Source organism: Xanthobacter cornucopiae (genome assembly GCF_043195065.2).
Classification (GTDB): Bacteria; Pseudomonadota; Alphaproteobacteria; order Rhizobiales; family Xanthobacteraceae; genus Xanthobacter.
Genome location: NZ_CM195531.1, coordinates 4,670,933 through 4,784,550 on the forward strand (window position 1 = coordinate 4,670,933; position 113,618 = coordinate 4,784,550).

Sequence of the window (113,618 nt, forward strand, 5' to 3'; positions counted from 1 at the left end):
GTGTCGGTGCCCATGGAGCCCACCGCCTCCTGGCCGGTGATGGCCATGGGGGCCATCAGCAGCTTCAGCTCTTCCTGGGTGTAGCCGAAGGCCTGCTGGCGATCGAGCAGGGACACGTCGGTGCGCACCTCGCGGGCTTCCACCGGGCGCAGGTCCTCCAGCACCAGCTGGGTATGCTTCAGCCACTCCTTGTAGGGGTTGGCCTTGGCCAGCTCGGACTTGATCTCCTCGTCGGGGACGAGGCGGCCTTCCTCCAGGTCCACCAGCAGCATCTTGCCCGGCTGCAGCCGCCACTTGGTGACGATCTTCTCCTCAGGCAGGGTGAGCACGCCCATTTCCGAGGCCAGCACGATGGTGTCGTCGGTGGTCACCATGTAGCGGGCGGGGCGCAGGCCGTTGCGGTCCAGGGTGGCGACGATCTGCCGGCCGTCGGTGGCGACGATGGCGGCGGGGCCGTCCCACGGCTCCATCAGCGAGGCGTGGTATTCGTAGAAGGCGCGACGTTCCTCGTCCATCAGCGGGTTGCCGGCCCAGGCCTCAGGCACCAGCATCATGGCGGCGTGGGGTAGGGAATAGCCGCCCTGCACCAGGAATTCGAGCGCATTGTCGAAGCAGGCGGTGTCCGACTGGCCCTCGTAGCTGATGGGCCACAGCTTGGAGATGTCGGCGCCGAACAGCTCCGAATCCACAGAGGCCTGGCGCGCCGCCATCCAGTTGACGTTGCCGCGCAGGGTGTTGATCTCGCCGTTATGGGCCACCATGCGATAGGGGTGGGCCAGCGGCCAGGCGGGGAAGGTGTTGGTGGAGAAGCGCTGGTGCACCAGGGCGAGCGCGCTCTCGAAGTCCGGATCGTGCAGGTCGGGATAATAGGCGCCCAACTGGTCGGCCAGGAACATGCCCTTGTAGACCAGGGTGCGGCACGACAGCGACACCTGATAATAGCCGGCGGTGCGGGTGTCGCCTGAGTTGTAGACGGTATTCGAGATCACCTTGCGCAGCACGTAGAGCCGGCGCTCGAACATATCCTCATCCGCCACGTCGTCGCCATGGCCGATGAACACCTGGAGGTGCTTCGGCTCGGTGGGCAGAACGCTGACGCCGAGCGAGGAATTGTCGGTGGGCACGTCGCGCCAGCCGATGAGGGTGAGCCCCTCCTCGGCGACCAGGCGCTCATAGGTGGCGCGGACGATCTCCCGGCCCTCGCCGTCGCGCGGCATGAAAATGTGGCCAACCGCGTACCGGCCCGGCTCCGGCAGGGTGAAGCCGAGGCGGGCGGCTTCCTTGGCGAAGAACTTGTGGGGGATCTGCACCAGCATGCCGGCGCCGTCGCCGGCGCGTGGATCGGCGCCCACGGCGCCGCGGTGCTCCAGGTTCAGCACGATGTTGATGCCGTCCTGGACGATCTTGTGGGACTTCCGGCCCTTGATGTCGGCGATGAAGCCCACGCCGCACGCGTCACGCTCGTGCGCCGGGTCGAACAGGCCGAACGGTGCCGGCCGGCCGACGATCGCCGTGTCTTTCACGGCGGCGGCCCCCGAAGCCACGCTTCCGCTCAAGCCATCCTTGCGATCCGTCGCTGCCATTTTATCGTCCCTTTTCATTTGTCGCATCGGAAGACGTTCCGCGTCCCGACCGGCTGGGGCCACCGCGTCCCTGCGGGGTCACCCGGCAGTTTGCGGCGTCCCGGTTCGCGCCGGTCGCCCCAAACTGCCGTGCGGCTGCGCACGGCGCAATGGCCTATCTGTCTCGACGTGCTTTGCAACTTCCACGCCACCACCGCCGAGCGCGCCGCTCCGCGCGCGCCTGCGTTGCGCGATGTGAGCGTTGCGATGTGGGGGATAGGGCAGCACGGTTTCCCTATCCCTCGGAAGATGACAGAAAACTGATCATTTCACAAGCGGCGGGATGGCGCATCTGGCGCCGATCTGACCAAAGATTGCGCACCGCGCGTGCCCGGCGCAAGAAGGGGTCGAAGGGTGAGTGTGCGGCGCAACGCCGTTTCGGCGGCGGCGGCGGCGGCGGCGGCGCGGCAGCCAGCCGGTCCCATCGCCGCCGCATTGGGTGGCTCTAGTGCCGGCCTGGACCTCAACTTTCGCGCAGGTGACGTCAGATCATGCCCTTTCATGCTCACGCGCGGCGCGCCCGAGGGGCGGTGGCCGCCCGGTCCGGCGCGCGCGTTCGCGCAATGCTGCTGCTCGGCTGCGGCATGGCCCTGGCGCCGTTGACGCCGGCAGGGGCGCAATATCTCATCTATGAGCGCCCGTATGGGTACGAGCGGCCTCCGGTCTATGTGCCCGCCCCCCGGGGGCCGCTGCATTATGTGATGCTGCCGCCGGCCGAGGTGCGGCGCAGGCTGGAATCCATGGGCTATTGGCAGGTCTCGCGGCCGGTGCTGTCGGGGCGGATCTACACCGTGACCGCCGTGGACCAGGAAGGGCCGGCGAGCCTGCGCCTCGACGCCTATTCCGGCGAGGTGCTGGCGGCGCGGCCGCTGCGGGCGCTGCCGCCGGTCGCGGCGCGTCCGGCGCCGGTGCCGGGGCAAATTCCCGCGCCGCCGCCGGTGGCGATCGGATCGGCGCCGCGCCCGGCGCCCGCCGCGCCTCTGCCGCGGGCGCGTCCGCCGGAAGCGGGCCTCGCGTTTTCCGCTCCGGCGCCGATGGTGACGCCGCCGCCGCCCGAAACGGCGCAGGGCCGGGTGCCCGCCACCCCGGCCGCGGTTCCGGGTCAGGCTGCGGCCCCGGCCGGGCCGTCCTCTTCCGCCGTCGCCGGATCGCCGGTTCCCGCGGCGGCATCCGGTCCGGCCGTTGGTCCGGCCCCACCCCTCGCCGATGCCGCCAGGGCGGGCACCGGCGCCGGCAGTGCCACGCCCGGTGGTTCCAATGCCGGCTCGGCCTCGGTGCTGTCGCGCCCGGCCGGGACCGACTGAAGCGGCCGGGCGTGGGGCGACACCTCGGACGGCGGGCGGCGCCCGCCCGTCCGCCGAGGATCGCGGCCGTGCCGGGTCCTCAGATCAGGTAGGCGGCCGCGAGCAGGCCCAGCACCACCACCGCCAGCAGGCCGAGGGTGACGAGGCCGAGCCGCTTCTCGATGAATTCCCGGGCCATCGGCCCGAAATAATGCAGGAGTGCCGCCAGCAGGAAGAAGCGCGCACCCCGGGTGATGATCGACAGCACGATGAACCAGCCGAGGCTGTATTCGGCGAAGCCTGAGGTGATGGTGACCAGCTTGTAGGGGATGGGTGTCAGTCCCTTCAGCAGGATCACCCAATGGCCGTAATGGGCATAGGCAGCGCGGAAGGCGTCCACCTTGTTGCCGTAGCCGTAGAGGTCGATCAGGAACTTGCCGACGCTTTCATAAAGCAGGGCGCCGATGGCGTAGCCCACCAGGCCGCCCAGCACCGAGGCGATGGTGGCGATGAGGGCATAGCGCCAGGCGCGGTCCGGCCGCGCCAGGGTCATGGGCACCAGCAGCACGTCCGGTGGAATGGGAAAGACCGAGCTCTCCGCGAACGAGACGAAGGCGAGGGCCCACGGGGCGGAGGGCTTGGCCGAATAGGCGATGACCCAGTCGTAGAGTTTGCGGAGCATCTGGTGGGAACTTCATTGCCGAAGGTGGCTTTCGCTTAAGGGGCGGCCGCGGCGGAGTAAAGGCGGCCCCGATGCGGCGACGCCGGCGGAGCGGGCCGGGGTGGGCGCCGCCGTCGCGGCGCGTTGCTGCCTCTGCCTTGGGCGCTTCGCGCGCGCGGCGAAAAAATATGCGCTCCAGCCGGTATGAAACTTGCCCTGTGGAAATCTTGATGGTTTCATTCAACCGGTGCTGCCGTTCCGGCCCTGAGCCGGCCGTCCTGCCCCCCAGGGTCTTTCATCCAGCGGATGCGAAGACGCCTGTCGAAGGGGCGTGAAACGGGGCGGTCCGCGCATCCGCGGAGCGGGTGCGCCCGCGCGTTCGGAGTGGTGGCTCCGGGACGCGGGGAGTGCCGCAGGCGGGGGAGCGGCCAGGGTACGGATCTGGGACCATGATCGCGGAGGCGGCCGATGACGCGGTTGCTTGAAGACGTTTTGCGTCGCGTGGTTGTTCGGGGCGGATTGACGGCCACCATGGCTTCGGGCCATCGGCTGACCATAGGCCGGCCGGAGCCGGGCCAGCCGCCGGTGGCGGTGCGCTTCACGACTCCGGCGACGGAGCGCGCCATTGTCCTCGACCCGGAGCTGAGGCTGGGCGAGGCCTACATGGATGGCACGCTGGTGATGGAGCAGGGGTCCATCGCCGATCTGCTGGACCTGCTGATGTCGCAGCCGGCGGCGGTCAACTCCACGGTGTCCGCCAAGCTTCTGTTCTGGGCGCGGATGCTGGCGCGGCGGATCACCCAGTTCAATCCGCGTGGCCGCTCGCAGCGCAACGTCGCGCATCATTACGACATCGACGGCCGGCTCTATTCGCTCTTTCTCGATGCTGACCGGCAGTATTCCTGCGCCTATTTCGAGCAGCCGGGCCAGAGCCTGGACGACGCCCAACTCGCCAAGAAGCGCCATGTCGCTGCCAAGCTTATGCTGGAGCGGGAAAATCTGTCGGTGCTCGACATTGGCTCGGGGTGGGGCGGGCTCGGCCTTTATCTTGCGCAGATGGCCGGCGCGCGTGTCACCGGCGTCACCTTGTCCAGGGAGCAGCTGGCGTTGGCGCGGGAGCGGGCGGACGAGGCCGGGCTCGCGGACCGGCTGGAGTTTCGCCTGCAGGACTATCGCGACGTGCCGGAGACGTTCGATCGCATCGTCTCGGTGGGCATGTTCGAGCATGTGGGCGTAGACCATTACGGGGCGTATTTCCGCAAGGTGCGCCAGCTCCTGCGGGAGGATGGCGTGATGCTGCTGCACGCCATCGGCCGCTCGGACCCGCCGGGCGTCACCAACCCCTTTATCGCCAAGTATATTTTCCCCGGCGGCTACATTCCGGCGCTGTCCGAGGTGCTCTCGCACATCGAGCGCGCGGGGCTGGTGGTCACCGACATCGAACTGCTGCGCCTGCACTATGCCGAGACGCTGAAGGCCTGGCGGGAGCGCTTCCTCGCCCGCCGCGAGGAAGCGGCGCGCCTCACCGACGAGCGGTTCTGCCGCATGTGGGAGTTCTATCTCGCCGGCAGCGAGATGGGCTTCCGTCACCAGGGGCTGAACGTGTTCCATATCCAGATCGCCCGCCGGCAGGAGGCGGTGCCGCTGACGCGGGCCTATCTGGAGGCCGCCGAGGCGCGGTTGCGGCGGGTGGAGGCGCAGCAGCGCTCGCCACTGCGGCTGGCGGGGGAGTAGCGACCGGCGCCGGAGCGCGGAGCAAATCGGCGGTGGCGCCGGCCGGCGCCACCGGACGTTGTCCTACAGGAAGTAGAGCACCGTGAGCAGGGCGAAGCACGGCAGCAGGAACAGCGTCGACCACGCCATGTAGCCGAAGAAGCTCGGCATCTTCACGCCGCGATGGCGGGCGATGGAGAGCACCATGAAGTTCGGCGCGTTGCCGATATAGGTCATGGCGCCCATGAACACCGCGCCGGCCGAGATCGCCTCCAGGGTCACCGCCAGAGGGCCCATGAGCTGGTGCGGGTTGCCGCCGGCGAGGTTGAAGAACACCAGGTAGGTGGGGGCATTGTCGAGGAAGGCGGACAGCGCCCCGGTGAGCCAGAAATACCACACGTTCACCGGCTGCCCATCCGGCCCCGTCACCAGTTGCACCAGCGGCGCGAAGGCGCCGGAAAGCCCGGCCTTGAGGATGGCGATGACCGGGATGATGGTGAGGAAGATGGCGGCGAACAGCTTGGCCACCTCCAGGATGGGCTCCCAGTCGAAGCCGTTGCGCTCGCGGATGATCTTCGGGGTGATGGCGAGCGACACCAAAGCGATGACCACCAGTAGCACGTCGCGGACCACCCACTGCAGCTCCACATGGGTGCCGTAGATGTTGAACGAGATGCCCGGCTTCCACAGGGCGGACAGCAGGATGGCGCCGATGATGCCGCCCAGCAGCGGCAGGTTCTGCGCGCCGCGCAGGCCCAGGCCGTCGGTGTCCGGAGTGGGGTCCGCCTTCAGCTTGCGGCCTTCCTCCTTGGCATAGAAATAGCGGTCGAGCAGGTAGAAGGCGACAAGCAGCAGTCCCGCGATCACCGCGGTGTCATGCAGCAGGTGGGTGGTGGTCCAGAAGAAATTCACGCCTTTCAGGAAGCCCAGGAACAGCGGCGGGTCGCCCAGCGGCGTGAGCGAGCCGCCGATGTTCGACACCAGGAAGATGAAGAACACCACGGTGTGCACATTATAGCGGCGGTTGTCGTTGGCGCGCAGCAGCGGCCGGATCAGCACCATGGAGGCCCCGGTGGTGCCGATGAGGCTGGCGATGAGCGTGCCGAAGGCGAGAATGGCGGTGTTCACCCCCGGGCTGCCGTGCAGGTTGCCGGTGATGAGGATGCCCCCGGACACCGTGAACAGCGCGAACAGCAGGATGATGAAGGGGATGTATTCGAGCAGCGCCGTATGCGCGACCTCATGCGTCGTCAGCGCCGGGCCGTGGATGAGGGCGAAGGGAATGGCGAAGGCGGCGGCCCAGAACAGCGCCACCTTGCCATAATGATGATGCCAGAAATGCCCGGCCAGAAGCGGGAACAGGGCAATGGACAGGAGCATGCCGGCGAACGGCAGGGCCCAGATCGGGGACAGGTGCGCGCCGTTCAGGCTGGCCGCGCCTTCGGCCGCCAGCGCCGCGCCTGACATGGCGAGGGTCGCCAGCGCGGCGATCGCGAGCCGCAGCACCGTTCCACGGGGCACACTTCCCATCGCCATCCCCATCCCCTTCATCATCGTCAGCAGCTTGATGGACGAAGGCGGCGGGCGAGGCAAGCCAAACCGGCGTCCCTGCATGCCCCTGCGGAATATCGCCGGAGGCGCGTGGACCCCGGGACGGCCGGCTTGCCGCGCCTCTCCCGCCATCCATCCCAGCGGCTTCCCTTGCCGTTTCCCGGGGGGCTTCCCCTGGTCTCCCGGCCGTGAGGAGGCGGCCTTCGCGGGTGCGGCGGCGATGGTGGTGGCGGGACACTGCGATGCGGTGGTTGACCGGGGCGCCGGTTTCTGTCCTAGTCCGGCCGCTTTTAGACCCCTGCATGGCAAGATGACGCAAGATCGCAACTCGGAGCGCGGCTCCGACCGCTACAACGCCCGTGAGGCCGAGCCCCGCTGGCAGAAGACCTGGGCCGAGCGCGGCATCTTCCGCACCCGCAACGACGACCCGCGCCCGAAATTCTTCGTGATGGAGATGTTCCCCTATCCATCGGGGCGCATCCACATCGGCCACGGCCGCAACTATGTGATGGGCGACGTGCTGGCGCGCTACAAGCGCATGCGGGGCTTCAACGTGCTGCATCCCATGGGCTGGGATGCGTTCGGCCTGCCGGCGGAGAACGCCGCCATCGAGCGCGGCATCCATCCCAAGAGCTGGACCTACGAGAACATCGCCTCCATGCGCGAGCAGCTCCAGCTGCTCGGCCTGTCGCTCGACTGGAACCGCGAAATCGCCACCTGCGACCCGTCTTATTACGTGGAACAGCAGCGCATTTTCCTGGATTTCCTGGAGCACGGCCTTGCCTATCGCAAGGAGAGCGAGGTCAATTGGGACCCGGTGGACCACACCGTGCTCGCCAACGAGCAGGTGATCGACGGGCGCGGCTGGCGCTCCGGCGCCATCGTCGAGCGGCGCAAGCTGTCGCAATGGTTCCTGCGCATCACCGATTTCGCCCAGGAGCTGCTGGACGCGCTCGACGGTCTCGATCGCTGGCCCGAAAAGGTGCGCCTGATGCAGCGCAACTGGATCGGCCGGTCCGAGGGCCTGGAGGTGCTGTTCGAGTTCGCCAAGGGTTTTGCGCCGCAAGACGGCGCGAAGGCGGTGAAGGTCTACACCACCCGCCCGGACACCTTGTTCGGCGCCGCCTTCCTGGCGCTCTCGCCCGACCACCCGCTGACCCGGGCGCTGGCGGAGAAGAGCCCGGAGCTCACCGCCTTCGTCGCCGCCTGCAAGACCGGGGGCATCTCCGCCGAGGCCATCGAGACCCAGGAAAAGAAGGGCTTCGACACCGGCCTCAAGGTGGTGCACCCGCTGGACCCCAAGCACACGGTTCCGGTCTATGTGGCGAACTTCGTGCTCATGGACTACGGGACCGGCGCCATCTTCGGCTGCCCGGCCCACGACCAGCGCGATCTCGACTTCGCCCGCAAGTACCATCTGCCGGTGGTGCCGGTGGTGCTGCCGCCGGATGCCGATCCCGCCACCTTCTCCATCGCCGACATCGCCTATGACGGCGAGGGCACGCTGTTCAATTCCGGTTTCCTCGACGGCCTGTCCATCGACAAGGCGAAGGAGACGGTGGCCCGCCAGCTGGAGCGGTTCCGGGTGGGCGATGCTCCCCAGGGCGTGCGCAAGGTGAACTTCCGCCTGCGCGACTGGGGCATCTCGCGCCAGCGCTACTGGGGCTGCCCCATCCCGATCATCCATTGCGACAGCTGCGGCCCGGTGGGCGTGCCGCGCGACCAGCTGCCGGTGCGGCTGCCGGACGACGTGAGCTTCGACAAGCCCGGCAATCCGCTGGACCGGGCCGCGGCCTGGCGCGACGTGCCGTGCCCCAAGTGCGGCAAGCCGGCCCGGCGCGAAACCGACACCATGGACACCTTCGTGGATTCGTCCTGGTACTTCCTGCGCTACGCCTCGGACAACGTGGAAACGCCGCTGGACAAGGCGGCGGTGGCCCATTGGCTGCCGGTGGACCAGTATATCGGCGGCATCGAGCATGCGATCCTGCACCTGCTCTATTCCCGCTTCTTCACCCGGGCGCTGCGCAAGTGCGGGCGGGTGGACGTGAAGGAGCCGTTCGCCGGCCTGTTCACCCAGGGCATGATCGTCCACGAGACCTACAAGGACCAGGACGGCAAGTGGCTGTTCCCGGAAGAGGTGAAGCTGACCGGCCCCGGCAAGGGCGTGAAGATCGCCGACGGCACGCCGGTGACCGTCTCGCCGCCGGAGAAGATGTCCAAGTCCAAGCGCAACGTGGTGGCGCCGGAGGTGGTGGCCGACACCTACGGCGTGGATTGCGCCCGCTGGTTCATGCTCTCCGACACGCCGCCAGAGCGCGACAGTGAGTGGACCCAGGCCGGCATCGAAGGGGCGTGGCGCTTCGTGCAGCGGGTCTGGCGCCTGGTGCACGAGGCCATCGAGTTCGGCGCGGCGCCGGGCGCGGCCCGGCCGGAGGCGTTCGACGCGCCGGCGCTCGGCCTGCGGCGCGCCGCCCATGGCCTGGTGGCGGCGGTGGCCGAGGACATCGAGCGCCTGCGCTTCAACGTGGGCGTCGCCCATGTGCATGAGTTCGCCAATGTGTTCGGCGGCGCCGTGGCCGCCGCCCGCGGCGCCCGGGACGGGGTGCCGGCGGACCTCGCCTTCGCCCTTCGCGAGGCGGCGGAACTGCTGGTGCGGGTGGTGGCGCCCATGACGCCGCATCTGGCCGAGGAATGCTGGGCGGCGCTGGGCCACCCGGGCCTCGCCGCCGAGGCGCTCTGGCCGGCCACTGAGCCAGCGTTGCTTCAGCAGGATACCGTCACGCTGCCGATCCAGATCAATGGCAAGAAGCGCGACGACATCGTGGTGCCCCGCGCCGCCACCCCGGCGGAGGTGGAGGCTGCGGTTCTGGCGCTGGAAAGCGTACAGCGGGCCCTCGACGGGCGCGCGCCGAAGCGTATCATTGTGGTGCCGCAGAGGATCGTGAATGTCGTTGCCTGACACTTCCTCAGCCGGGGCCGCCAGTGCGCCCGGCCTTGCTCCGCGCCATCGGGTGCGCCTGCTGGCGCGCCTCGCCGTGGCGGGGCTTCTGTCCGGCGCCCTCGCCGGATGCTTCCAGCCGCTCTATGCGGACCATGCCACCGTCGGCGGGCCGGGCCTTCAGCAGAAGCTGGCCGACGTGGAAGTGATGCAGATCCAGGGCCGGCTCGGCAACGATCTGCGCAACGAGCTGATCTACATGCTCGCCGGCGGCGCCGGGAACCCCAAGGGCGCGCCGCTGCAGATCTTCATCGCCGCCGATGCCTCGGCCTCCACCGCATTGGTGAACTCGTCCTCGGGCCTGCCGGAGAACATGATTATCCGGGTGGCGGCCAACTGGCGGATGGTGCGCGCCGACGACGACAAGAAGCGGCCGGTGGCCGGCGGCACGGCGGTGGGCACCGCCTCCATCGACGTCAGCGACCAGCGCTTCGCCAATTACAGTGCCAAGAACGATGCCGAGAGCCGGGCGGCGCGGCAGGTGGCGGAGCAGATCAAGGCGCAGCTCGCGGCCTATTTCCTGCGCCTCGGCAACGAGCCGCCGAAGCCGGAGACCACCAAGACTCCAGGCAGCTGAGCCATGGTGGCGGTTCGCCCCGGCGACGCCGAGGCGGCCCTGGCCCGGCGTGATCCCAAGCGCAGCGTGGTGCTGCTGTTCGGTCCCGATACCGGCCTGGTGCGCGAGCGTGCCGAGGGGCTGGTACGCCGCGCCGTGCCCGACGCCCACGATCCGTTCGCTTTGGTGCGGCTGGAGGGGGAGGATCTCGCCTCCGACCCGCGCCGGCTCATCGATGAAACCTCCACCATCGGCCTGTTCGGCGGCGAGCGGGTGGTGTGGGTGCGCGCCGGCAGTCGCAACATCGTGCCGGCGCTCCAGCCGGTGCTGGAGCAGGCGGGCGGCACCCTGGTGGTGGTGGAGGCCGGCGACCTGAAGCGCGGCGCGCCGCTGCGCAGCCTGTGCGAATCGTCGCCCAACGCCCTCGCCATCGCCTGCTATGCCGATACCGAGCGCGACCTCGCCCGGCTGGTGGACACCATGATGGCGGAGGCGGGCCTTGCCATCGACCGCGATGCCCGTGAGCTCCTGGTGTCGCTCATCGGCGGCGACCGCCTGGCCTCCCGCGGCGAGATCGCCAAGCTCGCGCTTTATGCGCAGGGCCAGGGCCGGGTCAGCGTGGAGGATGTGCGGGTGATCGTCGGCGATGCCTCGGCGTTGGCCCTCGACGATGTGGTGGATGCGGCCTTGTCCGGCGCCTCCGGCGAGGCGGTGGCGGCGCTGGCCAAGGCCTTCGGCGCGGCCACCCGGCCCGATGCCGTGCTGGGCGGGCTGCTGCGGGCACTGGCCAGCCTCCACCAGATGACGTTGCAGGTGGCCGCCGGCCAGAGCCCCGACCGGGTGATCGACAGCGCCCGGCCGGCCGTGCACTTCTCGCGCAAGCCGAAGCTGGAAAAGGCGTTGCGGGGGTTCGATCCGGACCGCTGCCTGCGCGCCATGCTGGCGGTGGACGAGGCGGTGCTGGCGGGGCGGCGCAACGCAGCGCTGGCGCCCGCCATCTGCGAGCGGGCGGTGTTGCAAGTCGCCCAGCTTTCCGGCCGCCGGCGCGGCGACTGAGGATGGGCGCGCGGGCCGCTCCGCCCTTGCTTTCGCGCTGAAACCTGTTATACGCGCCGCTTCCGTTACACCGGCCGGAGGCTGAACGGACGGCTTTTCCCATGACCTCGCGGGTCGGGGAGAGGCAGGGCGAAGGCCCGTCGTCCCGTGTCTCCGCCTTCCGCGCTTCGCGCCTTTCGGAAAAGGCAAGAAGGGCTCGGCGCCGGTGGACGGAGGAAACGAAAGGCGAAAAGAGCACATGCCGCTTTACGAGCACGTGTTCCTCGCGCGCCAGGACGTCACGGCGCAGCAGGTCGAGGAACTCACCACCCGCTTCAAGGGTGTCATCGAAGCGAACGGCGGCTCGGTCGGAAAGGCCGAGTACTGGGGCGTGAAGTCCCTGACCTATCGCATCAACAAGAACCGCAAGGCGCATTTCACGCTGCTGAACATCTCTGCCCCTGCGGCAGCGATCCAGGAGCTGGAGCGTCAGCAGCGCATCGACGAAGACGTGCTGCGCTTCCTCACCCTCCGCGTGGAGGAGCACGAGGAAGGCCCGTCCGCCATGCTGCAGAAGCGCGACCGCGATGATCGCGGCGAGCGCGGGGAGCGGGGCGAGCGCGGTGACCGGGGCGATCGCGGTGACCGGGGCTTCGGCGGCCGCGAGGACCGTCCGCGCCGTCCGCGTCCGACCGAAGAGACCCACAGCGAGGAGGAAGTCTGATGGCGTTCGCTCAGTCCGGTGGTGCCGGCGGCGGTCAGCGCCGTCCCTTCTTCCGTCGTCGCAAGACCTGCCCGTTCTCCGGCCCGAATGCGCCGAAGATCGACTACAAGGACGTGCGGCTGCTGCAGCGCTACATTTCCGAGCGCGGCAAGATCGTTCCGTCGCGCATCACGGCGGTATCGGCCAAGAAGCAGCGCGAGCTGGCCGCGGCCATCAAGCGCGCCCGCTTCCTGGGTCTGCTGCCGTTCGTGATCCGCTGATTGCACGCACGATCTGAAGGAGCCGCCCCGCGGCCCCTTCAGATCCCGACACGCCGGGGGGAATGACCCCCTCGGCGCTGGCTGGGGCTGCCCGGGGCCGCCTCTAACCGCTCGCATGCGGGACAGCTCGTCGCCATGGGACCTCTTCTGCTCATCGCCATAGCCGCCGCCGCGGCCTCCGCCCTGCTGGCCGCCGGTGTCGCGGCGGGGTCGATGCTGGCCGTCCCGCTGTTCTATCTGGCGCCCCTTCCGGTGATGATCGCCGGTATCGCCTTCTCCCCCATCGCCGCCGCGCTCGCGGTGGTCTTCGCCGGCATCGGTCTCGGCCTGATGTTCGGCGGCACCTTCCTCCTCGCTTATGCAGTGGGCATGGGGGCGCCGGCGTTCGCTCTAGCCTACGCCGCGCTGCTGGCGCGGCCGGAGCCGGCGGGCCGTGATGGCGTGGCGTGGTTCCCGGTGGGCGGGCTGGTGCTGATCGCCGCGGCATTCGCCACGGTGGGCGTGTGGGTGGCGGTGCTGTCCATGGCCACCGACTATGACGCCTACAAGGCGGCGATCACGCTGGCCGTCGAGGCCATGGTGACCCCCGGTCCCGCCGGGCTGGGGCATGATCCGGCGGCGATCGGCGCGTTCATGGCCCATGTGCTGCCGCCCATGGCCGGCCTCATCACCATGGTGTCGCAGCTCATCTGCCTCTATCTGGCCGGCCGCGCGGCGCTGATCTCGCAGCGCCTGGCGCGGCCATGGCCGCAGCTGTCGGCGCTGCGGCTGCCGCGGATCGCCGGCTATGCCCTGGCCGGCGGGCTTCTCATCACCCTCCTGCCGGGCATGGCAGGTCTCGCGGGATCGGTGGCGGCGGCCACGGTGCTGTTCGCCTTTGCCCTCACCGGCTTTGCCGTGGTGCATGCCATCACGCTGGGCCATGGCGCCCGCTTTCTCGTCCTCGCCGGCCTGTGGGTCACCACCCTGGTGCTGGGCTGGCCGGTGGTGGCCATGGCGGTGCTCGGCTTCGCCGATTCCCTGTTCGATTTCCGGTCGCGTTTCGCCTCGGGCCTCGGCCCGCCGGCGGCCAATGATCGCTGACCGGCGTCTCTCATCCTCAACATTCTGAAATTCCAGGAGACAAAGATGGACGTCATTCTTCTTGAGCGCGTCGCCAAGCTCGGCCAGATGGGCGATGTGGTGAAGGTGCGCGACGGTTTCGGCCGCAACTTCCTGCTGCCGAACGGCAAGGCGCTGCGCGCCACCAAGGCCAATCGCGAGAAGTTCGAGCACCTCAAGGTGGAGCTGGAGGCCCGCAACCTGGAGCGCCGCAAGGACGCCGAGGCGGTGGCCGAGAAGCTGGCCGGCCAGTCCATCATCACCCTGCGCCAGGCGGGCGAGAGCGGCCAGCTCTACGGCTCGGTGTCCACCCGCGACATTGCCGATGGTCTCACCGCCGCCGGCTTCGTGGTGGATCGCCGCCAGATCGTGCTGAACCACCCCATCAAGACCCTGGGCCAGCACGTGGTGCCGGTCAGCCTGCACCCTGAGGTCGAGGTGACGGTGCTGGTGAACGTCGCCCGGAATGCCGAGGAGGCCGAGCGTCAGGCCCGTGGCGAGGACGTGCGCACGAACCGGGACGAGGATGCGGAGATCGAGGCGGAGCTCGCCGTGGCCCGCGCCGAGGTGGCCGCCGAGCTCGCCGCCGAGGAAGCTCTGGAGGGCTGAAGCCGGAGCTGGCCGGGGCCGTCGTGCGCGGCACCCGGTCGTCCGGGGGCAACGGGGCTGTGGCCTGGGTGACACAGCCCCAATGGGAATGCTGCGCCGCGTCGATTTCTGTGCGGCGTTCATCGTCCGTTTGGTTTTTGGGGGCTAGAACTCCACCCGCGCCAGGATTCGCGAAGGGGGCCACCGAACGGGGCCGCGAGCCTTGGGCGTGATGTTCCGGGTCGGGGTAGAAGCGATGTTCAAGCGAATTGCCGTGTTTGCGGCTCTGGTGCTCGGCTATGCGCTCACTGGCATGGCGCTGAACGCCAGCCAGCCGAGCAGCGCCGGTTCGCCGGTGGCGGCGGACGCGATCGAGATGGAGTGAGGGCTGGCGCCCGCCGGGGCGCCCGGTCCTTTAGGAAAGAGATCGATCCCACGCCCGCCGGGACCTCCTGGCGGGCGTTTTTATTGCCCGGCATGGGGGGTTCCCCGGGGAATGGCGCAGCGCCCAGCGCACGTTCACAGGCATAAGGGAAGATGGTTAAGAAAGTGCTCCGACCCGTCGATGCGGCGGCGGAGCTGGTCGGCGGACCGGGCGGCGGGGAGCTGGCGCCCGGCGCGGGCGAGAGAGAACGGGCACGGCGCCTGTCCGGCCATCTGCTCCTTCTGGGCAGGCTCGGGAGCGAGCGTCAGGACGACCAGTCGCAGGCGATGCGGCCGGGCTCGCCAAACAGGATCTCCGCCGAATAGCCGTCGCCGCGCCGTCCGGCGGCTTGCCCGCGCTCATCGGCGTTCTCCACCGCATCCGCGAATTCCGACACCACCTCGGCGCGGCTGGCGTTGAAGGTGAGCATGAACGCCTTGATGCCGTTCCGATTGCCAAAGCGGAAGGTCATGAGGCTCAGGGGCAAGCCGCCGTAGGAGCCGGTCAGCGGGACGGAGACCTGGGTATATTCACCGAAATTGGTGGTGCTCGGCGTGCCGAAGGCGCTGGCGATGTCCGGCGGGACGACAAGCGGGATGTCGGCCCGGTCGGCCGAGTAGCCGCGCGGATTGCCGGGCTTGTTGCTGTAGCGCTGGACCAGGGAGCGGACGAAGGCGCCGAGGGGGCTGTCCGGCGAGGGCAGGGCGCAGTCGTCCACCCCATGGAGGAAGGCGTCGAGCTCCACCGCCCGGCCCGGTCCGGCGCCCAGGAGCGTGGCGGCCACGGCGGCCGCGGCCAGCAGGCCGGCGCGGCACCCGCCGACGCGTGCCGGACGCACGAAAAAGGCAGCGCTGGAGGGGGCCGGCGCTGCCTTGCGGGCGGTGATCTGACGGGTCGAGATCATCGTCATCCTGGAGTCTCCACGCCGCCGACGGACCTTCTGGGCGTCGGCGGCGCCTGGGTGTGGGTTTCGCGCGGGGCGCCGCGCGAAAAGAGTCAGCCCTTCTTGTGGGCGAGGGCGGCCTGGGCCGCCGCGAGGCGCGCGATCGGCACGCGGAACGGCGAGCAGGACACGTAGTCGAGCCCGATGCTGTCGCAGAACTTCACCGAGGCCGGGTCGCCGCCATGCTCGCCGCAGATGCCGAGCTTGAGGTTCGGCCGGGTGGTCCGGCCGCGCTCGGCGCCGAGCTTCACCAGCTGGCCGACGCCGTCCACGTCGATGGAGACGAACGGGTCGGTCTCCACGATGCCCTTCTGCACATAGGTGCCGAGGAAGGTGCCCGCGTCGTCGCGGGACACGCCGAACGTGGTCTGGGTCAGGTCGTTGGTGCCGAAGGAGAAGAACTCGGCGCTCTCGGCGATCTGGCCGGCCTGCAGCGCGGCGCGCGGCAATTCGATCATGGTGCCGACCTGGAAGGTGAGCGTGGCGCCGGTCTCGGCCTCCACATCGGCCGCGGCCTTGCGGATCACCGCGCCGACGATGTCCAGCTCGGCCTTGGTGGCGATGAGCGGGACCATGATCTCGGGAACCACGGTCTCGCCGGTCTGCTTGGCGGCGATGACCGCCGCCTCGAAGATGGCGCGGGCCTGCATTTCCGCGATCTCGGGATAGGCGATGGCGATGCGGCAGCCGCGGAAGCCGAGCATCGGGTTGGTCTCGTGCAGCTCCTTGTTGCGCCGCTCGATCCGCTCCACGTCCACGCCCAGGCTCTTGGCCACCTCCTCGGTTTCCGCCTCGGTGTGGGGCAGGAACTCGTGCAGCGGCGGGTCGAGCAGGCGGATGGTGACCGGCAGGCCCTTCATGATCTCGAACAGCTCGACGAAGTCGTCGCGCTGCATCGGCAGCAGCTTGGCCAGCGCGGCGCGGCGGCCGGCCTCGTCGTCGGCCAGGATCATCTCGCGCACGGCCAGGATGCGGCCGGCGTCGAAGAACATGTGCTCGGTGCGGCACAGGCCGATGCCCTCGGCGCCGAACGAGCGGGCCATGCGGGCGTCGGCCGGGGTCTCGGCATTGGCGCGCACCTTGAGGCGACGCACCTTGTCGGCCCAGCCCATGAGGGTGGCGAACTCGCCGGACAGCTCGGGCTGCTGCATGGCCACTTCGCCCTTCAGCACCTGGCCGTTGCCGCCGTCGATGGTGATGAAGTCGCCCTTCCTGAAGACCTGGCCGGTGACGGTCATGGTCTGCGCCGCATAGTCGATGCGCACAGCGCCGGCGCCGGAGACGCAGGGCTTGCCCATGCCGCGGGCCACCACGGCCGCGTGGGAGGTCATGCCGCCGCGCGAGGTCAGGATGCCTTCGGCGGCATGCATGCCATTGATGTCTTCCGGCGAGGTCTCGGCGCGCACCAGGATGACCTTGCGGCCCTTCTCCTTCCACGCCTCGGCCTCGTCGGCCGAGAACACGATGGCGCCGGCGGCGGCGCCGGGCGAGGCCGGCAGGCCGACGGTGAGCACGGTGCGTTCGGCCTTCGGGTCGATGGCCGGGTGCAGCAGCTGGTCGAGCGCGCCGGGCTCAACGCGGCCCACCGCCTCCTCCTGGGTGATGAGGCCCTCGTTCGCCAGCTCCACGGCGATGCGCAGGGCGGCCTTGCCGGTGCGCTTGCCGGAGCGGGTCTGGAGCATCCAGAGCTTGCCCTTCTCCACCGTGAATTCCAGGTCCTGCATGTCCCGGTAGTGGTTCTCAAGGATGTGCGAGATGCGCTCGAATTCCTTGAAGGCGTCCGGCAGGGCGGCTTCCATGGAGGGCTTGTCGGAGCCGGCGTTGATGCGGGCGCGCTCGGTCAGGTCCTGGGGCGTGCGGATGCCCGCCACCACGTCTTCGCCCTGGGCGTTCACCAGGAACTCGCCATAGAGCGCGTTCTCGCCGGTGGAGGGGTTGCGGGTGAAGGCGACGCCGGTGGCCGAGGTCTCGCCCATGTTGCCGAACACCATGGACTGGACGTTCACCGCGGTGCCCCAGCTCTCCGGAATGGAGTGCAGGCGGCGATAGGTGATCGCGCGGTTGTTCATCCAGGAGCCGAACACGGCGCCGATGGCGCCCCACAGCTGCTCGTGCGGGTCCTGCGGGAACGGCTTGCCGAGCTCCTCCTGGAACTTGGCCTTGTACTTGGTGATGAGGAAGGCCCAGTCGTCCGCCGACAGCTCGGTGTCGAGGGTGTAGCCCTTCTCGGCCTTGAAGTGCTCGAGGATCTCTTCATAGTGGTGGTGGGCCACGCCCATCACCACGTCGGAATACATGGTGATGAAGCGGCGGTAGCTGTCATAGGCGAAGCGGCGGTCGCCGGCGAGCTTGGCCACGGCGTCCACGGTCTCGTCGTTGAGGCCGAGGTTGAGCACGGTGTCCATCATGCCGGGCATGGAGGCGCGGGCGCCGGAGCGCACCGAGACCAGCAGCGGGTTCGCCGCGTCGCCGAACGACTTGCCTGCCAGGGCGCCAACCTGGGCGAGCGCCTTTTCCACGTCACCCTTCAGCTCGGCCGGGTAGGTCTCGCCGTGGGCATAATAATAGGTGCACACTTCGGTGGTGATGGTGAAGCCGGGCGGAACGGGCAGGCCGAGGTTGGACATCTCGGCGAGGTTGGCCCCCTTGCCACCGAGCAGATTCTTCATGTCGGCTTTGCCCTCGGCCTTGCCGTCGCCGAAGGTGTAGACCCATTTCGTCATCTAGGAGATCCCTTGTGGAGGGGCGCGGGACATGCGGGATGGGCGGATGCTTTAGCTCGCAGTGCACAAGGCATCAACCGCACCGGCAGGTTCCAAGGCGCTCCTTTCGTCGTTTTTGAGCAAACCCGTTATTGGCCCAGAAGACCCGTGAGCCCGACGAGGATCAGGTAGAGGGCCACCAGAACGTTGAGAAGGCGCGGAAAAACAAGGATCAACACACCCGCGATCAACGCCGCCGCCGGCTGGATGATGACCAAGTTGAAATGCATTGTGAACGCTCCACCCCCCGGGCGCGCAACGTTCTGCACCCTCGCGCGGGATTTCTCAAGGTGAGATGCGGGGCGGTCTCGGCGATTTTCGCGGCGCGGCAGGTTCACGGCGGTGTGACGGCCGGTTGCATTACATGCCGTTGCAGGCTGCGGCGGCGCCGGGAAAGATGAAGGCGCGCCCGTTCCTTCCGCCTGCCGCGGGGGGAGGGCCGGGAGAATGCCATGGGGCGAAGGCCGGTCTTTGGCGGTATCAAGATGGCGCTGCTGGCGGCGTGGCTGATCTTCGCGCCGTCCGCCTCGCCGCCCGCCTGGGCGCAGGTGGAAAAATGCCCGCGCCCGGTGGCGCGCGGGGCGCCGCTGCGGCTGGCCGCGCTCGGCGGCGGCGATAGCTCAGGTACGGGTGGGGGCCTGGGCGTGGCGCAGCAGGCGGCGGCACAGGTGGCGCTCACCTTCCTCGGCCACGCCAGCTTCCTTATCGAGAGCCCGGACGGGGTGACCATCGTCACCGACTACAATGCGTATGTCCGCGCGCCGGCCCCGCCGCGGATCGCGACCATGAACCATGCCCACGACTCGCATTTCACCGTCGCGCCGGAGGACGGCATCGCCCATGTGCTGCGCGGCTGGAACCCGGAGGGCGGCCCGGCGCGGCACGAGCTGACCCTGGCCGATGTCTGGGTGCGTAACGTGCCCACCAATCTGCGCGGCGGCGGGGCGACCGAATATGACGGCAATTCCATGTTCGTGTTCGAGGTGGCGGGGCTGTGCATCGCCCACCTCGGCCATCTGCACCACCTGCTGACGCGCGCCCACCTGGAGGCGCTCGGCCGCATCGACGTGGTGCTGGCGCCGGTGGACGGCGCCTACACCCTCGATCTCGACGGCATGGTCGAGACGCTGAACGCCATCGGCGCCCCGCTGGTGATCCCGATGCATTATTTCAGCGCCCATGGGCTGGAGCGCTTCCTGGCGCGGCTGGGCGGGAGCCACGCCGTGATCCGCGCCGCCGGGGCCCGGGTCGTCGTGTCCCGCGCGGCCCTGCCGAAGGTGCCCACCGTGCTGGTGCTGCCCGGCCGCTGAGGCGGCCGGGCCGGGGCTCAGTGCTTGCTGCTGGAGAGCTTGTCGGACCAGGCGAGCACCAGGCTGGAGCCCACGAACACCACATGGATCACCACCAGCCAGGTCAGGATCTCCTGGCTGTAGCCCTTGGGCAGGTCCATGAACGCCTTCAGCAGCTGGATGGCGGAGATGGCGACGATGGAGGCCAGCAGCTTCTGCTTGAGGCCGGCGAAGTCCACCCGGGTCATCCACTCCGGCCAGTCGGGATGGCCGGCGGGGTCGATCTTGGAGACGAAGTTCTCATAGCCCGAGAAGATGACGATGAGCACCAGATTGCCGGTCAGGGTCAGGTCCACCAGGGCCAGGATGCCAAGGATGGTGTCGCTCTCGCTGGCGCCCATGGCGTGGGTGACGAAATGCACCACCTCATTGCCGAACTTGAACAGCAGCACCAGCAGCGCCACCACCAGGCCGAGGTAGAACGGCGCCATGATCCAGCGGCTGCGGAACAGAATCGATTCGATCACCCGCTCGACCATCACCCTCTCCCAATTTTCGAATGAACCGCCGGGCCTCGGCGCGATGAATGCCAACCGGTGCCACGGCCGGCGCCGGCCGGCAAGCGGGCAAAGCTTCGCAGGGGAAGGCCAGTGCGCCAATGCCTTCGCGGGGCTGTGAAAATTGGCGTCGGCGCGGGTCGCGCGCGTGCTTGAGCGGCGCCCGCTCCGGCCGTAAACAGGGGCAGGCCGGTCCCGGCGCCGGCCCAATCGAGGACTGCCCATGACCGCCAACGCACGCCCGACCCTTCTCCTCACCGGGCCGGTGATGGAATCCGTGGTGGAGCGCCAGCTTCAGGCGCGCTTCGAGCTGGTGCCGGTGTCGGCGCTCGATGGGCTCGATCCGCAGGCGGTGCGGGCGATCGCCACGCGCGGCGGCCAGCGGGTGGACGCGGCGCTGATGGCGCGCCTGCCGAAGCTCGAGATCATCGCCAATTTCGGTGTCGGGTACGACACGGTGGACGCCGAGGCCGCCGCCCGGCGCGGCATCGTCGTCACCCACACGCCGGACGTGCTGAACGAGGAGGTGGCGGATCTCGCGCTTGGCCTGCTGCTGGCGGCGGTGCGCCAGATTCCCCAGGCCGACCGGTTCGTGCGGGCCGGGCGCTGGCGGCAGGGCGCGTTTCCGCTCACCGCCACCCTGCGCGGGCGCGCCATAGGCGTGGTGGGCATGGGGCGCATCGGCCGCGCCATCGCCCGGCGGCTGGAGGCGTTCGGCCTCCAGGTGGCCTATCACAGCCGGCGCCGGGTGCCGGACCTGCCGCACCCCCATTTCTCCGACCTTCTGGCTTTGGCGCGGGCGGTGGATACCCTCATCGTCATCGTGCCGGGCGGCCCGGCCACCCGCCACATGGTGAATGCGGAGGTGCTGGAGGCGCTGGGCCCCGAGGGGGTGGTGGTGAACGTGGCGCGGGGCTCGGTGGTGGACGAGGCCGCCCTGCTCGGCGCGCTTCAGGCCGGCACCATCCTGGCCGCCGGGCTCGACGTGTTCGCCGATGAGCCGAACGTCCCGGAGGCCTTCCTCTCCCTCGACAACGTGGTGCTGCTGCCACACGTGGGCTCGGCCACCCGCCACACGCGCGCCGCCATGGGCCAGCTGGTGGTGGACAACATCCTGTCCTGGTTCGACGGCGGGGGGCCGCTGACGCCGGTGCCGGAAACCCCCTGGCCGTTGCGCTGAGCGGCTTGCAGGCCGGCGCGCGGCGCCGCAGAACGATGCCGGGCCCCGGCGGGTGAGACCCGCCGGTCGCCGGTCGATGGAGGTCGCAGCATGCCGGTTCGGTCCGTCTCCGCCCCGCTGGTGGCCCTGGCGACGGTGCTCTGGGGCGCGGCGCCCCTGATCGCGCCGGTCCTCGCCCAGGGGGCGCCGGCCGCCCCCCCGCGCCCACAGGCGCCAGCCGCCGCGGCGCGGCCGGACGATCCGCTGCAGAAGGCGGTGGAGCGGCTGGCGGGTCCGTTCCGCCTGACCAGCGCCGACGGCGAGCGGCGCTGCGATCTGCTCCTTTCGCCGCAGCCGTCCGGGGCGGGGTTCGCGGTGACGCTGGACCGGCGCGCCTGCGCCGCCATCGTCTTCGCCGCCCAGGTGGGCGCCTGGACGCCGGACGCCTCCGGTTCGATCCGCCTGCTGAACGAGCATGGCCGCACGATCGCCGAGTTCACCGAGGCGACAGGCGGCAGCTTCGAGGCGCTGCGGGAAGGCGACGGGGTCTATTTCCTGGGGCCGCCGACCGCCCTCGACGCCGGGGCGGCGGCGGTCGACGAGGTGACCGGGGACTGGCTGCTGGGGCGGGGCGCCGGGCCGGTGTGCCGCTGGACCCTGACCGACGCCCGCGCCGCGCGCGGCGGCTATCTGGTGCAGGTGGCCCCCGACTGCGACGAGTCCCTGACCCGCTTCGCGCCCGCAACCTGGGAGATGTCCGGAGGCAACATTCTGGTGCGGGGTGTGGCCGATGGGCCGACGATTCGCTTCGCACGGCAGGAAGACGGTACCTGGGCACGGATTCCGGAGCGGGGCCGACCCCTTCTCATGACCCGTCCATGACGGCCGATGCGCCTCGCCGGCAGACGTTTTTCCTGTCAGGAAGCGGGGTGGATTTCAGTTCGGCGCGGGGCGTTGCCGAAACGCAACACGAAAATCCAGCATTCATGCGGGTTTGCCTAAACGCGTGGCACGCCCTGCCTCAAATTTCACATTGGACTTCGACGCCGGACCTGATTTTTATCTCCTTAAATCTCTGCGGGGGTAATACATATGAAAAAGATTGCACTGGTCGCTGCTTCCATGCTCTTCGCCGGCGCGGCCTCGGCGGCCGATCTGTCCTATCCGGTGAAGGCTCCGGCGGTTGAGCCCGCGGCGCCGGCCTGGGATGTGGCCTTCGGTGTCAAGCTGACCACGGACTACGTGTTCCGCGGCATCACCCAGACCAGCGGCAACGCCGCCGTGCAGGGCTATGCCGAGTTCCAGGCGCTCGACTGGTTCTACGCCGGCATCTGGTCGTCGAACGTCAGCTTCCTCTATGACGGCTCGGCCGAGGTCGATCTCTATGCCGGTCTGCGTCACACCTGGGGTGGCCTGACCCTCGACGCCGGCTTCGTGTACTACGCCTATCCGGGCGGCACGAACCCCGCCACCGGCTGGGACGACACCGACTACAATTACTGGGAAATCTACTTCAAGCCCACCTACGCGTTCAACGATATCGTGACCGTCGGCGGCAACGTCTACTACGGCAACAGCTATGCCGGAACGGGCGCCAGCGAGACCTACCTCTCCGGTACCCTGAAGCTCGACTTCAGCAAGTACAGCGTCGTGAAGGACGTTGGCTTCTACGTGTCGGGTGAGGTCGGCTACCAGTGGCTGGGCACCACCACCGCTTATGCGTGGGGCACCAACTACACCATGCCCGACTACGCCACCTGGAACGTCGGTCTGGGCTTCACCTACAAGGCGGCCACCCTCGACCTGCGTTACTACGACAGCGACCTGAGCGGCTATCAGTGCGGCCTCATCAGCGGCTACACCAGCGCTTGCGGCGACCGCTATGTGGCGTCGATCTCCTTCGACACCGCCTTCAGCAAGCTGAAGTGATCCCTTTCGTCATCTGACGAAGCAGGGCGCCGCGCATCCGCGCGGCGCCCTTTTCTTTTGGGGGAAGTCTCGCCGTGGCCTCCGGTGCCCGAGAGCCAAAGAGCAGTGTCTTCCGGAACGTTGACTGATAATCCCGGTGGTCGCTCCGTGGCGTTGCCCCGCGGAATGGAATGCCATCCGGTCATTCCCGGTCTGCTCCCTCGGCCTTTTCAGCACCCCTCCGCGTGGCAGCGGGCGGGGAACGGCTGGCATTGCCCTCTCGATCGTTCGCGGCTGCATCCGGGTATCGTCCGTCTCCGGATATCTCTAAGGCGCCCCGCGCCCGGCGCGGCGGGGCGGCCCTCGGGCCGGGTGGGCATCGCTCTCGGGATTGGCCAAGGCCGGGTCCAGCCATCTGAAGAAAGGCGGCGGTGGTGCTGGCTCCCCTGTGGCTGACAGGGGAGGTCGCGCGGCGGCGGATCTCGGTCAGGATGGAGCGGGGGTGCCCATACCGCGGAATGGAGGAGACCGGCTTCGAGACGGCGCCGGCCTGGGTTTTCGAGCGCTGGCGGCCCGCTCCTGCCGCACGGCCGATTCCGCGGTCGATGACGAGGGCGGTGGCCGCAGATCCGGGGTCACCGCTGATGGGGGTGCGAAAGCCGCGATGCCGCGCCCGCGCCCTTCGCCGGAGCCGCTGGCACTCCCCACGAGCGCTGGCGCAGGGCGCGCGGGACGGGTGGGGGCCGGCCGCCATTTCCCCGCCCTCGGCCAATGCACTCTTCCCCGGCCCTGCGGCCGCCGCGTGCAGCTCTCGCGGAAATTGGCTCGGCCACCGGGCGCGGCCGGCGGGAGTCTCCACCGGTATTAGGTATTTAGTCCCGGCATTTGGTGGATGGGGTTGAGCGTGGATCGTTCTGGCACTGAGGTCCATCGTTTGCAGATGAATTCGTAGGGCGTGAGGCCCTTCAGGGTCTTGAGGCGACGGGCAAAGTTGTAGGCGGCAACGAAGCTTTTGAGATGGGCTCGAAGCTGGTCGTGGTCGTCATAGTGGAAGCGCTTGACTGCGGCCTCCTTGATCGTGGGGGACAGAAGTTCGACCTGCCCGTTGGTCCAGGGATGCCTGGGCTTCGTCAGCCGGTGTTCGATCCCGTGGGCCTGGCAGGCGCGATCAAAGGGATGCCCGCGCCACATGGCGGTCGGACCGGAAAGGTTCTTCGGCAGGTCGGCGAACTGGATGCCGGTGTCGGTCAGAACCCTCTCGATCCTATAAGGAATGACGGCCGCCAGCGCATCAAGGGAAGCGCGTGCCGTTGCCGGGATGGCCTTGTCGACCAGTTGGGCAAAGGCGAACGTCGTGCGGTCGATGCCGACATACAGATGCAATTGACCTTCCGCTGTGTGCACCTCGGCGATGTCGATGTGGAAGAAGCCGATCGGGCAGGCCTTGAACGTCTTTTTCGCCGGCGTGTCGCCTTCGACATGGGGAAGGCGGGAGATGCAGTGGCGCTGAAGGCAACGGTGAAGCGACGAGCGGGTCAGGTGGGGGATCGTGGCCTGCAAGGCGTAAAGGCAGTCGTCGAGCGGCAACAGGGTATGCCTGCGGAAGGCGACGATGATCGCCTCTTCCGCTGGTGCCAGAACGCTGGACCTCGGCGCCTTTGGTCAAGCCCGCGCGGCGCGTGAGCGGACCCACTTGGCTCCGGTCGAAGACCGGGGCGATGGTATTAGGTCCGCTTGGCAGGTTGGCGACCGAGGTCCGCTTCTTCCATTTTGCGACTGTTTTCGGGTTGATCCCGTAGCGCTTGGCCAGAGCCCTCAGGCGCTCTTGACTATGCTGTATCGCTCGCCGGACTGCCTCCGTTGTCGTGGCGCATCCATGGAGAACCTGGCCCATAGCGCATCCTTCCAGTCCTGCGAAAAGACTGCACCATCAAAGCCTGCGATCAAACACCTAGTGCGGGTGCTCGTGCCGGGGGCTCACGAGCGTCGGCTCGTTTTGCGGGGGCGGACGCCGATGCCGGCGCCGGATCAGATCAGCCGCAGCCCCTTCAAGCTGGCGTGGCCGTCCTTGCCGACGATAATGTGGTCGTGCACCTCGATGCCCAGCGGCTTGGCCACGTCGATGATCTTGCGCGTCATGTCGATGTCGGCGCGCGAGGGCGTGGGGTCGCCGGACGGGTGGTTGTGGCACAGGATCAGCGCCGAGGCGGACACCTCCAGCGCCCGTTTCACCACCTCGCGCGGATAGACCGGGGCGTGGTCCACGGTGCCGGTCTGCAGCACCTCGTCGGTGATGAGCTGGTTGCGCTTGTCCAGGAACAGCACGCGCACCTGCTCGCGGTCGGCATAGGCCATGGCGGTGCGGCAATAATCGAGCACCGCGCTCCACGATGAGAGCGCCGGGCGGCGCTTCACCTGCCCCTTGGCGAGGCGCTGGGCGGCGGCTTCGGCCAGCTTCAGCTCGGTGATGATAGCGTCTTTCACCCCCGGCACTTCGGCCAAGAGCCGCGCCGGTGCGGTGATGACCTCCGCGAACGAGCCGAAACGCTCGATCAGCGCCTTTGCCAGGGGCTTCACATCGCGCCGGGGGATGGCGCGGAACAGGATCAGCTCCAGGAGCTCGTAATCGGCGAGGGCCTGGGCGCCGACCTCGCGGAAGCGGGCCCGCAGCCGGTCACGGTGACCATGGAAGTGCGGGGCATCGTTCAGGCCGCCGTCGGGCTCATCCGCCATGGGTCTGTTCCCCGCCGCTCCCTCGCCAGCCGCGTCGTCACCAGCTACATCGTCGCCGGCTCGATCGTCACCCGAGGCGGGTCGAATCGATCCGGCCCCAGGGTGCGCATTTTCGCGCGCCCGGGCCATGCCACGGCGCGCGGACCCCTCACGCCGCCAGATAGGGCGGCTTGTGATAGCCCTTGGGGCTGAGGGTGAAGATCTCGACGCCGGTCTCGGTCACGCCCACCGCGTGCTCGAACTGGGCCGAAAGCGAGCGGTCGCGGGTCACGGCGGTCCAGCCGTCGGAGAGCACCTTCACGTGCGGGCGGCCGAGGTTGATCATCGGCTCTACGGTGAAGATCATGCCCGGCACCAGCTCCGGTCCCTCGCCGCGCCGGCCCACGTGCACAATGTTCGGCTCGTCGTGGAACACCCGTCCGACGCCGTGGCCGCAGAAGTCGCGCACCACGCTCATGTGCTGCGGCTCCACGAACTCCTGGATGGCGGCGCCGATGTCGCCCACATGGCCGCCGGGCTTGATGGCGGCGATGCCGCGCATCATCGATTCGTAGGTCACCTCCAGCAGCCGCTCGGCCCGGCGGGGGATTTCGCCGATGGCGAACATGCGGCTGGAATCGCCGTACCAGCCGTCGAGCACCACGGTCACGTCCACGTTGACGATGTCGCCCTCGCGCAGCGGCCGCGAGTTGGGCATGCCGTGGCAGACCACGTGGTTGATGGAGGTGCACACCGAATAGCGATAGCCGCGATACATCAGCGTCGCCGGATAGGCGCCATTGGCCACCGCGTGCTCGTAAACCAGGGCGTCGATGGCGCTGGTGGTGACGCCCGGACCGACCATCTCGGCCACGGCGTCGAGAATCTCGGCGGCGAGTCGCCCCGCCTTGCGCATGCCGGCGAAGCCTTCCGGGCCGTAGAGCTTGATGTGTCCCGTCTTCCGCAGCGGCGCGTCCGCCGCTTCCACATAGGTCATGAAAAATGCCTTTTGACCCGGCGCCGCGCGGGCGCCGCACATCCCTTGCACCAAGATTTAGGCCAAGCGGCGGCCAAAGCAAGCGGAGCGTTGTCCGTGCGGCTTCCGGGTGCCGGCCGGAGGCGCGCGGGTCAGCCGGTCATCGGGATTTCCGCGCTCACCGCGATGCCCTCCAGGTCGATCCGGCAGGTGAGGGCGATGGCCTCCACCCCGGCGGCGCGGGCGGCATCGAACGCCTTGCCGTAGCCGGGGTCGAGGTCACGGGCGAGGCCGATGCTCCGGGCCGAGCCGATCTGGCTGATATAGACCATGACGGCGCGCCGGCCGGCCCGCGCCTCGGCGGCGAGCTCCACCAGGTGCTTGGCGCCGCGCGCGGTGACGCAGTCAGGAAATTCGGCGGCGCCGGCGGCGCGCATGAGGTGCACGTTCTTCACCTCCACCAGGCAGGCGGGGCGGGCATCGTCCTCCAGCAGGATGTCGATGCGGCTGTTGACGCCGTATTTCACCTCGCGCCGCAGCCGCGCATAGCCGGCAAGGCCGGGCACCTGCCCGGCGGCGATGGCCTCCGCCACCAAAGCGTTGGGGTGCATGGTGTTGACCCCCACCAGCTCGGGCCCGGCGCCGAAATCGGCCTCCACCAGCTCCCAGCTGAACGGCAGCTTGCGGGTGGGGTTGGGGCTGAGCGACAGCCAGACCCGGCTGCCCGGCGTGTCGAGGCCCAGCATGGCGCCGGAATTGGCCACGTGCACGGTGGTCTCGTGGCCGTCCTCCAGCACCACGTCGGCGAGGAAGCGCTTGTAGCGGCGCATCAGCCGGGCCGGAACCAGGGCGGTGGGAAATTGCATGGGAGAACCGTCGGCGCCCGGGCGTGGCGCGGAGTGGAGAGGCGAGGGCCGGCACCATAGGCCGCCGCGCCGCCGGGCGCGAGGGCTGGGGCGCGGACCCCTCGCTGGTCCGGCCGAGCCTGCCCGTGGCGCCCGGTTGGGGCCGAAGGACCGCGAGGATTGGGGTGAGGGGCGCGCCGGCACTGTGCCGAAGCGTGTCCGCTGGGCGCCGGCGGCGGACCGGGGCCCAGGGGCGCCAAGTCGGGGGTGCCAGGTCGGGGGTGCTAGGTCGGGGGTGCTAGGTCGGGAGTGCCGGCCCCGGGGGGCGTGCGGTGAGGTCGCGCGGTCGGGGCGCGAGTCCGGAGTACCCCGTCGGGGCGCCGGATCATGGCGCGGTCCGGAGTGCCGGTTCAGGGGCGAGAAATCCGGGGCCGTGTCATGAGCCCGGATCCGGGCTCAGGTGATGTCGGCGCGCTGGTGCGCCTGCCAGTGGGGCGATGCGCGCGGCACCAGCAGGCGCAGCGCGCCGGGAGCGATGGCATAGCGCAGCGGCAGGGTCTCCCGCGTCACCTCGCCGTCGGTGGCGACCCAGGCGCGGCGGCGGCGGGCGTGGATGGTCACCCGCCGGGTGGAGAAGACATGAATGCCGGGGTTGTCGCGCCAGGCCCCCACCAGCACGTCGGCACCGGCCTTCAGGCGCGCCAGCGTGCCGCGATCCTCGGCCACCAGCACTTCCAGCATCCCGCCGTCGAGCCGCGTGCGGTGCAGGCCGGGGGCGTCGAAGGCGTTGACGGTCACCAGGGCGGCATAGGCCTCGATGGGGTGCGACACCCCCTCCAGCTCCAGTTCCAGGGAGAGGCGCCCGGCGCGCACCGCCGCCCGGGCGAGGGCGATCAGCCAGCCGGCGATGCGCCCGTGCCGCTCGCGCAGCTGCTCGCGTGCCAGCGCCATCTGGCTGAAGAAGCCGACGCCGGAGACACTGTGGAACGGCCGGCCGTTGACGCTGCCGAGATCGACCCGCAGGGGGCAGGCATCGCCCAGCGCCGCGAGGGCGCCGTCGAGATCGCGCGGGACGCCGATGTCGTGGGCCAGCAGGTTCATGGTGCCGAGCGGCAGCACGCCGAGCGCCACCTCGGTCTCGGCGAGAACGGAGGCGGCATAGGAGAGGGTGCCGTCGCCGGCGCCCACCACCACCGTGTCATAGCCCTCGTGCGCCGCCTCGCGGATGCGGCGGGTCAGGGCCTCGCCGGCGGCCACCACCACCTCGACGTCGCGGTCGGCGCGGGCGAGCGCCGCATCCACCCGCTGGCGCAGCGGCTCGGCGCCGAGATCGAGCAGGCGGCCGGCTTTGGCATTGAGTACCACGAGCATTCGCCGCATCGTAAGAGGTCCCATCGCCGCCGCCCTCGGGGCGAGCGGATCTCACCTCAAGGAAAGGCATCATGTCCAGTCCAACCACCGGAGCGCCGCGCGCCTCGATCCTTCGCCTGCGGGCCGGGCTGCTGCTGCTGCTGGCTTTCGTCCTTCTGTGCGCATTCGGCGGCAGCTTCGTCGCCCGCCAGTTCGGGCTCGGCTGGGGCTGGGCCATCCTCATCGCCATCGTCATCTGGGTCGGGGCGGGCATCGCCCTGGCGCGGCTCGATTCGCGGGTCTATTTCGGCATCGCGCTGGCGGTGACGGCGCTGCTGGCCTACCTGGTGTACGATTTCTGCGCCTCGGCCCTGGGGTGGTCCGCCACCGTGTCGGCGGTGCTGGCGCTGGTCGCCACGGCGCTGCTGGCCTTCACGTTTCACGATTTCCGCCGCCTGCGGGACGAGTTGAGGGTGTGGCTGTACCGGCGCTGACCTCCCGGCCTTGACTTCCCTTGGCCGGGGACTAGAGCCTCGGCACCGTTTGGAGCCGGTCGGGAATGGCATCCGCCGGGGCGCGGCGACGGACTCGGGCACTGGAGAAGGCGATGGCCGCTGGGGGCCTCTATCTTTACACGGGGCCGATCGTCGCCTTCTTCCTGTCCGCCGTGTATCTCGCGGTGTGGACCTACCGGCGCGAGCGCGTCTACATCCTGCTGCTGTCCCTCTCCTTCCTCTGCTACATGCTGGCGGCGCTGTCGCAGATGCTGTTCATCCCGCGCGACGACGGCCTGAACGCGGTGGTGTCGGCGGCCATCTACACGGCTTGCATCTATCTGCTGGCGCAGGGCATCTCGCTGCGCTTCCACGAGCCGCGCCGGGAGACGCTCACCCTGGCGATCGCCCTCGGCGTGGTGGCGGCGAGCATCTATTTCTATTACGTGCACCGCAGCCTGCTCGGCCGCATTTACACGCAGAACTTCGGCTATGGGCTCATCTGCCTGGTGGTGGCGCTGCGGATGCGCCAGCGGCGCGCGCGGGGCGTGCTCGACCGCGCCTTCTTCTGGGTGCTGCTGCTGTTCGGCCTGCATTTCTTCGTGCGCACGGTGCTCACGGCGCCGCTTGCCGGGGACCTCGCCCATTATGACGAGATGATCGCCGCTGGCGCCGACCCACTGGAAATGCGGCGGGGTTTCGCGGTGTCGCCGTTCTGGCAGGTGCTGAACTTCACCGTGTTCATTTCCGGCCTGCTTATCGCCCTCATGCTGTTCGTGGCAGTGGCGCTGGACGTGATCGAGGATTTCCGCCGCGAGAGCGGCGCCGACACCCTGACCGGGCTGCTCAACCGGCGCGGCTTCCACCTGGAGGCGCAGCCGGTCTGGGCCGACGCTGCCATGCGGCCCCTGAGCGTGCTGTATTGCGACCTCGACCACTTCAAGTCCATCAACGACAGCTACGGCCACGGTGCCGGCGACCGGGTGCTGAAGCAGTTCGCCGACATCCTGTCCGGCCAGCTGCGGCACTGGGACGTGGCGGCGCGGTTCGGCGGCGAGGAATTTGTGGTGCTCCTGCCCCACGCTTCGGGAGAGGCGGCGCTCGCCCTCGCTGATCGCATGCGCCGCGTCCTGCGCGACACCGTGTTCGAGGACCTGAGCGACGGCCGGGCGGTGACCGCCAGCGTCGGCGTCGCCGAGGCCGGCCCGTCGGAGACCCTGGGTGAGGTCATCCATCGGGCCGACGTCATGGTCTATGCCGCCAAGCGCGCGGGCCGCGACCGTTCCCTGCTCGACCCCGCGACGCCCCGGTCCTGAACCTTGCCCGCCGGCGGGGAACCGGGCGCGGGCCTTGGGGTGGCGGGACCGCCCATTCCCCGCGCCGCGCCGCGCCGGCGGTCGGATTCGGGGGGGGCGGGCGCGGGTTTCACGGCCGTTCCGCGTTGCGGGAGGGGGCGCGGCTGCTCTAGGGTCGGGGCTGCCCAGCCCGCCGGGGAATCGCCTGATGCACCAGAGAACCGCCCGTCCCGTCGATCCGGCCTCCGATGCCGCCATCGCGGCGAGCGTGACGCCGCTGCCCATCCTGGACGTGGCGGCCAAGCTGTCCATTCCGGCCGATGCCATCTTCCGCTACGGCCCGCACAAGGCCAAGCTCTCCCTGGATTTCGTGGCCGATCTCGACAGCGCGCCCGATGGGGCCGCCGAGGGCGCCGCCGGGGGTGCCGCCCGGGGCAAGCTGATCCTGGTCACGGCCATCAGCCCGACGCCGGCGGGGGAGGGTAAGACCACCACCACCATCGGTCTCGGCGACGCCCTGTCCCGGCTCGGCGCCAAGACCGCGGTGTGCCTGCGCGAGCCGTCCCTCGGCCCGGTGTTCGGCGCCAAGGGCGGCGCCACCGGCGGCGGCCGGGCGCAGATCATTCCCATGCAGGACATCAACCTGCACTTCACCGGCGACATCCACGCCATCTCCGCCGCCCACAACCTGCTGTCGGCGCTGATCGACAACCACATCTACTGGGGCAACGGGCTCGATCTCGATTCCCGGCGCATCGCCTGGCGGCGGGTGATGGACCTCAACGACCGGGCGCTGCGCGCGATCACCGTGGGCCTCGGCGGGCCGGCCAACGGCTTCCCCCGCGAGGACGGCTTCGACATCACCGTGGCCAGCGAGGTGATGGCCATCTTCTGCCTCGCCGACAGCCTGGAGGATCTCGCCGCCCGCCTGTCGCGCATGGTGATCGGCCAGACCCGGAGCCGCCGCCTGGTGACGGCGGAGGAGCTGAACGGCATCGGCTCCATGGTGGCGCTGCTGCGCGACGCCTTCCAGCCCAATCTGGTGCAGACCATGGAAGGCACGCCGGCCCTGGTGCACGGCGGCCCGTTCGCCAACATCGCCCATGGCTGCAATTCGGTGATCGCCACCCGTAGCGCCCTGGCGCTGGCCGACTATGTGGTGACGGAGGCCGGCTTCGGCGCCGACCTGGGCGCGGAGAAGTTCCTGGACATCAAGTGCCGCCAGGCGGGTCTGGCGCCCGCCGCCGCTGTGGTGGTGGCCACCATCCGCGCCCTGAAGATGCACGGCGGCGTGCCGGTGAAGGACCTGGGGCCGGAGAACGTCGCGGCGGTCGCGGCGGGCACCGCCAACCTGAAGCGCCATGTGGAGAACCTGGGCAAGTTCGGGCTGCCGGTGGCGGTGGCGCTCAACCGCTTCAGCACCGACACGCCGGCCGAGGTGGAGGCGGTGCGCGCGGCGCTGGCGGCCGAGGGCGTGGAGGTGCACGTGTGCGCCCACTGGGCGGACGGCGGCGCCGGGGCGGAGGGGCTGGCCCGCGCGGTGCTGGCGCTGGCCGAGCGGCCCTCCACCTTCCGCTTCCTCTACCCCGACGCCCTCGGCCTGCGGGAGAAGATCGAGACCGTGGCGCGCGAGATCTATGCCGCCGGCCGGGTGGAGGTTTCGGCCGCCGCCGCCGGCAAGCTCAAGGAGTTCGAGGCGGCGGGCTTCGGCCATCTGCCGGTGTGCATGGCCAAGACGCAGTATTCCTTCTCGGCCGATCCCGCCCAGCGCAACGCGCCGAGCGGCCACACCCTGCCCATCCGCGACGTGCGGCTGTCCGCCGGCGCCGGCTTCGTGGTGGCCCTGGCCGGCGACATCATGACCATGCCCGGCCTGCCGTCACGCCCGGCGGCCGAGCACATCTTCGTCACGTCCGACGGCTTCATCGCCGGCCTCTCCTGACCGGCGCCCGCGGCCGGTCAATCGCGCGACAGGCCCCGCTTGCTCATCTCGTCGAGATAGGCGCGATAGAGCGCCTCCTGGTCGCGGCCATAGCGGTAGAGCAGCGCCCACGGGTAGATGCCGGTGGAATGGCCATCGTCGAACACGAGGCGGATGGCATAGTTGCCCACCATCTCCACCTCGGTGATGCGCACCGCGCGCTTGCCGGCGACCGTGATCTTCTCGTGCGGGGCGTGGCCCTGCACTTCGGCCGAGGGGCTTTCCACCCGCAGCAGCTCGGCGGGGATGCGGAAGCGCGCGCCGTCGTCGAAGGCGATGGCGAGGATGCGCTTGTCCTCGCTCAGGCGGATCTCGCCGGGCCAGGCCTGCGGCACCGGGGCATGCTGGGGGGAGGCGTCGGTGGGGTGGATCATGGCGGTCTGCTCTCGGTCGGGGCTCCGGGACCGGCACGGGAATGTGCGCCGGCGTCCCATTTCATGGGCGTGCTGCATACGATATAAGGAGAAGGCGCCGAAGTCCGCGTGCTGCCGCAGGGCGCTCCGGACTCCCCGTTCAGATCGGCGGCAAGCCGGCGAAGACGGCGGCGCGGGATGGATGGCGAGGAGCGCGAAGCCCGTGAGTGGCGTGTTGAGGGATCTGATCGATCGGCCGGGCGTCGCCGCCGGGCGGGAGGCCGGGCCGCTGGTGGACACCTTCGGGCGCGCCGTGACCTATCTTCGGGTCTCGGTGACGGACCGGTGCGACTTCCGCTGCGTCTATTGCATGTCGGAGCACATGACCTTCCTGCCCAAGCAGGACCTGCTGAGCCTGGAGGAGCTGGATCGCCTGTGCAGCGCCTTCGTGCTGCGCGGGGTGCGCCGGCTGCGCCTCACCGGCGGGGAGCCCCTGGTGCGGCGGGATGTGATGACCCTGTTCCACAGCCTGTCCCGGCATCTCGAGACCGGCCGCCTCGACGAGGTGACCCTGACCACCAACGGATCGCTGCTGTCGCGCCATGCCGGCGACCTCGCCGGCTGCGGGGTGCGCCGAATCAATGTGTCGCTGGATACGCTGGATGCGGCCACCTTCCGGGCCGTGACCCGCTGGGGCGACCTGGACCGGGTGCTGGAGGGCATCGCCGCCGCCCGGGCCGCCGGCATCAAGGTGAAGATCAACACCGTGGCGCTCAAGGGCGTGAACGCGCACGAGATCGTCCGCCTGGTGGAATGGGCCCATGGGGAGGGGCATGACCTGTCCTTCATCGAGGTGATGCCCCTGGGCGAGGTGGGCGAGAACCGGGCGGACCAATATCTGCCCCTCGATACCGTGCGCGCCCGCCTGGAGGAGCGCTTCACCCTCACGGACACGGCCTATCGCACCGGCGGTCCGGCGCGTTATGTGGACGTGGCGGAGACTGGCGGGCGGATCGGCTTCATCACGCCCATGACCCACAATTTCTGCGAGGGCTGCAACCGGGTGCGGGTGACCTGCACCGGCACCCTTTATATGTGCCTGGGCCAGGAGGACGCCGCCGACCTGCGCGCGCCGCTGCGCGCCTCCCGCTCCGACGAGGCGCTGCACGCGGCCATCGACGCGGCCATCTTCCGCAAGCCCAAGGGCCACGACTTCGTCATCGCGCGCGCCGAAGGCCCCACGGTCCATCGTCATATGAGCACCACCGGCGGCTGACCCGCCGGCCGGCGCGCGGGCCGGCCGCGTTTGCCGAATTCGTTTGCTGACCTGTTGCCGGCGGCGCCAGCGCCCGGGTGCGCGGGCGCTTGGCAAACGGGGGCGGCGCGGCGCGCCCAGCGTGTTCAATTGTGGCGAGAATGGGGCGCCGTCATGCGCGCTATGCACGCCCGCGCGCCGAGCAGCCAGCATTCCGCACGGTGGGGCGTCTGGCGAATGGGCTAAGGTTCGCGGACCGCGACCTGTTGCGTTGCCGCTGGCGAGGATCGGGGCGGGGGCGATGCGGCGCGGAAACCAATTTCCAACGTCACCGAGGCGATGATGCCCATGGCCGTTCCGGCCCCGGGCGGGGTGGCTGCCGGGCCCGCTGATGGGCCGCCGGCGGCCGCGTGTCGTCGCCCCGGCAACAACACGCGCGCCGGGCAAGGCTGCGCGAAGGGCGGAAGATGAGGAGCGGATTCACCATGGACAAGGCTCCGGCCCCCTCCGGCGCGGGGCTGAAGGGCGTGATCGCCATGGCCCTCGCCATGGCCATGTTCATCGCCAACGACACCAGCCTGAAGCTCGCCGTGCGCGAGATGCCGCTGGGTGAGGCCATTTTCCTGCGCACCCTGCTGTCGGCGCTGCTGATGCTGGCGCTGGTGGCGCGCGGCGGCGACCTCGCCGCGCTGCCGCTGGCGCTGCGCCCGCGGGTGCTGGCGCGCTCCGGCCTCGATGCCGTGACCACCTTCCTTTATGTGGCGGCGCTGGCGGTGATGCCCATCGCCTCGTCCACCACCATCTACATGGTGGCGCCGCTGATGACGACGGCGCTGGCGGTGCCGCTGCTGGGCGAGAAGGTGGGCTGGCGCAGCTGGTGCGCCATCATCATCGGCTTCTGCGGCGCGCTCATCGTCACCCGGCCGGACCCGGCCACCTTCTCCGCCATTGCCTTGCTGCCGGCCCTCGCCGCCTTCTGTGGCGCCTCGCGGGATGTCACGACGCGGGGCATCGGCATGGAGATTCCCGGCTCGGTGGTGGGCTTCTCCTCGGCGGCGGTGCTGGTGACGAGCGCCGCGACCTTCGCCCTGTGGGAGCCCTGGCACGCCCCCTCGCTGAAGGCGCTGGCGTTCGTGAGCGTGGCCGCCTTCGCCTTCGCCGCCGGAACGGTGCTGCTGGTGTTCGCCTTCCGCCATGCGCCGGTGGCCTCGGTGTCACCGCTGCGCTACCTCATGGTCGGCGGTGCCCTGCTCTCCGGCTATATGGTGTTCGGCGAGACGCCGGACATCTGGACCACGGTCGGCATGGTGCTGGTGGTGGGGGCGGGGCTCTACGCGATCACCTGTGAGCACCGGCGCAGCCGGGTCGCGCGCCGCGCCGCGGCCGGCGGCGGCCCGGCTGCACTGGGCTCGGCCGTGGCCTGCGCTCCGCCCAAGGATTGAGGCGCGCGCCCCGCGGCGCCGGGGCGTCCCGCGCGGTTGTCCTGTGCGGCGCGGCAGCGGCCCAAGTGCCTTCCGTGGCGAAATGTCTGCGCTCAGCTGAGCAGCGCCAAAGGATTGAAGCGCAGGCGCTGCCGGGGTGTCCCGGGGGCGAGGCCGCAGCCAAAGGGCCGCCAGCCGCCGCCCGGCTGCGCTGGGCTCGGCCGTGGCTGCACCCCGTCAAAGGATTGAAACGCGCCCCGCGGCGCCGGGGTGTTCGGTGCGACGATCCCGGATGGCGGTTCTAGGCGGCGGTGGACCGGCGAAAGCGCCTCCGGGGGTGGTGCGGCCGCACTGCCGGGTTCTGCGACGTCCTTCCACAGGGGTGACACAGCGCGTTGGCACCGCGATTTGACCCGACCGCTGGGCACGCAGGTCACGGTCGGGGGAAGCGGGTGCAGCACCCGCCGGCGGCAGGCTTCCCCGCTGCAGAACCCGCATGCGTGCGACTGTGGTGGAGGCCGGGGGACTGTGGGACGTGGTTTCGCGTGGCTCCGTTGGCCGCTGTGCGATCAGCAGGGATGAGCCGGCGGAGGCGCGGGCCGGAGCCGAGGGCTGGCCGGGACACGCATGGAAACGCTGCGGCTGCGGCCCTGAGCCAGGAGGCGTGCGCCGGCCATTTCGGCGGGGGCACCTGTGTTGTTCCTGCGAGGGCGACAGGGGCACCTTTTCGGATCATGGCGTTGATGAGGGCGAGGAGCTGGCGCGCGACGGCGATGAGAATGGTCTTTGGCGCCTTGCCCTCGAGGCGCATGCGGTCGCGCATGGCGGTGAGGGCGGGCACGCGCCGGGAGGCGGAGAGCGCGGCGATGTAGAGAGCTTCACGAACCTTGCGGCGTCCGCCGCAGATGTGCCGAGCCCCTCGCCATGTGCCGCTTTCCCGGGCGTGGGGCGGAAGGCCTGCAAGGGAGGCGATGCGGCGGCGGCGGAGGGTGCCCAGTTCGGGACGTTCGCCGAGCAGGGTGGCCAGGACGGTGGGCTCGATGCCCGGCACCGCCGCCAGCAGGCGGGTCTGAACCGAGAGGGTGTGATCGGCGGAGATCAGGCCGGCGATGCGCCGGTCGATGGCGAGGATCTGCCCGCTCAGCAGCTCGATCATGGTGGCGATCTGCGCGGCGATCTCGTCCTGGCCGGCGCTGTGGCGGCGCAGCTTTTCGGCTTTGCGCATCTCCACCCATGGCCTGCGGCGGCGCAGGAAATCGGAGAGCTGGACGCGGGCGGCGCTGACGGGGGCGGTGACCGGCAGGCTGAGGGTGCGGCCCATCTGGGCAAGCACGCGGGCGTCGACCCGGTCGGTCTTGGCGAGGACGCCGGTGGCCCGGGCGAACTCGCGGGCCTGGCGGGGATTGACGCGGCAGAAGGGCTGGCCGCGCTCGGCGAGGGCGGCGATGAGGTCTCCGTCGCAGCCGCTGGTGGCCTCGAACACGACGAGAGCGTCGCTTTCCAGTTCGGCAGTCCAAGCAGCGATAGCATCCGGGGTGTTGGGGAGCCTTCGCGTCTGGCCGGACGGCAGGGCGCAGAGGTCGCGGACGGCGCGACAGATCGCAGCCAACGACGGGCTGTGGCGTGGTGATGGCTCCTGTCCATGTCGTGCGGGATCGGTCGTCCCAAGCAATTGTTCAGGGTTCAGCGACAACGGAAGGGACCCTTGCTCCCGCACGGGCTCCACACCCTCGGGGGGCGGGCTCCCTTCCGCTCCATCACTCTCTCACAGATCCAACAGACAGGGGGCGGACAAGCAGGCCGTGGGCGGTGAGGCCGAGCACCCGGCGCCATGCCAGCGCCATGGGGTGGCGTTCGAGCGCGGACCTCCGCGTTGTCGGGAAGCGCCGCACGCCGTCGCCATCTCCTCAGGGAGACACCGGTCGGACCGCCGGCGCGGTGCGGACTGGAACCGCGGGCCGGGGACGCGGCTCAAGGAGGCTTGGCGCCTGTTGCCCTGTGCTGCGCGCCTGCCTGTGCTGCGCATCCGTGCGGCAGGGGGCGCGATGGGATGGCGCGCGGGGCAGCTCCTGATGGGGCAGGCGGCGGGGCTGTCGCCGTCCCGGGGAGGCGGCATGGGTGCAGCAAACAAAAAGGCCCCCGCCTGTGCGCGGGGGCCTTTTGCTGTGTCGGTGCGGCGCAGGTCAGGCGCCGCTGGTGCTGGCCTTGATGTGGGCGCGCAGTTCCTTGTCGGCGCGCAGCTTGCCCACCTTGCGCAGCGGCATCAGGCCGTTGCCGAGGGCGAGCAGGCCGCCGATCTGGTTGAACACCATGGAGTGCATCACGCCAAAGCCGCCGAAGAACGCGCCGGCGATGCAGACGATGTTGGGCACCAGGATGAGGCCCCAGCTGCGGTCGATGTTCTGCTGGAGCTCCTCCGAGACGTCGCGCAGCTGCACCAGCTTGGCGAGGCTGTCTTCCATGAACACCACCTGCGCGGTGTCGGTGGCGATGGAGGAGGCGCCGCGCAGGGAGATGGACACATTGGCCTTCTTCAGCGCGATGGAGTCGTTGACGCCGTCGCCGATGAAGCAGACCGTGCGGCCTTCCTTCTGCAGCAGCTCCACATACTTGGCCTTGTCCTGCGGCAGCACTTCCGCGAAGTAGCGGTCCATGCCCAGCTTCTCGGCCAGCTTGCGGGTGGGCTGCTCGTGGTCGCCGGAGATGATGGCGAGGTGCTTGGCGCCGCGCGCCCGCAGGCCGGCGATGACCTCGGCCGCCTCCGGCCGCTCCGCCGCCTTGAGCTCGATGGCGCCGCCGAGGGCATCATCGACGCCCACCAGCACCAGAGAATCGCCTTCCTCGTGCACCGCCGTCAGCTCATGCTCGATTTCCGGCGGCAGGGTGATGCCCTCGTGCGTCATGAAGCGGGCGGAGCCGACGCGCACCGTGTGCCCGGCCACCTGCACGGTGATGCCATAGCCGACGTGATACTTGGAATCGTCGATGTCCGGCAGCTTCAGGCCCTGGGCGCGGGCCTTGTCCAGGATCGCCTTGGCGATGGGGTGGCTGAACTTGCGCTCGGCCGCCGCCGCCCATTGCAGGATGTCGTCCGGCGCATGGCCGCCGAAGGTCAGGATGCGTCCCACTTCCGGCCGCTCGCGGGTGAGGGTGCCGGTCTTGTCGAACAGGAAGGTGTCGACGTTGCGGATGATCTCCAGCGCCCGCCCGTCCTTCACCAGGATGCCGTGCTCGGCGCACAGGGTGAGCGAGGTGAGCATGCCGATGGGCGCGGCCATGCGGATGCCGGTGCCGAGGTCGCAATTGACGATGGCCACGGCGCTGTTGATGCCGCGCGTGGCGAGGCCGAGGGCGCCGAGCGCCAGGGTGGGCACCACCGCCTTGTCGGCCAGCTCCTCGCCCTGCGACTGGGAGCGCAGCTTGTAGCCGGCGGTGTCGGTGAGGATCTGCGCCAGCTTGGCGGAGGTGGTCTCGTTGCCGGCGCTGGTGACCGAGACGCGGATCTTGCCCGCCACCACGGTGGTGGAGGCATAGACCTGGTCGCCCTCCACCTTCTCCGCCGGCGCGCTCTCGCCGGTGAGGGTGTGCTGGTCGATCATGGCCATGCCGGAGACCACGGTGCCGTCCACCGGCACCGTCTCGCCGGTGTGCACGGCGATCACGTCGCCCACCTGGAGCTTCTCCAGGGCGGTTTCCACTTCCACGCCATCGACATCCAGCCACACGAAGCGGGGCTGCTTGCCGAAGACGTTCAACAGCATCTTCTTGGAATCATCCTCGGTCTTCTGCACCAGCTTGCGGGCCACAGCCAGGGTCCACGACAGCACCGTGCCGGCGAGCACCTGGTTGGTCAGCAGGCAGACCGTGACGACGATGGCGTCGAGCACGTCCACGCCCAGGCGCTTTTCCTTGAACAGCACCTCATAGGCGTTCTTGAAGCTTGGAATGACCGACCACAGGAACACCGCCGCGCTCACCGGCGCGAGGGCCGGCACCAGGAAGGTGCTGACCGCGGCGAGGCCGGCGGAGGCGGTGCAGATCGGCAGGTCCAGGTCCACCGGCGTGGCCGGGGCATCCAGCGACTTCACCAGCGCGTCGTCGAGCAGCTCGATGAGCTGGTGTTTCTGGATCTGCCGGGGGTCGTAGCGGATGAGGACGGTGGCGGTGATCTCGTTGGTGGTATAGCGGTCCACCCCGAGCGCGTTCATCAGCTCGCGCTCGACCGCCTGGCCCACTTCGGGCCGCTGGAACAGGGCCGGGTTCTCGAAGCGGATACGGCCGGTGATCTCGTGCCGGATGGCCCAGCTGGACAGCCGGTTGCCATGGCGCACCAGCCGCACCTCAGGGGCGTCGGACTGCTCGAAATCCGCCGGGAACAGCAGCGGCGGGGCAGTGTCGCCGGGCCGCGGCCCGGCCGCCAGGGCGCGCGAGATGCGCTGCACCACGGCGCGCTCGGCGACGCCCTTCTCTGCCTGGAAACGGATTTCCGCGCGATGGGCCCGCGCGTCGATCTCCACCTGCGCCACCGCGGGGTCGAGGAAGGCGCGGGTGATGAACTGGCGGGCGAGGCCGCCGTGGGCGTCGGAGAACAGGGCGCGGCTGACCAGGGCGATGCGGCCGGCGCCGGGGAAGCTGATGTCCAGGTCGGGCCGCGCCGGCGCCCTGGCGCGGCGCGTCTGGTCGGCGGCGGCGGCGCGCGCCCGGGCGGGCGGGGCCTTCTCGTCCGAGGCGTCGGCGCGGCCGGTCGCTGGCGCGCGCTTGCGCGCGGGGCTGTCCCCAGCAGCGGTCTTGGCGGCGGAACGGGGGGAAGCGGAACGGGAGGTCTTGGCGGCGGCCATGGATCACGTGCTGGTTCGGGTGGAGGGCGAACGGCGGGTGGCGCGCCGCTTGGAGGGGGCCGGCGCCGGGGTGGCCGTCGCTGCATCCGGGATGGCCGAAGCCGCCTTCGCCCGCGCGGCGCGGGCGCGCGGGCCGCTCTTTCCGCTGGCGGGCGTGCGCTGGTTCTGCCCGTCGGCCACCGGCCCGTCGATCAACTGCGGCGGAGGGGCTTGGGGATGGGGAGTGGCGGCGGCCGCGTGTTGGCGGGCCTGCCGCTCGGCGCGCTGGTCCTCGAAGGCCTCCACGCGGTCGAGCACGGTGCGCGCGGCGCGCACATAAGCGCCGCTGAGCGTGTCGCGCAGCAGCAGCGCCACCGGCTCAAGGCCCGCGCGCACCCGCGCGAGCACACCCGCGGGCGCCTGCTCTTCCTCGTAGACGATCTCGAATGCCGGCCGCGCCGCCTTTCTTTTCTGCTTCGGTGAAGACTCGTCGGAATCGGCTGTGCTGCGGGTCGACATCGTGCGCGTGATTTCCTGATACGGAGCGGAAGCGGCCATGTGCATCGTGCCGGCAAGGACCAATTGCGATGGCGGCAGCAAATGACATTTCTATGTCATCCTCGCGGTGCACTCTGTTAAAGTCAATATCGGCGTCCATCTTCTGACGATGGGCTAATTTACCATGAGATGTTCGGGAATACGGGCGACATCCCATGGTGTTTCCCTTCATGAGGTGGGGCGGCTGCTGCCGCCGCAGTCGCCGGCGCGCCCTGGCGCGCGCCGCGCCGATGGTCGCCTTGACCCTCCGAGAAACTCGATGATAGAGATCCAGGACTGGGTGCGCCGTGTAAATCCGCGCAATTCCAGAAAATGGGCGGAGAAATTTCGCCTTTTCTGACACTCTCTACTTGAGAGACGCGGATGAGCACGCAGGATCGACCCATCGTTCAGATCGCTCCAGGCCGCGAGGGCGTTTCCATCTGGAGCGAGGAACTTCTGGGCGGCGGCGCTGATCTTCCGGTGCGCGACTTCCTGGCGCGAAGCTTCTCGGTGGGCGAGGTGGAGCGGGTGGAGCTGCGCGCCGATCGGAGCTTCGGCCGCATCAGCTATGCGCGCTCCGGCCGCGCCGCGGAGATCTGGCGCCAGCTGGCGCGCGCCTTCCGGCGCGCGGCCGGCGCGCCGGCCCTGGACCTGAGCGACGACGCGCTGACGCTGCACCTGGACTGGCCGGACCTCGACCAGATCGTGGTGCACCGGGTGGGCGGGGCGCTGTCCACCTGGCAGGCGCGCCGGGTGGGGCCGGGCCGGGTGCGGCTGTTCCACCGGGCGCTGGTGCGCCGGCGCGATGTGGCGTTCCGGCTGGAAGAGCATCTGGCGGTGGTGGTGGGCTGCACGCGGGTGCGGGCCAATCCGCTGTTCGGCGAGCTGACCCTGCGCTTCGATCCGCAGGTGCTCAGCCTCGAGCTTCTGGTGCGCGAGCTGGAACGGTGCTGGCCGGTGGTGCTGGCCGGCGACGCGCCGCCGACGCGCAAGCGCCTCGCGGTGGCGGCCGGCCTGGTGGGCGTGGCCTATGCGGGGCAGTTCCTGGTGCCGGCGCTGCGCCCGGTGGCGCTGCTGGGGGTGGCGTTGTATGGCCTGCCGAACGTCATCGCCGCGCTGCGGGAGATGCGGGATCTCAAGGCGGGGTTGCCGGCCCTCTACGCCACCGGGCTCATCTTCGCCCTGGTGCGGGCGCTGCCGTTCCATAATTCGGTGATGGCTCTGCTGATGCAGGCGTGGCCGCAGCTGGGCTTCCACCTGTTCGTCGACAACCGCCGCCGCCTGCTTGACGCGGTGCGGCGCCGGGCGGTGTCGGCGCGCCTGATCGGCGGTGACGGGGTGGCGGTAGCATTCGACATCGCCGCCCTGGAGCGCGGCGACGAGATCCTGATCCGGGCCGGCGACGTGGTGCCGGTGGACGGCGTGGTGACCGTCGGCGCCGGCGCGGTGGACGAGGCGGCGCTGGGCGGGCGCGCCCAGCCGGTGGAGAAGACGGCGGGCAGCTGGGTTTATGCCGCAACCGTGCTGGCGGCCGGCGAACTGCGGGTGCGGGTGGAGCGGACCGGCGCGCAGACCGCCGCCGGGGTGATCGCCGCGAGCGTGCCGCTCGCCCGCTTCGCGCAACTGCCCTCGGCGGCGGCGGTGGAGCGCAACGGCGATCGCAACGCCCGTCCGGCGCTGGCGGCGGCCCTCGGCAATCTGGTGCTGACGCGGAACCTGCGCTCCAGCCAAGTGCTGCTGCGCCCCGATTATGTCACCGGGCCTCGGCTCGCGGTCCAGCTTTCGGCCCTGTACGGATTCGCGGACGGGCTCCGGCACGGCATCTTCTTCCGCAATCCCGCCGCGCTCGATCTTTTGTCGTCGGTGGATGCCTATGTGTTCGATGACGGGGTGGGCCTCGACCGGCGCCGGCTGGACGTCGGCGCCGCCATCACCGCCGGGGCCGCCACCGCCGACGAATTGCTGGAACTGGCGGCCGGCGCCCATGCTGGCGCGGCGCGGGTGGGCGAGGAAGTGGCCGACGCGCTCGCCGCCGCCTGCGCCGAGCGCGGCCTGGCGCCGGCCGCGGCGGTGGAGCGGAACGAGGCGCCCGGCGTGGTGAGCTACCGCGACCATGCCGGCGCGCACGTCGAAATCGGCTCCGACGCCCACGCGGCCGCCGCCGGCTGGGCGGTGCCGGCCGGTGATGCCGGCGGGCGGCGCCGGGGCGCGCGGGCGCCTTTGGAGCGGGGCGCCGAGGCGGCACGGCTGTGGGTGCGCCGGGACGGGGTGGTGCTGGGCGCCGTCGAGCTGCGTCGCGGCGGCGACCTGGAGGCCACCGCGGTCATCTCGGGCCTGCGGTCGCGGGCGCCGCAAGCGCCGATCGCCCATGTGTCCAGCCGCTCCCAGGATCAGGCCGAGGCGCTGGCGCATCGCGTGGGCATCGCGCTGGTGCGGGGTGGGCTGCGGGCGGCGCAGAAGGCCGAAGCCATTGCCGGCCATGGCGCGCGGACCCTTTGGATTGGCGACGGCACCCGTCCGGGCGCCGCCAGCGCGGTGAAGGCGGCGCTGGTCAGCGTTTCGGTGGCCGGCGCCAGCGGATTGGCGTCCGATCATGCCGACGTGGTGCTGCTGCGCGGCGGTCTGCGGCAGCTGGAAACCCTGCGCCGCCTGGTGGTCGCCCACCGCGAGCGGCTGGCGGCGGACTACCGCGCCGTCTATGGCGTCAACCTCAGCGCCATGGTCACCGGCCTTGCCGCCGGGCTCGGCAGCTTCGAGGTCGGCCTGGCGTCGAACGCCGCCACCGGCCTGCTGGTGGCCCGCCACTGGGCGCGGCTGGCCGGGTTCGCGCGGGCGCCGGCCCTGGGGCCGGGCGATCCGGTGGAGGTCGGCGGCCTGGACCTGACCGGCGTTGAGGCCGGCGACCCCGGGGCCGCTGAGGATGCGCCCGCGGGCGACGACGGCGCGCCGGCGGACGCGGGCTGACACTTCCGCGCGGCGGGATGCGACGCGGCCGAGCCCCCGGCGGCCCGGTGAGGGGCCGTAATACCAAAGGCCGCGAGCCTGACTCATGGGCCTTTGGTCAAGCCCGCGCGGCGCTTGAGCGGACCCGGTTGGCGCCGGTCGAAGACCCCGGGGCCGATGGTATAAGGTTCGGTCCAGCCGCCTGGCGAGCGTCGCGGTGCGATGCCGAACACGCCTGTGTCGCGTATGGGGTCGGACCGGGCCGGCGGAACGGGCCGGCGCGATGGATCGCGGCCGTGGCATGCCGGTTGCTTAAAATGCAGATTTTTTCTGTTTATTAGATTAATTTCATAATCTTTGTTGGTTTTGCGTTGACGGATCATTGCCGCAGTGCAATCGTCCGTTGCATGGCCTTGAGAGCCGTCTAACATTCGATGCCAGGAGGTATCATGAGGTTCCGTTCTACGTCTTTCGGCGCAGGCATGGCCGCCCTCGTCTTGACCGCGGCCATGAGCGTGGCCCCCGCGCTTGCGGAGAAGGTGACGCTGCTGAACGTGTCGTATGACCCGACGCGCGAGCTTTATGTGGACGTGAACAAGGCCTTCATCACCGAGTGGGAGAAGGCCCATCCGGGCGACAATCTCACCATTCGTCAGTCGCACGGCGGCTCGGGCAAGCAGGCCCGCTCGGTCATCGACGGCCTGGAAGCGGACGTGGTCACCCTGGCGCTGGCCTATGACATCGACGCCATCGCCGAGCGCGGCCTGCTCGCCACCGACTGGCAGAAGCGCCTGCCGGAGAATTCCTCGCCCTACACGTCCACCATCGTGTTCCTGGTGCGCAAGGGCAATCCCAAGGGCATCAAGGATTGGGACGACCTGGTGAAGCCGGGCGTGAAGATCGTGACCCCCAATCCCAAGACCTCCGGCGGCGCCCGCTGGAACTATCTGGCCGCCTGGGGCTACGCGCTGAAGAAGAGCGGCGGCGACGAGGCCAAGGCCAAGGAGTTCGTGCAGGCCCTGTTCAAGAACGCCCCGGTGCTCGACACCGGCGCCCGCGGCTCCACCGTGACCTTCGTGGAGCGCGGCATCGGCGACGTGCTGATCGCTTGGGAAAACGAGGCCTATCTCTCGGTGAACGAGCTCGGCCCCGACAAGTTCGACATCGTGACGCCGTCCCTGTCGATCCTGGCGGAGCCGCCGGTGACCGTGGTGGACAAGGTGGTGGACAAGAAGGGCACCCGCCAGGTGTCCGAGGACTACCTGAAGTTCCTGTACACGCAGCAGGGCCAGGAGATCGCCGCCAAGCACTATTATCGCCCGCGCGACGAGAAGGTGGCGGCGAAGTTCAAGGACACCTTTGCGCCGGTGCAGCTCTTCACCATCGACGAGGTGTTCGGTGGCTGGCAGAAGGCGCAGAAGACCCATTTCGCCGATGGCGGCGTGTTCGACCAGATCGTCGGTCGGTGATCCTTCTCCAGCCCCGCTCCGGCGGGGCTGGACCCCGGAACCCGGCGATGGTCGCCGCGTTTTCCCTGCCCCGTGCTCACCGATCACCGGCGGAAGTCAGCCATGTCCATCCAAGCGCTCTCCCTTAATCGTCGCCGGCCTCGCACGGTCATCCCCGGCTTTGGGGTCACCCTGGGCCTCACGCTCACCTGGCTGAGCTTGATCGTCCTGCTGCCCATCGTCGGCCTGTTCATCAAGACCTCGGAGCTCACCTTCTCGCGCTTCCTGGCCATCGTCACCGCCGAACGCACGCTGCATGCGCTGCAGATCTCGTTCGGCCTGTCGCTGGTCGCCGCCGCCATCAACGCGGTGCTGGGCCTGATCGTGGTTTGGGTGCTGGTGCGCTACGATTTCCCGTTCCGCCGGGTGGTGGATGCCATCGTCGACATTCCGTTCGCCCTGCCGACCGCGGTGGCCGGCATCGCCTTGACCGCGATCTATGCCGAGAACGGCTGGGTGGGTTCGCTGCTGGCGCCGCTGGGCATCCAGGTGGCGTTCACGCCGCTGGGCATCCTGGTGGCCCTGGTGTTCATCGGCCTGCCGTTCGTGGTGCGCACGGTGCAGCCGGTGTTGGCCGATCTCAACCAGGAGCTGGAAGAGGCGTCCGCCAGCCTCGGCGCCTCCCGGGCGCAGACCCTGTGGCGTGTGGTGCTGCCGTCCATCGGGCCGGCGCTGGTGACCGGCTTCGCCCTGGCCTTCGCCCGCGCGGTGGGGGAATACGGCTCCGTCATCTTCATCGCCGGCAACCTGCCGGGCGTATCGGAGATTGCGCCCCTGCTCATCGTCATTCGCCTTGAGGAGTTCCGCTACGCCGACGCCACCGCCATCGCCGTGGTGATGCTGCTGGCGTCGTTCCTGCTCCTGGTCGTCATCAACTGGCTGCAGCGCTGGAGCGAGCGTCGCGGGAGGGCCGTATGACTTTCGCCGAAACCCAACTCGACGAGCCGCTCGCGCTGCGTCACGCGGCCAAGGCCCGCACCGGCCAGGGCAAGCCGGTGCGCACCGAGCCGGCGCTGGTGCGCTACCTGCTGACGGCCATCGCGCTGCTGTTCCTGCTGCTGTTCATCGGCCTGCCGCTGCTCATCGTGTTCTTCGAGGCGTTCCGGCGGGGATGGGGCGCCTATGCGGCCGCGCTTGCCACCGAGGACACCTTGCTTGCGATCCGGCTGACGCTGATCGTCACCGCCATCAGCGTGGTGGCGAACCTGATCTTCGGCCTTGCCGCCGCCTGGGCGGTGGCCAAGTTCGAGTTCCCCGGCAAGAGCTTCCTCATCTCCCTCATCGACCTGCCGTTCTCGGTGTCGCCGGTGGTGGTGGGCCTCATGTTCGTGCTGCTGTTCGGCGCCAATGGCTTCCTTGGTCCGCTGGTGCAGTGGCTCAACGTGCAGGTCATCTTCGCCACCCCGGGCATCGTGCTGGCGACCATCTTCGTCACCTTCCCGTTCGTGGCCCGCGAGCTGATCCCGCTGATGCAGGAGCAGGGCACCGCGGAGGAGGAGGCGGCCATGTCGCTGGGTGCCTCCGGCCTGTCCACCTTCTTCCGGGTGACGCTGCCCAATGTGAAGTGGGCCCTTCTGTACGGCGTCCTGCTCAGCAACGCCCGCGCCATGGGCGAGTTCGGCGCCGTCTCGGTGGTGTCCGGGCACATTCGCGGCGAGACCAATACGGTGCCGCTGCACATTGAAATCCTGTACAATGAGTATCAGTTCGTCGCGTCCTTCGCGGTGGCATCGCTGCTGGCGCTGCTGGCGCTGGTGACGCTGGTCGCCAAGACCGCTCTTGAACACCGCCTCGCCGGAGAGTCCAAATGAGCATCGACATCGTCGGCGTCACCAAGCGCTTCAAGACCTTCACCGCCCTCGACAATGTCTCGCTGCACATCAACAGCGGCGAGCTGGTGGCTTTGCTCGGGCCCTCCGGCTCGGGCAAGACGACGCTCCTGCGCATCATCGCCGGCCTGGACTGGCCGGATTCCGGCGAGGTGCGGTTCGACGGGGAGGACGCGCTGGCGCGCTCCGTCCGCGAGCGCAACGTGGGCTTCGTGTTCCAGCACTACGCGCTGTTCCGGCACCTGAGCGTGTTCGAGAACGTGGCGTTTGGCCTGCGGGTCCGGCGTGGCGCCGCCAAGCTGTCGGATTCCGCCATCCGCTCGCGCGTCAACGAGCTGCTCAACCTGGTGCAGATCGACTGGCTGGCGGATCGCTATCCGGCGCAGCTGTCGGGCGGCCAGCGCCAGCGCGTGGCGCTGGCACGGGCGCTCGCCATCTCCCCGAAGGTGCTGTTGCTGGATGAGCCGTTCGGCGCGCTCGACGCCAAGGTGCGCAAGGAATTGCGGCGCTGGCTGCGGCAGCTGCACGAGGAGGTGCCGGTCACCTCCGTGCTGGTGACCCACGACCAGGAAGAGGCGCTGGAGGTCTCCGACCGTATCGTGGTGATGGGGCGCGGCAAGATCGAGCAGGTGGGCGCTCCGGTGGAGGTCTACCAGAACCCGGCGACGGCGTTCGTGCACGATTTCATCGGCGAGACGGTGAGCCTGCCGGGCGAGGTGCGGGGCGGCGCCCTGTTCCTCAAGAACCAGGCCCTGGGGCTGGATGCGCAGGGCGTGGCCGACGGTCCCGCCAAGATCCTGGCGCGTCCCCATGAGGTGGAGCTGGCGCCGCCGGAGAACGCGCCGTTCGCCGGCAAGGTGCTGGCCCTGCGCACCTTCGGCCCCAACCGGCGGGCCGATGTACAGATCGCCTCCGACGAGGGGCCGATCGTGGTCGAGGCCTCGGTGCCGCTGGACCGCGACATTCATGTCGGCGCCCACGTGGGGCTGCTGCCCCATCGCTACCGGGTGTTCACCGCCCGCGCCTGAACCGGTGCGCGGGGCGGCCCGGCGTGGCCGCCCCGGCCACCAAGAACCGATGCGCCCCCGCGCGGTCGCGTGGGGGGCACATGGCCTTGGCCCCTGGGGATGCGCCGGTTCACGTGCTGCCTCCCTGGCACCGCGCGGGTTCCTCCGATACCGCCCCCGGGGCGCGCTACCGGTGGCGCCGTGCGCGGGTCTGCCGGTCTCCGCCACGGTTCGGCAAGGCGGATGGTGCCGTGGTTCGCCGAGCTTGAGGCGTGCCGCGCCGCCGTTCTGTCGTGCGGCCCGTCTCGCCCGCGCCCGGTGTGGTGGGTGGTCGAGCCGTTTCGGCCGTTTCGGGGACCGGCCTCGGAATGACGGGGCGCGCGAACAGAGGCGGACTCGCGATGTCCTCGGCTCCGCTCGCGGGTCCTGCGGTTTGGCAGTCCCGGCGCGTCGTGAACAGCGCGCGCGGGTGGCGGGCCCGGGGGTGAGGCCGCGTGGCGGCTGCCGGCGGCGTCACCCCAGGATCCGATGCTTCCCGCCTTGGCGCTTGCCGTGACCGGCGATGGCCTTCGTTCGAGCCGGCATGCCGTGTGCCCGGCCCGCCGCTGCGGCGCGATGCTTACATTCCATTCCTGTCAGTCATCGGGAGGATCACCGACCCTGTGCGCGCGCCCGTCCGATGGCGCGGTCGGTCGCGAGCGGCTGGGCTTGAGCTTGCTAAGCGCCATGCCCGCCTGGAAGATGCTGCCGGACTGGGACGCGCACGCCGCGAGCAGCCACCCCTGGAGCCGATAGCCGGCCTTTGCTTCTCGCGGACTCGGGGAATGCAGTTTCCGGCGCCTCGTCTGTTTCCATTTTGAGGTGCCATGAGCGGTCTCGATGATGTTATTCTTGAGATATACGCGGCGGCTCTCGATCCTGAGAAGTGGCCGGCCGCGCTCTCCAGGGTGGGACAGCTCTTCAGGGCCGAGGGTTCCGTCGTCATTTTCTATGACCGGTCCCTGCAGGCGGAGTTTCTGCATGCGCCGGAGCTGGACGCGGCCGTTCGGGTCTATTTGAACGAGGGATGGGCGCGGCAGGATCTTCACGCCCAAAGGGCGATTGAGCTCCACATCCGCGACGGCGACGTGATGAGCGATCTCACTATCGCCAGCGCGGCCGAGATCGAGAGCCACCCGATCTATGTGGACTTCTTCCGGCGGGTGGGCTTCGGCTGGCTGATGACCGCCGTGATGTTGCCTGACGCGGACAGCTTCGTCGGGCTGTCGGTGCCACGGGCGAAGTGGAAGGGCGCCTTTACCGCCGAGGAACTGGAGGTGTTGCGCCTCATCGGCCGGCACGTGGAGCAGTCGCTGAGACTTTCGTTGCGCATTTCCAATCTGGAGGCGTCGCATGTGGCCCTGCTGTCGGGCCTCGATGCGGTGGCATCCGCCTTCTATGCTCTGAATGCGGGCTCCGAGCTGGTTCTGGCGAACAAGATGGGACGGGAGCAGTTCGACACCTATTTCTGCCTCCGCGAGGGACGCATGACCCCCCGCGCGCCGGCCGAGCGGGCGCGTTTCGCCGGCGTGGTGGCGGCCGCCGCCAATGTGGCCTCGGCTCCCGCCGGGCCGGAGCCCTGCGTCGTCTCGGGCACGGATGGCCGTCGCATGGTGGTGTGGGCGATGCCGCTCGTGGCCTCCAGCCGCTGGCGCCTCGGCCGGAGCCGGGACGCGCGCATCCTGGTGCTGGCGGTGCCGCTGGAGCGCGACAAGGTGGTTGACCCGGCGCTCATCCGCAACGTCTTCGGCCTGTCGCTGGGCGAGGCGCGGCTGGCGGCGCTGATCGGCAGCGGGCTGGGGGTGCCGCAGGCCGCCGACCAGCTCGGCATCACCCAGGGCACGGCGCGCGTGGTGCTCAAGCGCATCTTCGCCAAGCTCGGGGTCAATCGCCAGGCGGAACTGGTGCTGCACCTGTCGAGCCTGCGGGCGGTGCCTTAGGGCGGTCTCACGCGAGGGGGTGGCCGCTTTGCGTGATAAAATTAGTTAAAACAGTAACTTATAGTATTTTTCGTGAACCGGGGGACGGAAATGCTCCAGGCGGCTGTCGCGGACGGTCGGCGGGCTGATCCGCGCGACGGCCCGTCGGCGCGCCGGCCGCGGGTGGTGGCGGCCGGCGCGGAGCGGTCCTGGTCGATCCCGCGTCCGATCCCGCCGCGAGGCGGCGGATCATGCCGGCGTGGCGGTGGGGAAATGGCAGGCGACGTGGTGGCCGGGGGCCGACTGCCGCAGCGCCGGGGCCTCGCCGCGGCAGCGTTCGCGCGCCACCGGGCAGCGGGTGTGGAAGGCGCAGCCCGGCGGCGGCGCATAGGGGCTCGGCAGGTCGCCGGCCAGCGGCGGGCCGGCGGGGCGAGTGGCGGAAAGGCGCGGCACCGCCTCCAGCAGCGCCCGGGTGTAGGGATGGGCGGGTGCCCGAAACAGGGTCTCCCGGTCTGCCAGCTCGACGATGCGGCCGAGATACATCACCGCCACCCGGTCGCTCACATATTCCACCACCGACAGGTCGTGGCTGATGAACAGGAAGGCGACGCCCAGGGCCTGCTGCAGGTCGTCCAGCAGGTTGAGAATCTGCGCCTGCACCGAGACGTCGAGGGCCGACACCGGCTCGTCGAGCACCACCACGTCGGGCTCCAGCGCCAGGGCCCGGGCGATGCCGATGCGCTGGCGCTGTCCGCCGGAGAACTGGTGCGGCGTGCGCTCCGCCGCGTCCGGCGGCAGGCCGACCTTGCCGAGCAGATCCGCCACCCGGGCCCGGCGCGTGGCGCGGGTGCCGATGGCGTGGATGTGGAGGGGCTCGGCAATCAACTCGCCCACGGTCCAGCGTGGATCGAGGGAGGCGAAGGGGTCCTGGAACACCATCTGCACCTTGCGCCGGGCGGCGCGCAGGCGGTGACGCGGGGTGTGGGTGATGTCCTCTCCCGCGAGATGGATGCGCCCGCTCGCGGGCTCGATCAGCCGGACGATGGCGCGCCCGAGAGTGGACTTGCCGCAGCCGCTTTCCCCCACCAGCCCCAGGGTCTGGCCGGGCGGCAGCTGCAGCGAGACGTTGCTGACGGCCTGGACGGCGCCGCGCGCGGTCTGAAAGCGCACTGACAGGTCGTCCACCCGCAGCACGGGGTCAGGCGCTGAGGGCGGCGGGGCGAGGCGATCCGGCATGGCTGTCCTGGTCGGGGAGGGTGAGGGCCTTCAGGCAAGCGACCGCGCCGCCGGCAACCGGGCGGAGCGGTGGCGTGCCGGCGCCGCAGGCGGCATCGGCGTGGGCGCAGCGGGGCGCGAAGGCGCAGCCGTCCGGCATGGCGGCAAGGCTCGGCACCGTGCCGGGAATCTCCGTGAGCCGCCGGCCGCGTCCGGCCGCGCCCAGGGCCGGCCGCGCCGCGATCAGGCCGCGGGTGTAGGGGTGCAGGGGCTGGGCGAACAGGTCGGTGGTGGCGCGGGCCTCCACCTGGCGTCCGGCATACATCACCAGCACCCGCTCGGCGTGCTGGGCGACCACGCCCAGGTCGTGGGTGATGAGCACCACGGCGGTGCCGTGGGCGCGCTTCAGCTCGTCGATGAGGGCGAGGATCTGCGCCTGGATGGTCACGTCGAGCGCGGTGGTGGGCTCGTCCGCCACCAGCACCGCGGGCGAGAGCGCCAGCGCCATGGCGATCATCACCCGCTGGCGCATGCCGCCGGACAGGCGGTGGGGATAATCGGCAAAGCGGCGGCGGGCGTCGGGAATATGCACCTGGTCGAGCAGCGCCAGCGCCCGCGCGCGCGCTGCGGCGCGGCCAATGGGCTCGTGCTCCAGGATCGCTTCCATGACCTGCTCGCCGATGGTGAGCACCGGGTTGAGCGCGGTCATGGGCTCCTGGAAGATCATGGCGATGCGGGCCCCGCGCACTTTCCGCAAGTCCCCCTCGCTGAGCCCGGTCAGGGCGCGGCCCTCCAGTCGCACCGTGCCGCTCTCCACCCGCCCGGCCGGAGGCAACAGGCCGAGCAGCGACAGGGCGGTAATGGACTTGCCGCAGCCGCTCTCGCCCACCAGGGCCAGGGTCTCGCCCCGGCGAACCGAGAACGAGAGGTCGCGCACCGCCGGACGCCGGGCACGCCCGGCGGCGAACGCGATGTTCAGGCCTTCGACGGACAGGACGGTCTCGGTCATCGCCGCGCTCCCTTGGGGTCGAGGGCGTCGTTGAGGCCGTCGCCCAGCAGGTTGAGGGCGAGCACGGCGGCGACGATGGCCAGGCCTGGAATGGTCGCCACGTACCAGTCGGTGCGCAGCACCTCGCGGCCGGCGCCCACCATGCCGCCCCAGCTCACCACATTGGGGTCGCCGAGGCCGAGGAAGGCGAGGGAGGATTCGGTGAGGATGGCACTGGCCACCAGGATGGAGGCGGAGACGATCACCGGCGCCAGGGTATTGGGCAGAATGTGCAGCAGGATGATGCGTGCGTCCGAGGCGCCGAGGGCGATGGAGGCGGCCACCAGCTCGCCATGGCGCAGCCGCAGCACCTCGGCCCGCACCAGCCGCGCCAGGCTGGGCCACGCGGTGATGCCGATGGCGAAGGTGATGGTGGCGATGGACGGCTGCAGGATCGCCACGATGGCGAGGGCGAACAGGAACGGGGGGATGGTCTGGAACAGCTCGGTGACCCGCATCAGCGCGGCGTCGAGCCGGCGGCCGTAATAGCCGGAGAGCGCCCCGGCGCTGATGCCGATGACGAGGGAGACCAGGGTCGCCACCGCGCCGATCAGCAGGGAGACCCGGGCGCCGTGGAAGACGCCAGCGGCGATATCGCGCCCCAGCATGTCGGTGCCCAGCGGATAGGCGGCATCCTGCCCCGGCCACAGGAACGGCTGGGCCACCATGTCAAGCGGATCGTCGGGATACAGCAGGTCGGCGAACGCGGCCATGGCGATGATGGCCGCAAGCAGGACCAGCCCCAGCAGCGCCGAGGGGCGGCGCAGCAGGCGCAGCGCCAGCGTGTCGCGGGCGGCGGCGGGGGCGGCGGGACCGGTCGTGCGGTCGAGGAGCGCCATGGCGGGCCTTCAGCTCAGCTCGATGCGCGGATCGAGCACCGTATAGGCGACGTCCACGGCGAGATTGACCAGCACCACCACCACGGAGGAGCAGAACAGGATGCCCAGCAGCAGGTTGAGGTCGCGTTGGAACAGCGCCTCGAACGCCAGCCGGCCCAGGCCCGGCCACGAGAACACCGTTTCCACCAGGATGGCGCCGCCGAGGATGGAGCCGAGCTGCACGCCGAGCGTGGTGACGATAGGCAGCAGCGCGTTGCGCAGCACATGGCGCAGGGCGATGCGGTGCGGCCGCACCCCCTTGGCGCGGGCGGTGCGCACGAAGTCTTGTCCGTACACCTCCAGCATGGAGGCCCGCATCAGGCGGGTATAGATGGCGAGGTAGAACAGGCCGAGGGTCAGCGCCGGCAGGATGAGATGCCGGCCCACGTCCGCCGCATAGGCAAGGCCGGTGTAGCCGGATTCGATGCTGGCCATGCCGCCCACGGGCAGCCAGTCGAGCAGCACCGAGAACACCACCACCAGCATCACCCCGATCCAGAACACCGGGGTGGCGTAGAACAGCAGCGCCAGGGCGGAGATAAGCGTGTCGGTGAGCCGCCCGGCGTGGCGCGCGGCGATGAAGCCCAGCGTGCCGCCGACGCTTATGGCGAAGGCGATGGCGGTGCCCATGAGCAGCAGGGTGGCCGGCAGCCGCTGCCAGATCAGCTCCGATACCGGCAGGCCCTGGCGGAAGGAATAGCCGAGGTTCAGCGTCAGCACGTTTCCGAGATAGGCCAGGAATTGCAGGTAGAGCGGCTGGTCGAGGCCGAACTGGCGGCGCAGCGCCGCCATGTATTCGGGGGTCGCCGCGCCGGCCTCGCCCGCCATCACCTGCGCCGCGTCGCCGGGGGCGAGGCGGAGCAGGAAGAAGTTGATGATGGCGATGCCCAGGATCACGAAGGCGATCTGGCCCAGGGTGCGCCGCAGGTAGCGCGCCATGCCTCAATTCCCCTTGGCGGCGCCGCCGTCGAGCCAGGCGTTGCGCAGCGAGGAATAGACCTGGTCGCCCTGCTCCACCGCGCCCTTCAGGTTGGCGGCGTGGACGGTGAAGAACTTCAGCTCCAGCAGCGGCAGGGTCGGCACGTCGCCCTGGACGATCTGCTGGAAGGCACGGAAGTCGGCGGCGCGGGCGGCGGCATCGCCGGACACCGCCGCGTGCTCGATCAGCCGGTCCACCTCGGGGTTGCGATAGCCCGAGCCGTTGGTCCAGGGGGTCTTGGTGCCGAGCCAGCCGGACCAGTATTCGCGCACGACGCCGATCTGCGGGTCGGGGAAGGCGGCGTTGTAGGAGGAGGAGATGTCGAAGTCGCGGTCGGCATAGACGCGCTTGATGAAGGCGGCGGAATCCTGGGCGCGGATGGTGACTTCGATGCCGACCCGCTTGAGCGCCTGCTTCAGGAATTCGCCGGTGCGCCGGTAGTCGTCGCCATAGGGCAGGAAATCATGGGTGAGGGTGAAGCGGGTGCCGTCGGGACCGCGCTTGAAGCCCGCTTCGTCCAGCAGCGCCTCGGCCTTCTTGGGGTCGAACGGGTATTTCGGCACGCTCGGGTCGTGGAAGGCGGCGAGGGTGGAGGGGACGGGGCTCACCGCCGGCTTGCCGTAGCCGAACCACACCACCTTGGCCAAAGCCTCCTTGTCCACCGCGTGGGCGATGGCCTGGCGCACCCGGGCATCCTTCAGGTAGGGGGTGTCCACGTTGAAGTCGAAATAGAGCACCGGCGACAGCCATTCGTAGCCGCGCGTTTCGACCTTCAGCTGCGGCAGCGCCTTCAGGCGCTCCACGTCGCGGAACGGCACCGGATTGAAGGGGGCATACTGCACTTCGCCCTTCTCGATGGCGGCGGCGCGGGAGGCGGCGTCGGGGATGATGCGGAACACCAGCTTGTCGAGATAGGGCTTGCCGGCGTCCCAATAGTCGGGGTTGCGCTCCAGCAGCACGTATTCGCCCTTCCGCCATTCCTTGAAGACGAAGGGGCCGGTGCCCACCGGCTTGTTGTTGTAGGGATTGTTGAGGATGTCGGTGCCCTCGTAGAGATGCTTGGGCAGGATGGGCGCGCCCACCCCGTTGAGCACCGAGAAGATCGGCAGCGACGGCTTGGAGAACTTCAGCACCACCGTGTTCTCATCCGGCGTCTCCACGGACGAGACATTCTCGAACAGGGCCTTGTTGCGCGGGTGGATGGTCTTCCACACGTTCTCCAGGGACCATTTCACGTCGGCGGCCGTGAACGGCTGGCCGTCGTGCCACTTCACCCCCCGCCGCAGGTGGAAGGTGAGGGTGAGGCCGTCGGGCGCGACCTCCCAGCGCTCGGCGAGCTGGGGGCGCGGGGTCAGGTCGAAGTCGTAGGACACCAGGCCGTCGAAGACGTTGCCGGCGACGAGCTGGGTCGGCTGGGCGACGTTGGCCACCGGCGTCAGGGTCACCGGGTCGGGGTTCAGGATGATGGAGAGGGTGCCGCCGCGGGTCGGGCTGTCGGCGGCGGCAGGGGTGGCCGATGGCACGCCGCAGGCGGCGGCGAGGGCCAGCACGGAGGCGGCAAGGACGGCGCGGCGCGAGAGGCGGGTCATGAAAATGTCCCTGTCTGGAAGAATGAGCGGCTGGAAAATGGCTGGCGCGGCAAGATGAAAAGGGGCCGCCCGGGGCGCCGGGCGGCCAGGCTCGGGGAGAACCTCAGTTGGACTTGGTGTCCACCGGCTTGGCATCCACCGGCTTGGCATCCGCCGGCTTGGCGGGGGCGTCGGCTGTGTCGATCCAGAAGTCGCGGAACGAGCCGTAGACCTGGTCGCCGCGCACCTTGGGATGCTTGAGGCTGGCGTTCTCCACGGTGAAGAACTTCAGCTCCACCAGCGGCAGGCTGGGCAGATCGGTGAGCACGATCTTCTGCAGGTCCTTGAACAGCTGAATCCGCTTCTCCGGGTCCGCCTCGCCCTGGGTCGCGGAGATGAGGGCATCCACCTTCTCGTTGCGGTAGCCCGACCCGTTGGTCCAGGGGATGTTCTTGCCCACAGAGGCCGACCAATAGGCGCGGTTGACGCCCACCTGCGGGTCGGAGAAGGCGGCGAACCAGACGATGGAAATGTCGAAGTCGCGGTCGCCATAGACGCGGCGGGTGTAGGCGGCGGTGTCCTGCGAGCGCACGTTGGCTTCGACGCCGATGCGCTTCAATGCTTGCTTGATGTATTCAGCGGTGCGCTTGAAGTCGTCGCCATAGGGAATGTAGTCGATGTTCAGGCTGAAGCGGGTGCCGTCCGGGCCGCGCTTGTAGCCGGCCTCGTCCAGCAGTGCCTCGGCCTTCTTGGGATCGAACGGATAGACCACCCCGCCATCGTCATGGAACGCGGCGAGGGTGGAGGGCACCGGGCTGGTGGCGGGCTTGGCGAAGCCGAACCACACCACCTTGGAGATGGCGGCGCGGTCGATGGCCTGGGCCAGGGCCTGGCGCACCTTGGGGTCCTTCAGGTAGGGGCGTTCCACGTTGAAGTCGGCGAACAGCCAGGGCGAGACCCATTCATAACCTTCGGTGGAAACGCGCAGGTTGGGCAGCTTGGCGAGGCGCTCGGCGTCCTTCAGCGGCACCGGGCTCAGCACGCCCCATTGCACCTCGCCCTTCTCCAGCGCCGCCGAGCGGGCGGCGGCGTCCGGGATCACCCGGAACACGACCTTGTCGAGATAGGGCTTGCCGGCGTCCCAATAGTCGGGGTTGCGCTCCAGCAGCACGTATTCGCCCTTCCGCCATTCCTTGAAGACGAAGGGGCCGGTGCCCACCGGCTTGTTGTTGTAGGGATTGTTGAGGATGTCGGTGCCTTCATAGAGATGCTTGGGCAGCACCTGGGCGCCGTTGGAATTGAGCGAGGACAGGATGGCGATGGACGGCTCGCTGAGATGCAGCACCACAGTGCGCGCGTCGGGCGTATCCACCGCCGTCACTTTGGAGAAGATGGCCTGGTTGCGCGGGTGGATCTTCTTCCACACCTCCTCCAGCGTCCATTTCACGTCGGCGGAGGTGAAGGGGGTGCCGTCATGCCACTTCACGCCGTCGCGCAGGTGCAGGGTGAAGGTGAGCCCGTCCTTCGAGGTGTCCCAGCTCTCGGCCAGGGCGGGCACCGGTTTGAGGTCGGCGTCATAATCCACCAGGCCGTCGAAGATGGAGCCGGTGACGATGCCGGTCGGGGCGGCGGTGTTGAGGGCGGCGGTGAGGATGACCGGTTCCGGCTGCACGATGGCGGTCAGGGTGCCGCCGCGCTTCGGCGGGTCCTTCGCGTCCTGTGCGCCCGCGCCCGTCGCGGCCAGCGCCGCCGTCAGGACGAGGGCCGCCCCCGCTGTCCACCGCCCGAGATACCCCATGGCCCGCTCCATATTATCCAAATATGATATGTTATTATAAAATATCCCCGTTTCTTATATATGTAAATATATTCAATTGATTTACTAAATTTATTGCATGCAACCTGTGGCTCGCCTCGCAGCTCCCCGCCGAGGCCTCCCTCGGCGGCGCGCCGTCCTGCCGCCGCCGGGGGAGTGTTCTCAGGCCAGGGCTTTCGGGCCAGCAGGGTCTTCAGGCCACGTCGCGGCGCTGCGCCAGCAGGCCGGCGAAGGTGGCGCCGAGGGCGGTCGCCTGCGCCAGCTGTTCGGGAATGGCGCTCGATTCCCAGGATGCGCCGCGCAGCGGGTGACCCACCGCGAACAGGCGTGTGGATGGCCGCCCGGCCCGGTCCAGCACGGCACCGCTCGCCGGATCGGCGCCGATGCCGTAGCCGGTGGCGTGCGGCGCCACCAATTGGCGCGCCAGCAGGGCGCGCACCAGGGGGTCATCGATCCGCCGCCAGTCGAATTCGTGGCCGAGGCCGTTCACCACCCGGTCGACGTGGAGGGTCTCGGTGTCGCTGGCGCCGCGACGGCGCAGGGTCACCGCCACCGTGTCGCCGTCGGCATCCAGGGCGATCACCCGGCCCTTGATGTTGGCGAAGCGCCCCTCCGCCCGCGCCCGCGCCAGCCAGCCGTAAGTGGGCGGGGCCGCGCGATGCAGGGTGATGTCCCAATAGACCCGCAGATGGCGAGCGAAGCGGCGGCGCTCGGCATCTGATGCGGTGCTCCAGAGGGCGTTGAGAACCGGCTTCACCGCCAGCGGCAGGCGCTGCCAGTCCGCGCCGGCGGCGCGGATGGCCTTGAGCTCGCGGCGCACCGCGAACAGGAGCTCGCTCACCCGGTCGGGCAGGGCGTCGGGGTCGAGGAAATCGGGCCAGGGCGCCGCCTCCCGCCGTTCCTGCGGCAGCAGCCCGCGCCGGGAAATCGCCACGTAGCGCCCGCGATAGCCGCGCTTCTCCAGTGAGATGAGGCCGTCGAGAGCGGTCAGGCTGGTGCCGAGCAGCAGGATGTTCCGGTCCGCCTCGGCGCCGTCGAGGGCACTTGCATCGTACCAGAGGTCGGCGACGTAGCGGCTGCCGTGCCGCAGCCGCGGGTCCACGGCGATGGCGCGGTCGGAGGTGAACAGGCCGGTGGCGAGCACCACCCGGTCGGCGTCGCGTGTCGCGCCCGAGCGCAGGGCGACGCGGAAGCCATCTGTGGTGGGCACGAGGTCCACCGCGCGGTCGCGCACGTGGGTGAAGGTGACGCGCCCGCCCGCGTCGCCGAGGGCGCGCGCCAGCTCGTCCTGCACATAGTCGCCGTAGAGGGCGCGGGGCGGGAAGCTGTCGCCCAGGGCGGTGCCCGCCGGCGGGCGCCAGCCACGCCGCGTGGGGTCGGCGGCGAGCCATTGGGTGAAATGGTCGGGGGCGTCGAGGTGCAGGGCGAAGATGCGCGCCGGGCCATTGACGATGTGGTCGAGGTCGTTCGTGCTGTAGGCGATGCCGCGCCCGAGTTCGGCCCGCTCCTCGACGAGGGTGAGGGCGAGGGGCGCGCGGGTGGCGTCGATGATCTTGATGGCGCTGAGGGCGCCGGCGAGGCCGCCGCCGATGATGACGACGCGCGGGGCATCGGGGTGCTGGGTCATTGGGCAGTCCTTGTCTTCGCGCCGGCGTGGCGCGCGCTCCAGGCTGGGTTGCAGGTCGGGTTGCAGGTCGGATTGGAGGTAGGGGCAGCTCTGTTCGACGGTCCGTCGTCGCCGTGCCCGGCAACGGGCGGGCACGGCGGACGCTCAGGATGAGCGTGAGGCCGATGCGGGCGGTGCACGGCACCGACTGGCTGAGACCGGAGACGGGCGGGGAATTGGCGAGATCGACCGCGTATGGCCCGGCGCTGCCGAGGGCGGGCAGCAGCGATATGGCGATCATGACGAGGGGGGAGAGCCGCGAGAGGGTGAACTGGCCCCGCCCGTTGCGTCTGGGGATGCGGTCGATGCCCGGGTGCTTGTGGCCCGGGTGCTTGTGGCCCGGGTGCTTGTGGCCCGGGTGCTTGTGGCCCGGGTGCTTGTGGCCCAGGTGCTCGTGGCCCGGGTGCTCGTGGCGGGCGAGGGCGGCGGCGGTGCCAAGGACGGCGCACCCCGCCAGCCGCCGCACCGCGATTGCCTCGGCCTTGGCGATGCCGCTGTCGCAGGTGTGGCACGGGACGCCGTCGAGCATGGGCCGCCCCGGGATGACGGCGAGGCCCGCCGCCGCCAGCGTGATCGGCCGCGGCAGCGGGCCTTGCGGCGGCGGACGGAGGGCCGCGGCGGCAATGGGCCGGGGGGCGCATCGGACCGGAGGCAGTCAGGTCGGCTCATGGCGTGCTGGTTGCGGATGGGGGAGGTCAGGCGCCGAGGGCGGCGCGGCCGGCGCCTTCGAGGATGAGGTCGTCCTGCGGGTGGTGCACGCGGGCGCACAGCGCGTCGCGATGGTGCCGCTCAAGGGGGTTGGCGCGCTTCAGGCCATGGTTGCCGACCACCGCCAGCGCCTGCTCGACAGCGGCGATGGCGTTGCGGGTGACGGTCAGCTTCACCAGATCGGGGCGCGGGACGCCGCCGGCTTCGATGCGCGCGGGAATGGCGCTCAGCAAGGCGTCGTTGACCTGCAGCAGCGCCTCGATCTCGCCGGCGGCAGCGGCGATGCGGGGGACGGTGGCGAGCGGCCGCCCCAGGTTGGCGGGGGTGCGCGTGCGCAGGAAATCGAACAGCCAGTCGCGGGCGGCGCGGGCCACGCCGTCATAGAGGGCGGCGAGCATCAGCGGCAGCCAGGCATTGAGCCCGACATCGCTCCGGCCCCAGTCCTGCGGCTCGCGCAGGTCCACCGCATGGTCGAGCGGGATTTCCACCTGGTCGAGGATCACATCCTCGCTGCCGCTGGCGCGCAGGCCGAGGTGGTCCCAGGTGGTCTCGATGCGCACCCCGGGGGTGTCGAGCGGCACCAGGAATTCGCCGATGCGCGGGCTGGCTTCGTCCGTGGCGGCCCAGACGATGCCCCAGCGCAGGGCCGGTGCGCCGGTGGAATAGAGCTTGCGGCCGCAAAGGCGCCAGCCGGCGGCGGTGCGGGTGGCGCGGGTGGCGGGAATGCCGCCGCGCACTGGGCTGCCGAGGTCCGGCTCGACCCGCAGGGCGTTGATGAGGGCGCCGTCCGCCACGGCGCCGCGGTAGACCTGCTCGCGTACATGGGCGGGCCAGGTGCCGCGGGTGGCGATGGCGCGATGGTGCAGGATCTGCATCAGCAGCACCAGGGCGGTGGAGGGATCGCCGGCGCCGATGGCGCGCACGATCTCCAGCGTCTCGGGAAGGCGTGCTCCGCTTCCCCCATGGGCCTGGGGAATGCCCAGGGCGAGCAGGCCGGCGTCCCGCAGGTCGGCGATGTTCTCGAAGGAAAAACGCCCGAGGCGGTCGCTGTCGCCGGCCCGCGCGGCGAAGCGGGCCGTGAGCTGGCGGGCGCGGGCGATCCGGTCTGCGGGCCCGGATGTGCCCGGGAGAGGCGTAAACGCGTTCAACTTTCTGCTCCCGGCGGGCATGGGCATCGACGCCCGCGCCCGCCACGCGCGGTCGCGGAGCCAGCCGCTCAGTGGGCGGGATCATGCTTATTATATAAATGTTTGTCCATCGATTTTATATACAATAAGCGGGAGTGCTGGCCGCCAGCCGTTGTGATCGGCCCGTTGTGATCAGGGGCCGGGTGGGGGCGGGCGTGATCCGGCCGGATCTGGCGGAGGCCGAACGTGGCGGAGGCGCGCTTTGTCCGCTCACGCTGCATGTCGGCGATGGCGCTCCGCCCGCAAAGCGCGAAGTGGCTTGGGCGCACGGCGAGGCGGGGCGAGCGTCCTCACCCGGCGTTGAAACCGTTCTGGAGAAATGGAGCTTGCCCCTGTTGGTGCTGGCTGGCCGCTTTGGTGGCGATAGGGGGAGATGGAGGGACGGCGTCTGCGCGGGGCATGCCGCCACGCTGTTCGCGAACACGTCAGGTTTCGCCGGCGCGCGGCCGGGTGGGGGCGGTGGGGGCGGTGGGGTTGCGCGACCGGCGGGTGACGGTGGCCGTCTTCGTATCGGCGGGGTCCTGCGTCAGCAGGGCAGGAGCCGCCGGGCAGGATCGGCGCCCGCCAGACGACGGCGTCCGACGGCGGGATTGAAGCCTCGGCGCGGGCGCTGGCGCCGCGCGGCGAACCGGCGGGGGCCGTTGCGGAGAGCCCGGCCGCTGCCGACAGGGCACGCGGGGGGCGTATTCTGGGCTGGATCGGCGGCGTTGCCAGCGCACAGGTCATGGGACCGCCCGCGTCCAAGGGGGACGCGGGCTGGCGGTGTCTTGATGGCCGGCGCGCGGGGCGCCGGCCATGGGTTCTGCCTTACTTCGGCGCCCGGGTGCTGAGCGTGAAGGTCGGGGCCTTGTTCGGCTTCTCCGAATCCACCCGTTGCGCCACCTCATTGGTGTATTTGCACCAGTCGTCGTTGGGGTTCGGACACACCAGCACGTTGGGGTCGAAGGTCACCGCGCCGCTGGGCCGGAACTGCGGCCAGATCTGGTACGGCATCTTGCCCTTGGTGCTGAAGTTCAGGACCTTGACCTGATACTTCCGGTTCTTCTCGTCCAGCAGGGTGATGGTGCAGGGCGAGGGGGTGGTTCCGGGGTTCAGGCCGATCATGATGCCGGTCTTGCTCGGGAACAGCGTGTCGGCCTCCTCCTTGCACAGGCCATAGGCCTTCCAGCCGGTCCCGCCCTTCTCGTCGCCCAGGGTGAGGCCGGCGGTGTACCACTCGTAATAGGGCGGCAGGCGCGAGGGCACCTTCGACTTGTTGGGCAGCCCGTCGCTGCCGCCGATGGCGAAGATCAGGCCGGTGCCGGGGTGGTTCTGGAAGCTCTCGTGGTCGTCGATGGAGAAGGCATAGGCCGACGTGTTGAGGAAGCCAGCGTCCACCGCGCCGTGCATCAGCTGGGTGTAGGGGTTGAAGATCTGACCGCCCTTGGCGTTCAGCTGATCCCAGTCATACTGCAGCTTCATGTAGTTGACGGGGGCATAGCCGAGCTGGCTCGGGGGCTGCCCGGTCTGGGGCAGGTCGGGCACGTCGGCGGGCGTGCAGGCCTTGCCGGCCACCTGGTCCACGCGGAACGGCACCCAGCCCTGGACGAAGCGCATGTAGGTTTCCGCCTTCGGCAGGCCGTCGCTGCCCGGCTTCATCCAGCCGGGGCTCTTCTTGGGGTCCCAGCACTTGTCCAGATAGGCCGCATAGCTCTTGTCGAAGCTGGTCTTGATGGGCGCGTACCAGTCCTTCAGGGGACAGTTCTTATACGGCGCGGTGGTGCAGTTCTCCCAGTTTGTCAGGATGTTGCGGATGCCGGAGGGCAGCGCGGCGCGCTCATAGGGCGCGGGCAGCGGGATCATTTCCGGCTGCTTGAGATTGCCGTCGATATAGGCCGGTTCCATGTAGAAATTGATGGCGGCCAGGGCCGAGGGCACGCGGATGCCGGCGTCGGGATAGCGCTTCTTCTTGGTCTTGGGGTCGACCGGATTGTTGTAGATGGGCCACTTGCTGGCGTTGGTGAGGCTGGCGTTGGCGCCGGTGAACTTCACCAGCCGCGCCCGCCAGTCGGCCACGGGCATGATGGAGCCCATGTAGCCCACGTCGAACCCAGGCTTGATGGGCTCCATGGCCACCGGCAAATAGAGCTGGTCGACGTTCGAGACGTTGTAATTGAGATTGAGGCTGTTGAGGATGCCGCCGTTGGAGACCGACAGCACGTCGGCGAAGGTCCACTCATTGAGCTGGAACGGCGACTTGTTGTTGACGGCGCTGCCGAGAACCGTGTCCTGGACCCGCACCACCTTCAGCTCGGAGGTGAGGCAGACATTCTTGAACTTGGCGCCGTCATTGCATTTGACCTGCGGGCTCTTGTCCGCATAGGCCACCGGCTCGCCCTTGCGGCTGGCGTTCACCTTGTAGCTGTCGTTCAGCGCGTTCTGGTCGTCGAAGAAATAGATGCGGCCGCCGCGCCACCAGTCCATGTAGAGATCGGCGTTGGGCCGGCGGCTCTTGTCCATCTTCGACCACCACGGCACCAGAACCGAGGCGGTTTCGCCCTTCTTGATGCCGGTGGTGGGGTTCACATAGGCATAGTAGTCGCTGTTGACCTTGAAGCACTGGGTGGTGTCGTTCAGGGCCCGCTGCAGCCAGATGTCGCCCTGGGGACAGTTGCCGAGCGCCTCGGTGAGCTGCCGCGACCCCTGGATGATGGGATAGATGGTCTTGTCCGTATTGTTGACGATACGGATTTCCTTGAAGCAGTCCGCCGCGCCGGCGGCGCAGTTGGGCGGCTTGATGGGGGTCTGGGCAGCGGCGGGGGAGAGCGCCGCCACCTGTGTCGTCGCGGCGAGGGCCGCCGCCGCGCCCGCCAGGATGGCGCCGAGCCGTCCCCGCGTTCCAAAGATCGATCTCGCCTGCATCAGCTGTGCTCCCTGTTCCTGGTGCCTGGGCCGCCGCGCCGGCGGCCGTCGCTGTCCTTATGGCGCGGGCCCGCGCGGGCCGGTTCGCCGGCGCGCCGCCCGTTCTCTGCGCGGGATACGCCCGCCCGGCGTTCCGTCGCGGGGCCGGGCGCGGGGCGCCGCCCTCGCTTCAGTTGAAACGGTAGTTGATGCCGGCGCGCACGATGACGCCGTCATAGGTGACGGTGGTGGTCGGCACGTTGGCGAACAGGGTGGCGCCGGGCACGCCGCCGGCGAGGTTGTTGCCGTCCGGATCGATGGCGCCGACGGCGGTGGAGGCGAAGCTGGACGAGCCGAGGTTGTAATAGAGTGCCTCGGCCTTCACGCTCCAGCGCGAGGCGAGCTGCCATTCGCCGCCGCCGCCCAGCGTCCAGCCGACCCGGGTCTGCGACAGGTGGCCGGTGCCCGCGACGGTGGGGTAGCTGGCGGGAATGTCGTCATGGAAGGCGACGGAATTGGCGGAATCGGCGGTGACGCCGCCGTAGGCGAGGCCGCCGGTGGCGTACAGCAACAGGGCCGGCGTCGCCAGGTAGCCGACGCGCGCGCGCACCGTGCCCAGCCAGTCGACGCTGGCGGTGACGGTGCCGGCGCCGGTCGCGGTGTCGATGAGGCCGGAGAGGTCGGGGCCGTACTGTGCGATGCCGGCGTAGCTGCCGGTGCCGGTGATGCCGGAGCCCTGGATGTCCGCCTCGATGCCGGCGACGACGCTGGGGCCCCACTGATAATTGTAGCCGACCTGGACGCCGCCGATGAAGCCCGAGGGGCTGAGGCTCGCCGCGCCCGAATTGGCCAAGGCGGTGAAGCCGGCGGGGGTGCCCCAGTACGGGTCGGTGGCGATGGCGTCGGCCACCGGGAAGGCCAGGGTGTCGGCGGTGCCGGAGGTGCCCCAGCCGTAGCCGGCGTTCAGGCCGGCGTAGAGGCCGTTCCAGCCGGCGGGCGCGGCTTCAGCAGCGCTGGTGGCGGCAGGGCCGGCATTGAAGTGGTAGTTGACGCCGGCGCGCAGGATGAAGCCGTCATAGCTGACTGTGGTCACCGGCGTGTTGGCGAACAGCACCGCGCCGGGGACGCCGCCCGCGAGGTTGGCGCCGTCGGGGTCGGTGGCGCCGACCGGGCTCGAGGCGAAGCTGGACGAGCCGAGATTGTAATAGAGCGCTTCGGCCTTCACGCTCCAGCCGGGGGTGACCAGCCATTCGGCGCCGCCGCCGATGGTCCAGCCGACGCGCGTGCTCGAGGCCGCGCCGCTGCCGCCGAAGGTGGGGAAATAGCCCGGGAGGTCGTCCGCGAACGACACCGTGTTGATGGACCGCGCGGTGACGCCGCCATAGGCGAGACCGCCGGTGGCGTAGAGCAGCACGTCGGGCGTCACCAGGTAGCCGAGGCGGGCGCGCACCGTGCCGAACCAGTCGATGCCGGCGGTGACGGTGCCGGCCCCGGCGGCGGTGTCGACGAGGCCGGAGAGGTCGGGGCCGTACTGGGCGATGCCGGCGTAGCCGCCGGTGCCACGGATCGCCGAGCCCTGCAGGTCCGCCTCGATGCCGAGCACGACGCTCGCGCCCCATTGGTAGTTGTAGCCGGCCTGGGCGCCGCCGATCATGCCGGACTGGCCGAGGCTCGCCGTGCCGGAATTCGCCGCGGCGGTGAAGCCGGCCGGGGTGCCCCACAGCGGGTCGCCGGCGATGTTGTCGACCAGAGGAAGGCCCAGCGTGTCGGCGCTGCCGGAGGTGCCCCAGCCGAAGCCGACGTTCACGCCCGCATAAAAGCCGGTCCAGGCGGGTGGCGCCGCCGGTGTCGCCTTGGTGACGGACAGATCAGCCGCGTAGGCCGGGCCGGCGGCGAGAGCGACCGCGAACGTATTGAGCAGTAGTGTCTTTCTCATTGCTTGGCCCCCGCCGGATCGAAGAAATTCGCTTTTCCCTACGCTAGGTCGCCCTGATGATACAATCAAATTCAGCCCGCATCCTCTAATTAGAGGGGGGTTGATATTCTTTATCTCCCCTCTGCATACTTGCGCTCGGCTGCTCAAAGTTGCAGGCATTGCAGGCGCACGGGCCTGAATGTTTGCGGCGGTATCTGGGAACGTCACTCGGCTGGCCTGGATCGCCCGGCGGGGTGGCACGCGAACCGCCACGCGGGTTGTGGCTGTGTCGGGGGATACGGCGGTCCGGGCGGCATGCCCTGTTGCATGACGCCGGTGGCGCGGTACACAGAGGTGGCGCCGTTCTCCAACCCGCGACCCACCATGGACCCCGATCGCCAGGAACATATTCATCGCCTGTGGGATGACTTGTCGGATTTCGAAGCCAGCCAGTGGACGCAGGCGGCCGCGCACCTGATGCAGGTGCTGGGCGATGCGGTGCAGGCGGCCAACGCCACCTGGGCCGGCGCCATCCGCGTGTGCGGGAGCGCGCCCGACGATCCGCTTCAAGGCTGGCGGGTTTCCGCCATGCAGGCCCTGCGGCCGGTGGCCCCCTATCCGGACGAGGGACATTTCAAGGAGATCCTGCGCATCTGGGAGCGGCGGGAGATCGATCCCTCCTTCCTGCTGCCGCTGCGCAATGTCGGCACCTTCAGAACCTATGCGTTCCGCCGCGACCTGCCGCCGGACTGGTTCGAAACCCCGTTCTTCCAGCGCCACTACGGCGCCGTCGGCACCCAGGACGCGGTGTTCGTCGCCTTCCCGCTCAACCAGGATTGCGAATCGCATTTCGGCTTCTACGGCGGGCGTGCCTTCACCGGACAGGAGATCGCCGACGTCGCCTATGCGCTGCGGGGGATCAAGTGGTTTCATCGCCACCTGATGCTCGGCAACGGCCTGCTGATGGCGTCCCTGCCGCTCACGCCCACGGAACGCCGGGTGCTGCAGCTCCTGCTCACCAAGGCCTCGGAAAAGGAGATCAGCCGCCAGGTGGACATGGCCCTCTCCACCGCCCACCAGCACGTCACGCGGATCTTCCGCAAGTTCGGCGTGCGCAGCCGCGCGGAGCTGATGAGCCTGTGGCTGAACCGGGCCGGCTGAGCGCTCTGCGCCCGCGCCGGACATGGTGGGGAATCGCTTGACAGGTGCGGCCGCTTAGCCCCTCCTGTCCAGGCGCATGGTATCCGGGCCCTCGGCCCGGATTGAAACGGGAACGGGGAGAGGCGATGTCGCCCGAGCCCCGACCGCCCCCGCGACTGTGAGCGGCGAGCGACCTTCCACCACGTCACTGGCGTGTGCCTCGGCACGCCCCGGGAAGACGGAAGGCTTGGCTTTGACCCGCGAGTCAGGAGACCGGCCCTGCGCTTGGACCCAACCTCGCGCCGTCGGGTGAGACGGCTCAGGAGACTTGTCATGCATATCGAACCCGGCCTCGTGGACGGCGGGAAGATCTGGTTGAGCTATGCCACGGCCCTTGGTGCCGGTGGCTATGCCCTTAAGCTCGCGGTGGAGTCGGTGCGCGCGCGTGGCCTGGTCTCGCTCGCGGCCCGCAGTCTTGTCACCACCGCCCTGGTCTTCAGCTTCTTTGAAGTGCTGCCCCATCATCCGGTGGGCGTTTCCGAGGTGCATCTCATCCTCGGCTCCACCTTGTTCCTCGTCTTCGGCGCGGCGCCGGCGGCCATGGGCCTGGCGGCGGGCCTGCTGATCCAGGGGCTGTTCTTTGCGCCGTTCGACCTGCCGCAATACGGCATGAACGTCACCACCCTGCTGGTGCCGCTGTTCGGCGTGGCGGCGGTGGCCCGGCGCGTGGTCGCCCCCGGCACCCCCTATGTGGAACTGAAGTATCGTCAGGCGCTGGCGCTCTCCACCACCTACCAGGCCGGCATCGTCGCCTGGGTCGGGTTCTGGGCGCTCTACGGCCAGGGCTTTGGCGCGGCGTCCGAAATCGCCGCGTTCGGCGCCGCCTACATGCTGGTGATCCTGGTGGAGCCGCTGGTGGACCTCGCGGTTCTGGGCGCCGCCAAGGCGCTCGCCGGCCTGCGCGGCAGCCCGCTGCTGGAACGCCGCCTGTATGACGCCGCCTGACCCCGGCGCCGGAACCTCGGCATGATGCACGCGGCAGGCTCCGGCCTGCCGCGTTTTTCTTTGCCGCGCGAGGATTGGCGTAGGGGAAGCGCCGCGTCCCGGAGTGGACAGAGGCCGGCGCCCCGGCCTCGCCGCGGCGCGCCCTGGTCCCTGGTCCCCGGCTCTTGGTCGGCCCTTGCCGCGGGCGATCTGGGTCAGGCGGCGCAGATGGCGTGGAAGAAGCTGCCGGAGACCTGGCCCACCCGATGGCCGGCGGGCCCCAGCTCCTGTCCCTCGGCATCGGTGACGGTGGCGAAGGCGGCGTCCGGCGCGGCGTCCGCGTGGGTGATGGAGGCGTAGTGGAACTCGTGGCCCACCAGCCGGGTTCCCGCCGGCCCCAGCGCTCCGTCATGGACAAGCCGGGCCACCCTGTAGCCGAGGTGGAGGCGCCGCCGGGCATAGCTGGTGGCCACCGGCAGCAGGCCGGCCATGGCGTGGCTGACGCCCTCTGCGTCCTCCAGGTGGGTGCCCAGGACCATGTAGCCGCCGCATTCGCCGTGGATCGGGCCGGCGAAGCCGCGCAGCCCATCGAGGAAGCGCGTGGCGGCGGCGAGCCGGCCGGCGTGCAGCTCGGGATAGCCGCCGGGCAGCCAGCAGCAGTCGCAATCCGGGGGCGGCGGCTCGTCCGCCAGCGGTGAGAACGGGTGGATCTGCGCCCCCTGGCGGCGCCAGCTGGCGAGCACATGGGCATAGACGAACGAGAAGGCCGCGTCCTCGGCCAGGGCGATGCGCTGGCCCGGCGGCGGCAGCGCCGGCGCAGCGGCGGCCGCCACCGGCGCGCTGCGGGCCAGGGCGCGGACGCGGGGCAGGTCGAAGCCTTCGGCGCAGACGTCCGCCAGGCGGTCGAGCCGGGCCTCGAGGTCCGCCGTCTCGCTGGCCTGGACCAGGCCCAGGTGGCGTTCCGGCAGCAGCAGGGCCCGGTCGCGGCCCACCACCCCCAGCACCGGCAGGCCGACCCGCGCCAGCCCGTCTTCCACCAGCCGGCGATGCCGGTCGCTCGCCACATTGTTGAGGATGACGCCGGCGAGGGTGAGGCGCGGGTCGTAGCGGGCGCAGCCCAGCGCCACCGCCGCGGCCGACTGGGCATGGCCGGAGACGTCCAGCACCAGCAGCACCGGCCAGCCGAACACGGCGGCCACATCGGCCGAGGCGCCGGTGCGGCCGGCCGCGCCGCGCACGCCGTCGAACAGGCCCATGGAGCCCTCGGCCACCACCAGCTCGGCGCCCTCGGTGCTGGTGGCGAGCAGGCGCGCCATCACCGCCGGCGCCATGGCGAAGCTGTCGAGATTGACCGAGGGGCGCCCGGTGGCGGCGGCGTGGAAGGCGGTGTCGATATAGTCGGGGCCGCACTTGGCCCCCTGCACCCGCACCCCGTCGCGGGCCAGCGCCCGCTGCAGGCCGAGTGTCACCGTGCTCTTGCCCGAGCCGGAGCGGGGGGCGGCGATGAGCAGGCCGGGAGGAAGCATCATGTCGCCGGCCCCGCCGTGTCGCGGATGAGGTGGCGCGCCAGCGGCCGGCGCAGGGCGGCGATGGCCCCCACGGCGATGATGCACGGCGAGCGCAGCGCCCCCGCCGCCGCGCGGCGCGGCAGGTCGGCGAGGGGGGCTTCCGTTACATCCTCGTCGGCGGTGGTGACGGCATGGACGGCGAGGGCGGGCGTGTCCGGCGCCAGCCCGCCGGCGAGCAGCCCTGCGACGATGGCGGGCAGGCGCGCCACCGCCATGTAGAGCACCACCGGCATGCCCGCCATCGCCGCCTGGGCGAGGCGGGTGAAGTCGAGGGCGCCGTCGTCGGCGCCGTGGCCGGTGGCCAGCACCACCGCATGGTTGGTGTCGCGGGTGGTGGCGGGCACACCGTGGAGGGCGAGGCCGGCGAGGCCGCTCGATACTCCGGGCACGATGCGGAAGCGGATGTCGGCCTCGGCCAGCGCCAGCGCCTCCTCGCCGCCGCGCCCGAACACGAATGGATCGCCGCCCTTCAGCCGCAACACGCGCTTGCCGGCGCGGGCGAGGGCGATCAGCCGCCCGGTGATGTCGGGCTGGGCGGCGGAGGGCTTGCCGCCGCGCTTTCCGGCGAACTCCAGCGCCGCTTCCGGCGATGCCAGGGCCAGGATGCGCGGGTCCACCAGCGCGTCGTGCACGATCACGTCGGCCTGGGCGAGGCCGTTCAGGGCGTTGAGGGTGAGCAGGCCCGGGTCGCCCGGCCCGGCCCCGGTGAGCCAGACCGTGCCCGGCTCGAACGCGGGAGACAGCCGGGCGAGCGCCATGGCCGGGGCGGCCGTAGAGGAGCGTTCGGAGGGGCCCGGGGTGGGGCTTTGAGATGTCATGGCGCCTCTCCGGTGGCGATGGTCGCGGCAGGGGTGGCCGCGTGGTCCGCCGGGGTGGCGGTGGGGCCGTGGCGTGGGCGGAAGCGGCGATCGTAGCCGGGGGCATAGAGGGCGCTGTCCGGCGCCGGGCCGCCGGACAGCGCCGGGCCCACGAAGATGGTGGCGGAGCGCTCCAGCCGGGCTTCGGCCACCCGTTCAGCCAGGGCGCCGAGCGGCGCGCGGATGATGCATTCCTCCGGCCAGGAGGCGCGGAACACCACGGCGGCGGGGCAGTCGGCGCCGTAGAAGGGCAGCAGGTCCGCTGCCACCTGGTCGATGACGTGGATCGACAGATGGATGGCGAGGGTGGCGCCGGTGGCGGCAAAGCCGGCCAGCGTCTCGCGCGCGGGCATGGGCGTGGCGCGGCCGGAGGTGCGGGTGAGCACCAGGGATTGCGCCCGCTCGGGCACCGTCAGTTCGGCGCCTAGCGCGGCGGCGGCGGCGGCGAAGGCCGGCACCCCGGGGGTGAGCGTGTAGGGAATGGCGAGGGCGTCGAGCCGGCGCATCTGCTCGCCGGCCGCGCTCCACACCGAGAGGTCGCCGGAGTGCAGCCGCGCCACCTCGATTCCCGCCGCATGGGCGCGGGCCATGTGGGCGATGATGGTGTCGAGGTCGAGCGGCGCGGTGTCGATGCGGGGCGTGCCCGGCGCGCACCAGGAGAGCATTTCGGGCGCCACCAGCGAGCCGGCGAACAGGCACAGGCCGCAGCGGGCGAGGAGATCGCGCCCGCGCACGGTGATGAGGTCGGCCGCGCCCGGCCCGGCACCGATGAAATGCACGCTCATGGTGAGGCCTCCCCGATGGTGGGCGTTCGCGCGACGCCGTGCGCCAGCGCGCAGGTGGCGCGCCCGGCCTGGAGGCGGGGCACCAGCAGGCGGGCGTCCCGCCCCGCCGCCGCCAGCGCCGCCGCTTCCGCCACCGAGCCGACGCCGTGGCGCGCCATCGCCCGTTCCGAATGGGTGACCACCTGGGCCGCCACCCGTGGCAGCTCGCCGGCGGCCACCGCCCGCACCGGCAGCCGCAGTCGCGCGGCGACCTCCCGCAGCGCCGGCAGGCGGGCGCGCAGGGCCACGGTGGCGAGGCAGTCCACCGCGCCGGCCTCCAGGCCGCCGGCCGCCAGCGCCTGTGCAAAAAGGGCGAGCAGCTCCTCGGCGGTGACGGCGCTGCTCATGCCGAAGCCGGCGGCGATCATGGCTTCACCACCCGCCATTGGGTGACCGGCATCGCCGGGCGCCAGCCGTGGAAGCTGCCCACCGGATCGAGCCGGGCGAGCGACAGGCGGCTCATTTCGCCGCCATGCGCGCGGAACAGGTCGGCGAGGCGGGCTTCCCCTTCCAGTGTCACCACATTGGCCACCAGGCGACCGCCCTTGGGCAGGGCTGCGAAGGCCGCCTCGAACACGCCGGCCGCGGTGAGGCCGCCGCCGATGAACACCGCGTCCGGCGGCGGCAGGCCCTGCAGCACCTCGGGCGCGGTGCCGCGCACCACGCTCAATCCCTCGGCGCCGAAGCGCTCGGCATTGCCCCGGATGCGGGCGGCGCGATCGCCCCGCAGTTCCACCGCCACGGCGGTGTTGGCGGGATGGCGGATGCACCATTCCACCGCGATGGAGCCGGAGCCGGAACCGATGTCCCATAGCCGTTCGCCCGGCAGCGGCCGCAGCGCGCACAGGGTAAGCGCGCGCACCTCGCTCTTGGTGATCTGCCCGTCATGGGCGAACCAGCTGTCGTCCAGGCCCGGCGTCAGCGCCACCACGCGCGCCTGGGGCGCTGCCACCACCTCGACGGCGATCAGGTTGAGCGGGTCGACGTCGGCGAGGGCGAAGGCCTCGGCGGTCGTGGCGCGCACCCGCTCGCGCGGCCCGCCCATGGCCTCCAGCACCGTGAGGTGGGAGGCACCGAAGCCGCGCTCGGCCAGCAGCGCGGCGAGCCGCGCCGGGGTCGCGCCGTCCCACGAGAGGGCGAGGATGCGGGCGCGCGGAGTGAGATGGGGCACGATGCGGTTGAGCGCCCGCCCGTGCAGCGACAGGCTCAGGCAGTCCTGCAGCGCCCAGGCGAGGCGCGCCGCCGCCAGCGAGAAGGCGGAGGGGCCGGGCAGGCACATCATCTCCTGCGGCGCCACCTTCTGGCCGAGCACGCTGCCGATGCCGTGGTTGAAGGGATCGCCACTCGCCAGCACGCACACCGGGCGGCCGCGCCGCGCCAGGATCTGCGGAAACGCATCACCCAGCGGCCGCGGCCACGCCAGCGGCTCGCCGGAGAACGGCGCCGCGAGATCGAGATGGCGGCGCCCGCCCACCACCAGCTCGGCGCCGTCGATGGCCCGCCGCTGCGCCGGCGACAGCCCGGCGCGGCCGTCCTCGCCGATGCCGACCAGGGTGAGCCAGGGGGCGGCGAGGGACGGGCTCGACAACTCAGGCGCCATGACGGAAAAGGCAGACATGACCGTGCTCATTCTGGGGGGAACCAGCGAGGCCGCGGCGCTGGCCAAAGCGTGCGCGCGGCTGGGGCTGGGCGATGTGATGGTGTCGCTGGCCGGGCGCACCGAGGCGCCGGCCGCCCTGCCGCTGCCGGTGCGGGTTGGCGGCTTCGGCGGGGCGCAGGGGCTGGCCGATTTCCTGCGCGCCGAGGGCGTCGCCGCGCTGGTGGATGCCACCCATCCGTTCGCGGCCCGCATTTCCGCCAATGCCGCCTGGGCGGCGGCGTGCGCTGGCATTCCCGCCCTGGCCCTGCTGCGGCCCGGCTGGAGCCGGCAGGACGGCGACCGCTGGATCGAGGTGGACGACCTCGCCGCCGCCGCGGCCGCGCTGGGGGCGGCGCCGCGGCGGGTGTTCCTCACCATCGGCCGGCAGGGCATGGGCGCCTTCCTGGCGGCGCCGCAGCATCATTATCTGGCGCGCAGCATAGAACCCTCCGGGGTGGCGCTGCCCCGGCTGGTGGAGCTTCACGCGCGCGGCCCGTTCGATGCCGATGCGGAAGCCGAGCTGATGGCGCGCGAGCGCATCGATATCGTCGTCACCAAGCATTCCGGCGGACGGTCCACCTATGGCAAGATCGAGGCGGCGCGCCGCCTCGGCCTCGACGTGGTGATGGTCCGCCGCCCGGCGCGGCCGGACCTGCCGGCCACCGGGAGCGTGGAGGAGGCCGTGGCCTTCGTGGCGGCTCATGCCGGCGCCGCGTGGAAACGGGGCGTGTAGACATAGGCCGAGCCGTCCGGGCGCGGGATCAGCCGGGTGGTGCTGGCGCCGATCAGCACCAGGGTGGCCATGTCCGCCATCTCGCCCTTCACCTCGGCCAGCGGTCGCACCGCCAGCCGCGCGTCGGGCCGGCCCACGGCGCGGGCCAGCACCACCGGTGTCGTGCCGGCGCGGTGGCGGCGGGCGATGTCGAACGCCTCGTCCAGCCGGTGCGGCCGGGCCTTGGAGATGGGGTTGTAGAGGGCGAGCGCGAAATCCGCCGCCAGCGCCGCCTCCAGCCGTCGTGTCACCAGCGCCCAGGGCTTCAGATTGTCCGACAGGGAGACGGTGCAGAAATCGCCGCCGAGCGGCGCGCCGGCGGCGGCGGCCGCCGCCAGCATGGCGGTGACGCCGGGCTCGACCGCGATGTCGAGGGCGCGCCAGTGCGGCGGGCCGCTCTCCAGTGCCTCGAACACCGCCGCCGCCATGGCGAACACCCCGGGGTCGCCGCCGGAGACCACCGCCACCCGCCGCCCCGCCGCCGCCAGCTCCAGCGCCAGCCGGGCGCGGTCCAACTCCACCCGGTTGTCGGAGCCGTGGCGGGTCTGGTGGGCGGCCGCCGGCACCCGGTCGAGATAGGCGTGGTAGCCCACGAGGTCGCTGGCCGCCGCCAGCGCCAGCGCCGCCGCGGGGGTGAGATAGCGCGGGTCGCCGGGGCCGAGGCCGACGATGGCGAGATGCCCGCTCACAGCCGGCGCCCTTCGCCGGGCACGATGATCATGGAGAAATAGGGGGCGGCGTCGTCCTGCTTGTCCAAGAGCGGCATCACCTTCTCCTCCGCCATGCTGATGCGCTCGGCATAGATGGCGCGGCCCTCCAGCCCGGCCGCGCGCAGGGCGCCGCGCACCTTGGGCAGGTGCCGGCCGAGCTTCATGATGACTGCCGCCCCGGTGTCCTTGAGCCGCGCCGTGAGGTCCTCGGCCTGCAGCGTTCCCGGCAGCACGGTAAGCACGTCGTCGCCCCAGGTGATGGGCGCCCCGGCATGGGTCCAGGCCGCCGACATGCCGGTGACGGCAGGCACCACCTCGGTGGGAAAGCGGGGGGCGAGGCGCCGCCACAGATGCATGAACGAGCCGTAGAAGAAGGGGTCGCCCTCGCACAGCACGCCGACCCGCCGGCCGCGGCCGAGCTCGGTGGCGATGCGCTCGGCGCTCTCCGCATAGAAGGCGGCGATGCGGGCGCCGTAGTCGGGATGGGACACCGGCACTTCGGTGGTGACGGGATAGACCAGCGCCAGCTCGCGCGCCGGGTCGGCGCCGACGATGGCGTCGGCGATGCGCCGGCCGTGGCCGCGCGCACCGGCCTTGCAGAAATGGGCGAGCAGGTCGGCTTCCTCCAGCAGGCGCCGGGCCTTCACCGTCATGTAGTCGGGATCGCCGGGGCCGAGGCCGATGCCGTAGAGCAGGGTCGGGGGGAAATGGGCCATGCCGCTCACTCCACCGGTGAGGCGAGGGCGTTCACCGCCGCCGCCGCCATGGCGCTGCCACCGCGCCGGCCGCGCACCACCAGGAACGGCACCCGGCCATCGGCCGCCAACGCATCCTTGGATTCGGCAGCGCCGATGAAGCCCACCGGAATGCCGATGACGGCGGCCGGGTGCGGCGCGCCCTGGTCCAGCATCTCCAGCAGCTGGAACAGGGCGGTGGGCGCGTTGCCCACCACCACCAGCGCGCCGGCGAGGCGCTCGCGCCACAAGGTGACGGCGGCGGCGCTGCGGGTGGTGCCGAGCTGCTCCGCCAGCGGTGCCGTGCGCGGATCGCCGAGGGTGCACGCCACCGGGTTGCCGGCCGGCAGGCGCGCGCGGGTGATGCCGTCGGCCACCATGCGGCTGTCGCACAGAATGGGCGCGCCGGCGGCCAGGGCGGTGACGCCGGCGGTGGCGAAATCGTCCGACATGGCGACGTCGGCGGGCAGGTCGGTCATGCCACAGGCGTGGATCATGCGCACCACCACGCGCTCGGCGGCGCCGCTCCAGGCCGAGAGGTCGGCCTCGGCGCGAATGAGCGCGAACGAGCGGCGGTAGATTTCGGCGCCGGACTTCACATAGTCGAGGCCGGGCGGTGGGGGCACCGCAGGTCCGGCCGGTGGGGCGGTGCCGGCGGGCTGTTCACGGGTCATGGCGCGGGGCCTCTGCGTGGAAGGCATGAGAGAGAGCGGCGGCGCCGGCGAGGCGACGGGCGATCTCCGCGAAGGGCAGGATGGCGAGGGGCGGGTCGAGCGGGCCGCCGTTCCCGATCACGGCGAAGGCGTCGTCCCGGGCCACCAGGGTGAGGGCGCTGGCGCCGCGCCGGGCGCACCCCTTGGCGCAGGCCGAAAGGTGCACCTCGCCATCCCCCGGCGGCAGCGCGGCGGCCAGGCGGGTGGCGAGCGGATGGGTCTGGCACAGGCCGGCGGCGCAGGCCGGGGCGCCGGGGCAGGTGATCACCCGCAACCGGGGGTCGGCCGGATCGGTGACGAGGCCGAGCGCGGCGATATCGGCGCGCGCCGGCTCCAGGTCCGCCGGCGCCAGGCCGGGCAGCAGCACCCCGCGCCGGGGGGTGAGGCGCAGGGCATCGAGGCCGTGGCGGGCAGCCGCGTCCGCCAGCCCGGCGAGGGCGGCGGCGGGCATCTGGCCGAATGGCGCGGCGGCGAGCAGGCCGAGGGTGCCGCCCTTCAGCATCACCGCCCCCGCCGCCGGCGCGGCCCGGGACGGCAGGTGGAGGGCCTGCGCGCCGGGCATCAGGGCCTGGCGCGCGGCGGCGGGCATGGCGTGGGCACGGCGCGCGCCGTGGCGGGACAGCGCGGCGGCGATGGCGCGCAGCAGCGCCGGCAGCGCGGTGTCCAGGGCCGCGCGCGGCAGTGGCGGCGTCCACGGCACGCTGTCGCCGCCAAGCCCGAGCCGCAGCGTGCCGGCGGCTTGCGCGCGCACCCACACGTCGGGGGCCAGGGCGTCGAGGCCGAAGGCGCCGCCGCTGTCGATGGCGATCAGGAACTTTGGCGGCAGGGCGATGGCCCGCGCCATCTCCTCCACCGCCTGCGCCAGCACCAGGCCGTCGGTGGCCTCGAGGGGGTCGAGCCCAGCCAGGGGCGAGACCACGGTGGCGCGATAGGGCGGGCGGGGCGCGGGATCGGCGAGGCCGAGGGCGGCCAGCGCCGCCAGCGCCATCCCCTGGGTGGCTGGCGTGAGGCCGCGCAGCTGGAGATTGCCGTGGCTGGTGATGTCCACCATGCCGTTGCCGCAGCGCACGGAGACCGCGGCAAGGCCGCGCGCCTGGGCTGGTGAGAGGATGCCATGGGGCGGATGCACCCGTGCCAGCAGCCCGTCGCCGGTGGCCATGGGGCGGGCCACACCGGGGCACCAGCCGCGCGCCAGATGATCCATGCAGGCTTTCATTCGGCGGCCTCCTCCAGCGTGGCGGCGGAATTGAGCCGGCTGTTCCACAGGCCGCGCCGGCGCAGGTCTGCGAGGCGGGCGCGGATGGCCTGCGCCGCCGCCGGATTGGCAGCCTCCAGACGCTGCCGGGTCTCGGGATCGCGCACCAGGGCGTTGAACACCGCGTCCAGCAGCGCCGCCGGCACCGCGTCGCTGGAGGCGGCGAACACGTAGAGGGCGTCCACCCCCTGCGCCAGTTCGGCACCGCCGCGCCAGCCATGGGCCAGCTGGGCCGCGATCCAGGCCGGATGGGTGAGGCGGGCGCGCACGATGCGGTCGATGTCCTCGGCGAGCGAGCGGGCCTTGGGCCGCTCGGGCCGCGAGGTGTCGAGGCTGTAGAGGGCGGGGGCGGCGCCGAGCGCGCGCGCGGCCGCCGCGAAGCCGCCGAAGCTATCGGCTACGGACTCGCCGTCGAGCAGGTCGCGTTCGGCGACGTCGGTGGTGTGCACGAAGGCTTCCGCGGCCGCCACCCGTGCCGCGAATCCGGCATCGGCGGCGCCGGTGCCTTCGCGCCCGCCGAAAGCGAAGCCGGTGGCGGAAAGATAGGCGGCGCCGAGCGCGTCGCCCGCCTCCCAGGCGCCGTCGAGGGCGGTGCCGGCGACGCCCGCGCCGTAGCGGCCGAAGGCGGCGCCATAGACGCGGCCCAGCCCTTCGCCGCGCTGCCGCGCCGCCGCCAGCGGGTTCCAGTCCGCCGCCTCGTCGAGGGCAGCGACGGCGCGCGCCACCTGGTCGATGAGCGCGATCTGGTCCGGGAAGGTGTCGCGGAAGGCGCCGGAAATGCGCACGGTGACATCGACGCGCGGCCGGTCGAGCCGGGCGAGGGGCAGGATCTCGAAACCGCGCAGGCGGGTGGAGGCGTCGTCCCAGCACGGCCGCGCGCCCATGAGGGCGAGGGCGTGGGCGATGTCCTCGCCGCCGGTGCGCAGGGTGGGCGAGGCCCACAGGTCCATGACGACGCGGCGCGGCCAGTCGCCGTGGTCCTGGAAATGGCGGCGCAGCACCTCGGCGGCCGCCTTCTCGCCCAGGCGCGCGGCGGCGCGGGTGGGCAGGGCGCGCGGATCGAGGGTGGACAGGTTGCGCCCGGTGGGCCGCACGTCGCGCCCCATGCGCGCCGGCGCGCCGGCCGGGCCAGGCACCACGAAGCCGCCGTCGAGGGCCTTCAGCAGCCCGGCGCGCTCGCCGGCGGCGCAGTCCTCATAGCCGGGCGGGGCTGAGCCGTAGACATGCAGGCCGGTGCGCATGGCGGTCTCGCCCAGGTCGCACAGATGGGCGTCGAGGGCGCTCAGTGCATCGCTCATGGCGGTATCGCGGGTGACGCCGCAGGCCCGGGCGAGGCCGGACAGCTCCGCCCGCTCCAGGATGTCTGCGGCCACCAGGTCGGCGCGGCGCGGGTCGAGCACCCGGGCGGCGGAGAATTCCTCCACCAGGGCGCGCAGCGCCGCCGCCTCGCCGTGCAGGGCGGCGGTGCCCACCTGCGGGGTGAGGTGGCCGAGCGCCACCGCCCCAAGCCGGCGCCGCGCCGGCGCGGCCTCTCCCGGATCGTCGACGATGAAGGGATAGACCACCGGCAGCGCCCCCACCGCCAGCCGGGGCCAGCAGTGGGGCGAGAGCGCCACCGCCTTGCCCGGCAGCCATTCCAGCGTGCCGTGGGTGCCGAGCGGCACCAGCGCATCGACGCGCTCGCGCAGGGCCAGATGGAAGGCGAGGAAGGCGTGGGTGGGCACCGTGTCGGGGTCGTGATAGGCGGCCTTGCGGTCACCGCCCCGGCCGCGATCGGGCTGCAGCGCCACCAGCGCCCGGCCGGCCCGCGCCGCGGCGAAGCGGAAGGCGCCGTCGCGGCATGCGGGATCGCTCGCGGGCGCGCCCCAGCGCGCCGTCACCGCCATGCCGAGGGCCTCCGGCAGGCCGGCGAGCCAGGCGGCATAGCGCTCCAGCGGTACAGCAAGGCCCGCCGGCGCGCCGGTGAGGCAGGCCATCAGCGCCGCGCCGTCGAAGTCGCGCGGGGTATCGTAGCCGGCCTCGGCCAGGAGATCGAGGATCCGGCAGGTGCTTTCCGGCGTGTCGAGGCCCACCGCGAAGCCGGCCCGCCCGGCGCGGGCCGGATAGTCCGGCAGCACGATGGCGAGGCGCCGGGCGCCGCGCGGCAGCCGGCGCAACCGCACCCATCCGGCGGCCTGCTCGGCCAGGGCGGCGATGCCCGCCGCATCGGGCACCTGCGTGCGGCGGGCAAAGGCGAGGGCGGGATCGGCCTCGGCCTCCTCGCGGAAGGAGAGGGGGAAGCCGGCGAGACGGCCGTCGAATTCCGGCAAGGCCACCTGCATGGCGAGGTCTGCCGCCGCCAGGCCGCGGCCGGAGGCGGCCCAGCCCGCGCGTGGCCCGCCGACCGGAATCGCCTGGAGGATGGGGCAGTCGGCGGCGTCGAGCACGAAATCCGCCCCCTGCCGCGCCGAGAAGGCGGTGGTGGAGACGATGATGTCCGGCGGACGGGCGGCGAGGCGGCGGGCCAGGGCGGCGACCGCCTCCGGGTCCTTGAGGCTGCTCAGCCCCACCACTTCCGGCGCCAGGCCGCGTGCAGCCAGGGCCTCGCTCAGGGCGGCGAGGGGCGCGGTCTCGCCCGCCAGGATGGCCGAGCGATAAGCGAGCACCAGGGCGCGCGCGGGGGTGCCCGCGGCCGCCGCGTCCGGCTCCGCCGCGTCGGTCAGCAGGCCGCCGCCGGGCGTCCAGCGGAACAGGCATGGCACCGGGCGGGGCGGCGGGGCGTCCAGCGCCACGCCGCAATGGCGGGCGAGACGGCGCAGCAGGGCGGCCATGTTGTCGGGGCCGCCGGCCTGGAAATAGGCGGCGAGCTCCCCCTGTTCGTCCGCGGCAAGGGTGCCGTGGGCGGCCAGGCGCGGGTCGGGACGGTCGTCGCCCGGCAGCACGGCGAGGGCGATGCGGTGCGCGCGGCAGCAGGCGGCAAGGCTTTCCACCCCATAGCGCCAATAGTCGAGCCCGCCGAGGCAGCGCGCCACCACCACCCGGGCCCGGGCGATGGTCTTCTCCATATAAAGGTCCACCGACAGCGGATGCCGCAGCCGCCGGAGGCTGGCGAGTCGCAGCGTGGGCAGCGCCGCCCCTTGCGCGCCATGGGCGGCGGCTGGCGCCACCTTTCGCGCGTCACGGGCGGCGGCGAGGGCCGCCCTTTGTGCGTCATGGGCGGCGGCGAGCGCCGAGAGGTCGCTGTCGGAAAAGGACAGCACCACCATGTCGCCCGGCGGCTGGGCGAGATCGACGGCGGCCTCGCCATCGTCGAGGCTCGCGCGGCTCATGGGCAACAGGTGCATGGGGCGTCAGCCGGCCAGCGCGCGGGCGACGGCGTCGCGGTCGAAGCCCTTCAGGCCGATCACCACCAGCCGGCCGTCGCGGGCCTCGCCGACCGCCCACGGGCGGTCGAAATGATGCGCGGTGCGGCGCCCGACGGCCTGCACCACCAGCCGCGACGGCTTGCCCGCGACCGGCATGAAGCCCTTGATGCGCAGCACGCCGTCGGCCTCGGTGGCGCGCGCCAGCCGGGCGGCGATGTCCTCCGGCGTGGCGGCGGGGCCGAGATGCACCACCATGCTCTCGAAATCGTCATGGTCGTGGGGCGCCTCGGCATCGTGGTGGGTGCGGCGGGCGTCGAGGTCGTCCTCGGCGGCGGCCTGAAGGCCCAGCACCAGGGCTGGTTCGGCGGTGCCGTGGGCGGTTTCCACGATCTTCACGGCGCGCGGCAGGTGGCGTGCGACCTCGGCGCGGGCGGCGGCGCGCGCGGCCGGGTCCATCAGGTCGGCCTTGTTGAGCAGCACCAGGTCGGCGCACAGGATCTGGTCCTCGAACACCTCTTCCAGCGGATTGTCGTGGTCCACCGCCGTGTCGTCGGCGCGTTGGGCGGCCAGGGCGTTCGGATCGTCGGCGAAGAAGCCGGCGGCCACCGCCGGCCCGTCCACCACCGCGATCACGCCGTCCACGGTGACGCGGGAGCGGATCTGCGGCCAGTTGAAGGCCTGCACCAGGGGCTTGGGCAGGGCCAGGCCCGAGGTCTCGATGAGAATGTGGTCGGGCGGGGTGTCGGCGCCGAGCAGGCGGTCCAGGGCGGGCACGAAATCGTCGGCCACGGTGCAGCAGATGCAGCCGTTGGGCAGCTCCACCACCCGGCCGTCGTCGCAGCCGGCGATGCCGCAGCCCTCCAGGAAGGCACCGTCGAAGCCGATATCGCCGAACTCGTTCACCAGCACGGCGATGCGCGCGCCATGGGCGTGCTGCAGCAGGTGGCGCACCAGGGTGGTCTTTCCCGCGCCGAGGAAGCCGGTAACGATGGTGCAGGGAATCCGTCCGGCAAACGCAGCCGTGGCGGCAGATGAAGTGTGGGAAACGCTGGCCATGCCCGCTCCGTCGCGCGTCCGGCCCGCGGGCCGGTTCCTTCTACGGACGGAGCGGAACCTTGAGGGGTTCCGGCACAGCGCCATCCGCTCACCCCGGCGGACGGGCCCATAGAAGTCGGGTTGACGGCAGGTCTCCTGGCTCACGGATGTCGCGCCCGTCACGGCCTTCCCGGAGAAATCCTCCAGTGGCGTGGATGCGATCGGGCAATCCGCTTACAGTTGCGGGGGCAGCTGCGGTTTTCCACCGCATTCCCTTTTCACCTCGCAGCGCGAGGCACCGTCATCTATACCGATTAGCCCTCGCCGCGCTCCGATGCAAGCGGCCCGTTTCCTGCCCCAAGGAGGCCTGCCCATGGACCCCGCCCGCGAAACCGACATCGAGGCGCGCCATCGCGAGAAGATGGCGAAGCGCAAGGCCGTGCAGGACCGGGAGGTGGCGCAAAAGACCATCGAGAAGGGGCTTCTCATGGTCCACACCGGCCCCGGCAAGGGCAAGTCCACCGCCGCCATGGGGCTGATGCTGCGGGCCCTCGGCCACGGCTGGAAGGTGGGCGTCGTGCAGTTCATCAAGGGCGCCTGGGACACCGGCGAGAGGGCCGCCTTCGATCGCTTCGGGCCGCAGATTTCCTGGCACACCATGGGCGAGGGCTTCACCTGGGAGACCCAGGACCGCGCCCGCGACATCGCCGCCGCCACCGCCGCCTTCCAGCGGGCGCAGGCGCTGATGGCCGATCCCGCAATCCACCTGCTGGTGCTGGACGAGCTCAACATCGCGCTGCGCTACGATTACCTGCCCCTCGACGCGGTGCTGGCGGCGCTCACCGGCCGGCGCGACGATCTCCATGTGGTCGTCACCGGCCGCAACGCCCGGCCGGAGCTGATCGCGGCGGCCGATCTCGTCACCGAGATGACGCTGGTGAAGCACCATTTCGCGGCCGGGGTGAAGGCCCAGCAGGGCATCGAATTCTGATGGCACGCGCGTTCATGGTGCAGGGCACCGGCTCCAACGTGGGCAAGTCACTGCTGGTGGCGGGCTTCTGCCGGCTGTTCGCGCGGCAGGGCTTGAGGGTTCGCCCGTTCAAGCCGCAGAACATGTCCAACAATGCCGCCGTCACCGCCGATGGCGGCGAGATCGGCCGCGCCCAGGCGCTGCAGGCCCGCGCCGCCGGCGTCCCGCCCTCGGTGCACATGAACCCAGTGCTGCTGAAGCCCCAGAGCGAGGTGGGCGCGCAGGTGGTGGTCCAGGGCCATGTGGTGGGCACCGCCAGGGCCAGCGTCTACCAGGCCTGGAAGGCGGGCCTCCTGGCGCGGGTCGAGGAGAGCTTCGCCCGCCTGAAGGCCGAGGCCGACCTGGTGATCGTGGAAGGCGCCGGCTCGGCGGCGGAAGTGAACCTGCGCGCCGCCGACATCGCCAACATGGGCTTCGCCCGCGCCACCGAAACCCCAGTGGTGCTGGTGGGCGACATCGACCGCGGCGGCGTCATCGCCAGCCTGGTGGGCACAAGCGCAGTGCTGGACCCGGACGACGCGGCGCTGGTCAAGGGCTTCATCGTCAACCGTTTCCGCGGCGACCCGGCGCTGTTTTCCGACGGCATGGCGACCATCGCCGCGCGCACCTCCTGGCCGGCGCTCGGCCTCGTGCCCCACTTTGCCGAGGCCGGTCGCCTGCCGGCGGAAGACATCCTGGGCCTTGCCGGCTCGGCCGGGCGCGCGGGGGCGGTGGTGATCGCGGTGCCGGTGACGCCGCGCATCTCCAATTTCGACGATCTCGACCCGCTGCGCGAGGAACCGGGCGTGGAAGTGCGGCTCGTTCCGCCGGGCCAGCCCATTCCCGCCGAGGCGGCGCTGGTGCTGCTGCCCGGCTCGAAAGCCACCATCGACGACCTGCTGTTCCTCAAGGACGAGGGCTGGGACATCGACATTGCCGCCCACCTGCGGCGCGGCGGCCGGGTGATGGGCCTGTGCGGCGGATTCCAGATGCTCGGCCGCGCGGTGGAGGACCCCGAGGGCATCGAGGGCGAGCCGCGCCGGGTCGATGGCCTGGGCCTGCTGGAGGTGGAGACCCGGCTCGGCCGGCATAAGCACCTGCGGGCGGCGGCGGGCCGGCTGGCGGGCGCGCAGGTGCCCGTTTCCGGCTACGAGATGCATATGGGCGAGACCATCGGCGCGGGTACATCGCGCCCGTTCGCGTGGCTGGAGGACGGCCGGTCGGATGGCGCGGTTTCCGAGGACGGGCTGGTGGCCGGCACCTACCTGCACGGCCTGTTCGCGGGGGAGCCGGCGCGGCGGCAGCTGCTGGCGCAGCTCGGGGCGCCGGCAGCCTCGGGGCTCGTCTACGACACCATGGTGGATGCGGTGCTCGACCGGCTGGCGGATCATCTCGCCGCCCATGTGGACATCGCCCGCCTGCGCGCCATCGCCGGCCTGTGAGGCCGGTGCGGGGGGGGCGCCGCGGCCCCCGCGGCGCGTGTCTTGACCCTCTCCATCGCCGGGCGTGAGCCGGAAACCAGCGGGAGCGCATCATGTCATCGCCCATTCGGCGCATTCTGGTCATCGGCATCGGGCCGGGCAGCCCCGATTACATGACCGTCCAGGCCATCGCCGCCCTGAAGCGGGTGGACGTGTTCTTCATCCCCGACAAGGGCGAGGAAAAGGCGCGCCTGCGCCATGTGCGCGAGGCCATCTGCCAGCGCTTCATCCCCGACCGCGCCAGCCGCATCGCCGAGGTGCGCATCCCCGCGCGGGCGGCGGCGCCGGCCGACTACAGGGCGACCGTGGCCGGCTGGCACACCGCCGTCGCCGAAGCCTATGGCGCGGCCTTCGCGCGCGACCTGCCGGAGGGCGCCTGCGGCGGCCTTTTGGTGTGGGGCGATCCCGCCTTCTACGACAGCACCCTGCGCATCCTAGACCACCTGCGCGCGCAAGACGACGGGTTCGACTACGAGGTCATCCCCGGCATCAGCTCCCTCCAGGTGTTGGCGGCGCGCCATCGCATTGCCCTCAACCGCATCGGCGAGCCGGTGCTCGTCACCACCGGCCGCAAGCTCGCCGCCGGCTTTCCCGCCGACGCCGACAGCGTGGTGGTGATGCTGGACGGCGAGGACACCTATCGCCGCATCCCGCCGGACGGGCTGTTCATCCACTGGGGCGCCTATCTCGGCATGGATGAGGAAATCCTCATGTCCGGCCCGCTCGCGGAAGTGGCCGGGGCCATCGCCGAGGTGCGCGCCGAGGCCCGCGCCCGCCATGGCTGGATCATGGACATCTACCTGCTGCGGCGCATGGCGCCGGCCGCCGCGCCCTGAGCCGAGCCACCCCTTGCGCGGCCGGGGCGCGGGTTACGCGGCGGCGACCCACCGCGCAGTCGTCACAGGGTCAGCCGCCGCCGGCCCACCGCCCCCAGGGCCCCTTATCCCGTGGGGCGCCTATCTCGGTATGGATGAGGAAACCTCATGTCCGGTCGGCTGGCGGAAGCGGCCGGGGCCATCGCCGATGCGCGCGTCATGGCTGGATCATGGACATCCGCCCGCTGCGCCGCCTGACACCGGCGTCGGGCTGAGAGCCGCGCCGTCCCTTGCGTGGCAGGGGCGCGGTCAAGCGGTGGGGGACCCGCTGCGCGGTCGGCACAGCGCCAGCCGCCGCCGGCTCACCGCCCCCAGGGCTGCTTATCCCGCGGGGCGCCGCTTTCGGCATGTTTCTTCCGCTCGCGGAAGGGGGCGGGGCCATCGCCGAGGCGCCGGCTCACCGCCCCCAGCGCCGTTTATCCTGTGGAGCGCCGATATCGGCATGGATGAGGAGGCTTCACGTCCGCTCCGCTGGCGGAAGGGGCGGGGCCATCCCCGAAGGGCGCGGTTCATGCGGCGGGCGACCCGTCGGGGAGCCGCCACAGCGCCAGCAGCAGCAGCAGGTTCAGGGCCGCCAGCCCTGCCAGGGTCGCCAGCACGGCATCGGCCCCCAGCGCGCCGAGCAGTGCGGCGGCGGAGAGCGGGGCGACGGCCTGGGCGATGAAGCCGGGTCGGGCGAGCCGTCCCATCAGCGCCGGATAGCGGCGCGGCCCGAACAGCGCCAGCGGCACCGCGCCCTTGGCGATGGAGAACAGGCCGTTGCCGGCGCCATAGGCGGCCAGGGCCAGCGCCATCGTCGCCGCACCGGTGGCGAGCAGCGCCAGCCCCGCGCCCACCAGGGCCAGGGCCCAGGTCATCGTCCACAAGGGATGGTGGCGCCCGCCGCTGAGCTGCTCGACCACCCGGGCGAGAACCTGCGCCGGGCCGATGAGGGCGCCGGCCGCCACCGCCTCGGCGGGGCTGAAGCCGCGCGCCTGCAGCAGCGCCAAGGCTTCCACCGAGATGACGGCGGCAACGGTGCCTGCCACCGCGACGATGCCGGCGAGCAGCGTCACGGCCGGCGCCCCCGGGCGGGCGGGCGCGGGCTCGGGTGCGGCGGCCGGCAGGGGGGCGCGGTTCCCGGCTCCGGCGCCGGTGCGCGGCAGCGCGATCGCCACCAGCGGCAGGCAGGCGGCCAGCTGGAGGCCGGCGTAGGCGAGGCAGGTGCCGCGCCAGCCCAGGTGCGCCACCAGGGCGGCGGAGAGCGGCCAGCACACGGTGCTGGCGAACCCGCCCCACAGGGTCAGTGCGGTGATGGCGCGCCGCGCCGCGGCGCCGTGCAGGCGGCCGAGGGTGGCGAAGGCCGCGTCATAGAGGCTTGCGGCCATGCCGGCGCCCATCACCGCCCACCCGAGGGCGAACACCGGCAGGTTTGGCGCAAGCCCGAGAAGGAGTAGCCCGAGGGCGAGCAGCGCACAGCCGCCCATCAGCACCGGCCGGCCGCCATGGGCGCCGATGAGCAGGCCCACCCGGGGCGCCGCCAGGCCGGCCACCAGCAGGCCGAGGGAGAGGCTGCCGACCACCGCCTGCGGCGGCCAGCCGGTGTCCGCGGCGATGGGCGCGGCCAGCACCGCCAGCAGGTAATAGGACGAGCCCCAGGCCAGGATCTGCACCAGACCCAGCGCCGCCACCGTGCGGCGTTGGCTGCCGGTCGTCCCGGGCGCCGGCACCTGCCGGCTCACCGGATGGCGCCGAGGGACAGCCGGGCTTCGAGCTTTGCGGCCTCCTCCTTGCGTTCGCTGTAGCGGGAGGTGAGCTCCGCGGCGGCGTCACGCGTCAGCAGGGTGAATTTCACCAGCTCCTCCATGACGTCCACCACCCGGTCGTAATAGGGAGAGGGCCGCATGCGGCCGGCCTCGTCGAATTCCGCATACGCCTTGGCCACCGACGACTGGTTGGGGATGGTGAGCATCCGCATCCACCGGCCAAGGATGCGCATCTGGTTGACAGCATTGAAGGATTGTGAGCCGCCGCAGACCTGCATGAGCGCCAGGGTGCGGCCCTGGGTCGGCCGGATGGCGCCGATGGCGAGGGGGATCCAGTCGATCTGCGCCTTCATCACGGCGCTCATGGCACCATGCCGTTCCGGGCTGCACCAGACCTGGCCCTCGGACCACAAGGTGAGCGCGCGCAGCTCCTGCACCTTCGGGTGCTCGGCCGGCGCGTCGTCCGGCAGCGGCAGCCCGTCGGCGTGGAACACCCGGGTCTCGGCGCCGAGATGGCGCAAAAGCCGTTCCGCTTCCAGGGTCAGCAGCCGGGAATAGGAGCGCTCCCGCAGCGAGCCATAGAGCAGGAGGATGCGCGGCGGATGCCGCGACGGCGTCGCGCTGACCAGCCGGTCGAGCGTGGGCCGCGGGAGCTGGGCGACATCCACAGGGGGCACCGCATCGTCGATCACGGGTGGGACCTCGCTGGCGCGCGCGTGGCCGCGCCGCTCTCGTACCAGGGCTTGGAGCGATTGACGATCCAGACCACCGACAACATCACCGGCACCTCGATCAGCACCCCGACCACGGTCGCCAGCGCCGCGCCGGAGGTGAGGCCGAACAGGGAAATGGCCGCTGCCACCGCCAGCTCGAAGAAGTTGGAGGCGCCGATGAGGGCCGAGGGCCCCGCGACGCAGTGGGCCTCACCGGCAAGGCGGTTCAGCACATAAGCGAGGCCGGCGTTGAGATAGACCTGGATCAGGATCGGCACCGCCAGCAGCGCGATCACCAGCGGCTGGGCGATGATCTGCTCGCCCTGGAAGCCGAACAGAAGCACCAGCGTGGCCAGCAGCGCCACCAGCGAGAGCGGCCCCAGGACGGCCAGCGCCCGTTCCAGCGCCGCCGGCCCGCCGCGTGCCAGCAGCCGCCGGCGCGCCAGTTGCGCCACCGCCACCGGAACGACGATGTAGAGCGCCACCGAAAGCACCAGCGTGCCCCAGGGCACGGTGATGGCGGACAGGCCCAGCAGCAGGCCGACGATGGGGGCGAAGGCCACCACCATGATGGCATCGTTGAGCGCCACCTGGGACAAGGTGAAGTGCGGCTCGCCCCGGGTAAGGTTGGACCACACGAACACCATGGCCGTGCACGGCGCGGCGGCCAGGATGATGAGGCCGGCGACGTAACTGTCGATCTGGTCCGCCGGCAGCAGCGGACGGAACAGCCAGCCGATGAACAGCCAGCCCAGCAGCGCCATGGAGAACGGCTTCACCGCCCAGTTGACCAGCAGCGTCACGCCGATGCCGCGCCAGTGCCGGCCCACCTCGCCCAGCGCCGCGAAATCGATCTTCAGCAGCATGGGCACGATCATCAGCCAGATGAGCGCGGCCACCGGCAGGTTGACCCGCGCCACCTCCAGGCGGGCCAGCGCCTGGAACGCCCCCGGCGCCAGGTGGCCGAGGGCGATGCCGGCGAGGATGCACAGGCCGACCCAGACGGTGAGAAACCGCTCGAACATCGACATGGCGGGCGGGGGCACGGCGGGCGCCGGCGTTGCGGGGGTGGACATGGTGCCAGCTCCTGACGTTCAGCCGGGGATGAGGCGGCGGCCGGCGGCGTCCACCACCGCTTCGCCGTCCTCCTTGACGAAGGCGCCGCGCTGCGGCGGCAGCAGGTCGAGCACCCGCTCGGAGGGGCGGCACAGGCGCACGCCCAGGGGCGAGACCACAAGCGGCCGGTTGATGAGGAGGGGGTGGGCCGCCATGGCGTCCAGCAGCGCGTCGTCGCTCAGCGCCGGATCGCCGAGCCCCAGCTCGGCATAGGGCGTGCCCTTCTCGCGCAAGACGTCGCGTACGCTCAGGCCGGCGCGGGCGATCAACTCCTTCAGCAGCGCCCGCGCCGGCGGCGTCTTCAGGTATTCAATGACATGCGGCTCGACGCCGGCATTGCGGATCATGGCCAGCGTGTTGCGCGAGGTGCCGCACGCGGGGTTGTGGTAGATCACGACATCCATGGCTGTGTCAGGCATCGGGGGCCCCGGTCTTGGTTTCGGGGTCGCAGGCGCAGGACAGGGCCGCCACCGCCGGCGCGCAGACCTGCGGGTTCCCGCTGCAGCAGTCCTGCATGAGGAAGGCGATGAGGGCGGAGAGAGTGGGATAGACGGCGCTGTAGATGATCGAGCGGCCATCGCGGCGCGCGCGCACCAGGCCGGCCTGTTCCAGGTGGTTCAGGTGAAACGACATGCGCGAGGAGGACGCCCCGCCCATGGCGGCGCCGATGGCGCCAGCCGGCTGCCCCTCCGGCCCGCTCTCCACCAGCAGCCGCACGATGCGCAGGCGGGTTTCGTGGGCCAGCGCCGAAAACACCGCGAGGGCCTGCGTCTCATTCATCTCAATATCTCATGAAATATTGATATATTGAGATGCTTCTAGCCTCGCTCCCATCCCCGCGCAAGATCCCACCCCCCATGCAGGATCCCATGCCCACGCAAGGCGGTTCTCCCGCGTCGTGGCGCCGGGCTCCGCGCCCGCCGTTTTCCGCGCCGGGTCCCGCGCGGCGGCGCAGCCGTGTCTTTAGGAAACGGGACCGACCTGCTAAGGTAGATGCAGTTCCGGCGTGAGCCGGCCATGTCCGGGCAAACGGCCACCCCGTGGCCGGGGATTCGGGACGACCTTCGGATCGGAGTTATTTTGCAGGTCATCGTCAGAGACAACAATATCGAACAGGCGCTCCGGGTTCTCAAGAAGCGGATGCAGCGCGAAGGCGTGTTCCGCGAGATGAAGGAGCGTCGCGCCTATGAGAAGCCGTCGGAACGGCGGATTCGCGAGGAAGCGGAAGCGGTGCGCCGCAGCCGCAAGGCGGCGCGCAAGAAGGCCCAGCGCGAGGGGCTGATCGCCGCGCCGAAGCGGGCGCCGAAGAAGCCGGCGCCGGCCGCTCCCGTGACGCGCGACTGACGCGCGGGATCGCTCCGGGGCGGGTGCCGTCACGGCTCCGTCCCGGAGCGATCCCGTCCGCCGTGGGTGGCCCTGCCGCCAGGATCGTGGCAGGCCGGTTCCTGACGACCGCGCAGTCCCGGCGCGCCGCCGTCGCCATGCCTCCTTGATTGCGCCGGGTCGGCGAGGTCCTGAAGTATCAAGCGTGCCCTCGGCCGCGCGGCGCGGCGGTGGAAGCAGGTCCACGACAGCCATGGCCACCAGCTTTCCGGCCGCACCCGCAGGCGAGGCCGCCACCGCCCCGACAATTCGGTGTGACCGCAGGGCCTCGGCCTGATCGCGCGCCTCATCGCCGGACGGGTGGCGTCACGCGCCGGACGTGTCCGCCTCAGGGACACGGGCCCCGCCAGGCAGACGCCGCCGGCGGCGCGGCTCGCACGCCGGCAGGCCCGGATCATCGTTCAGGCACCCTATGGCGCGCGCAGTCGGCGCCTGCAACTGGCAGACATCATCGTCGCGCCCTTGAGGGCCATGGCTCGCGCGGCGATTCCCGTCCGCAGCCGGTTCCGGCCCCGCGCGGCGCATCCCGCCCATGAGGCTGGTGGCGCCCCGTGCCGGGCCCGCGCGACACCTGTCCTGGAGTGCCGGTTTCCAGCGGAAACATATAAATTAAATCGACAGATTTAATTTATATGTTGTACGGTCCGCCCCGCCGTGGACCGGCGCCGCATCGCCCGCGCGGGTGCGTCGGGCGGCGTGGCCCGCATCCGCCCGAGCCGGGGCGCCCCAGGAGACCGGAATGCCATTCGATCGTCGGACCTTCAGCAAGCTCCTGTGCGGTGTCGCGCTGGCGGGTCACATGGGCGCCGCCAGCCTGTCGCCGGCCCGGGCCGCGGATGCCCCGCGCCAGGCCGGCGGCGCGCTCACCTTCCTCATTGGCAGCCTGGAAAGCGGCTGGGGACCGAACGAGAAGGTGGACACCTACACCGGCATTGTCTGGGGCCAGCTCGCCGACAAGCTGGTGCATGTGGATGAGAAGGGCGAGGCCACGCCCTGGATCGCCGAGCGCTGGGAGGCCAATGCCGACCAGACCGAATTCGTGCTGCACCTGAAAAAGGGCGTGACCTTCTCCGACGGCACGCCGCTGGACGCCGCGGCGGTGGCCGCGAACATCGAGCTGTGGGCCAAGGGCGATCCGGCGCGGGGCATCGGCCGCCTGGGGCTGTTTCCCTCCACCACCTACAAGGGTGCGCAGGTGGTGGATGACCACACCTTGAAGGTGAGCTTTTCCGGGCCGACGCTCAGCTTCATTCCCACTCTGGGCTATCACAAGGCGGTGCTGCGGGCGGTGTCCAGCGTCAATCTCAAGGCGGACGAGCTGGGCGACCTGGAAAAGCAGCTCGGCAGCGGCCCGTTCGTGGTGGAGAGCTGGCAGGAGGGCGACAGCGTCGTTCTCAAGCGGCGCAAGGACTATGACTGGGGCCCCGCCGTCATCGGCCACAAGGGCCCGGCCAGCCTCGATGGCATCACCTTCAAGGTGGTGAAGGACGCGGCCCTGCGCGGCGCCGCGCTGCAGGCCGGACAGGCCGAGGTGGTGCTCAACATTCCGCCGCAGGAATTGAAGCCGCTGCGCGACAGGGGGCTCAAGGTGGTGGCGCCGGAAAGCCTTGGCTTCGTGAGCGGCTTCGCCGTCAACACCAAGGCGCCGAACTTCGCCGATCCGGCGGTGCGCAAGGCGGTCCAGCACGCCATCGACCGCCGCGAGATCCTCGACACCGTGTTCACCTCCGATTGGAAGCCGGTGACCTCCCTGCTGCAATCCAACGTGCCGGAGGCCGGGGATTTCAGCGCGCTGCTCGCCTATGATCCGCAGCAGGCGCGGCGCCTGCTCGACGCGGCCGGCTGGACGCCGGGGCCCGATGGCGTGCGGGTGAAGGACGGGCAGAAACTGCGCTTCAATCTCTACGCCAGCCCGTGGGTGAGCACTTCCAAGGCGGTGGATGAACTGGTGGTGCAGCAGCTGCAGCGGGTGGGCATCGCCGCCACCCTGCAGGTGGTGGACATCTCCACCTTCAATGCCCGCGTCCGCGGCAACGACAGCGTGCCGCTGGTGGAGATCAGCCGCAGCTTTCTCGACACCGGCGTGGTCGGCAACGTGCTCACCGACGCCGACAAAGGCGACAACTGGTTCAAGGCCGGATCGTCCGACCCGAGCCTGAACCGCTTCGCGCGGGACATCGCCACCGCCGTGGACCGGCAGGCCCGCGCCGCCACCCTGAAGGAGGTCCAGGCCTATGTGCTGGAGGAGGGGCTGTTCATCCCCACCGCGCAGCTGCTGCAGCGGCTCTATGTGCAGACGCCGAAGCTGAAGGGCGATGTCTACAGCGGCGCCGCCTATCCGCTCTATTACGGCGCCTGGCTCGAGCGCTGACGCCCCGCGCGGGGGCCGCGCCGCCCCCCTTTCCACGCCTCACCCCCCTTACGTGATGACCGACACCTCCTACATCTCCTTCGTGCTGAGGCGGATCGCGCATGCGCTGATCGTGGTGGCGCTGGCCTATACGGCGACGTTCCTCATCATCAACGTGCTGCCCGGCGATCCGGTCTCCAACATGCTGCTGGACCCGGACAACGGCTTCTCGCCCGACGAGATCGCGCCGATCATCGCCTATTACGGGCTCGACCGCCCGGTGGTCGAGCAATGGTGGACCGCCCTGGCGCGCTTCGCGTCGGGTGATTTCGGCATTTCCCTGCGCTCCAGCCTGCCGGTGGCCGGGCTGGTGCGCGCGGCGGTGCCGTCGACGCTGATTCTCGCCGCCGCGGCGCTGGCGGTGGCGCTTGCCGCGGCCTTCCTCATCGCCTTCTGCAGCCAGAACCTGCCGCGCCGCTACGGGCAGGGCATCGCCCGGGCGCTGCCGTCGATCTCCCTGTCCATCCCCAGCTTCATCATCGGCATCTTCCTGATCCAGCTTTTCGCCTTTCATTTCGGGCTGTTCCGCATCACCAGCCCGAACAGCTTCGCGGCCACCCTGTTCGCCGCCATCGCGCTGGGCATTCCGGTGTCGGCGCAGATTGCCGAGGTGCTGATCGCCAATCTCGATCACGAGGCGCGGCAGGATTATTTCACGGTGGCGCGGGGGCGCGGCCTGGGGCGGCTGCACCTGTTCGCCCGTCACCAGCTGCGGCCCTCCGCTTTGCCGGTGGTCACCATGATCGCGCTCGCCATCGGCGAGCTGCTCGGCGGATCGCTCATCACCGAGACCATCTTCGGCCGCAAGGGCATCGGCTCGCTGGTGCAAAGCGCGGTCTCGACCCAGGATTTCCCGGTGCTGCAGGCGGTGGTCTCGCTGGCGGCGGTGGTGTTCGTCGCCGTGAACCTGCTGGCGGACCTCGTCTATCCCCTGCTCGACCCGCGCCTGCGCCGGCCTCCCGCCGGGCCGGCGGCGGACCTTGAGGCCTCCGCCTGATGGCCGGACTCGCCGCCATTCCCGCTGCCGCGCGGCGCGACCTGCAGGCGCTGTCCCGCCGCGTGCGTGCCCTTCCGCCGGCGGTGGCCCTGGCTTTCGCGGTGCTGGCGGTGGTGCTGGCGTGGTCCGCCTGTCCCGGCCTGTTCACCAGTCAGGACCCCTATGTGGGCGACACCGCGCAGAAGCTGCTGCCGCCCGGTGCCCGCTATTGGTTCGGCACCGACCACCTGGGCCGCGACCTCTACACCCGGGTGGTGCATGGCACCTGGTCGTCGGTCACCAGCGCCGCCATCGCCGTGTTCATCGGCCTGGTGCTGGGCGGCCTGCTGGGCCTCATCGGCGGCTTCATCGGTGCCTGGGTGGATGGCGCGGTGTCGCGGCTGGTGGATGTGCTGCTGGCGATCCCGCATTTCCTGCTGGCGGTGGTGATCGTCTCGTCTTTCGGCTTTGAGACCCTCAACGTCGCCATCGCCACCGGCGTGTCTTCGGTGGCGGTGTTCGCGCGGCTGATGCGCTCGGAGGTGCTGAAGACCGGCACCAGCGCGTTCGTGGAGGCGGCGCGCCTGGCCGGCGGATCGCGCGCGCATATCCTGCTGCGCCACGTGCTGCCGAATGCCTGTCGATCGGTGGTGGCGCTGGCGGTGCTGCAGTTCGGCACCTCCATCCTGGTCATCGCCGGGCTGGCCTTCCTCGGCTATGGCGATCCGCCGCCGGCGGCGGACTGGGGCCTGCTGGTGTCCAGCGGCAAGGATTATCCGAGTTCGCCCTGGCTGGTGGCGGCGCCGGCACTGGCCATCGTCTCGACCGTGCTGGCGATCAACCGCGTCAGCCGCTTCATCCGCCAATCCCAATGACGGCGCGGCCCCGCCCCGCCGCGCGTGCCTGACCGCCAGCCAAGAAGGAGACGGGTGATGTCCGCCCGCAGCGACCACCTGACCCTCGTCGCGTTCGCCGACCCCAACATGTTCCACCAGGGCGATCCTGCCCGGCAGCAGGACCCGGACCGCTTCCGGTTCGACCGGTTCATCGCCCATGCCCGGCTGGCCGAGCGCGCCGGCTTCGACGCCCTGTTCAAGCCGGACTTCCTGGGCTTCGACACCCTGACGGCGGACGTGCGCCCACGCGCCGGCTTCGAGCCGCTGACGCTGCTGGCCGCCTTGTCCCAGCACACCCGGCGGGTGGGGCTGATCGTCACCGAATCCACCTCGTTCACCGAGCCCTACAATATCGCGCGCTATTTCACCTCGCTCGACAACATCACCGCCGGGCGTGCCGGCTGGAACGTGGTCACCTCCTACTATGGCGAGGAAAATTTCGGCGACGGCAGGCTGCTGCCGCTGGCCGAGCGCTACCGGCAGGCGGACGAGTTCCTGGCGGTGACCAACCGCCTGTGGAGCGGCTGGAAGCCGGGCGCGGTCTCCCACGGCCCGGACGGGCACCGCTTCGACGGCAATTTCATCACGCCGACCGATTTCGCCGGCACCTATTTCCGGGTGAAGCAGGCCCTCGACATCCCGCCGGGGCCGCAGGGCCGGCCGGTGATCGTGCAGGCCGGTGCCTCCGAGGAGGGCCTCGCATTCGCGGCCCGGCATGCCGAACTCGTGTTCGCGGCGACCCCCGATCTCGACGCCGGCCGCGCCTTCTATCGCGACCTGAAGCAGCGGGCCGAGCGGCAGGGGCGGGCCGCCGCGCAGGTGCGGGTCCTGCCTGGCCTCAACCTGTTCGTCGCCGACACCGCTGCGGCGGCGCGGGAGATCCACCAGAGCCAGTTCACGGACAAGAACCTGCTGAAATTCCGCGACAAGCTGATGCGCGAGGCGCCGCTGTTCACGCTCGGCGAACTGGACCTGGATGCCCCCGTGCCGGCCGGCGCGATCCCGAGCGAGGAGGCGCTTCAGCAGGTGGAGCGCCGGCGCAGCCGGGGCCTGCTGCTGCGCCACGCCTTCACCCGGCCGGGCGCGACCCTGCGCCAGACGCTGTCGCGCATCTATGAGTTCGGTCACCTCACCCTCATCGGCACGCCGCAGGCCGTGGCCGACGACATGGCGCTCTGGTTCGAGGCCCGGGCCGCCGACGGCTTCGTGCTCAAGGGCGGCAACGCCTTCGCGCCGGTGGTGGAGGAGGTGCTGCCGATCCTGCGCGGCAAGGGGCTGCTGAAGCCGGTGGCCGATGCCCCATCCACCTTCCGCCAGGCGGTGTTCGGCGCCGCCGCCTGAGGGCGGCGGGTCAGCGCTCAGGACAGCAGGTGGCCCATGGCGATGCCGGCCAGGGCGGCCGAGGCGGCGATCGCCAGCGTTTCCAGGGTGGCGCGCACCACCGGGCGCTTCGCCACCAGCCCGCGGCCGATGCCGAGCGCCACCAGCAGTACCGTGGTGAGGCCGAGCGAGACCAGCCGGGCGCTGTCCATGGGCAGGACGGCGAACGGCAGCACCGGCGTGAACCCGGCGAACAGGTCGGACACGAACATCCAGAAGGCGTGGGAGGCGGGGGTCGCGCCGTCGTCGGCCTCCGCCAGCTCGGTGCGCAGGCCAGCCACGGCGCGCGGCGCGCGGGCCAGCGCCTCGGCCACCCGCGTCACATCCTCCGGCGCCATGCCGCCCTGGGTCAAGGCGGAGGTGATGGCGGCGGTCTCGGTGCGCACGGCCACCGGGTCCACCGGTCCGTCGCGCCGCACGCGGCGGGCGTCGCGCACCGATTCCGCGTCGAGATAGCTCCCCGCCATCATGGAGACGGCGGCCGCCGCCGCGCCAGTGGCGCCGGCGATGAGCACGGTGCGGGGGTCGTCGGTGCTGATCGCGACGCCGAACACGAGGCCGAAGATGGAGACGGTGCCGTCCTCCATCCCGAACACCACATCGCCGATGGACGCCTTGAGCGAGGACAGGATGCGCGAAGGCACGGACATGGCTCTGTTCCCTTGGCTGGCGGCCCCGGGCCCGGCGGGCCCGCGATGGCATCCGCGATGGTAGGGCGCAATGGACCGGCGCGGTAGCGCCGCGCGATGCGGATCGCCGTGCCCGCGCGGCCGCCGGAGCGCGCTTCAGGGCGGCGCGTCGGGCGCGATGCGGACGCCGGTGATGGCGTGGATTTCCGCTGCCATGCGGGCCAGCCAGTTGTCCTGGTGGGCGAGGCTCACCACGCCGCGCGCCGCGTCGCGGCCGCCGGCGGCGGGCGTCGCCAGCGCGTCGGGCGCGTAGGACGGCTGGTAGAACCGGGGCGCGTGCGGCGCCGTATGGTCGCGCCAGATGGTGGTGGCGCCGCCGAAGGTCCATTCGGCGATCACGCCCCGCTGGCCGAGATGCAGCAGCAGTACGCCCGCGTCGGCCGCCGGCGCCCGGCTGCCGCGCTGGAAGCCGCCGAAGCTCGCGTGCTCGCCGAAGGCGCGCTTGGCCAGGTCGCCCCCCAGCGGGCCGAACACCGTCCAGGCGGCCTGGACCAGCCCGGCGTCGTACACCGCTTCCCAGAAGCGCCGGCGGGCGCGCCAGGCTTCGATGCGATCGGCCTCGCCACTTTGTGCTGCGCCGCGTGCCGCCGCCGCCGCGCCGCGCTGGCCGGCGCTGGCCGCGGTGCGGTCCCCCACCTCCAGGAACTGGCGCAGGGATTGTTCGGTCAGCCACAGGTGGACGGTTTCGGCCTCGGCCGGCAGCTCGGCCCAGGTGCCGGCGCGCGTGCGCGGGTCGCCGAACAGGGACAGCAGCAGGTCGAGGCAGGCATCGCGCGCCTGCCGTTCCGGCGGGACGCGGGCGAACGGGCGCAGCAGGGCGCGGCAGGCGCGCGCGCCCTGGTCGGGAACCGCCAGCCGGCCGTCGGGACGCACCGCCGCGGCGCGCACGATGGCGATGCGCGCCATGGCGTCGCCGCCCTGTCCGGCCTCCACCGCCGCCAGCAGCCGGATGAGGCACGCCCGCCCATAGCCGCTGGCGGCGTCGAGCGTGCCAATGCCGCCTTGCCTCAGCACCGCGACGGGGGCGGTGCGCGCGGCGAGCGCGGCTTCCGCCACCCGCCGGGGGCCGTGGTCCGGATCGAACAGGTCGAGCGCGGCGGAAAGCCCGGCCCAGGGCGGCCCCATCCGCGCCGCGTTCCGTCGCAGCAACTGGCCGGCCTCGGCCACGCCGGGCCGGGCCGGCTCGAAGCCGGTCAGCCAGGCCGAGGCGAGGGCGCGCAGCCACTGCCGGCGCGGCTGCGCGGCCAGGGCAGTGAGCACCGTGGCCAGACTGGCGGGATCGTCGGCCACAGCCGGCCGGGTCGCCCACAGGCACCAGGGGGCCGCGCGCAGCGCGCGCCGCTCCAGCGGCTGGCCGGCCCGGCAGCGCCGGATGATGGCCTCGGCGGCCTGATTGCGGTTGAGCCTCGGCGGCGGCGCCGCAAGTCCAAGCAGGTGTCCAGGCACGCGGGCCCTGGCCACCAGCGGGGTCTTGGGCAGGCCCAGCCGGGGGGCGGGCCGGCGCCCCGCGGCGCGCAGCGCCTCCTTGAGCCGGGCCACGACTTCGGTCATCGGGCCGCTCCGGGGGCGGGGGCGGGGGCGGCGCTGGCGGCGGTAAGGTGGTCGATCTGCCGCCTCATGTCGTCGGTGAGGACGCGGATGTCCTCCAGGCGGCGGCGGTTGTCCACCTCCATCACGAAACGCAGGTCGATGCGCCGGTTCACGGCCCAGGCCTCGCGGCTCTCGGCGGCATCGATGGGCCGGGTGGCGGCATAGCCGGCGACGGACAGGATGCCCTCGCCGCCCTGGTTCCGGAGGCTGCGCAGGTTCGGCGCGCCGGCGACGATGGCGCGATAGGTGTTCACCGCCCGCTCGGTGGACAATTGCCAGTTGGCGCCGTCCTCGCCGGTGCTGTCGGTGTGGCCTTCGATGAAGACGGTTTCCAGCGCCGGCCCGCCGCCGCCGGGACAGGCGAGGCCGCTGGCCGCGGCCCGGCACGCGGCGTAGGCCGGCAGCACCCGGTCCAGCACGCGGGCGATCTTGTCCACGTTGGCCCTGGCGCGCCCGGCAAGGTCGGAGCGCCCGGGCTCGAAGCGCACCGCGTCCTCGGTCAGCCGCAGCACGCCGTTGTGCCCGTCGACCTGCACCGAGAGTCCTTCGGTCCGCAGCTGGGTCTCGATGTCGAGCAGGAGCTGGCGGCGGACCTGCTGGGAGGCATCCACCAGGGCGATGGCGGAGCTGACCTGCGTGCCCAGGCCGTCGAGCTTGCGGGCCACCTCGCGCGCGACGTCGATGGCATCTTCCTGCGCGTCGGTCCGGGTGCGGAAGTCGAGCGCGAACACCATCAGCATGATGATGAAGATGAACAGCACCCCCACCATCATGTCGGTCATGGAGATGAAATAGTTCTCCCCCTCGTCGGGGGCGGAGGGGGTGGTGTCCTCAGCGCTGGACATGAGGATCTCCCGTCATTCCGCGGCCCGAGGGCGCAGGATGTCTCCCAGTTCTTCCACGGCGCTCGCCATGTCCTCGCCGTTTTCCTTGAGCTGACCGATGCAGGCGGTGAGCGTTTCCACCGCCTTGGCAAAGTTCGTGTCCATGTCGCGGGCGAACCCGGCCAAGCGCTCGTGCTGCTCGTCGGTGCCCTGGGACAGGCGCTCGAACGCCCGGCCCAGCGCCTCGTCGACGGCCTCGAAACGGGCGGCGTGGCCGCGCCAGACCCGCTCGACGGTCTCCACCTGATCGCCGAGCGCCAGCGCGAGCCGGCGGGCCTCCTCCTGGCTGGCGCCGAGCAGCGCCACCGAGCGGCCGGCGGCCTCGCCGAGCGCGGCGGTGGCGTCGGCGATGCGGGCGCCGGACTGCGCGAGGGGGGCCGAGGCCTCCCGCGCTTCCCGCACGGTCCGGTCGAAGGCTTCGGCCACCTGCCGGGCGCTGTCGGCGGCGCCACGCATGGCGCCGGCCTGGGCCGAGAGGGTGGCCTCCCCGGTCTTCAGGGCGGTGACGAAGCGGTCGACCTCGCCCCGGATCTGCGCCAGCGCGTCGGCCAGCCCGTCCTGAAGGGCGTGGGCGGCCGCGGTGGAGGCCTGGGAAACCGCCTCGGTCGCCTCCACCTGGGCGGCGGCGGCGCGGGCCCGGGTCTCGTCGATCTGCCCGGCGATGCGATCCTGAAAGCCGGACAGCAGCGCGCCGAAGCCGGCCACCTGCCCCTCGAGGCCGCCGAGCACCCGCCCCATGCTCTGCTCCAGCCGCGCCGCCGCGCCCCCGGCGGCGCTGCCGAGGCTTTCGTCGATCTTGCGATTGGCCTGATCGAAAGTCTCGCGCAGGGCGGCGACAGCCTCCATCAGGGCGGCGCGGGTCTGGTCGGAGCCCTCGCCCAGCCGGGCGCCGGCGTCGCCGACGAGCCGGTTCAGGTTCTCTGCGGCCTCGGTCATGCGGCGGCCGAAGTCGGCGCCGGAGCCGGTCAGTCCCTGCTGCAGGCGGGTGATCGCCTCCTGCATCTCCCGCAAAGTGCCGGCGAGGGCGCGCATTTCCGAGCCGGCGCCGTGCTGCAGCGATTGGGAGAACTGGCTCACCATGTCCGACATGCCGGCGCGGCTGCCATCGGAGAGGCTGTGCAGCGCCTGGCCGACGCTGGCGGTGAGAGGGGTCATGACCCGTTCCAGCGCGGCCTCCAGTCCGGCGGAGACGCCGGGGGCGACCGAGGCGCCAACCCGGGCGAGGAAATCGGCGCTGTTGATGGCCTGCAATTCTTCCACCTGGCGGGCGGCGAGATCGCGGCTCTCGGCGGCGATCTGCTGCGGCGACAGGTAGCGCACGCGCCGTTCCACCGCCTCGCAGAAGGCGGTGAAGGCCTCTTCCATGAGAATGGTGTAGACGCGGAACAGCAGCGACAGGCTGAGGGAGGCGGCGAGGCCGGCGATGGAGGTGGCGAACTTGAAGGTGGCGACCTGCAGCAGGTCGCGGGTCGCGCCCTGCATGGCGGCGGCATCGGCGCTGTTGACGGCGGCGGCCGCCTTGTTGAGGGCGAGCACCAGCCCGGCGAAGGTCAGCAGCAGGCCCAGCCCCACGAAATAGCCGGGCAGCGCCCCCATCATCTTCAGTCCGAAATATTTCTCCCGTGCCAGCGCGAGGTTGAAATAGGCCTGGGGCCGGGCAGTGCTGCGGATGACCGGCTCCCCCGGGCGGTGCACCAGGGCCTTGTCGAACTCGGCCCAGGCGTGGCCGATGAGGGGGCTCTTCTCCAGCGCCGCGCGGGCGGCGGCGTAGCCGGCGCTGAAGCCGGCCCTGTCGCCGGCCGCCTCGACCCGGCGCCGCAGGCCGGACAGGGTGAGGCGGAGCACCAGCACATGCAGCACCAGGAAGGCGACGGCGAAGCCGGCGGCCAGGGCGCCGAGGCCGAACGCCAGAGCGAAGGCATAGGCCCGTGTTCCCACCGCCTCCACGTCGCCATGCAGCGCCCGCGCGGTGGTGGCCCAGAAGTCCGCCTCCGCCGGAAGCGGAAACAGCCAGTGCAAGCCGAGGCAGGTCCCGAGAACCAGGGCCCAGAACAGGCCGACGCGCCCGATTGGCTTCACCATCCCCATCAACGTCCTCAACCCCCTGGCCCGCCTCGCGCCTGGGGGCGCGCGGGGGCGGATGATGGCACCATGCGCGGTGGAACAGAACCCCGCCGCGTCAAATCCGCCGGCCCGGGTGCGGCGCGGCCGGGTTCCCGGCGTTGCGGTGTGGCCTGCCCGACGGCGCCGATGTCCCGCGCTTCAAGGGCACGCGCGCCCCCGGGCGGGTGACCTGCGGAGCGGGGACCCGCGCGCCGCCGATGAGGCCGCCTGACGGAGCGCCGGCTGGGGCCGGATGCTGGATGCGAGGCCATGGATGTGACGTCACCGAGCGGGTGTGATTCGCCGTCGCGCGACCGCATCCGGCGCCGTGCCTTGCGGTGGCCGAGGGGCGAAAGCGGAGGCCATTGGCGGTTCGCGTCGCGCGTCTCGCAGGAGCTGTCGCCCACAGCCGTGTCACGGGATGGGGCGCCGACCGCCCCGCCCCGTGGTGGCGGGAGGCGCGCGGAGTGCGCCCGTGCCGGGTGAACGCTCGCGTTCCGGCTGCTTGGCCGGTGGCGCGCAGGGGGCTGGGCGGATCGTCCCGGGCGGAACCCACGTTGCAAAGGGGGCAAGGGCCTCAAGGGCCGCGCCCGACCGGCTGTGATCGCGGTGCGAGGCGTTCCGCCGGCCTCCGTCCGGTTCCGGGGGCTGTGCCCTCAGGGCTGGCGAGGGCGGTACTCTCCAGTGACCGGGTCGCGCTCCAGGGGTATGGCCTTCAGTTCTCCGGCGGCATCGGTGGCGCGCTGCTGCTCCATGCGCGCGCTGGCGCGCCGCGCCCCGTTGGCGATCACCTTCACGAGGGTCGCGGCACCGAGGGCACCGAGGGCGACGATGATCAGCGGCGGCACAGGTGTTCTCCTCAAAAACTGCGGAGGCGGAGCGCCCCGGCCGGGCGGTTGCCGGTGCGGGAGTCGCGAGACCCGGTTCCGCGCGGCGGCTCACGGAACGGGCCCGAGGGTGTCATTTCGACGCATGCTTCCAGCGCGGCGTGGTGCGCGTGCCGAACATGCCCGAAGGCGTGTCCGGCCGCATCGACCTTTGCCAATCGCTCAAGACTCTTCAACGTGTGGACGGTTCACGCGAAACCGTCCACTTGCCCGCCCGGACGGCCCGAGGCTGGACCGGAGCGGCGGGCGCCTACCCTCAACATTTTCATCCTACCGGTTTTAAGCCGGCTCCGCATCCCGTTTCACGTGCGGCTTTCGCGCGCCGGGGGCAGGGGCATGGCCTCCGCGAGAGCCGAGCCCGGCGGCTGGTGTCGCGGGACGAGGGGGAGGATAAGAGGCCCCCGGGCCTGGAGGTGTCCGCCGCTGCTCCCGTTCCCTTGGTCTCGACCGCTGCGCCGGCGCCCGGTCCGCCTCGTCTCAGGCGGCCTAAATGCCTTCGCCCATGTGGATGCCGCACTCGGTCTTGGCGCGGCCGCGCCAGCGGCCGGCGCGGGGGTCCTCCCCCGGCTTCACGCGGGTGGTGCAGGGCATGCAGCCGATGGACAGGAAGCCGTGCTTCTCCAGCGGATGATGGGGCAGGCCGTGGCTGTCCATATAGGCGATGAGGTCGTCGCGGCCCATGGTGGCGAGCGGGTTGAACTTGACCCGTGCCCCGTCCACCTCCACCACCGGAATGGCGGAGCGGGTCTGCGCCTGGTAGCGCTTGCGGCCGTTGATCCAGGCGGTATAGGGCCCGAGCGCGCGGGCCAGCGGCTCCACCTTGCGCAGGGCACAGCAGGCGTCCGGATCCTCCGACCACAGGCCGCTCTCCGCGTCCTTGGCCGCCAGTGCCTCCGGGTCGGGGGTGAAGGTGAGCACCTGGGTCAGGCCCAGCACCTCGATCAGCAGGTCGCGATAGGCCAGGGTTTCCGGAAACAGGTGCCCGGTGTCCAGGAACAGCACCGGCGCGTCTTTTCGCACCTGGGATAGGAGGTGCAGCAACACCACCGATTCCGTGCCGAAGGAGGACACCGCGGCGATGCGGCCGGGGAATAGCGCCAGGGCGATCTCGATGATCTTGGCCGGGGCGCTCTCGCGCAGCGCCGTGTCGAGGGCCGGGATGTCGAGGGTGAAGGGGGGGCGGTCAATGGCGTTCATGGCATCATCCCTCCACCGCGGCCCGCGCCTCGGCGACGGTGCGCCGGCCCTCGCCGGTGGGCTGGTAGAACACCGTATAGCTGGCGAGCGCGGCGGAGAAGGCCTCCGCGTCCGCCTCCTTCTCCAGCTCAAAGGCGTCGAAGCCGGAGCGCACCATCATCAACACCTGGTCGCGCAGCACATTGCCGGTGGCGCGCAGTTCGCCCTTGAAGCCGTAGCGCTCGCGCAGCAGCCGGGCCTGGCTGAAGGCGCGGCCGTCGCGGAACTTGGGGAAGCTCAGCGCCACCAGCGACAGGCGGGACAGGTAGGGCTGAAGCTCCGCCACGTCGCGGGCATTGGGCCAGGCGACGCCGATCTCGCCATTGCGCAGGGCGAGCGCATCGGCCTCCGCCAGGAAGCGTTCGGCGGAAACGATCACCGGGCCATCGGGCAGGGCCGCGTCATCGGCGACACGGATGAAGGCGTCGGCGGCGGTCGCCCCGGACTTAACGAGGGGCATAGGCGCGCTCCTTGAAGGGTTCGATGCCAAGCCGCTCCACCGCCGCGATGAAGGTCTCGGCGGACGAGCTGCGCAGCTCAAGATAGGTCTCCACCAGCCGTTCCACCGTATCGACGATCTCGGTCTCGGGAATGGCCGGGCCCAGCAGCTCGCCCAGGCGGGCCTTGGAATTGCCCTTGCCGCCCAGGGAGATCTGGAAGAATTCCTCGTCCTTCTTCTCCACCCCGAGAATGCCGATGTGGCCGATGTGGTGATGGCCGCAGGCGTTGATGCACCCGGAGATGTTCACATGCAGCCGGCCGATGTCGGCGATGCGGGCCGGGTCGGCGAACCGCTCGGTGAGCTTCTGGGCGATGGGGATGGAGCGGGTGTTGGCCAGCGAGCAATAATCGAGGCCGGGGCAGGAGATGATGTCGGTGACGAGGCCCACGTTGGGGGTCGCCACGCCGAGCGCGTCGAGCGCCTTCCACAGCGCCGGCAGGTCCTTCTGCCGGACGTGCGGGAAGGTGAGGTTCTGCTCGTGGGCGACGCGGATCTCGCCATAGGCATAGCGATCCGCAAGGTCGGCGATCGCCTCCATCTGGTCGGCGGTGCAGTCGCCCGGCGGGCCGCCCACCGGCTTCAGCGACAGGGTGACGATGGCGTGGCCGGGCACCTTGTGGGCGGCGATGGCATTGGCGTGCCAGCGGGCGAAGGCCGGGTCGGCGAGCGCCGCGGCGAGCTCCGCCGGCTGGTCCGCGAGGGGCTCGAAGGCGGGGGTCACGAAGCGGTCGGCGATGGCGTCGATGGCGGCCTGGTCGAGCTTCAGGGCGCCCTCGCGGATCTCCTGCCACTCGGCTTCCACCTTGCGGGCGAAGGCCTCGGTGCCCAGCTCGTGCACCTGGATCTTGATGCGTGCCTTGTAGATGTTGTCGCGCCGCCCGCCCAGATTGTAGGTGCGCAGGATTGCTTCCAGATAGGACAGGAGGTCCTCTTTCGGCAGGAACTCGCGGATGGTCTTGCCGATATAGGGCGAGCGGCCGAGCCCGCCGCCGACGATCACCTCGAACCCGGTCTGGCCGTCGCGCCGGTGCAGGCGCAGGCCGACGTCATGGACGCGGATGGCGGCGCGGTCGTGCCGGGCGGCGGTGATGGCGATCTTGAACTTGCGCGGCAGGTAGGTGAATTCGGGATGCAGCGTCGACCACTGGCGGATGATCTCCGCATAGAGGCGCGGGTCCTCGATCTCGTCGCGGGCGGCGCCGGCGAAGGCGTCGGTGGTGGTGTTGCGGATGCAGTTGCCCGAGGTCTGGATGCCGTGGATGCCCACCGCGGCCAGGTCCGCCATGGCGTCCGGCAGCTCGGCGAGCTTGATCCAGTTGAACTGGATGTTCTGGCGGGTGGTGAAATGCCCGTAGCCGCGGTCATAGCGCCGGGCCACGGCCGCCAGCGCCTTGAGCTGGGTGGAATTGAGCGTGCCATAGGGAATGCACACCCGCAGCATGTAGGCGTGCAGCTGCAGGTATACGCCGTTCATGAGGCGCAGCGGCTTGAACTCTTCCTCGTTCAGCGCGCCGGAGAGGCGGCGGGCGACCTGATCGCGGAACTCGGCGACGCGCTCCTCAAGGAAGGCGCGGTCGAACTCGTCATAGACGTACATAGCACACACGCTTTCTTCAGGCCGCGCCGGCAGCGGAGGAGTGGGGCGCGACGGCATAGGCCACGGTGGGGCCCTCGACCCGGATGCGCTCACGCAGATTGGCGGGCGCGGCCCGCCCGTCGGCGGTGAGGGAGACGGCGGCGGCATAGGCGCCCACCGCCGTGTTCTCGTCCTGGTGGGCGCGGGCGAGCAGCGCCTGCACCTCGTCGCCGGTGGTGGCGACGGCGGCGTCGGCAATGGACAGGCTCCAGGCGCCGTCGGCATCGAGCCACACCACCACGCCGTCGGCGAGGCGGTTGGCCGTGACGGCGGTCGGGCCGGAGATCTTCAGCTTGCGTTGCAGCGGCGAGGTCATCCCATCCGGCTCCGTCGATCAAAACCTGACAAATTCAGTATGATTTACACTATAATTCATCGTGGTTCTAAAGTAAAATATCGAATCTTGATGTGCAATATCAAAAATAAACACTCATTTTTCGTAAAATAAAGCGGGCTCCATCGGCGGGCGGCCACTTGCTGGGGCCCGCCGGCGCGGTGCAGGCTGCGGCCAGGGCGGGGCGTGCGGACCCGCTTCCGAGAGAGGAACGCCAAGGAAACCCGAATGACCGATCCCGTGTCTTCACCCTCGCCTGTCCTGGTTCAGGTCACCGATGGCATCGCCCGCATCCGCTTCAACCGCCCGGAGGTGCTCAACGCCCTCGACGAAGCCACCATACTGGCATGGAAGGCTGCCGTGGACCGGGTGGCCAATGACGACAGCGTGCGTGTGGTGGTGCTGTCGGGGGAAGGGCGGGCCTTCCTCGCCGGTGGCGACGTCGGCCGTTTTCATGCGGCGGGCGCGTCGGCGCCGCAAGTGGTGGCGTCCATCATCGATCCGTTTCACCACACGCTGCTGACCCTGGCGGGCCTGCCGGCGCCAGTGGTGGCCAGCGTGCATGGCGCCGTGGCGGGTGCCGGCCTGTCGGTGGCGCTGGCGGCCGACCTGGTGATCGCCGCCGACGATGCCAAGTTCACCATGGCCTATACCCGCATCGGCACCACTCCGGACGGGTCGGGCACCTTTTCCTTGCCGCGCGTGGTGGGGCTGCGCAAGGCGCTGGAGCTCACCTTGCTGTCCGACGTGGTGGACGCCGCCGAGGCGCTGCGGCTGGGGCTCGTGAACACGGTGGTGGCGGGCGCGGACCTGGGGGCGCAGACCGATGCCCTGGCGCGGCGCCTCGCCTCCGGGCCCACCCAGGCCTATGGGCGGATCAAGCATCTGCTGCGGGCGTCTTTCTCCCACACCCTGTCGGAGCAGCTCCACGCCGAACGCGAGGCCTTCATCGCCAGCGCCGGCACGCGCGATTTCGCGGAGGGTGTCGCCGCTTTCGTGGGCAAGAGGCCGGCCCGGTTCGAGGGGCGCTGACCGGCGCCGGCCGGGCCATTCCGCAGCGGCGGGGTGGCCGTGCCTATTTCACATTTAAAACTGCTCGATTGACAAATTCACCAATATCAAGCACGTTCATGGAAAATATGGATCTATGGACATGCTCTCGTCGCGTGCACAGCTGGTTCGGGACAGCATCTTCTTCGCGCTGTCCTATGGGGTGATCGTGGTCGCCATCCTCTTCGGCTGACTGCGGTGCTCCGGTCTCGGCCGTCGCCGAAGCGGCGGCTTCGGCGTGCCGCGCGGTCGCGGCGCGCCGGGTCTTCCCTGCCCCCCACTTCCGCTCCGCGCCAGAACGCGGGGCGCCTCCGAAGGCCTTGCCGCGGGCGTCCCCGCCCGCGCGGCGAGAGCGCAGGCCCGCGCGGCCGGTGTCCCGGCATATGTCGCGGAGTGCCCATGTCTGCGGCAGGGGCATGGGTGCGCCGGCCGGCGGCCGCGCGAGGGGGGGCGCTGTGTCTTGTCCGTGTGGCCGGGAGTGGGGTGGCGGTGCCGCGTCCCGTCGGCACGCTCCAGCCGGTGCGCTCTTCTGGACGCAGACGCCGCGCGGGCGGCGAGGCCGCGCGCGTGGCCTGCCGGGGCGCTCCGGGCATGGCGCCGCCGTGCGCGCCTTGCCCGGAGGTCCGCTTCACCGGGGGCGGGCGAAGGCGGGCGCGGACGGCGCATCCCGCGGACCGCGTGCCGCCCGTCGGCGGCGCCGGCTCAGCGCATGAGGACCACGGGCTGCCCGGTTTCGGAGATGGCGCCCATGTAGCGGTTGGGGCCGGCTGGCTGGAGGCGGGCGGTGACCTTGCCCTGGTGGTTCTGGAGCACGAGGTCTGGGCCCATCATGTCCCAGCCCTTGGTCATGAAGATCTCGCTCGGGCAGGAGACATCGGCCTGGGCCGACATGCCGCTGAGGCCGCGCGTGGTGGAGAGGGTGATCGGACAGCTGCTGTGCCCGTTGTCCCAGCTGAAGGTCCAGGCGCCGGACGCCTGACCCTTGGCGGCGGTGGGGGCATAGGCCGTTCCACCGGGATTGACCGGCGGCGGGGTGAGCGGCACCGCATTGGCGGTGGGGCGCGGGGCGATGGCCTCGGCGGCGGACGCCGACCGGGTCGGCGCGGGCGCGACGATCGGCGCCGTCTCCACTGCGCCGGTGGGCGCGGCGAGGGCCGGGTCGGCCTCCACGCGGTTGCCGGCGATGGCAGACGGCTTGGTTCCGAAACCGTCAAGCTCGGTGCTGCAGCCGGCCAGGGCCACGGCGAAACTCGCGACGGCCAGGACGGGTCCCGCTCCCGGCCGCACCTTGCGCCATACAAACTGCATCAACACTCCCCGGACGCGCCCCGCAACCCAGGATCGCCACCGCGGCCGGCCCGGGGGACGGCGCGCCTTGAACCCCATCGACGTTCGGATCGCAGCCTGTCCGAAAACTTGGCCGGCTTCGAGACGGCTGCGTACGCCGCAAACTTTCCGCAGAACATGGCAGCAGCAAGGCTGCGGCATTACTTATCTACCGCCTTTCGCCGGCGGATGGACGCAAGCGCCGTGCCGCGTTATCCAGCGGGCTGCGTCCGTCCGCCTTTCGACTCATCTCCCCCGATCCGGGCGATCCCGCAGGAGTAGGACATGACCCAGTTGCTCGACCCCAGGACGCTGACCGTTCTCATCACCGGCGCCACCTCCGGCATCGGCGCCGCCACGGCGCATCGCTTCGCCGCGGCCGGCGCCAAGGTGATCGCCCTCGGCCGCCGCGCCGAGCGCCTGGCCGAGCTGAAGGCGCCCTATGGCGACCTGATCCACACGGCGGTGCTCGACACCCGCGACCTGAAGGCGACCGAAGAGCTGCTGGCCAACCTCCCGGAGCCGTTTCGCGCCTATAACGTGGTGTTCGCCAATGCCGGCCTCGCCCAGGGCCTGGAGCCGGCCCAGGAGGCGAAGATCGCCGATTGGGACATCATGGTGGATACCAACATCAGCGGCCTGCTCTACACCGTCCGCACCACCCTGCCGGCCATGGTGGCGCGGGGCGAGGGGCATGTGGTGCTCACCGGCTCCATCGCCGGCGATTATTCCTACCCGGGCGCGAACGTGTACGGTGCCACCAAGGCGTTTGTGAAGCAGTTCGCGCTCAACCTGTGGTCCGACGTGGCGGGCACCGGCGTGCGCGTGACCAATATCGAGCCGGGCCTCACCGAGACCGAATTCTCGGTGGTGCGCTTCCATGGCGACAAGGACCGCGCCGACACGGTCTATGCCGGCGCCCAGCCGATGACGGGGGAGGACATCGCCGAGCAGGTGTTCTTCGCCACCACCTTGCCGCGGCATGTGAACATCACCCGCATCCAGGCCATGGCGTCGCAGCAGACGTTCGGGCCGCTGGCCGTGAAGCGCCGGCCGGCGTGAGCCCCGGCCGTCGGCCGGCGTGACGGGACGAACGGCGCGGGCGGGCCCCGCGCCCGGGAGAAGGGGGAGGCCGGTGTCGGACATCGCGGCGCGGGGGAGGACGGCGGCGTGAGCGTGCCCAACCTCATCACCATATTGCGGATCCTGCTGGTGCCAACGGTGGTGTGGTCCATCGGCGTGGGCGAGACCGAGCTGGCCTTCTGGCTGTTCCTGGCGGCGGGCGTCTCGGATGCGCTCGACGGCTTCATCGCCAAGCGCTTCGACATGCAGACCGAGCTCGGTTCCTATCTCGACCCGGTGGCGGACAAGGCGCTGCTGGTCTCCATCTACGTGACGCTGGCGGTGGTGGACCTGATCCCGCGCTGGGTCGCCATCGCCGTGGTCTCGCGCGACGTGATGATCATCGGCGCGGTGGTGCTGTCGCTGGTGATGGCCAAGCCGGTGGCGATCCGCCCGCTCCTGGTGTCCAAGCTGAACACCGCGGCGCAGATCGCCTTCGCCGCCTTCGTCCTGGCGAGTTCGGGCTTCGCCGTCCAGGTGCCGCAGCTCCAGAGTCTCGGCCTGGTGGCGGTGGGCCTCTTGACGGGGCTTTCGGCCGCTGCCTATCTCGCGGAATGGATGCGCCACATGGCCAACTGAAGGGCGGAGCGATCCCCGCGCAGGGCGCCGGCGCGGAACCGGCGCGTGCGCCCGCGGCGGCGACCCGTCCCGCCGGGGCGGCGGCACGGCCGGGCGCAGACGCCGACGCAGGCCGGGGAGAGACGATGCCAGTGCGGATTCGGCTCTGGTTCTGGGTGGGGGCGCTGGTGGCGGCGGTGCTGTCGCTGTGGCTGCTCAGCGGCATCCTGCTGCCGTTCGTCGCCGGCATCGTGCTCGCCTATTTTCTCAACCCGGTGGTGATTCGTCTGCACCGCATCGGCGTCGGCCGCACCATCGCCGCGCTGGCGGTGGTGGTGGTGATGCTGCTGGTGGTGGTGCTGTTCTTCCTGCTGGCGCTACCGATCCTGGGCTCGCAGCTGTTCGAGTTCATCCAGCGCCTGCCCTCCTACGTGGCGCGGCTCCAGGGCCTGGCGACCGAGGAGAATCGCGAGTGGCTGAGCGGCATCGTCGGCGACCGGCTGCCGGACATGCAGCGCTCCATCTCCGAGCTGATGACCCAGGGCGTCACCTACCTGCTCGGCCTTCTGTCCTCGGTGTGGGCCGGCGGGCAGGCGGTCATTTCCATGTTCGCCCTCATGGTGGTGACCCCGGTGGTCATGTTCTACATGTTGTGCGACTGGGACAGCATGGTGGAGTTCGTGGACGGACTGGTGCCGCTGCCCCATCGCCCGGTGGTGCATGAGCTCGCCCGCGGCATGGACAGCGCGGTGGCCGGCTTCGTGCGCGGCCAAGCGCTGGTGTGCCTGCTGCTGGGGGCCTATTACGCGGTGGCCCTCTCCATGACCGGGCTCAATTTCGGCCTGCTCATCGGCATCGTGGCGGGGGCGGTGTCCTTCATTCCCTATGTGGGGTCGCTGACCGGTCTCGTCCTGTCGACCGGCGTCGCCGTGGTCCAGTTCTTTCCGGACTGGAGCATGATCGCCATCGTGTTCGCCATCTTCGTCACCGGCCAGACCATCGAAGGCTACGTGCTTTATCCCAAGCTGGTGGGGGACCGCATCGGCGTCCATCCGGTGTGGCTGATGTTCGCTCTGCTCGCCTTCGGCTACCTGTTCGGCTTCGTCGGCCTGCTGCTGGCGGTGCCGCTGACGGCGGTGGTGGGGGTGCTGGCGCGTTTCGCCATCGCCAAGTATCTCGGCTCCTCCCTCTATCGCGGGGTGGCCGACGGGCCGGCCGCGCCGGAGGGCCGCTGACCCCATGGCCGGCCGCGACCAGTCCCTGCGCCAGCTGCCGCTGGAGCTGCCCTCGCGCCCGGCGCTGCGGCGCGAGGATTTCCTCGCCGCGCCCGGCAATGCCGCCGCGCTGGCGCTCATCGACGCTTTTCCGGACTGGCCGGCGAAGGTGGTGTGCCTGACCGGGCCGGAGGGGGCGGGCAAGAGCCACCTGGCCGCCGTGTTCGCCGCCCGCGCCGGGGCCCCCATTCTCGCCGCCCGCGCCCTCGATCGCGCCGGCGTGCCGGCGGCGCTCGCCGCCGGGGCCCTGGTGCTGGAGGATCTCGATGCCGCCCCGTTCGAGGAGGCGGCGCTGTTCCACCTGCTTAACCTCGCCCGCGAGCAGGGCGCGGTGCTGCTGCTGACCAGCCGCGCGCCGCCCTCCAAGCTGCCGCTCGCCACCGCCGACCTGGCCTCGCGCCTGAAGGCGCTGCCGCTGTTCGACATCGCTCCGGCGGATGACGCCCTGCTGGCGGCGGTGCTGGTGAAGCTGTTCGCCGACCGCCAGGTGGCGGTGGACGAGGCGACCGTGACCTACCTGCTGCGGCGCATTCCGCGCTCGGTGGCGGGCGCCCAGAAGGTTGTGGAAGCGCTGGACCGCGCAGCCCTGGCGGCGCACCGGCCGCTCACCCGCAGCCTGGCGGCGCAGGTGCTGAGGGAGCAGCCGGACCTTGCCGCGCCCGAGGACGAGCCGGAGGACGAGCCGCATCCGGACTGACATCCGGCTGGAGCCTGTCCGTCATAGAGTGGTCATCTAACATGGCCATGGTCCGCCCGCACATGAGGGAGCCGACGATGAGCGCACAAGAAGCCTCCGCCGCCGTGGTGGAAGACGAGACCTTCCCGGACGACGCCGAGGGCGTGCTGGCGCTGGCGCAGTCGCCCCATCGCTTCATCAACCGCGAGATTTCCTGGCTCCACTTCAATCGCAGGGTGCTGGAGGAGGCCTCCAACCGCAGCCACCCGCTGCTGGAGCAGCTGCGCTTCCTGTCCATCTCGGCCAACAACCTCGACGAATTCTTCATGGTCCGCGTGGCCGGCCTGAAGGAGCAGATCCGCGAGGGTGTCCAGGCCCGCAGCCCCGACGGGCTCACCCCCTCCGAGCAGCTCGCCAAGATCATGGCGAGCGCGGCCCAGCTCATCGCCGACCAGCAGGTGCGCTGGCGCGAGCTGCGGCGCGACCTTTCGGGCGCCGGCGTGATCCTGGTGAATGGCGGCGACGTCACCGCCGACGACCGGGTGGCGCTGGAGCGGCACTTCCTGAACCACGTGTTCCCGGTGCTGACCCCGCTCGCCATCGATCCGGCGCACCCCTTCCCCTTCATCCCCAATCTCGGCTTCTCGCTGGCGCTGCAGCTGGTGCGCGAGAGCGATGGGCGGGGCATGAACGCGCTGATCCGCATTCCCGCCAAGGTGGAGCGCTTCATTCGACTGCCCGACCGGGCGGATACCCCCGGCACCCGCTTCATCACCCTGGAGCAGATGATCGGCCTGTTCATCGACAGCCTGTTCCCCGGCTACACGGTGAAGGGGCGCGGCGTGTTCCGCGTTGTCCGCGACAGCGACCTCGAGATCGAGGAAGAAGCCGAAGACCTGGTGCGCCTGTTCGAGACGGCGCTCAAGCAGCGGCGCTATGGCGAGGTGATCCGCATGGAGGCGGATGCCGCCATGCCGGAGGAACTGCGCAATTTCGTCGCCCGCGAACTCGGCGTGCATGACGACGAGATCTTCGTGGTGAACGGCGTGCTGGCGCTGAATGAGTTTTCGCAGCTCGTCTCAGTGGACCGGCCGGACCTGAAGTTCCAGGCCTACAATGCCCGATTTCCCGAGCGCATTCGCGACCATGGCGGCGACTGCTTTCTGGCCATTCGCGAGAAGGACATTCTTGTTCACCACCCTTATGAATCCTTTGACGTGGTGGTCCAGTTCCTTCGCCAGGCCGCCCGCGACCCCAATGTCGTCGCCATCAAGCAGACCCTCTACCGCACCTCTTCCGACAGCCCCATCGTGAAGGCGCTGGCCGAGGCGGCGGAGGCCGGCAAGTCGGTGACGGCGCTGGTGGAGCTGAAGGCGCGTTTCGACGAGGAAGCCAACATCCGCTGGGCGCGCGACCTGGAACGGGCCGGCGTGCAGGTGGTGTTCGGCTTCATCGAGCTGAAGACCCACGGCAAGCTGTCCATGGCGGTGCGCCGCGAGGGCGGCAACCTCGCCACCTACGTGCACGTGGGCACCGGCAATTATCACCCCATCACGGCGCGCATCTACACCGACCTGTCGTTCTTCACGGCAGACCCGGTGATCGCTCAGGACGTGGCCCGCATCTTCAACTTCATCACCGGCTATGCGGAGCCGGGCGAGCTGGACGCCATGGCGGTGTCGCCGGTGGCGCTCAAGCCGCGCCTGCTCCAGCACATCCGCGAGGAGATCGAGCATGCCCGCGCCGGGCGGCCGGCGGCGATCTGGCTGAAGTGCAACTCGCTGGTGGACCCGGTCATCATCGACGCCCTCTACGAGGCGAGCGGCGCCGGGGTGCAGGTGGATTGCGTCATCCGCGGCATCTGCTGCCTGCGGCCCGGCATTCCCGGGCTGTCGGAGAACATCCGCGTGA

General features: G+C 70.8%; 94 protein-coding genes, 1 pseudogene and 2 riboswitches (2 of these 97 running past the window's edge). Of the genes and pseudogenes, 42 read left to right on the plus strand and 53 right to left on the minus strand.

Features of this window, described 5'->3' with window-relative positions; translation table 11 throughout:
- Nucleotides 1-1,583 carry the start of a glutamate synthase large subunit gene (gene gltB, locus V5F53_RS20570; protein ID WP_458575946.1) on the minus strand. Its footprint begins 3,121 nt before the window's first position, so only the first 1,583 of its 4,704 coding nucleotides appear in the window; it begins with the start codon at nt 1,581-1,583; the stop codon falls past the left edge of the window.
- Between the two features lie 530 nt (nt 1,584-2,113).
- On the opposite strand from gltB, the gene V5F53_RS20575 reads away from it, so the two are divergent.
- Complete coding sequence (locus V5F53_RS20575) at nt 2,114-2,926, plus strand: hypothetical protein (RefSeq protein WP_393995519.1); 813 nt, start codon at nt 2,114-2,116, stop codon at nt 2,924-2,926.
- Nucleotides 2,927-3,005: 79 nt separating this feature from the next.
- On the opposite strand, the gene V5F53_RS20580 is transcribed toward V5F53_RS20575, so the two are convergent.
- Nucleotides 3,006-3,587 carry a YqaA family protein gene (locus V5F53_RS20580; RefSeq protein ID WP_393995520.1) on the minus strand — a complete coding sequence of 194 codons (582 nt, stop codon included), beginning with the start codon at nt 3,585-3,587 and terminating at the stop codon, nt 3,006-3,008.
- Nucleotides 3,588-4,034: 447 nt separating this feature from the next.
- On the opposite strand from V5F53_RS20580, the gene V5F53_RS20585 reads away from it, so the two are divergent.
- Nucleotides 4,035-5,300 carry a cyclopropane fatty acid synthase gene (locus V5F53_RS20585; RefSeq protein ID WP_393995521.1) on the plus strand — a complete coding sequence of 422 codons (1,266 nt, stop codon included), beginning with the start codon at nt 4,035-4,037 and terminating at the stop codon, nt 5,298-5,300.
- A gap of 63 nt (nt 5,301-5,363) precedes the next feature.
- Here V5F53_RS20585 and V5F53_RS20590 read toward each other — a convergent pair whose 3' ends face one another.
- Nucleotides 5,364-6,809 (minus strand): sodium:proton antiporter, encoded by a 1,446-nt coding sequence (locus V5F53_RS20590; protein WP_393995933.1) that lies wholly within the window; start codon nt 6,807-6,809, stop codon nt 5,364-5,366.
- 331 nt (nt 6,810-7,140) lie between these two features.
- Between V5F53_RS20590 and leuS the strand changes: the two genes are divergently transcribed.
- From leuS to V5F53_RS20630, 8 genes are all read left to right on the plus strand, one after another.
- A complete protein-coding gene (gene leuS / locus V5F53_RS20595) occupies nt 7,141-9,792 on the plus strand; it encodes a leucine--tRNA ligase (protein ID WP_393995522.1) in 2,652 nt (883 codons plus the stop codon).
- Nucleotides 9,779-10,408, plus strand: coding sequence for an LPS assembly lipoprotein LptE (lptE, locus tag V5F53_RS20600; protein WP_393995523.1), 630 nt, complete (start codon nt 9,779-9,781; stop codon nt 10,406-10,408). Before leuS ends, lptE begins: the two co-directional genes overlap by 14 nt.
- A gap of 3 nt (nt 10,409-10,411) precedes the next feature.
- Nucleotides 10,412-11,443 carry a DNA polymerase III subunit delta gene (holA, locus tag V5F53_RS20605; protein ID WP_393995524.1) on the plus strand — a complete coding sequence of 344 codons (1,032 nt, stop codon included), beginning with the start codon at nt 10,412-10,414 and terminating at the stop codon, nt 11,441-11,443.
- A 238-nt stretch (nt 11,444-11,681) separates the two neighbouring features.
- Entirely contained in the window at nt 11,682-12,146 is a 465-nt protein-coding gene (rpsF, locus tag V5F53_RS20610; protein WP_393995525.1) for a 30S ribosomal protein S6, read from the plus strand.
- Nucleotides 12,146-12,406, plus strand: coding sequence for a 30S ribosomal protein S18 (gene rpsR, locus V5F53_RS20615; RefSeq protein WP_393995526.1), 261 nt, complete (start codon nt 12,146-12,148; stop codon nt 12,404-12,406). Before rpsF ends, rpsR begins: the two co-directional genes overlap by 1 nt.
- 135 nt (nt 12,407-12,541) lie before the next feature.
- Nucleotides 12,542-13,489, plus strand: coding sequence for a DUF2232 domain-containing protein (locus tag V5F53_RS20620; protein ID WP_393995527.1), 948 nt, complete (start codon nt 12,542-12,544; stop codon nt 13,487-13,489).
- 45 nt (nt 13,490-13,534) lie between these two features.
- Nucleotides 13,535-14,116: a 50S ribosomal protein L9 gene (gene rplI / locus V5F53_RS20625; RefSeq protein ID WP_393995528.1), complete on the plus strand. Its 582-nt coding sequence runs from the start codon at nt 13,535-13,537 to the stop codon at nt 14,114-14,116.
- A gap of 202 nt (nt 14,117-14,318) precedes the next feature.
- The gene (locus V5F53_RS20630; protein ID WP_393995529.1) at nt 14,319-14,480 is read left to right on the plus strand and encodes a hypothetical protein; all 162 of its coding nucleotides are present in this window, start codon (nt 14,319-14,321) and stop codon (nt 14,478-14,480) included.
- Nucleotides 14,481-14,784: 304 nt separating this feature from the next.
- Here the strand turns inward: V5F53_RS20630 and V5F53_RS20635 are convergent, their stop codons facing one another.
- The 3 genes from V5F53_RS20635 to V5F53_RS20645 form a co-directional block, all read right to left on the minus strand.
- Nucleotides 14,785-15,429, minus strand: a complete 645-nt coding sequence (locus tag V5F53_RS20635; RefSeq protein ID WP_393995530.1) for a hypothetical protein — start codon at nt 15,427-15,429, stop codon at nt 14,785-14,787.
- An 86-nt stretch (nt 15,430-15,515) separates the two neighbouring features.
- Nucleotides 15,516-18,185: a pyruvate, phosphate dikinase gene (gene ppdK, locus V5F53_RS20640; RefSeq protein WP_393995531.1), complete on the minus strand. Its 2,670-nt coding sequence runs from the start codon at nt 18,183-18,185 to the stop codon at nt 15,516-15,518.
- 128 nt (nt 18,186-18,313) lie between these two features.
- Entirely contained in the window at nt 18,314-18,454 is a 141-nt protein-coding gene (locus V5F53_RS20645; protein ID WP_393995532.1) for a DUF3096 domain-containing protein, read from the minus strand.
- A gap of 222 nt (nt 18,455-18,676) precedes the next feature.
- On the opposite strand from V5F53_RS20645, the gene V5F53_RS20650 reads away from it, so the two are divergent.
- The gene (locus V5F53_RS20650) at nt 18,677-19,534 is read left to right on the plus strand and encodes an MBL fold metallo-hydrolase (RefSeq protein ID WP_393995533.1); all 858 of its coding nucleotides are present in this window, start codon (nt 18,677-18,679) and stop codon (nt 19,532-19,534) included.
- A 17-nt stretch (nt 19,535-19,551) separates the two neighbouring features.
- On the opposite strand, the gene V5F53_RS20655 is transcribed toward V5F53_RS20650, so the two are convergent.
- Nucleotides 19,552-20,052 carry a TIGR00645 family protein gene (locus V5F53_RS20655; protein ID WP_393995534.1) on the minus strand — a complete coding sequence of 167 codons (501 nt, stop codon included), beginning with the start codon at nt 20,050-20,052 and terminating at the stop codon, nt 19,552-19,554.
- Between the two features lie 286 nt (nt 20,053-20,338).
- On the opposite strand from V5F53_RS20655, the gene V5F53_RS20660 reads away from it, so the two are divergent.
- From V5F53_RS20660 to V5F53_RS20670, 3 genes are all read left to right on the plus strand, one after another.
- Entirely contained in the window at nt 20,339-21,250 is a 912-nt protein-coding gene (locus tag V5F53_RS20660) for a 2-hydroxyacid dehydrogenase (protein WP_393995934.1), read from the plus strand.
- A 90-nt stretch (nt 21,251-21,340) separates the two neighbouring features.
- A complete protein-coding gene (locus V5F53_RS20665) occupies nt 21,341-22,111 on the plus strand; it encodes a protease inhibitor Inh/omp19 family protein (RefSeq protein ID WP_393995535.1) in 771 nt (256 codons plus the stop codon).
- 210 nt (nt 22,112-22,321) lie between these two features.
- Nucleotides 22,322-23,158: a TorF family putative porin gene (locus tag V5F53_RS20670; protein ID WP_393995536.1), complete on the plus strand. Its 837-nt coding sequence runs from the start codon at nt 22,322-22,324 to the stop codon at nt 23,156-23,158.
- A gap of 843 nt (nt 23,159-24,001) precedes the next feature.
- On the opposite strand, the pseudogene V5F53_RS20675 reads toward V5F53_RS20670, so the two are convergent.
- From V5F53_RS20675 to V5F53_RS20695, 5 genes and pseudogenes are all read right to left on the minus strand, one after another.
- A pseudogene (locus tag V5F53_RS20675) lies at nt 24,002-25,031 on the minus strand (IS481 family transposase).
- A 134-nt stretch (nt 25,032-25,165) separates the two neighbouring features.
- Entirely contained in the window at nt 25,166-25,999 is an 834-nt protein-coding gene (gene radC, locus V5F53_RS20680) for a RadC family protein (protein WP_445329440.1), read from the minus strand.
- A 19-nt stretch (nt 26,000-26,018) separates the two neighbouring features.
- Nucleotides 26,019-26,846, minus strand: coding sequence for a type I methionyl aminopeptidase (gene map, locus V5F53_RS20685; RefSeq protein ID WP_393995538.1), 828 nt, complete (start codon nt 26,844-26,846; stop codon nt 26,019-26,021).
- Nucleotides 26,847-26,977: 131 nt separating this feature from the next.
- Nucleotides 26,978-27,691, minus strand: coding sequence for a DNA/RNA nuclease SfsA (sfsA, locus tag V5F53_RS20690; RefSeq protein ID WP_393995539.1), 714 nt, complete (start codon nt 27,689-27,691; stop codon nt 26,978-26,980).
- A 435-nt stretch (nt 27,692-28,126) separates the two neighbouring features.
- Nucleotides 28,127-29,041 carry a diacylglycerol/lipid kinase family protein gene (locus tag V5F53_RS20695; RefSeq protein ID WP_393995540.1) on the minus strand — a complete coding sequence of 305 codons (915 nt, stop codon included), beginning with the start codon at nt 29,039-29,041 and terminating at the stop codon, nt 28,127-28,129.
- Nucleotides 29,042-29,112: 71 nt separating this feature from the next.
- Between V5F53_RS20695 and V5F53_RS20700 the strand changes: the two genes are divergently transcribed.
- The 3 genes from V5F53_RS20700 (at nt 29,113) to V5F53_RS20710 (ending at nt 32,751) form a co-directional block, all read left to right on the plus strand.
- Complete coding sequence (locus tag V5F53_RS20700; protein WP_393995541.1) at nt 29,113-29,514, plus strand: hypothetical protein; 402 nt, start codon at nt 29,113-29,115, stop codon at nt 29,512-29,514.
- Between the two features lie 113 nt (nt 29,515-29,627).
- Nucleotides 29,628-30,830: a GGDEF domain-containing protein gene (locus V5F53_RS20705; protein ID WP_393995542.1), complete on the plus strand. Its 1,203-nt coding sequence runs from the start codon at nt 29,628-29,630 to the stop codon at nt 30,828-30,830.
- A gap of 187 nt (nt 30,831-31,017) precedes the next feature.
- Nucleotides 31,018-32,751, plus strand: coding sequence for a formate--tetrahydrofolate ligase (locus V5F53_RS20710; protein WP_393995543.1), 1,734 nt, complete (start codon nt 31,018-31,020; stop codon nt 32,749-32,751).
- Nucleotides 32,752-32,768: 17 nt separating this feature from the next.
- Here V5F53_RS20710 and V5F53_RS20715 read toward each other — a convergent pair whose 3' ends face one another.
- Nucleotides 32,769-33,164 carry a gamma-butyrobetaine hydroxylase family protein gene (locus V5F53_RS20715; protein ID WP_393995544.1) on the minus strand — a complete coding sequence of 132 codons (396 nt, stop codon included), beginning with the start codon at nt 33,162-33,164 and terminating at the stop codon, nt 32,769-32,771.
- Between the two features lie 202 nt (nt 33,165-33,366).
- Between V5F53_RS20715 and moaA the strand changes: the two genes are divergently transcribed.
- Together moaA and V5F53_RS20725 are read left to right on the plus strand one after the other, a co-directional pair.
- Nucleotides 33,367-34,419 (plus strand): GTP 3',8-cyclase MoaA, encoded by a 1,053-nt coding sequence (gene moaA, locus V5F53_RS20720; RefSeq protein ID WP_393995545.1) that lies wholly within the window; start codon nt 33,367-33,369, stop codon nt 34,417-34,419.
- A 464-nt stretch (nt 34,420-34,883) separates the two neighbouring features.
- The gene (locus V5F53_RS20725) at nt 34,884-35,840 is read left to right on the plus strand and encodes a DMT family transporter (protein WP_393995546.1); all 957 of its coding nucleotides are present in this window, start codon (nt 34,884-34,886) and stop codon (nt 35,838-35,840) included.
- 412 nt (nt 35,841-36,252) lie between these two features.
- Here the strand turns inward: V5F53_RS20725 and V5F53_RS20730 are convergent, their stop codons facing one another.
- The 3 genes from V5F53_RS20730 to V5F53_RS20740 form a co-directional block, all read right to left on the minus strand.
- The gene (locus tag V5F53_RS20730; RefSeq protein WP_393995547.1) at nt 36,253-37,545 is read right to left on the minus strand and encodes an IS110 family transposase; all 1,293 of its coding nucleotides are present in this window, start codon (nt 37,543-37,545) and stop codon (nt 36,253-36,255) included.
- A 457-nt stretch (nt 37,546-38,002) separates the two neighbouring features.
- Nucleotides 38,003-40,657, minus strand: a complete 2,655-nt coding sequence (locus V5F53_RS20735) for a heavy metal translocating P-type ATPase (RefSeq protein ID WP_393995548.1) — start codon at nt 40,655-40,657, stop codon at nt 38,003-38,005.
- 3 nt (nt 40,658-40,660) lie between these two features.
- Nucleotides 40,661-41,236 carry a hypothetical protein gene (locus tag V5F53_RS20740; RefSeq protein ID WP_393995549.1) on the minus strand — a complete coding sequence of 192 codons (576 nt, stop codon included), beginning with the start codon at nt 41,234-41,236 and terminating at the stop codon, nt 40,661-40,663.
- Nucleotides 41,237-41,557: 321 nt separating this feature from the next.
- On the opposite strand from V5F53_RS20740, the gene V5F53_RS20745 reads away from it, so the two are divergent.
- The 5 genes from V5F53_RS20745 (at nt 41,558) to V5F53_RS20765 (ending at nt 48,484) form a co-directional block, all read left to right on the plus strand.
- Nucleotides 41,558-44,140, plus strand: a complete 2,583-nt coding sequence (locus V5F53_RS20745) for a P-type ATPase actuator domain-containing protein (RefSeq protein ID WP_393995550.1) — start codon at nt 41,558-41,560, stop codon at nt 44,138-44,140.
- A gap of 461 nt (nt 44,141-44,601) precedes the next feature.
- Complete coding sequence (locus V5F53_RS20750) at nt 44,602-45,588, plus strand: sulfate ABC transporter substrate-binding protein (protein WP_393995935.1); 987 nt, start codon at nt 44,602-44,604, stop codon at nt 45,586-45,588.
- A 102-nt stretch (nt 45,589-45,690) separates the two neighbouring features.
- A complete protein-coding gene (cysT, locus tag V5F53_RS20755; RefSeq protein ID WP_393995551.1) occupies nt 45,691-46,545 on the plus strand; it encodes a sulfate ABC transporter permease subunit CysT in 855 nt (284 codons plus the stop codon).
- Nucleotides 46,542-47,438, plus strand: a complete 897-nt coding sequence (cysW, locus tag V5F53_RS20760; protein WP_393995552.1) for a sulfate ABC transporter permease subunit CysW — start codon at nt 46,542-46,544, stop codon at nt 47,436-47,438. The genes cysT and cysW overlap by 4 nt, the downstream gene beginning before the upstream one ends.
- Nucleotides 47,435-48,484 (plus strand): sulfate/molybdate ABC transporter ATP-binding protein, encoded by a 1,050-nt coding sequence (locus V5F53_RS20765; RefSeq protein ID WP_393995553.1) that lies wholly within the window; start codon nt 47,435-47,437, stop codon nt 48,482-48,484. Before cysW ends, V5F53_RS20765 begins: the two co-directional genes overlap by 4 nt.
- Nucleotides 48,485-49,098: 614 nt before the next feature.
- Here the strand turns inward: V5F53_RS20765 and V5F53_RS20770 are convergent.
- Complete coding sequence (locus tag V5F53_RS20770; protein ID WP_509212697.1) at nt 49,099-49,638, minus strand: hypothetical protein; 540 nt, start codon at nt 49,636-49,638, stop codon at nt 49,099-49,101.
- Between V5F53_RS20770 and V5F53_RS20775 the strand changes: the two genes are divergently transcribed.
- Nucleotides 49,594-50,442, plus strand: a complete 849-nt coding sequence (locus V5F53_RS20775; RefSeq protein WP_393995554.1) for a helix-turn-helix transcriptional regulator — start codon at nt 49,594-49,596, stop codon at nt 50,440-50,442. The genes V5F53_RS20770 and V5F53_RS20775 overlap by 45 nt on opposite strands.
- A gap of 228 nt (nt 50,443-50,670) precedes the next feature.
- Here V5F53_RS20775 and V5F53_RS20780 read toward each other — a convergent pair whose 3' ends face one another.
- The 10 genes from V5F53_RS20780 to V5F53_RS20825 form a co-directional block, all read right to left on the minus strand.
- Complete coding sequence (locus V5F53_RS20780; RefSeq protein ID WP_393995555.1) at nt 50,671-51,657, minus strand: ABC transporter ATP-binding protein; 987 nt, start codon at nt 51,655-51,657, stop codon at nt 50,671-50,673.
- Nucleotides 51,620-52,645 (minus strand): ABC transporter ATP-binding protein, encoded by a 1,026-nt coding sequence (locus tag V5F53_RS20785; RefSeq protein ID WP_393995556.1) that lies wholly within the window; start codon nt 52,643-52,645, stop codon nt 51,620-51,622. The genes V5F53_RS20780 and V5F53_RS20785 overlap by 38 nt, the downstream gene beginning before the upstream one ends.
- Complete coding sequence (locus tag V5F53_RS20790) at nt 52,642-53,523, minus strand: ABC transporter permease (protein WP_393995557.1); 882 nt, start codon at nt 53,521-53,523, stop codon at nt 52,642-52,644. Before V5F53_RS20790 ends, V5F53_RS20785 begins: the two co-directional genes overlap by 4 nt.
- A gap of 9 nt (nt 53,524-53,532) precedes the next feature.
- Entirely contained in the window at nt 53,533-54,501 is a 969-nt protein-coding gene (locus V5F53_RS20795) for an ABC transporter permease (RefSeq protein ID WP_393995558.1), read from the minus strand.
- Nucleotides 54,502-54,504: 3 nt separating this feature from the next.
- Complete coding sequence (locus tag V5F53_RS20800; RefSeq protein ID WP_393995559.1) at nt 54,505-56,130, minus strand: ABC transporter substrate-binding protein; 1,626 nt, start codon at nt 56,128-56,130, stop codon at nt 54,505-54,507.
- Between the two features lie 103 nt (nt 56,131-56,233).
- Complete coding sequence (locus V5F53_RS20805) at nt 56,234-57,907, minus strand: ABC transporter substrate-binding protein (protein WP_393995560.1); 1,674 nt, start codon at nt 57,905-57,907, stop codon at nt 56,234-56,236.
- 211 nt (nt 57,908-58,118) lie between these two features.
- Complete coding sequence (locus V5F53_RS20810) at nt 58,119-59,552, minus strand: FAD/NAD(P)-binding protein (RefSeq protein WP_393995561.1); 1,434 nt, start codon at nt 59,550-59,552, stop codon at nt 58,119-58,121.
- Between the two features lie 734 nt (nt 59,553-60,286).
- On the minus strand, nt 60,287-61,447 hold the full coding sequence (locus V5F53_RS20815; protein WP_393995562.1) for an acyl-CoA dehydrogenase family protein: 1,161 nt from the start codon (nt 61,445-61,447) through the stop codon (nt 60,287-60,289).
- Between the two features lie 846 nt (nt 61,448-62,293).
- Nucleotides 62,294-64,387, minus strand: coding sequence for a hypothetical protein (locus tag V5F53_RS20820; protein ID WP_393995563.1), 2,094 nt, complete (start codon nt 64,385-64,387; stop codon nt 62,294-62,296).
- Between the two features lie 169 nt (nt 64,388-64,556).
- On the minus strand, nt 64,557-66,302 hold the full coding sequence (locus V5F53_RS20825) for an outer membrane protein (RefSeq protein ID WP_393995564.1): 1,746 nt from the start codon (nt 66,300-66,302) through the stop codon (nt 64,557-64,559).
- 363 nt (nt 66,303-66,665) lie between these two features.
- On the opposite strand from V5F53_RS20825, the gene V5F53_RS20830 reads away from it, so the two are divergent.
- Both V5F53_RS20830 and V5F53_RS20835 read left to right on the plus strand, forming a co-directional pair.
- The gene (locus tag V5F53_RS20830) at nt 66,666-67,442 is read left to right on the plus strand and encodes a helix-turn-helix transcriptional regulator (RefSeq protein ID WP_393995565.1); all 777 of its coding nucleotides are present in this window, start codon (nt 66,666-66,668) and stop codon (nt 67,440-67,442) included.
- A 60-nt stretch (nt 67,443-67,502) separates the two neighbouring features.
- Nucleotides 67,503-67,717: riboswitch (cobalamin riboswitch) on the plus strand.
- A gap of 37 nt (nt 67,718-67,754) precedes the next feature.
- Nucleotides 67,755-68,426, plus strand: a complete 672-nt coding sequence (locus V5F53_RS20835; RefSeq protein WP_393995566.1) for an energy-coupling factor ABC transporter permease — start codon at nt 67,755-67,757, stop codon at nt 68,424-68,426.
- Nucleotides 68,427-68,620: 194 nt separating this feature from the next.
- On the opposite strand, the gene V5F53_RS20840 is transcribed toward V5F53_RS20835, so the two are convergent.
- Genes V5F53_RS20840 through cbiE form a run of 5 tightly spaced genes read right to left on the minus strand, consistent with a single transcriptional unit; the run spans nt 68,621 to nt 73,272 of the window.
- The gene (locus V5F53_RS20840; RefSeq protein ID WP_393995567.1) at nt 68,621-69,934 is read right to left on the minus strand and encodes a cobyrinic acid a,c-diamide synthase CobB; all 1,314 of its coding nucleotides are present in this window, start codon (nt 69,932-69,934) and stop codon (nt 68,621-68,623) included.
- Nucleotides 69,931-70,791, minus strand: coding sequence for a uroporphyrinogen-III C-methyltransferase (gene cobA / locus V5F53_RS20845; RefSeq protein WP_393995568.1), 861 nt, complete (start codon nt 70,789-70,791; stop codon nt 69,931-69,933). Before cobA ends, V5F53_RS20840 begins: the two co-directional genes overlap by 4 nt.
- Nucleotides 70,788-71,615, minus strand: a complete 828-nt coding sequence (gene cobM / locus V5F53_RS20850) for a precorrin-4 C(11)-methyltransferase (RefSeq protein WP_393995569.1) — start codon at nt 71,613-71,615, stop codon at nt 70,788-70,790. Before cobM ends, cobA begins: the two co-directional genes overlap by 4 nt.
- Nucleotides 71,612-72,022: a cobalamin biosynthesis protein gene (locus V5F53_RS20855; protein WP_393995570.1), complete on the minus strand. Its 411-nt coding sequence runs from the start codon at nt 72,020-72,022 to the stop codon at nt 71,612-71,614. Before V5F53_RS20855 ends, cobM begins: the two co-directional genes overlap by 4 nt.
- Nucleotides 72,019-73,272, minus strand: coding sequence for a precorrin-6y C5,15-methyltransferase (decarboxylating) subunit CbiE (cbiE, locus tag V5F53_RS20860; RefSeq protein WP_393995571.1), 1,254 nt, complete (start codon nt 73,270-73,272; stop codon nt 72,019-72,021). Before cbiE ends, V5F53_RS20855 begins: the two co-directional genes overlap by 4 nt.
- Between cbiE and V5F53_RS20865 the strand changes: the two genes are divergently transcribed.
- Nucleotides 73,271-74,026, plus strand: coding sequence for a cobalt-precorrin-6A reductase (locus tag V5F53_RS20865; protein ID WP_393995572.1), 756 nt, complete (start codon nt 73,271-73,273; stop codon nt 74,024-74,026). The two genes, cbiE and V5F53_RS20865, sit on opposite strands and share 2 nt — an antisense overlap.
- Here the strand turns inward: V5F53_RS20865 and cobJ are convergent.
- Genes cobJ through cobW form a run of 6 tightly spaced genes read right to left on the minus strand, consistent with a single transcriptional unit; the run spans nt 73,993 to nt 81,877 of the window.
- On the minus strand, nt 73,993-74,754 hold the full coding sequence (gene cobJ, locus V5F53_RS20870; protein WP_393995573.1) for a precorrin-3B C(17)-methyltransferase: 762 nt from the start codon (nt 74,752-74,754) through the stop codon (nt 73,993-73,995). The genes V5F53_RS20865 and cobJ overlap by 34 nt on opposite strands.
- Nucleotides 74,751-75,491 carry a precorrin-2 C(20)-methyltransferase gene (locus tag V5F53_RS20875; RefSeq protein WP_393995574.1) on the minus strand — a complete coding sequence of 247 codons (741 nt, stop codon included), beginning with the start codon at nt 75,489-75,491 and terminating at the stop codon, nt 74,751-74,753. Before V5F53_RS20875 ends, cobJ begins: the two co-directional genes overlap by 4 nt.
- Nucleotides 75,492-75,496: 5 nt before the next feature.
- Entirely contained in the window at nt 75,497-76,183 is a 687-nt protein-coding gene (locus tag V5F53_RS20880; protein WP_393995575.1) for a precorrin-8X methylmutase, read from the minus strand.
- Nucleotides 76,173-77,438: a precorrin-3B synthase gene (gene cobG, locus V5F53_RS20885; protein ID WP_393995576.1), complete on the minus strand. Its 1,266-nt coding sequence runs from the start codon at nt 77,436-77,438 to the stop codon at nt 76,173-76,175. The genes V5F53_RS20880 and cobG overlap by 11 nt, the downstream gene beginning before the upstream one ends.
- Nucleotides 77,435-80,800: a cobaltochelatase subunit CobN gene (cobN, locus tag V5F53_RS20890; RefSeq protein ID WP_393995577.1), complete on the minus strand. Its 3,366-nt coding sequence runs from the start codon at nt 80,798-80,800 to the stop codon at nt 77,435-77,437. Before cobN ends, cobG begins: the two co-directional genes overlap by 4 nt.
- A gap of 6 nt (nt 80,801-80,806) precedes the next feature.
- Nucleotides 80,807-81,877: a cobalamin biosynthesis protein CobW gene (gene cobW, locus V5F53_RS20895; RefSeq protein WP_393995578.1), complete on the minus strand. Its 1,071-nt coding sequence runs from the start codon at nt 81,875-81,877 to the stop codon at nt 80,807-80,809.
- A gap of 108 nt (nt 81,878-81,985) precedes the next feature.
- A riboswitch (cobalamin riboswitch) is annotated at nt 81,986-82,174 on the minus strand.
- 55 nt (nt 82,175-82,229) lie between these two features.
- Here cobW and cobO point away from each other — a divergent pair.
- From cobO to cobF, 3 genes are all read left to right on the plus strand, one after another.
- On the plus strand, nt 82,230-82,847 hold the full coding sequence (gene cobO / locus V5F53_RS20900) for a cob(I)yrinic acid a,c-diamide adenosyltransferase (protein ID WP_393995579.1): 618 nt from the start codon (nt 82,230-82,232) through the stop codon (nt 82,845-82,847).
- The gene (locus V5F53_RS20905) at nt 82,847-84,307 is read left to right on the plus strand and encodes a cobyric acid synthase (RefSeq protein WP_393995580.1); all 1,461 of its coding nucleotides are present in this window, start codon (nt 82,847-82,849) and stop codon (nt 84,305-84,307) included. Before cobO ends, V5F53_RS20905 begins: the two co-directional genes overlap by 1 nt.
- A gap of 104 nt (nt 84,308-84,411) precedes the next feature.
- Nucleotides 84,412-85,182, plus strand: a complete 771-nt coding sequence (gene cobF / locus V5F53_RS20910) for a precorrin-6A synthase (deacetylating) (RefSeq protein WP_393995936.1) — start codon at nt 84,412-84,414, stop codon at nt 85,180-85,182.
- 548 nt (nt 85,183-85,730) lie between these two features.
- Here cobF and V5F53_RS20915 read toward each other — a convergent pair.
- The 5 genes from V5F53_RS20915 to V5F53_RS20935 form a co-directional block, all read right to left on the minus strand.
- The gene (locus V5F53_RS20915; RefSeq protein WP_393995581.1) at nt 85,731-86,942 is read right to left on the minus strand and encodes an MFS transporter; all 1,212 of its coding nucleotides are present in this window, start codon (nt 86,940-86,942) and stop codon (nt 85,731-85,733) included.
- Nucleotides 86,939-87,658 carry an arsenical resistance protein ArsH gene (gene arsH, locus V5F53_RS20920; RefSeq protein ID WP_393995582.1) on the minus strand — a complete coding sequence of 240 codons (720 nt, stop codon included), beginning with the start codon at nt 87,656-87,658 and terminating at the stop codon, nt 86,939-86,941. Before arsH ends, V5F53_RS20915 begins: the two co-directional genes overlap by 4 nt.
- A complete protein-coding gene (arsB, locus tag V5F53_RS20925) occupies nt 87,655-88,710 on the minus strand; it encodes an ACR3 family arsenite efflux transporter (protein ID WP_393995937.1) in 1,056 nt (351 codons plus the stop codon). Before arsB ends, arsH begins: the two co-directional genes overlap by 4 nt.
- A 63-nt stretch (nt 88,711-88,773) precedes the next feature.
- Nucleotides 88,774-89,199, minus strand: a complete 426-nt coding sequence (gene arsC, locus V5F53_RS20930; protein WP_393995938.1) for an arsenate reductase (glutaredoxin) — start codon at nt 89,197-89,199, stop codon at nt 88,774-88,776.
- 7 nt (nt 89,200-89,206) lie between these two features.
- A complete protein-coding gene (locus V5F53_RS20935; RefSeq protein ID WP_393995583.1) occupies nt 89,207-89,575 on the minus strand; it encodes an ArsR/SmtB family transcription factor in 369 nt (122 codons plus the stop codon).
- Nucleotides 89,576-89,875: 300 nt separating this feature from the next.
- On the opposite strand from V5F53_RS20935, the gene rpsU reads away from it, so the two are divergent.
- The 5 genes from rpsU (at nt 89,876) to V5F53_RS20960 (ending at nt 95,801) form a co-directional block, all read left to right on the plus strand.
- Nucleotides 89,876-90,139 carry a 30S ribosomal protein S21 gene (gene rpsU / locus V5F53_RS20940; protein ID WP_393995939.1) on the plus strand — a complete coding sequence of 88 codons (264 nt, stop codon included), beginning with the start codon at nt 89,876-89,878 and terminating at the stop codon, nt 90,137-90,139.
- Nucleotides 90,140-90,917: 778 nt separating this feature from the next.
- Nucleotides 90,918-92,549, plus strand: coding sequence for an ABC transporter substrate-binding protein (locus V5F53_RS20945; protein ID WP_393995584.1), 1,632 nt, complete (start codon nt 90,918-90,920; stop codon nt 92,547-92,549).
- 55 nt (nt 92,550-92,604) lie between these two features.
- Nucleotides 92,605-93,585, plus strand: coding sequence for an ABC transporter permease (locus V5F53_RS20950; RefSeq protein ID WP_393995585.1), 981 nt, complete (start codon nt 92,605-92,607; stop codon nt 93,583-93,585).
- On the plus strand, nt 93,585-94,439 hold the full coding sequence (locus V5F53_RS20955) for an ABC transporter permease (protein WP_393995586.1): 855 nt from the start codon (nt 93,585-93,587) through the stop codon (nt 94,437-94,439). Before V5F53_RS20950 ends, V5F53_RS20955 begins: the two co-directional genes overlap by 1 nt.
- A gap of 57 nt (nt 94,440-94,496) precedes the next feature.
- Nucleotides 94,497-95,801: an NtaA/DmoA family FMN-dependent monooxygenase gene (locus tag V5F53_RS20960; RefSeq protein ID WP_393995587.1), complete on the plus strand. Its 1,305-nt coding sequence runs from the start codon at nt 94,497-94,499 to the stop codon at nt 95,799-95,801.
- 17 nt (nt 95,802-95,818) lie between these two features.
- Here the strand turns inward: V5F53_RS20960 and V5F53_RS20965 are convergent, their stop codons facing one another.
- The 9 genes from V5F53_RS20965 to V5F53_RS21005 form a co-directional block, all read right to left on the minus strand.
- On the minus strand, nt 95,819-96,490 hold the full coding sequence (locus V5F53_RS20965; RefSeq protein ID WP_393995588.1) for a VIT1/CCC1 transporter family protein: 672 nt from the start codon (nt 96,488-96,490) through the stop codon (nt 95,819-95,821).
- A 135-nt stretch (nt 96,491-96,625) separates the two neighbouring features.
- Nucleotides 96,626-98,080, minus strand: coding sequence for an EH signature domain-containing protein (locus V5F53_RS20970; protein ID WP_393995589.1), 1,455 nt, complete (start codon nt 98,078-98,080; stop codon nt 96,626-96,628).
- Entirely contained in the window at nt 98,077-98,964 is an 888-nt protein-coding gene (locus V5F53_RS20975) for an OmpA/MotB family protein (RefSeq protein ID WP_393995590.1), read from the minus strand. The genes V5F53_RS20970 and V5F53_RS20975 overlap by 4 nt, the downstream gene beginning before the upstream one ends.
- 12 nt (nt 98,965-98,976) lie before the next feature.
- A complete protein-coding gene (gene zorA, locus V5F53_RS20980) occupies nt 98,977-101,085 on the minus strand; it encodes an anti-phage ZorAB system protein ZorA (RefSeq protein ID WP_393995591.1) in 2,109 nt (702 codons plus the stop codon).
- A 677-nt stretch (nt 101,086-101,762) separates the two neighbouring features.
- Nucleotides 101,763-101,954 (minus strand): hypothetical protein, encoded by a 192-nt coding sequence (locus tag V5F53_RS20985; protein WP_393995592.1) that lies wholly within the window; start codon nt 101,952-101,954, stop codon nt 101,763-101,765.
- Between the two features lie 525 nt (nt 101,955-102,479).
- Nucleotides 102,480-103,190: a phosphoadenylyl-sulfate reductase gene (locus tag V5F53_RS20990; protein ID WP_393995593.1), complete on the minus strand. Its 711-nt coding sequence runs from the start codon at nt 103,188-103,190 to the stop codon at nt 102,480-102,482.
- A 4-nt stretch (nt 103,191-103,194) separates the two neighbouring features.
- A complete protein-coding gene (locus V5F53_RS20995; protein ID WP_393995594.1) occupies nt 103,195-103,689 on the minus strand; it encodes a DUF934 domain-containing protein in 495 nt (164 codons plus the stop codon).
- Nucleotides 103,676-105,328, minus strand: a complete 1,653-nt coding sequence (locus V5F53_RS21000; protein ID WP_393995595.1) for a nitrite/sulfite reductase — start codon at nt 105,326-105,328, stop codon at nt 103,676-103,678. The genes V5F53_RS20995 and V5F53_RS21000 overlap by 14 nt, the downstream gene beginning before the upstream one ends.
- 16 nt (nt 105,329-105,344) lie before the next feature.
- Nucleotides 105,345-105,683 (minus strand): DUF2849 domain-containing protein, encoded by a 339-nt coding sequence (locus V5F53_RS21005; RefSeq protein ID WP_393995596.1) that lies wholly within the window; start codon nt 105,681-105,683, stop codon nt 105,345-105,347.
- Nucleotides 105,684-105,929: 246 nt separating this feature from the next.
- On the opposite strand from V5F53_RS21005, the gene V5F53_RS21010 reads away from it, so the two are divergent.
- On the plus strand, nt 105,930-106,733 hold the full coding sequence (locus V5F53_RS21010; protein WP_393995597.1) for an enoyl-CoA hydratase/isomerase family protein: 804 nt from the start codon (nt 105,930-105,932) through the stop codon (nt 106,731-106,733).
- Between the two features lie 720 nt (nt 106,734-107,453).
- On the opposite strand, the gene V5F53_RS21015 is transcribed toward V5F53_RS21010, so the two are convergent.
- Entirely contained in the window at nt 107,454-108,059 is a 606-nt protein-coding gene (locus V5F53_RS21015) for a protease inhibitor Inh/omp19 family protein (protein WP_393995598.1), read from the minus strand.
- A gap of 303 nt (nt 108,060-108,362) precedes the next feature.
- On the opposite strand from V5F53_RS21015, the gene V5F53_RS21020 reads away from it, so the two are divergent.
- The 5 genes from V5F53_RS21020 to V5F53_RS21040 form a co-directional block, all read left to right on the plus strand.
- Nucleotides 108,363-109,139, plus strand: coding sequence for an SDR family NAD(P)-dependent oxidoreductase (locus V5F53_RS21020; protein ID WP_393995599.1), 777 nt, complete (start codon nt 108,363-108,365; stop codon nt 109,137-109,139).
- Between the two features lie 108 nt (nt 109,140-109,247).
- Nucleotides 109,248-109,778 carry a CDP-alcohol phosphatidyltransferase family protein gene (locus V5F53_RS21025; protein ID WP_393995600.1) on the plus strand — a complete coding sequence of 177 codons (531 nt, stop codon included), beginning with the start codon at nt 109,248-109,250 and terminating at the stop codon, nt 109,776-109,778.
- 125 nt (nt 109,779-109,903) lie between these two features.
- Nucleotides 109,904-110,992, plus strand: coding sequence for an AI-2E family transporter (locus tag V5F53_RS21030; protein ID WP_393995601.1), 1,089 nt, complete (start codon nt 109,904-109,906; stop codon nt 110,990-110,992).
- A 4-nt stretch (nt 110,993-110,996) separates the two neighbouring features.
- Nucleotides 110,997-111,728: an HdaA/DnaA family protein gene (locus V5F53_RS21035; RefSeq protein ID WP_393995602.1), complete on the plus strand. Its 732-nt coding sequence runs from the start codon at nt 110,997-110,999 to the stop codon at nt 111,726-111,728.
- A gap of 77 nt (nt 111,729-111,805) precedes the next feature.
- A protein-coding gene (locus V5F53_RS21040) for an RNA degradosome polyphosphate kinase (protein ID WP_393995603.1) crosses the window boundary here: on the plus strand, nt 111,806-113,618 show its 5' portion. The gene runs 383 nt beyond the window's last position; only the first 1,813 of its 2,196 coding nucleotides appear in the window; the start codon lies at nt 111,806-111,808; its stop codon lies off the right edge, out of view.

What these genes read in the sequence shown, in the direction of transcription:
- V5F53_RS20715 (WP_393995544.1), bottom strand. Translation starts at nt 33,164, where the DNA reads ATGATCCACCCCACCGACGCCTCCCCCCAGCATGCCCCGGTGCCGCAG.
- rpsR (WP_393995526.1), top strand. Translation starts at nt 12,146, where the DNA reads ATGGCGTTCGCTCAGTCCGGTGGTGCCGGCGGCGGTCAGCGCCGTCCC.
- V5F53_RS20840 (WP_393995567.1), bottom strand. Translation starts at nt 69,934, where the DNA reads ATGATGCTTCCTCCCGGCCTGCTCATCGCCGCCCCCCGCTCCGGCTCG.
- cysT (WP_393995551.1), top strand. Translation starts at nt 45,691, where the DNA reads ATGTCCATCCAAGCGCTCTCCCTTAATCGTCGCCGGCCTCGCACGGTC.
- V5F53_RS20795 (WP_393995558.1), bottom strand. Translation starts at nt 54,501, where the DNA reads ATGGCGCGCTACCTGCGGCGCACCCTGGGCCAGATCGCCTTCGTGATC.
- V5F53_RS20835 (WP_393995566.1), top strand. Translation starts at nt 67,755, where the DNA reads ATGCATATCGAACCCGGCCTCGTGGACGGCGGGAAGATCTGGTTGAGC.
- V5F53_RS20590 (WP_393995933.1), bottom strand. Translation starts at nt 6,809, where the DNA reads ATGGGAAGTGTGCCCCGTGGAACGGTGCTGCGGCTCGCGATCGCCGCG.
- zorA (WP_393995591.1), bottom strand. Translation starts at nt 101,085, where the DNA reads ATGGTGAAGCCAATCGGGCGCGTCGGCCTGTTCTGGGCCCTGGTTCTC.
- V5F53_RS20800 (WP_393995559.1), bottom strand. Translation starts at nt 56,130, where the DNA reads ATGACCCGCCTCTCGCGCCGCGCCGTCCTTGCCGCCTCCGTGCTGGCC.
- V5F53_RS20670 (WP_393995536.1), top strand. Translation starts at nt 22,322, where the DNA reads ATGAAAAAGATTGCACTGGTCGCTGCTTCCATGCTCTTCGCCGGCGCG.
- holA (WP_393995524.1), top strand. Translation starts at nt 10,412, where the DNA reads ATGGTGGCGGTTCGCCCCGGCGACGCCGAGGCGGCCCTGGCCCGGCGT.
- V5F53_RS20820 (WP_393995563.1), bottom strand. Translation starts at nt 64,387, where the DNA reads ATGCAGGCGAGATCGATCTTTGGAACGCGGGGACGGCTCGGCGCCATC.
- V5F53_RS20855 (WP_393995570.1), bottom strand. Translation starts at nt 72,022, where the DNA reads ATGATCGCCGCCGGCTTCGGCATGAGCAGCGCCGTCACCGCCGAGGAG.
- V5F53_RS20965 (WP_393995588.1), bottom strand. Translation starts at nt 96,490, where the DNA reads ATGTCCGTGCCTTCGCGCATCCTGTCCTCGCTCAAGGCGTCCATCGGC.
- V5F53_RS20705 (WP_393995542.1), top strand. Translation starts at nt 29,628, where the DNA reads ATGGCCGCTGGGGGCCTCTATCTTTACACGGGGCCGATCGTCGCCTTC.
- V5F53_RS20650 (WP_393995533.1), top strand. Translation starts at nt 18,677, where the DNA reads ATGGGGCGAAGGCCGGTCTTTGGCGGTATCAAGATGGCGCTGCTGGCG.
- V5F53_RS20580 (WP_393995520.1), bottom strand. Translation starts at nt 3,587, where the DNA reads ATGCTCCGCAAACTCTACGACTGGGTCATCGCCTATTCGGCCAAGCCC.
- arsC (WP_393995938.1), bottom strand. Translation starts at nt 89,199, where the DNA reads ATGGATGTCGTGATCTACCACAACCCCGCGTGCGGCACCTCGCGCAAC.
- V5F53_RS20750 (WP_393995935.1), top strand. Translation starts at nt 44,602, where the DNA reads ATGGCCGCCCTCGTCTTGACCGCGGCCATGAGCGTGGCCCCCGCGCTT.
- radC (WP_445329440.1), bottom strand. Translation starts at nt 25,999, where the DNA reads ATGGCCCGGGCGCGCGAAAATGCGCACCCTGGGGCCGGATCGATTCGA.
- cobG (WP_393995576.1), bottom strand. Translation starts at nt 77,438, where the DNA reads ATGAAAGCCTGCATGGATCATCTGGCGCGCGGCTGGTGCCCCGGTGTG.
- V5F53_RS20655 (WP_393995534.1), bottom strand. Translation starts at nt 20,052, where the DNA reads ATGGTCGAGCGGGTGATCGAATCGATTCTGTTCCGCAGCCGCTGGATC.
- V5F53_RS20575 (WP_393995519.1), top strand. Translation starts at nt 2,114, where the DNA reads ATGCCCTTTCATGCTCACGCGCGGCGCGCCCGAGGGGCGGTGGCCGCC.
- cobM (WP_393995569.1), bottom strand. Translation starts at nt 71,615, where the DNA reads ATGAGCGTGCATTTCATCGGTGCCGGGCCGGGCGCGGCCGACCTCATC.
- V5F53_RS21000 (WP_393995595.1), bottom strand. Translation starts at nt 105,328, where the DNA reads ATGTACGTCTATGACGAGTTCGACCGCGCCTTCCTTGAGGAGCGCGTC.
- V5F53_RS20905 (WP_393995580.1), top strand. Translation starts at nt 82,847, where the DNA reads ATGGCACGCGCGTTCATGGTGCAGGGCACCGGCTCCAACGTGGGCAAG.
- V5F53_RS20780 (WP_393995555.1), bottom strand. Translation starts at nt 51,657, where the DNA reads ATGCCGGATCGCCTCGCCCCGCCGCCCTCAGCGCCTGACCCCGTGCTG.
- V5F53_RS20880 (WP_393995575.1), bottom strand. Translation starts at nt 76,183, where the DNA reads ATGACCCGTGAACAGCCCGCCGGCACCGCCCCACCGGCCGGACCTGCG.
- V5F53_RS20935 (WP_393995583.1), bottom strand. Translation starts at nt 89,575, where the DNA reads ATGAATGAGACGCAGGCCCTCGCGGTGTTTTCGGCGCTGGCCCACGAA.
- V5F53_RS21005 (WP_393995596.1), bottom strand. Translation starts at nt 105,683, where the DNA reads ATGACCTCGCCGCTGCAACGCAAGCTGAAGATCTCCGGCCCGACCGCC.
- arsB (WP_393995937.1), bottom strand. Translation starts at nt 88,710, where the DNA reads ATGTCGATGTTCGAGCGGTTTCTCACCGTCTGGGTCGGCCTGTGCATC.
- V5F53_RS20975 (WP_393995590.1), bottom strand. Translation starts at nt 98,964, where the DNA reads ATGTCCAGCGCTGAGGACACCACCCCCTCCGCCCCCGACGAGGGGGAG.
- cysW (WP_393995552.1), top strand. Translation starts at nt 46,542, where the DNA reads ATGACTTTCGCCGAAACCCAACTCGACGAGCCGCTCGCGCTGCGTCAC.
- V5F53_RS21030 (WP_393995601.1), top strand. Translation starts at nt 109,904, where the DNA reads ATGCCAGTGCGGATTCGGCTCTGGTTCTGGGTGGGGGCGCTGGTGGCG.
- V5F53_RS20765 (WP_393995553.1), top strand. Translation starts at nt 47,435, where the DNA reads ATGAGCATCGACATCGTCGGCGTCACCAAGCGCTTCAAGACCTTCACC.
- ppdK (WP_393995531.1), bottom strand. Translation starts at nt 18,185, where the DNA reads ATGACGAAATGGGTCTACACCTTCGGCGACGGCAAGGCCGAGGGCAAA.
- V5F53_RS21015 (WP_393995598.1), bottom strand. Translation starts at nt 108,059, where the DNA reads ATGCAGTTTGTATGGCGCAAGGTGCGGCCGGGAGCGGGACCCGTCCTG.
- cobA (WP_393995568.1), bottom strand. Translation starts at nt 70,791, where the DNA reads ATGACATCTCAAAGCCCCACCCCGGGCCCCTCCGAACGCTCCTCTACG.
- cobN (WP_393995577.1), bottom strand. Translation starts at nt 80,800, where the DNA reads ATGCACCTGTTGCCCATGAGCCGCGCGAGCCTCGACGATGGCGAGGCC.
- V5F53_RS21020 (WP_393995599.1), top strand. Translation starts at nt 108,363, where the DNA reads ATGACCCAGTTGCTCGACCCCAGGACGCTGACCGTTCTCATCACCGGC.
- V5F53_RS20645 (WP_393995532.1), bottom strand. Translation starts at nt 18,454, where the DNA reads ATGCATTTCAACTTGGTCATCATCCAGCCGGCGGCGGCGTTGATCGCG.
- V5F53_RS20635 (WP_393995530.1), bottom strand. Translation starts at nt 15,429, where the DNA reads ATGACGATGATCTCGACCCGTCAGATCACCGCCCGCAAGGCAGCGCCG.
- V5F53_RS20830 (WP_393995565.1), top strand. Translation starts at nt 66,666, where the DNA reads ATGGACCCCGATCGCCAGGAACATATTCATCGCCTGTGGGATGACTTG.
- V5F53_RS20735 (WP_393995548.1), bottom strand. Translation starts at nt 40,657, where the DNA reads ATGGCCGCCGCCAAGACCTCCCGTTCCGCTTCCCCCCGTTCCGCCGCC.
- V5F53_RS21035 (WP_393995602.1), top strand. Translation starts at nt 110,997, where the DNA reads ATGGCCGGCCGCGACCAGTCCCTGCGCCAGCTGCCGCTGGAGCTGCCC.
- V5F53_RS20665 (WP_393995535.1), top strand. Translation starts at nt 21,341, where the DNA reads ATGCCGGTTCGGTCCGTCTCCGCCCCGCTGGTGGCCCTGGCGACGGTG.
- sfsA (WP_393995539.1), bottom strand. Translation starts at nt 27,691, where the DNA reads ATGCAATTTCCCACCGCCCTGGTTCCGGCCCGGCTGATGCGCCGCTAC.
- V5F53_RS20790 (WP_393995557.1), bottom strand. Translation starts at nt 53,523, where the DNA reads ATGGCGCTCCTCGACCGCACGACCGGTCCCGCCGCCCCCGCCGCCGCC.
- V5F53_RS20875 (WP_393995574.1), bottom strand. Translation starts at nt 75,491, where the DNA reads ATGGCCCATTTCCCCCCGACCCTGCTCTACGGCATCGGCCTCGGCCCC.
- lptE (WP_393995523.1), top strand. Translation starts at nt 9,779, where the DNA reads ATGTCGTTGCCTGACACTTCCTCAGCCGGGGCCGCCAGTGCGCCCGGC.
- V5F53_RS20620 (WP_393995527.1), top strand. Translation starts at nt 12,542, where the DNA reads ATGGGACCTCTTCTGCTCATCGCCATAGCCGCCGCCGCGGCCTCCGCC.
- V5F53_RS20585 (WP_393995521.1), top strand. Translation starts at nt 4,035, where the DNA reads ATGACGCGGTTGCTTGAAGACGTTTTGCGTCGCGTGGTTGTTCGGGGC.
- V5F53_RS20775 (WP_393995554.1), top strand. Translation starts at nt 49,594, where the DNA reads ATGAGCGATCTCACTATCGCCAGCGCGGCCGAGATCGAGAGCCACCCG.
- V5F53_RS20785 (WP_393995556.1), bottom strand. Translation starts at nt 52,645, where the DNA reads ATGACCGAGACCGTCCTGTCCGTCGAAGGCCTGAACATCGCGTTCGCC.
- V5F53_RS21010 (WP_393995597.1), top strand. Translation starts at nt 105,930, where the DNA reads ATGACCGATCCCGTGTCTTCACCCTCGCCTGTCCTGGTTCAGGTCACC.
- V5F53_RS20825 (WP_393995564.1), bottom strand. Translation starts at nt 66,302, where the DNA reads ATGAGAAAGACACTACTGCTCAATACGTTCGCGGTCGCTCTCGCCGCC.
- cbiE (WP_393995571.1), bottom strand. Translation starts at nt 73,272, where the DNA reads ATGTCTGCCTTTTCCGTCATGGCGCCTGAGTTGTCGAGCCCGTCCCTC.
- V5F53_RS20805 (WP_393995560.1), bottom strand. Translation starts at nt 57,907, where the DNA reads ATGGGGTATCTCGGGCGGTGGACAGCGGGGGCGGCCCTCGTCCTGACG.
- V5F53_RS20865 (WP_393995572.1), top strand. Translation starts at nt 73,271, where the DNA reads ATGACCGTGCTCATTCTGGGGGGAACCAGCGAGGCCGCGGCGCTGGCC.
- map (WP_393995538.1), bottom strand. Translation starts at nt 26,846, where the DNA reads ATGACCTATGTGGAAGCGGCGGACGCGCCGCTGCGGAAGACGGGACAC.
- V5F53_RS20990 (WP_393995593.1), bottom strand. Translation starts at nt 103,190, where the DNA reads ATGAACGCCATTGACCGCCCCCCCTTCACCCTCGACATCCCGGCCCTC.
- V5F53_RS20970 (WP_393995589.1), bottom strand. Translation starts at nt 98,080, where the DNA reads ATGACCGAAGTCGTGGCCCGGCTCAAGGAGGCGCTGCGCGCCGCGGGG.
- V5F53_RS20945 (WP_393995584.1), top strand. Translation starts at nt 90,918, where the DNA reads ATGCCATTCGATCGTCGGACCTTCAGCAAGCTCCTGTGCGGTGTCGCG.
- leuS (WP_393995522.1), top strand. Translation starts at nt 7,141, where the DNA reads ATGACGCAAGATCGCAACTCGGAGCGCGGCTCCGACCGCTACAACGCC.
- V5F53_RS20810 (WP_393995561.1), bottom strand. Translation starts at nt 59,552, where the DNA reads ATGACCCAGCACCCCGATGCCCCGCGCGTCGTCATCATCGGCGGCGGC.
- rplI (WP_393995528.1), top strand. Translation starts at nt 13,535, where the DNA reads ATGGACGTCATTCTTCTTGAGCGCGTCGCCAAGCTCGGCCAGATGGGC.
- V5F53_RS20710 (WP_393995543.1), top strand. Translation starts at nt 31,018, where the DNA reads ATGCACCAGAGAACCGCCCGTCCCGTCGATCCGGCCTCCGATGCCGCC.
- V5F53_RS20695 (WP_393995540.1), bottom strand. Translation starts at nt 29,041, where the DNA reads ATGCTCGTGGTACTCAATGCCAAAGCCGGCCGCCTGCTCGATCTCGGC.
- V5F53_RS20700 (WP_393995541.1), top strand. Translation starts at nt 29,113, where the DNA reads ATGTCCAGTCCAACCACCGGAGCGCCGCGCGCCTCGATCCTTCGCCTG.
- V5F53_RS20955 (WP_393995586.1), top strand. Translation starts at nt 93,585, where the DNA reads ATGGCCGGACTCGCCGCCATTCCCGCTGCCGCGCGGCGCGACCTGCAG.
- V5F53_RS20960 (WP_393995587.1), top strand. Translation starts at nt 94,497, where the DNA reads ATGTCCGCCCGCAGCGACCACCTGACCCTCGTCGCGTTCGCCGACCCC.
- cobW (WP_393995578.1), bottom strand. Translation starts at nt 81,877, where the DNA reads ATGGCCAGCGTTTCCCACACTTCATCTGCCGCCACGGCTGCGTTTGCC.
- rpsF (WP_393995525.1), top strand. Translation starts at nt 11,682, where the DNA reads ATGCCGCTTTACGAGCACGTGTTCCTCGCGCGCCAGGACGTCACGGCG.
- V5F53_RS20745 (WP_393995550.1), top strand. Translation starts at nt 41,558, where the DNA reads ATGAGCACGCAGGATCGACCCATCGTTCAGATCGCTCCAGGCCGCGAG.
- V5F53_RS20660 (WP_393995934.1), top strand. Translation starts at nt 20,339, where the DNA reads ATGGAATCCGTGGTGGAGCGCCAGCTTCAGGCGCGCTTCGAGCTGGTG.
- V5F53_RS20950 (WP_393995585.1), top strand. Translation starts at nt 92,605, where the DNA reads ATGACCGACACCTCCTACATCTCCTTCGTGCTGAGGCGGATCGCGCAT.
- cobO (WP_393995579.1), top strand. Translation starts at nt 82,230, where the DNA reads ATGGACCCCGCCCGCGAAACCGACATCGAGGCGCGCCATCGCGAGAAG.
- V5F53_RS20725 (WP_393995546.1), top strand. Translation starts at nt 34,884, where the DNA reads ATGGACAAGGCTCCGGCCCCCTCCGGCGCGGGGCTGAAGGGCGTGATC.
- V5F53_RS20995 (WP_393995594.1), bottom strand. Translation starts at nt 103,689, where the DNA reads ATGCCCCTCGTTAAGTCCGGGGCGACCGCCGCCGACGCCTTCATCCGT.